Genomic DNA, 115,343 nt, shown 5'->3' with positions numbered 1-115,343 from the left:
CCCACCCGTTTGCCCCGCAGATCGGAGACCTTGCGTATCGCGGAGTCCCGGGGCACGACCAGCTGTATGTAGTCGTCGTACAGCCGTACGCAGCCGCGCAGCCGCTGTGCGCCGGGCTTGCCGTCCCGCAGATAGGTGGCGACGGCATCAGCGGTGGCGATCGTGAAGTCGGCCTTCCCCGTCGCGACCCGTTCGAGGTTCTGCTGCGAGCCCTCGCTGGTCTGCAGCCGTACGGACACCTTGGGCATGTCCTTGGCCAGGGCTCCTTCGAGCCGCTCGCCGTACCGCTGGTAGACACCACTGTGTACGCCGGTGGAGAAGGTCAGCGAGCCGGTGGGCGTCCTCTCCCCCAGGGGGAGTACCCACCACAGCAGCAGCCCGAGAACGACCACGACGACGGCGCCCCCCTGAAGGGTGCGTCGTCGGCCGAATCGGGACGGTGCGTGGAGCATGGCCGCGATCCTGCCAGCTCACACCCGTACTGGCCAGGCCCGGCCGCCGCTGAGCGGACGAGGGACACGGGCTCCGCCGAGGGCGGGAGGAGGGGGGTGGAGGGGACGGACGGCGGGAGGTGCGTGACTACCGCCTACCCTTGTCGCATGAGCAGCGGCAACCGGAGCGAAGCAGTGGACGTCAAGAAAAGCTACGAGGTGCGCACCTACGGGTGCCAGATGAACGTTCACGACTCCGAACGGCTGTCGGGTCTCCTGGAGGACGCCGGTTACGTACGCGCACCCGAGGGCGCCGACGGTGACGCCGATGTCGTCGTCTTCAACACCTGTGCGGTACGGGAGAACGCCGACAACAAGCTCTACGGCAACCTCGGCCGCCTCGCCCCGATGAAGACCAAGCGGCCCGGGATGCAGATCGCCGTGGGCGGCTGCCTCGCGCAGAAGGACCGCGACACGATCGTCAAGCGGGCGCCCTGGGTGGACGTCGTCTTCGGTACGCACAACATCGGCAAGCTGCCCGTGCTGCTGGAGCGCGCCCGCATCCAGGAAGAGGCGCAGATCGAGATCGCCGAATCCCTGGAGGCGTTCCCCTCCACGCTCCCCACCCGCCGCGAGTCCGCCTACGCCGCGTGGGTCTCCATCTCCGTCGGCTGCAACAACACCTGCACCTTCTGCATCGTCCCCGCGCTGCGCGGCAAGGAGAAGGACCGCCGCACCGGCGACATCCTCGCCGAGATCGAGGCGCTCGTCGCCGAGGGCGTGTCCGAGATCACCCTGCTCGGCCAGAACGTGAACGCGTACGGCTCCGACATCGGCGACCGTGAGGCATTCTCCAAGCTGCTGCGCGCCTGCGGAAGGATCGAGGGCCTGGAGCGCGTCCGCTTCACCTCGCCGCACCCGCGCGACTTCACCGACGACGTCATCGCCGCGATGGCCGAGACCCCGAACGTGATGCCGCAGCTCCACATGCCGATGCAGTCGGGCTCGGACACCGTCCTGAAGGCGATGCGACGCTCCTACCGGCAGGAACGCTTCCTCGGGATCATCGAGAAGGTGCGTGCCGCGATGCCGGACGCCGCCATCTCCACCGACATCATCGTGGGCTTCCCCGGCGAGACCGAGGAGGACTTCCAGCAGACGATGCACGCGGTGCGTGAGGCCCGCTTCGCTAACGCCTTCACCTTCCAGTACTCCAAGCGGCCCGGCACTCCGGCCGCCGACATGGAGGGCCAGATCCCCAAGGAGGTCGTGCAGGAGCGGTACATGCGCCTGTCCGCACTCCAGGAGGAGATCTCCTGGGAGGAGAACAAGAAGCAGGTCGGCCGCACCCTGGAGGTCATGGTCGCCGAGGGGGAGGGGCGCAAGGACGGCGCCACGCACCGCCTCTCCGGCCGCGCCCCCGACAACCGCCTCGTCCACTTCACCAAGCCGTCGCAGGACGTCCGCCCCGGCGATGTGGTGACTGTCGAAATCACCTACGCCGCCCCGCACCACCTGCTGGCCGAGGGCGCGACGCTGGGCGTACGGAGCACCCGCGCCGGGGACGCCTGGGAGCGGCGCACCTCGGCCGCGACTGCCAAGCCCGCCGGTGTGATGCTCGGCCTGCCGGGCATCGGTGCCCCGGCCCCGCTGCCGGCCGCGGCGGCTCCCGGCTGCGGCTGAGACCGACACCGGGGAGACCGGGCGGCTTCCGGCCTCGGCCCCTGGCCCTGCGGGCCCGGCCCCTGGCTCCCGGGCCCGGTTCTCGGCTTCGGCTCCCGGTCTCCGGGCCCGGCTCTCGGCTTCGGCTGACGGCGCACCAGGAGCCGGGGCGCCCGGCAGTACGCTGATCGGCATGCTTGTCGCCGCTGCCGTGTGCCCCTGCCCGCCGCTCCTCTTGCCCGAGGTCGCGGCCGGAGCCGCGCCCGAGCTCGATGCCGCGAGGACCGCGTGCCTCGACGCTCTGGGCGTGCTCGCCGCCGCCCGACCCGACCTGCTCGTGGTGGTCGGCCTCGCCGGGCAGGAGTCCCGCGGAGCGCATCCCGCGGGCACCACCGGGTCCTTCAGGGGGTTCGGGGTCGACCTCGAAGTGCGCCTGGGGGCGGAGCCTTCGCCGGGTCGCGCGGCCGGGGCGCCCCCGATCGCGTCGTCACGGCCGCTGCCGCCCTCGCTCGCCGTGGGCGCGTGGCTGCTGGACCGGGCGCGATGGGCCGACGTCCCGGTCGAGGGACTCGGCGTGGGGGAGCCCCTCGACGGCGACCGCTGCGCGCGGGCGGGGCGGGAGCTGGCCGCCAGGGCCGACCGCGTCGCGCTCCTGGTGATGGGCGACGGCAGCGCCTGCCGCACGCTGAAGGCGCCGGGCTACCTGGACGAGCGGGCCGTGGACTTCGACGCGCGGGCGACCCGCGCCCTGGGCTCCGCGGATCTCGCCGCGCTCCGCGGGCTCGACGAGTCCCTCGCGTACGAACTGAAGGTGGCGGGCCGCGCGCCCTGGCAGGTGCTCGCGGGCGCCGCCGAGGGCGCGGGCCTGGGTGGGCAACTGCTGTACGAGGACGCCCCCTACGGCGTGGGCTACGCCGTCGCGACCTGGTCGTGAGACAGCCGGGCCGGTGCGGAGCCGTGCCCCGGCCGGACCGGCGAGGAATGAGCGCGTACAGAGGACGGCCGCGGAGCTCGATCGCTCCACGGCCGTCCCTGTGTGTGATCACGGCGACATCGGGTCCGGATCAGGTAGTGGGCGGCTTACCACCCTCGTCCTTGTTGCCCAGACGGTCCACGGCGTCCTTCGCCTTCTGCGTACCGGACACGATCTTGTCGCTGTACTTGCCCTTGGTCTTCTGATCCACCGTGCGTGCGGCCTTGTCGAGGCCCTGTTCGATCTTGCCCCCGTGCTGATGCGCGAGGTCACCGACCTTGTCCTTGGCCGGCGCCAGCTTGGCTTTCAGGTTGTCCAGGAAACCCATGGGGCACCTTCCGTGCAGAGGGGACTGTGTACGAGCGCTCTCTCCCACCCCATTGTCCGTTACCGCCGATTTTACTCGGCAGGGCGGGCGCTCGCGCTGCTCCGAGGGCCGTTCGGTACGTTCGGGAAGGGGCCGGAGATTTGCGAGACTGTGCCGGTGACAAGTCCCGCTTCAGCCCCCCGCGTCATCACTGTCGTCGGCCCGACCGCAGCCGGAAAGTCTGATCTGGGCGTATTTCTTGCCCAGCAGCTCGACGGCGAAGTGGTCAACGCCGACTCCATGCAGCTCTACCGCGGGATGGATATCGGCACAGCCAAGCTGACGCTCCCCGAGCGCGGCGGTGTGGTGCACCGACTGCTGGACATCTGGGACGTGACCGAGGCAGCCAGCGTCGCCGAGTACCAGCGGCTGGCCAGGCTGGAGATCGACCGGCTGCTCGCCGAAGGCCGTACCCCCGTCCTCGTCGGCGGCTCCGGCCTCTATGTGAAGGGCGCCATCGACGCCCTGGAGTTCCCCGGTACGGACCCAGAGGTGCGGGCCCGGCTGGAGCGGGAACTGGCCGACAGCGGCCCCGGCGCACTGCACGCACGGCTCGCCGCCGCAGACCCGGACGCCGCCCGCGCCATCCTGCCGAGCAACGGACGCCGCATCGTCCGCGCCCTCGAAGTCATCGAGATCACCGGCAAGCCCTTCACCGCCAATCTCCCCGGGGACGAGGCGGTCTACGACGCCGTGCAGATCGGCGTCGACGTCGACCGCCCCGAACTGGACGAGCGCATCACCCTGCGCGTCGACCGGATGTGGGAGGCCGGCCTCGTGGACGAGGTACGCGCCCTGGAGGCCGAAGGGCTGCGCGAGGGGCTCACCGCCTCCCGCGCGCTCGGCTATCAGCAGGTGCTCGCCGCCCTCGCCGGGGAGTGCACCGAGGACGAGGCGCGAGCCGAGACGGTGCGCGCCACCAAACGCTTCGCGCGCCGTCAGGACTCCTGGTTTCGTCGCGACCCGCGTGTGCAATGGCTCAGTGGCACGGAGGACCAGCGCCGGGAACTCCCGCACCGGGCGCTCACGTTGGTCGAACGAGCGGTTACAGCCTGATCACGTGATGGCATCGGGAAGCTCTGGCCGTCATTTCGGCACCCGTGATCGTGCCATCATCGAGCATCGATCGACCAGTCCGAGTTGGGAGGGCGCGTGGCGATGGAGGCCGGCCCTCGCGACACAGAACGAGACGCACCGGATACGGGGCACACGGCGGGCAGCCTGAGCCCCGACGGGCCCGACGAGCACGTCACCCCCGAGGTGGAGGTCGAGCTCCGCCCGGCGCGCCGACTGCGTATCTGGCAGCTCGCACCGATCGTCGTGCTGGCCGCGATCGGCTCCCTGATGTTCGCCTTCCCGCTCGCCTTCGAGTTCGGCGACGGCGGCGCTGTCGTCGCCATGCTGGGGCTTCTGATCAGCTGCTGCGCGGCCGGCTGGGGCATGATGGCGGCCCGCCGCGTCGGCCACACCTGGCCCGGCCTGCCGGCCAGGGGCACCGGAGAGCGTCCCGACTGGCGCGTGATCGCCCTGTACGTCGCCGTGTGCGCCGGACTGGTCGCGCTGGCCGTCTGGCGCGTGGCCCGCCTCCGCTCCTGACACCGGTATCGGCCGACGCAACGGCCGACGCCCGGCCGACCGCCGCCCCGGCGCTCTCCCGCCGGGCGCTTCCCGGCACCGGAACCGGCACCGGATTCCGATCGGCATGCGTACCGGCTGCACCCCCGGATCCGGGTTCGCGGGCTGTCGGCGGGGCCTCGTACAGTTGCCCTGTGAGCACCTCGCAGATCGTCTTCCTCAAGGGTCACGGCACCGAGAACGACTTCGTGATCGTTCCGGACCCGGACAACGCCATCGACCTGCCCGCAGCCGTCGTCGCCCGGCTCTGCGACCGCCGGGCCGGTATCGGCGGCGACGGTCTGCTGCACGTCGTACGGTCCGCCGCGCACCCCGAGGCGCTGCCCATGGCGGCCGAGGCCGAGTGGTTCATGGACTACCGCAACGCGGACGGCTCGATCGCCGAGATGTGCGGCAACGGAGTCCGTGTCTTCGCCGCCTACCTCCGGCGCGCCGGGCTTGTCGAGGAGGGCGACCTCACCGTCGCGACCCGTGGCGGCGTCAAGCGGGTCCACCTCGCCAAGGGCGGCGACATCACGGTCTCGATGGGTCGCGCCCTGCTTCCGGACGAGGGCGTCACGGTCACCCTCGACGGACGCAGCTGGCAGGCCCGCAACGTCAACATGGGCAACCCGCACGCCGTCGCGTTCGTCGACGACCTCGCGCACGCCGGTGAACTGCGCTCCGTACCACCGTTCAGCCCGGCGGGCGTCTACCCCGATGGGGTCAACATCGAGTTCGTCGTGGACCGGGGCCCCGGCCATGTCGCGATGCGTGTCCACGAGCGGGGCTCGGGCGAGACCCGCTCCTGCGGCACCGGTGCCTGCGCCGTCGCGGTCGCCGCCGCCCGCCGGGACGGCGTGGACCCCGCGCGGACCGGTCTCCCCGTCACGTACAGGGTGGACCTGCCCGGCGGCACTCTGGTGATCACCGAGAACCCGGACGGCGGGATCGAGATGACCGGCCCCGCCGTGATCGTCGCCGAAGGCTTCATCGATCCCGCCTGGTTCGAAACGGCGATCGGTTAGGACGCCGTCGCGGTGCCCTCCGGGTGCATGGCGGAACCTTCCCGTGAGCTCCTCGTTCGGGCGTACGACGGGGCCTCACGGACACGCCGGGAACTTCGCTCGAATGGGTGATCCGTTTCACGCTGGGCGAGAGCCGGACTGCGCTACGTGGTGGGGTCGGTAGCATCAAGCACCGGCCCGGAGGCGCATCCGCCTCTCCCCACCGCCGGTCGACGTTGCCGGAGGTGCCCCATGAGTGCAGAGGCCGCCAACCCAGGTGCTCCCCTTCGCAAACGGGGTCGTCCCCGGATCGATCTGCGCAGACTCGGACGCGTGGCACTGCTCGGGCCGGCCTCCCGCGACCGGCTGTCCGACGCCATCGGCCACGTCGCCGAGGCCCACCGCGCCCACCATCCGGACGCCGACCTCTCCATCCTGCACAAGGCCTATGTCCTGGCGGAGTCGTCGCACCGGGGACAGATGCGCAAGAGCGGCGAGCCGTACATCACCCACCCGCTCGCCGTGACACTGATCCTCGCCGAACTGGGCGCGGAGACCACCACGCTGACCGCCTCCCTTCTCCACGACACCGTGGAGGACACCGAGGTGACACTCGATCAGGTGGGCGAGCAGTTCGGCGAAGAGGTCCGCTACCTCGTCGACGGTGTCACCAAACTCGAGAAGGTCGACTACGGGGCGGCCGCCGAACCCGAGACCTTCCGCAAGATGCTCGTCGCCACCGGCAACGACGTCCGGGTCATGTCGATCAAACTCGCCGACCGGCTGCACAACATGCGCACTCTCGGAGTGATGAGACCCGAGAAACAGGCGAGGATCGCCAAGGTCACCCGCGACGTGCTCATCCCGCTCGCCGAACGCCTCGGCGTACAGGCGCTCAAGACCGAACTCGAAGACCTCGTCTTCGCGATCCTGAACCCCGAGGAGTACGCGCGTACGCGCGCCGTGATCGCCGGCGCGGGCGTCAAGGACGACCTGCTCGGCACCATGGCCGACAGCGTCAGGACCACGCTGCGGGAGGCCGACATCACCGCCGAAGTCCTGATCAGACCCCGCCACTTGGTTTCCCTGCACCGTGCCAGGATCAAACGCGGCGAACTGCGGGGCACCGACTTCGGGCGGCTGCTCGTCCTGGTCGGCGAGGACGCCGACTGCTACGCCGTCCTCGGTGAACTGCACACCTGCTTCACCCCGGTGATCTCCGAGTTCAAGGACTTCATCGCGGCCCCCAAATTCAACCTGTACCAGTCGCTCCACACCGCCGTCGTCGGCCCGGACGGAGCGGTCGCCGAAGTCCTCATCCGTACGCACCGGATGCACAAGGTCGCCGAGGCGGGCGTCGTCGCACTCGGCAATCCGTACACCCAGGACAACGCGAACCCGCCGCAACAGGCCGAACCGGCGGACGGCGAGCGCGCCGACCCGACCCGGCCGGGCTGGCTCTCCCGGCTTCTCGACTGGCAGGAGTCCGCCCCGGACCCCGACACCTTCTGGACGACCCTGCGCGCCGACCTGGCCCAGGACGGCGAGATCACGGTGTTCCGCACCGACGGAGGAACGCTCGCTCTCCCCGCCGGAGCCACGTGCGTCGACGCCGCCTACGCGCAGTACGGCGAAGAGGCCCACAGCTGTATCGGGGCCCGCGTCAACGGCCGCCTCGCCACCCTCAGCACCGTCCTCGGCGACGGCGACACCGTGCAGCCGCTGCTCACCGAGGACACCGCGTCCGGCCCCTCGCCCGACTGGCTCGACCACGCCCGCACCCCGGCCGCCCGGATCGCGATCTCCGGCTGGCTCGACGCCCATCCGGACGACGACCGGACCCCGGACGCCGCACCTCCGGACGGGCCGGGACCGCAGTCGGCGGATCCCACGGCCGGCACTCCGGAGGGCGCGCCGACGGGACGCACCAGGACCGACGCCCGTACGGCCGGCGTCGTGCTGGACCGGCCGGGCGCGCCCGTACGCCTGGCGGGCTGCTGCACCCCGGTGCCGCCCGATGCCATCGTCGGCTTCCTGGTACGCGGCGGCGCCGTCACCGTGCACCGCCAGGAGTGTCCCGCCGTGGCCCATATGCGGGAGATCGGCCGCGCACCGGTGACGGCCGGCTGGGACGAGAGCGGCGACTGGAGCGATGCCTCGGAATGCCGGGTCACCCTGATCGCCGAGTCCTTCGGCCGGCCCCGGCTGCTCGCCGACCTCACCGAGGCGATCGCGACGGCCGACGCGGCGATCGTCTCCGCCACCGTCGAACCCCCCAGTGAGCAACGGGTCCGCCACACCTACACCCTCCAGCTCCCGGATGCCGCGGGTCTTCCCGCCCTCATGCGAGCCATGCGCGATGTCGCCGGGGTGTACGACGTGAGCCGCGCCCAGCAGCCGGCCCCCACCGGCTGACCGGAGGCGCCCCGCCGTTGCCGGTCCTCGACCGGCCGACCTCGTTCGGGTGGTGCGGCGCGCGCCGTACCCGCGCAACCGGCGGTCGCTGGTAGCCGTAGTCCATGCCGCTCACCTCCCGCCGACTGCGCGCCGCCCTGCTGGCCACCGCATCGGTCACCCTCGTTGCCGCCACTCTTCCCGCGCCCGTGCCGCTCGGCATCGGCGACCGGCTCTTTCCCGAGCTCGGCAACCCCGGCTATGACGTCCTGTCGTACGACATCGCGTTCACCTACCACGGCAGCAACACCAAGCCCCTGGACGCCGTCACCAGGATCAGGGCGCGGACCACCGAGCCACTGGAGCGGATCAACCTCGACTTCACGCACGGCACCGTCCGCGGTGTCGAGGTCAACGGCCTGACCTCCGACTTCGGTATGAAGGACGAGGACCTGGTCGTCCGGGCGCCGGGCCGTCTCCCGGCCGGAGTGCCCCTGAACATCACGGTCCGGCACACCAGCGATCCCAACGGCGACCAGAACAACGGCGGCTGGGTCCGTACCTCCGACGGCCTCGCCATGGCCAACCAGGCCGACGCCGCACACCGCGTCTTCCCGGGCAACGACCACCCCGCCGACAAGGCGTACTTCACGTTCCGGATCACCGTCCCCGAGAAATTGACCGCGGTCGCGAACGGCCTGCCCATCGGTCGCACCCGGCACGGCGCCACGACGACGTGGACGTACCGCACCGAGCACCCCATGGCCACCGAACTGGCCCAGGTCTCCATCGGCCGGTCCACCGTCCTGCGGCGCACCGGCCCCGACGGCCTTCCGGTACGTGACGTGGTGCCGACGGCGGACCGCGCGAAGCTGGAACCGTGGCTGAGCAAGACCCCGGACCAGCTGGCCTGGATGGAACGGCAGGTCGGCGCGTACCCCTTCGAGATGTACGGAGTGCTGATCGCCGACGCCGAGACCGGGTTCGAGCTGGAGACCCAGACGCTCTCCCTCTTCGAGCGGTCACTGTTCACCGAACCCGCCTACCCGGAGTGGTACGTCGACTCGGTCATGGTCCACGAGCTCGCCCACCAGTGGTTCGGCGACAGCGTCTCGCCGGGGTCCTGGTCCGATCTGTGGCTCAACGAAGGACACGCGAGCTGGTACGAGGCCCGCTACGCGGAGGAGCACGCCGAGCAGCCGCTGGAGCGGCGCATGCGGGAGGCGTACACCCGGTCCGATGCCTGGCGCGCGGCCGGAGGGCCCCCGGCACACCCGGACGCCCCGGCTCCGGGCCAGAAGATCAGCCTGTTCCGGCCGGTGGTGTACGACGGCAGCGCGCTCGTCCTCTACGCGCTGCGCCAGGAGATCGGCACCGCCGCCTTCGACCGGCTGGAGCGGACCTGGGTGCACAAGTACCGGGACGAGTCGGCGACCACGGCGGACTTCACCGAGTTGGCGTCCCGGGTGGCCGGTCGTGACCTGGGCGCGTTCTTCGAGGCATGGCTGTACGGGAAGAAGACGCCGCCGATGCCCGGACACCCGGACTGGCGCAGCCGGACGCCGGCCGCGCGGTGAGACGCGCACAGGGTCCGGCACGGGGGCCGGCACCGGGTTCGGCACAGGTTCCGGCACAGGTTCCGGCACGGGGGAAACCCGAGTGACGGGCCCGGCAGGGGCATGCCACTATCAACGGGTCGGCACCGCGGCCGCGCCGGGAATCCCGTCAGCGGGAATCATCCGAGCACGTCACGCGTTGTGACTGACGTAGCAGACATCTATCGACGTAAGGATCCAATGACCTCCTCTTCTTCCCTTCCCCAGGACGCGCAGGACGCGCAGAGCGCCACGGAGAATGCCACCGAGAGCCTCAACGAAAGCCTTCGGGCCGACGCCCTGATGGAAGAGGACGTCGCCTGGAGCCACGAGATCGACGGAGCGCGGGACGGCGACCAGCTGGACCGCTCCGAGCGTGCCGCACTGCGGCGCGTGGCGGGCCTCTCCACCGAGCTTGAGGACGTCACCGAAGTCGAGTACCGACAGCTGCGCCTGGAGCGCGTGGTGCTGGTCGGTGTCTGGACCTCGGGGACCGTGCACGACGCGGAGATCTCGCTCGCGGAGCTCGCCGCACTCGCCGAGACGGCCGGCGCCCAGGTGCTCGACGCCGTCTACCAGCGGCGCGACAAGCCGGACCCGGCCACGTACATCGGTTCGGGCAAGGCGCTGGAGCTGCGCGACATCGTTCTGGAGACCGGGGCCGACACCGTCGTGTGTGACGGTGAGCTGAGCCCCGGCCAGCTGATCCACCTGGAAGACGTCGTCAAGGTCAAGGTGGTCGACCGGACCGCCCTGATCCTCGACATCTTCGCTCAGCACGCCAAGTCCCGGGAGGGCAAGGCGCAGGTCTCACTGGCACAGATGCAGTACATGCTGCCGCGTCTGCGTGGTTGGGGTCAGTCGCTCTCCCGTCAGATGGGCGGCGGCGGTTCCAGCGGTGGTGGCGGCATGGCCACCCGTGGTCCCGGTGAGACCAAGATCGAGACGGACCGGCGCCGGATCCGCGAGAAGATGGCGAAGATGCGCCGGGAGATCGCGGAGATGAAGACCGGCCGCGAGATCAAGCGGCAGGAGCGCAAGCGCAACAAGGTGCCTTCGGTCGCGATCGCCGGATACACCAACGCGGGCAAGTCCTCGCTGCTCAACCGGCTGACCGGTGCGGGTGTCCTGGTGGAGAACGCCCTGTTCGCCACGCTGGACCCGACTGTGCGCCGGGCCGAGACCCCGAGCGGCCGTATCTACACCCTGGCCGACACCGTCGGTTTCGTACGGCACCTGCCGCACCACCTCGTCGAGGCGTTCCGCTCCACCATGGAGGAGGTCGGCGATTCCGATCTGATCCTGCATATCGTGGACGGCTCCCATCCGGTTCCGGAGGAGCAGCTCGCCGCGGTGCGTGAGGTGATTCGTGACGTGGGTGCGGTCAACGTGCGGGAGATCGTGGTCATCAACAAGGCGGACGCCGCGGACCCCTTGGTCCTTCAGCGTCTGCTGCGTATCGAGAAGCACGCGATCGCCGTGTCGGCGCGGACCGGCGCAGGGATCGACGAGCTGCTCGCGCTCATCGACACCGAGCTGCCGCGGCCGTCCGTCGAGCTCGACGCGCTCGTTCCCTACACCCAGGGCGGCCTTGTCTCCCGGGTGCACGCCGAGGGCGAGGTGATCTCCGAGGAGCACACCGCGGAGGGCACACTGCTCAAGGCACGGGTGCACGAGGAGCTGGCCGCCGAACTGGCGGTGTTCGTTCTCGCCGCGCACTGACGCCGCACGCCGCGGTACAGCCGTACGGACAGAAGGCCCGCTCGCGGGAGACCTCATGGCCTCCTGGGAGCGGGCCTTCCGGCGTGCCTGGCCAGTGACCGCCGAGCGGTCCGGCGAGCGGTCCGGCGATCATCGGCCCGCCCGCCCCGCGGTTTATGGACCCGGTCTCCTGACTACCGACCGGCGAACTTGTCGCTCCTCATCGTGAAGACGCCCTTCGCGCCCTCACCGAGCCGGGGACCGGCCAGCCAGCCCGAAGTGACCGGCCCGATGGACGTGTTGGACACCAGCGTCGACTTGCCGTCGGTCCCCTCGATGAACCAGCCGCCGCCGGAGGAGCCACCGGTCATCGTGCAGCCGATGCGGTACATCGTCGGCGTCCCGGGGCTGATGGAGAGCCGGCCGGGACGGTCGACGCACCGGTGCATGAGCAGACCGTTGTACGGCGGGCCCGCGGGGTAGCCCCAGGCGCCCATGCCGCTGAGCTGCTGGATCTCGGGAGCGTCGAAGGTGACCGGGAGGGCGTTGCCCACGGTCTCCTCCAGCGACTTCGTGCCGTTCTGCGGCTTCACGTGCGGGACGGCGTAGTCGTACGGCGCGCCCTCGCCGCCCGTCGGACCGCCGTCGGCGATCCATTCACCGGAGGACGCGGCCCAGTCCGTCCAGTACGTGCCGTAGGGGGCGACTTCCCGCGGCTGGGCGTTCCGCAGCGTGGGCGCCGACTTGCCCTGGGCGTTGTACGAGGGCACGAAGACGATGTTGCGGTACCAGCCGCCGTCCGCACCGGCGTGAACACAGTGTCCGGCCGTCCGGACGAGGTTGGACCTGCGGGGATTCTTCGGGTCTTTGACGACGGTGCCCGAGCAGACCATGGAGCCCTCGGGGGAGTCGAAGAAGACCTTGCCGACCGGGGCCGCGTACGCGTGGTAGGGCAGCTTCTCGGGCTTGGCCCGGACCGGTGCCGGTTCCGGATCGCTGATGCCCTGGTCGCCGGTGAGGTCACCGGCCGCCATCGTCTTGGCCGGTTCCCTGGCCGACGTCAACCGCTCGGGCTTCCACAGTCCGTCGATGACCGGGTTGACGAAGTCCTTGGCCTCGCGCAGCTATTCGTCCTTGTTCCAGTTCTTCCACTCGCCGTTCTTCCACTTCTCCGGGTCGACACCGTGCTTCTTGAGTGTCGCCGAGAGCGTCGGGAAGGCCGTCGCCGGAGTCCTTCCCGGCTGAACCGGCTGAACCGTCTGAACCGGCTGTGGCTGAACTGCCCGCCGCGCCGTCCTCGTCGGGGCAGCAGGCCATGGACGCGTCACATGGAGGAATGGTCCACCCGCTGACCACCCATGGTGTGCGCCCACCCTATGGTGTCCCGCCCCGGTCCGGGCCGCGGGGGCAGGGCTCCCTCGCATACGGCGACGTCGGCCCCCGGACCGCGAACCGGTCAGGGGGCCGACGTCGTTCGAATCACCGGATCGGCCACCGGCGCCGGCGACCGCGGTACCGGGAGCGGGGCGAACATCCGGTCCCGGCAGGGCCGTTGCCGTCGTCCGACGGCCTGCGGCCCGGGGCCGGCCTACTGTCCGGCGTACTTCTTGCTGACCTCCTCGTAGATGCCCTTGGCCTCCTTGCCGAGGCGCGGGCCCGCCAGCCAGCCCGCGGTGACCGGGCCGATCGAGGTGTTGGAGACCAGTGCGGGCTTGCCGTCCTGGCCCGCCGCGACCCAGCCGCCGCCGGAGGAACCGCCGGTCATCGTGCAGCCGACGCGGTACATCGTCGGTTCGTCCCTGACGACCGAGAGGCGACCCGGCTTGTCCTTGCACTGGAGCAGCTTCTGACCGTCGAACGGCGGCGCGGCCGGGTATCCGGTCGCCGTCATGTTCGCGATCTCCGGCACCGCCGGGGCGTCGAACTCCACCGGCAGCGCCGAACCGACCGTCTCCTCAAGGGACTTGCCCGTAGAACCCTTCTCCGGCGTCACATGCAGCACCGCGAAGTCGTACGGAGCACCCTGTCCGCCGACCGAGGCGCCCTCAGCGATCCACTGCTCGGACGTCTGGGCCCACTGGCCCCACCAGACGCCGTACGGTGCGATCTTCTCCTTGGGGGCGTTCTGGAGCTCGTCCAGCGACAGGCCGCTGTTGTTGTACGCCGGGACGAAGGCGATGTTGCGGTACCAGCCGCCCTTCTTCCCCGCGTGGACGCAGTGCCCCGCGGTCCACACCATGTTGGACTTGCCGGGGTTCGCGGGATCCTTCACCACGGTCGCGGAGCAGACCATCGAGCCCTCGGGCCCGTCGAAGAGGAGCTTCCCGGATTCCGGGGCGTTGTCGTGGTACGGCGTCGATACGGCCGCGGCCTCGACCGGGGAGGGCGTCGGGTCCGTCACGCCCTCGTCGCCGGAGATGTCGTTGTCGACCGGCTTCTCCGGGGACTTGTCGGCATCCCGCATCCGGTCCGGGTCCCAGAGGCCCTCGATGATCGGGTTGACGAAGTCCTTGGCCTCACGCAGCCATTTGTCCTTGTTCCAGTTCTTCCACTCGCCGTTCTTCCACTTCTCCGGGTCGATACCGTGCTCCTTGAGCCGGTTCTTGAGATCGTCCGGAATCGTGACCTTGCCGTCGGACGACTGGCCCGCCGAGCTGCCAGGCGTGACGCCCGCGTTGTCCTCCTCCGGCCCGCAGGCGGTAGCGGTGAGCGCGAGGACGGCGGCGACGGCCACCGCGGCGAGCACGGGGGAGGGCGTGCGGAGTCGGCGCCTCCCGGGGCGTGCGGCATCGGTCGGGCGAATGGGTCGCATCTGGTGATCCCCCTGGGACTTCGACACTCGTGACTCAGTACTGCGCTTCGGGCACTTCGGGCATGCGGGGCGTCGGAACACTCGCTCCCGTGCTGAGCGCGGCCCCCACTATGCCGGTGCCGATGGGGACGGTGCGCGGCAGGGCCGTGGTTCCGCCTCCGCAAGGATCTTCCGATTTACCCGTGATCCCCGGTCATCGGCGTCGTTGGTACGTACGGGGGACACAGGGACAGCGTTCATCCGTGTAGTCCGCCCGTGGGACGACGTACTGACGTGCGACGCAACTGCTACAGCAGGAGGACCTACAGCCGTGGCCGTGACCGAACCAGCTCCGGTGGCACCGCCCTCCGCGCACGAGGGCATTCTCCGACGTCAATCGCTGCGTGAATCGGCTGCCCGCACCTATGCGCGCTCGCTGCCGATCGTGCCGGTGCGGGCGCGCGGGCTGACCATCGAGGGGGCGGACGGACGGCGCTATCTCGACTGTCTCTCCGGGGCGGGCACGCTGGCACTCGGACACAACCATCCGGTGGTGCTGGAAGCGATCAGGAAGGTCATCGACTCGGGAGCACCCCTCCATGTGCTCGACCTCGCCACCCCGGTCAAGGACGCCTTCACGACCGAGCTGTTCGCCACCCTGCCACGGCAGTTCGCCGACAACGCGCGCATCCAGTTCTGCGGCCCCGCAGGCACGGACGCCGTCGAGGCGGCCTTCAAACTGGTCCGCGCCGCGACCGGACGCACCGGCCTGCTGGCCTTCACGGGCGCCTATCACGGCATGACAGCCGGGGCGCTCGCCGCCTCGGGCGGTGCCCAGGACATCAGCGTGACGCGGCTGCCGTTCCCCCAGGACTACCGCTGCCCCTTCGGGATCGGCGGCGATCGGGGCGCCGATGTCGCCGCGCACTGGACCGAGCACCTCCTGGACGACCAGAAGGGCGGCGTTCCCGCCCCCGCCGGAATGATCCTGGAACCGGTCCAGGGCGAAGGCGGGGTGAACCCCGCTCCCGACGGCTGGCTGCGCCGGATGCGAGAGATCACCGCGGCCCGCTCCATCGCGCTGATCGCCGACGAGGTGCAGACCGGTGTCGGCAGGACCGGCGCCTTCTGGGCGGTCGAACACAGCGGCATCGTGCCCGACGTGATGGTGCTCTCCAAGGCGATCGGCGGCTCCCTCCCGCTCGCCGTGATCGTCTACCGGTCCGAACTGGACCTGTGGCAGCCGGGTGCCCACGCCGGTACGTTCCGCGGCAACCAACTCGCCATGGCGGCGGGGGCGGCCACCCTCGCGTACGTACGGAAGAACGGACTCGCGCAGCGCGCCGCGACCCTGGGCGCCCGCATGCTCGCCCGCCTCCGGGCGCTGAGCGCGGATCACCCGAGCATCGGCGACGTCCGGGGACGCGGCCTGATGATCGGCATCGAGCTCGTCGACCCCGAGGCCGCGCCGCTCCCCGCCACGACCGGAGACAGCTCCGCCCCGCCACCACCGGACCCCGTCCTTGCCATCGCCGTCCAGCAGGAATGCCTGCGCCGCGGCCTCATCGTCGAACTCGGCGGACGACACGGCGCCGTGGTCCGCCTGCTTCCCCCCCTCACCCTCACCGACGAACAGGCGACGGCGGTCGTCGACCGCCTCGCCGACGCACTGACCGCCGCAGAGCGCTCGCCGAACCGTCGGGCCGCTGCCGGGTCGATCCACTGACCCCGGACACCCCCCACAAGGAAGACCGCCGTGAACCCCACCCACGCATCCGAGGCCGACGGCCCTCTGTCCCACCCGCACCGAGGGCAGGACGGGCCGGCCTGCCCCGGCACGGTCGAGGCGGTGACGGTGCCCCGCCAGAAGGCCGCACCCCGCAGAGACCTCCGCACCCCCACGGGCGCTCCGGGCAGCTCCGCACCGGCGGATCTCCTGGACCACCCGGACCCGGTCCGGGCCGCCGAGGCGGCGGGCGCCGAGAACCTGCTGCGGTGCTGGAGCCGGGAGAACGACCTGCCCCGCCCCGACCGCGACACCCTGCGCATTCCCCTTCCCGCCACCGGCACCGCCCTGCTCGTGCCCGTCCTCTACTGGTCCGCCACCGGAGCACACCGCTTCGGGGCACCGGTCCTGGAAAGCGCACCCGAGCACGGCCCGGCCGTCGACGCCGTCACCGTCGCGGCACTCCTCGGCCGTGAGGCCGGCAGCCACGGGGGTGCCGACCTGGTGGCCAGGGTCGCCGACTCGGTACGCCACACCTCCGAGTTCATCGCCCAGCGGCGGCGTACCCCGGAAGCTCCCGCCGAGGCCGACCTGTTCCTCACGGCCGAACAGTCCCTCCTGCTGGGCCACCCGCTGCACCCGACTCCCAAGAGCCGCGAGGGTCTCTCCGAGTCGGAAGCGCGCCTCTACTCACCGGAGCTGCACGGCTCGTTCCCGCTCCACTGGATCGCAGTGGACCGGTCCGTGCTGGCCACCGAATCCTCCTGGACCGACAACGGCAGCCCGGTGTCCGCCGAAGCGCTTCTGGCCACCCACACCGACGGACTGCGCCTCCCCGAGAACACCGCGGCGCTCCCGCTGCACCCCTGGCAGGCCGCCGAACTGCACCGCCGCCCGGACGTGTCCGCGCTCCGGGAAGCGGGGCTGCTCCACGACCTCGGCCGACACGGCGAACGCTGGCACCCCACCTCCTCCATCCGCACCGTGCACCGGCCCGGCGCGAACCTGATGCTGAAGCTCTCCCTCGGCGTACGCATCACCAACTCCCGTCGCGAGAACCTCCGCAAGGAGCTGCACCGCGGCGCGGAGGTCCACCGCCTGCTCGGCACCGGGCTGGCCGCACAGTGGCAGCGGGCCCACCCCGGTTTCGACATCGTCCGCGACCCCGCCTGGCTCGCCGTCGACAGCATGGACGGCCTGCCCGTACCCGGTCTCGACGTCATGATCCGCCACAACCCGTTCGGGCCGGACGACGACGCCGTGTGCATCGCCGGACTCACCGCACAGCGCCCCTGGCCGGGCCGCACCCAGGTGAGCTCCCGGCTCGCGGAGATCGTCTCCCGCCTAGCCACGCGCACCGGGCGGACGACCGGAGCCGTCAGCGCCGAGTGGTTCCTGCGCTATCTCGACCGTGTCGTACGCCCCGTGCTCTGGCTCGACGCCACTGCCGGGGTGGCGCTGGAAGCCCACCAGCAGAACACGCTGGTACTGCTCGACCCCGAAGGCTGGCCCATCGGAGGCCGCTACCGGGACAACCAGGGCTACTACTTCCGTGAATCCCACCGTGCCGCGCTGGAACAGCGGCTCCCCGGCATCGGCACCGTCAGCGACACCTTCGTCTCCGATCCGGTCACCGACGAGCGCTTCGCCTACTACCTCGGCATCAACAACGTGTTCGGACTCATCGGCGCCTTCGGAGCGCAGCAGCTCGCCGACGAGCAGGATCTCCTCGCCGCCTTCCGCCGCTTCCTGACCGATGCCGCGGCGATGGGCTCGCCCCTGCCCACGTACCTCCTTCAGACGCGGCAACTGCGCTGCAAGGCCAACCTGCTGACCCGGATGCACGGTCTCGACGAGTTGGTGGGACCCGTCGACACCCAGTCCGTCTACGTCTCCATCGCCAATCCCCTGACCACTTGAGCCATCACGTCCCCGAGCCGTCGCGCCCCTGTGCCACGGGGGAATCCGACTGACCGAACCCAGGAGAGGAGAGCGCCACCGTGCCTCCCGCCGATGCGCACACGGAGCCCGGCCCCGCCGAGGCACCCGTCACCAGCGCCGAGGACACCCTCGACCTGAGGCTCTCCGAAGAACTCCTGGCCCTGTTGGGCGACGACGTGAGAGCGGCCGAGGTACGGTCGGCCGCCTCCGATCTGCTCGGGGATCCCGCCGGCTGGCGCCCCGTCACCACATCCGTGGGGGTGTTCCAGCTGGTCCCGGTGCGACTGGACCGCGACCTCGCCGTGCTCAGCCGCTGGATGAACGACCCGGCGGTCGCCGCGTTCTGGGAACTCGCCGGATCCGATGCCGTCACCGCCGAACATCTCCGGCCACAGCTCGAAGGCGACGGACGCAGCATCCCCTTTCTGGGAGTGCTCGACGGCCTGCCCATGAGCTACTGGGAGATCTACCGGGCGGACCTGGACCCGCTGGCGCGCCACTATCCGGCCCGGCCTCATGACACCGGCGTCCACCTCCTCATCGGAGGCGTGAACAACCGGGGCAGGGGCGTCGGCGCCACCCTGCTCCGCGCCGTCGCCGACCTCGTACTCGATCACCTTCCCCTGTGCGCACGCGTTGTGGCGGAGCCGGACCTGCGCAACACGCCCTCCGTAGCCGCATTCCTGAGCGCCGGCTTCCGCTTCTCCGCCGAGGTCGAAATGCCCGCCAAACGCGCCGCCCTGATGATCCGTGACCGAACGCACCGTGCCCAGCTGTGAACAACTCGCCGTATTGCCCAGACCGCTCGAACCCCATCGGTTCCACCCGGAGGAGTCCCCGTGCCGAAATACCCTGCGAGCCATGAATCAGCCGAATCCCACGGCCTGCTCAGGACCCCGGAGCTGAACCGGACGGTCTGGGAGCGGGCGGCAGCCCGGCTGCTCGCGAAGATGCTCGGCGAATTCGCTTATGAAGAGATCATCGAACCGGTTCAACGGCCCGGGGAAAGCGATACCTACGCGGTGCCGCTCGACGACGGCGGAGTCGTGAGCTTCCGGGCGGACCGTGGTGTCTACGGCAGCTGGCGCGTCATCCCGGATTCGATCCAGGTGTGCGAAGGGCCGTCCAGGACCGGGCCCTCCGGCGCCCCCCGAGGCCGGTCCGCAGGGCCTTCCGGTGAACCGCGAGCCCGGACGCGGCCGTTCCGGGATCCGCTCCAGTTCCTCACCCGTGCCCGCTGTCTCCTCGGACTCGACGGTGCCACGCTCGGCCATCTCATCCGTGAGGTCACCACCACACTGGCGGCCGACTCCCGTCTCGATCACACCGCTCTCACCGCTGACCGCCTGGCCGAGCTCGACTACGCCGAGCTCGAAGGGCACCAGACCGGTCACCCGTGGCTCGTCGCCAACAAAGGGCGCCTCGGTTTCTCCGCGGAGGACACCGCCCGGTTCACCCCGGAGACACGGCGAGCGGTACGTCTGCCCTGGATCGCCGTCAGCACCCGCATCGCGGGATACCGGGGGGTGACGAGACTGGCCACTCCCGAGCGCCTCTACGCCCAGGAACTCGACGCCCCCGTCCGCGCGTCCTTTGTCGCCGAGCTCAGCTCGCGCGGCCTCGACCCGCAGGAGTATCTGTACCTCCCGGTGCACCCCTGGCAGTGGAACGAATGGATCGTTCCACTCTTCGCCCCGGCCATCGCGGACGGGGACATCGTCGCGCTGCACGCCGACGACGACGCCAGGCTGCCGCAGCAGTCCATCCGTACGTTCTCCAACGTGGGTCGACCCGACCGGCACACGGTCAAACTGCCGCTGTCGATCCTCAACACGCTCGTATGGCGCGGTCTGCCGACGGAGCGCACCCTCGCCGCGCCGGCTGTCACCGCCTGGGTTCAGGGCCTGTGCGACGCCGATCCGTTTCTGCGCGACACCTGTCGCATCATCCTTCTCGGTGAGGTCGCTTCCGTGGCCGTCGAGCACCCGTTGTACGACCATCTCCCCGAGGCGCCGTACCAGTTCAAGGAGATCCTCGGCGCGATCTGGCGAGAGCCCCTGCCGCCTCGGCTGGCACCGGGCGAACGGGCCCGCACCCTGGCCTCACTGCTGCACACGGACCCCCACGGCCGCGCGTTCACGGCCGAGCTGGTCGACCGGTCCGGACTGACGCCGACCGTGTGGCTCACCCGGCTGTTCGCCGCTCTGGTGCCGCCGCTGCTGCATTTCCTCTACCGCTACGGAACGGTGTTCTCCCCGCACGGCGAGAACACCATCGTCGTCTTCGATGAACAGGACGTCCCCGTACGACTCGCGATCAAGGACTTCGTCGACGACGTCAATGTGAGTGCCTTGCCGTTGCCGGAGCACGATTCGATGCCCGAGGATGTACGGAGCGTCCTGCTGACCGAGGAACCTTCCTTTCTCACCCAGTTCATCCACTCCGGTCTCTTCATCGGGGTCTTCCGCTATCTGTCCCCCCTGTGCGAGGAACAGCTGGGCGTGCCGGAGGGTGAATTCTGGTCACTTGTCCGGGCGGAGATTCTTCGTCATCACGCCCGGTTTCCCGAGCTCAAGGATCGGTTCGAGACGTTCGACATGCTCACCCCGGAGATCGAGCGCCTCTGTCTCAACCGTAACCGTCTGCTTGTGGACGGTTACCGTGACCGGCCTCAGCGTCCGCACGCGGCCATCCACGGCACCGTTCCCAATCCGCTCCACCCCGCCGTATGAGGCCGGGAGTGATCGCCGTTGTCAGTGGTGCGCCGTAGGGTGGTCGGGCTATGACGAAGCCATCTCTCCCCGAGCTCCTCCATGCCGCCGTCACCGCCGTCGGCGGTTCGGAAAGGCCCGGCCAGGCCACCATGGCCGAGGCCGTCGCCGAGGCTGTGGACGACCAATCCCATCTGCTCGTCCAGGCCGGCACCGGCACGGGCAAGTCCCTCGGCTACCTGGTGCCCGCGCTGGCGCACGGGGAACGCGTCGTGGTGGCCACGGCGACTCTCGCGCTCCAGCGGCAGCTCGTGGAACGAGACCTTCCGCGTACGGTCGACGCGCTGCATCCGCTGCTGCGCCGCCGTCCCCAGTTCGCGATGCTCAAGGGGCGCTCGAACTACCTCTGTCTGCACCGGCTCCACGAAGGGGTCCCGCAGGACGAGGAGGAGGGGCTCTTCGACCAGTTCGAGGCGGCAGCACCGTCGAGCAAGCTGGGACAGGACCTGCTGCGGATGCGGGACTGGTCCGACGAGACGGAGACCGGGGACCGGGACGACCTCACTCCCGGTGTCTCGGACCGGGCCTGGGCCCAGATCTCCGTCTCCTCGCGTGAGTGCCTGGGCGCGACCAAGTGCGCGTACGGCGCGGAATGCTTCGCGGAGATGGCGCGTGAGCGCGCCAAGCTCGCCGACGTGGTCGTCACCAACCACGCGTTGCTGGCCATCGATGCCATCGAGGGCGCTCCCGTGCTCCCGCAGCACGAGGTGCTGATCGTCGACGAGGCCCACGAGCTGGTCTCCCGGGTCACCGGCGTCGCCACCGGCGAGCTCACCCCGGGGCAGGTGAACCGCGCGGTCCGCCGGGCGGCGAAGCTGGTCAACGAGAAGGCCGCCGACGCCCTGCAGACCGCGTCGGAGGGGTTCGAGCGGGTCATGGAGCTGGCGCTTCCCGGCCGTCTGGAGGAGGTGCCCGAGGATTTGGGGTACGCCCTGATGGCGCTGCGCGACGCCGCTCGCACGGTGATCTCCGCGCTGGGTGCCACCCGGGACAAGTCGGTCCAGGACGAGGACGCGGTCCGCAAGCAGGCCATGGCCTTGGTCGAGTCGATCCACAGTGTCGCCGAGCGGATCACGCAGGGCTCGGAGTACGACGTCGTCTGGTACGAACGGCACGACCGCTTCGGGGCGTCCGTGCGCGTCGCGCCGCTCTCCGTCTCCGGCCTGTTGCGCGAGAAGCTGTTCGCCGACCGCTCCGTGGTCCTGACCTCCGCGACGCTGAAGCTGGGCGGGGACTTCAACGGGGTGGGGGCCTCGCTGGGACTCGCCCCGGAAGGCACCGCGGGCGACGACGTCCCCCAGTGGAAGGGCCTGGACGTCGGGTCGCCGTTCGACTATCCGAAGCAGGGCATTCTGTACGTCGCCCGGCATCTGGCCACGCCTGGACGGGAAGGATCCCGTACGGACATGCTGGACGAGCTCGCCGAGCTGGTGGAGGCGGCCGGCGGTCGCACTTTGGGCCTTTTCTCCTCGATGCGAGCGGCTCAGGCGGCTGCCGAGGAACTGCGGGGCCGGCTGGACAAGCCGATTCTGTTGCAGGGCGAGGAGACGCTCGGCGAACTGATCAAGAACTTCGCCGCCGATCCGGAGACATGTCTCTTCGGCACTCTGTCGCTGTGGCAGGGCGTCGATGTGCCCGGGGCGAGCTGCCAGCTCGTGATCATGGACCGGATTCCGTTCCCCCGGCCCGACGATCCACTGATGAGCGCGCGCCAGAAGGCGGTCGAGGAGGCGGGCGGCAACGGGTTCATGGCGGTCGCGGCGACCCATGCCGCGCTGCTGATGGCCCAGGGCGCCGGTCGGCTCGTACGGGCCACGGGCGACAAGGGAGTCGTTGCCGTACTCGACCCCCGGCTGGCCAATGCTCGATACGGAAGCTATCTGCGCGCTTCACTGCCTGATTTCTGGTACACGACCGACCGTAACCAGGCCCGACGCTCACTGGCGTCCATCGACGCGGCGGCCAAGGCCGACGGGAAGTAGGCAAGGAGGAGTGGGCCGCCCGCACGCAGCGGCCGGGACCTGCGGCATCGGCCGTCGGGCGGCACAGCAGGGCCCCGGGATCGGCGCAGTGAATCCCGGGGCCCGGTCGGAATCGGCGGGCTTCACACCCGCCGCAGCACCGCGACGACCTTGCCGAGGATGGTCGCCTCGTCGCCGGGGATCGGCTGATACGCGGCGTTGTGCGGGAGCAGCCACACATGGCCGTCCTCGCGCCGGAAGCGCTTGACGGTCGCCTCGCCGTCCAGCATCGCGGCCACGATGTCCCCATTCTCGGCGACGGGCTGACGCCGTACGGTGACCCAGTCGCCGTCGCAGATCGCCGCTTCGATCATCGAGTCACCGACGACCTTCAGGACGAACAGCTCTCCGTCGCCGACCAGCTGGCGGGGGAGCGGGAAGACGTCCTCGACGGACTCCTCCGCGAGGATCGGCCCACCGGCGGCGATCCGGCCCACCAGCGGCACGTACGAAGCGGCGGGCTTGCCCGTCGTGTCCGTCTGCTGGGTGCTGGGCTGATCGGATCCACGGACCTCGTAGGCGCGCGGACGGTGCGGATCCCGTCGCAGGAAGCCCTTGCGCTCCAGGGCCATCAGCTGATGGGCGACGGAAGAGGTGCTGGACAGCCCCACCGCCTGACCGATTTCCCGCATGGACGGCGGGTATCCGCGGCGCTGCACGGAATCCCGAATTACCTCGATCACCCGCCGTTGCCGATCCGTGAGCCCAGAACTGTCCGCACGGATTCCTGGGGGCCGGCCGGGCAATGAGCGCGCAGGGCGCGCGGGCTCTGGCCCCTCCGTATTCGTGACTGAGTCATTCATTGCATGCACCGGCTCAAGTCGGCTCTGGGAGCGGTGGTCCTGGGCAGTGATGGTGGCACTGTCTGCGGTGGTGGTCACGTCGGCCCCTCTCGAATGTTCTCCCTAGCTGGACAACGGTAGTAGCTTTCGAAAGGTTGCGCCAAACACACGTTCGAGTGAAAAACGAATAAAGGCCTGTCGCGGCATTACCGCCAGGTGTATGAGCGGGACGCGGGGTGACCGGCAATTCGGTTCATTACGGTAGCGTCCCCGCGCGCCTCCGGAGCGTACGGGGTGGCTCGCGGGGGTGTCGTTCCAGGGTGTCGAGCGGTGCCCCGGCGTCTCGGTGGCCGGGTGTTTCCCGTACCCTCATGCCTGGCCTGCCCCGTCTTCGGGTCGTCCCGGGCGCACGACACGCGCTAGGGCAGAAAACGCGGCCAAACCCTAGATCTAGTGGTTGGATTACTCCAGCCGCCCAGAAGTTGTGGTCCGGGTTCATCGGGCTCGCGGCCATCGCCTATGCTTGAGCTTGCTTCGAAGGGTCCGTGACGGACCTGAAGAGGCTATTCAGTCGTGCTGTGAAGGAGGGTTGGGAGCCATGCACTGCCCCTTCTGCAGGCACCCCGACAGCCGGGTCGTCGACAGTCGCACCACCGACGACGGCACGTCGATCCGTCGGCGCCGTCAGTGCCCCGACTGCTCCCGCCGCTTCACGACGGTGGAGACCTGTTCGCTGATGGTGGTCAAGCGCAGCGGTGTGACCGAACCCTTCAGCCGTACCAAGGTCATCTCCGGCGTCCGCAAGGCATGCCAGGGGCGGCCCGTCACGGAGGATGCCCTCGCCAAGCTCGGCCAGCGGGTCGAGGAGGCGGTGCGTGCCACCGGCAGTGCCGAGCTGACCACCCATGACGTGGGCCTGGCCATACTCGGCCCCCTGCAGGAACTCGACCTCGTCGCCTACCTGCGCTTCGCGTCCGTGTACCGGGCGTTCAATTCACTCGAAGACTTCGAGGCCGCCATCGTGGAATTGCGCGAGCGGCGGCCCCTCGTGGAGGACTGCGGGAGCCGGGAGACCGTTGAGGTCCCGGCGCCCGCCACTGCCGCCGACTGAGCGGCACCCGCCCGTCCCGTCCGGCAGTGGGCTGCCGGACGGCGACAGGGCAGTACAAGACCTGTTCGCGGATGCCGTACGCGGCGTCCGGAGCATCAGACACACACTGTGTCCCGGGAAGAACTGGGCACTTCAGGGCGTTTTTGCCCACATATGGGAGGCGGCATGACAGAGACGGCGAGCGGCCCGGCACGAGGTTCCCGCACCAAGGGCACCAAGTCGAGCAAGGGTCTGCGTATCGAGCGCATTCACACCACCCCCGGCGTGCATCCGTACGACGAGGTGGCGTGGGAGCGCCGTGACGTCGTCATGACCAATTGGCGCGACGGCTCGATCAACTTCGAGCAGCGTGGCGTCGAGTTCCCCGACTTCTGGTCGGTGAACGCGGTCAACATCGTCACCAGCAAGTACTTCCGTGGGGCTGTCGGCACGCCGCAGCGCGAGACCGGTCTGCGACAGCTGATCGACCGGATCGTGAAGACGTACCGGAAGGCCGGCGAGGACTACAGCTACTTCGCCTCTCCCGCGGATGCCGAGATCTTCGAGCACGAGCTGGCGTACGCCCTCCTGCACCAGATTTTCAGCTTCAACTCGCCGGTCTGGTTCAACGTCGGAACGCCTCAGCCGCAGCAGGTCTCCGCGTGCTTCATCCTGGCCGTCGACGACTCCATGGAGTCGATCCTCGACTGGTACAAGGAAGAGGGCATGATCTTCAAGGGCGGCTCCGGCGCCGGCCTGAACCTCTCCCGTATCCGTTCCTCCAAGGAACTGCTCTCCTCCGGCGGTAACGCCTCCGGCCCGGTCTCCTTCATGCGGGGTGCCGACGCCTCCGCCGGAACCATCAAGTCCGGTGGCGCAACCCGCCGCGCGGCCAAGATGGTCATCCTCGACGTCGATCACCCCGACATCGAGAACTTCATCGAGACCAAGGTGAAGGAGGAGGAGAAGATCCGCGCCCTGCGCGACGCGGGCTTCGACATGGACCTGGGCGGCGACGACATCACGTCCGTGCAGTACCAGAACGCCAACAACTCGGTCCGGGTGAACGACGAGTTCATGAAGGCCGTCGAGTCCGGCGGCAAGTTCGGGCTGCGCGCCCGGATGACCGGCGACGTCATCGAAGAGGTCGAGGCCAAGTCCCTCTTCCGCAAGATGGCCGAGGCCGCCTGGGCCTGTGCCGACCCCGGCATCCAGTACGACGACACGATCAACCAGTGGCACACCTGCCCGGAGTCCGGCCGGATCAACGGCTCGAACCCGTGCAGCGAGTACATGCACCTGGACAACACCTCGTGCAACCTCGCCTCGCTGAACCTGATGAAGTTCCTCAAGGATGACGGCGAGGGCCACCAGTCCTTCGAGTCCGAGCGCTTCGCCCAGGTCGTCGAGCTGGTCATCACCGCGATGGACATCTCGATCTGCTTCGCGGACTTCCCGACGCAGAAGATCGGCGAGAACACCCGCGCCTACCGCCAGCTGGGCATCGGCTACGCCAACCTCGGCGCACTGCTGATGGCGACCGGCCACGCGTACGACAGCGACGGCGGCCGCGCGCTCGCCGGTGCCATCACGTCACTGATGACCAGCACCTCGTACAAGCGCTCCGCCGAGCTCGCCGCGGTCGTCGGCGCGTACGACGGCTACGCTCGCAACGCCGAGCCGCACCAGCGCGTCATGAAGCAGCACTCCGACGCCAACGCCAAGGCCGTCCACGTGGACGACCTGGACGCGCCGATCTGGGCCGCCGCCACGGAGGCCTGGCAGGACGTGATCCGCCTCGGCGCGAAGAACGGTTTCCGCAACGCCCAGGCATCGGTCATCGCGCCCACCGGCACCATCGGTCTCGCGATGTCCTGCGACACCACCGGGCTGGAGCCGGACCTCGCCCTGGTCAAGTTCAAGAAGCTGGTCGGCGGCGGCTCGATGCAGATCGTCAACGGCACCGTGCCGCAGGCGCTGCGCCGTCTCGGCTACCAGCCGGAGCAGATCGAGGCGATCGTCGCCCACATCGCCGACAACGGCAATGTGATCGACGCCCCCGGTCTGAAGACCGAGCACTACGAGGTCTTCGACTGCGCGATGGGCGAGCGTTCCATCTCCGCGATGGGCCACGTCCGGATGATGGCGGCCATCCAGCCGTGGATCTCCGGCGCACTCTCCAAGACGGTGAACCTGCCGGAGACGGCCACCGTCGAGGACGTCGAAGAGGTCTACTTCGAGGCGTGGAAGATGGGCGTCAAGGCGCTCGCGATCTACCGCGACAACTGCAAGGTCGGCCAGCCCCTCTCCGCCAAGACCAAGGAGAAGGAGAAGGTGGCGGTCACCGCCAAGGCCGAGGACACCATCCGCACCGCGGTGGAGAAGGTCGTCGAGTACCGCCCGGTTCGCAAGCGCCTTCCCAAGGGGCGTCCGGGCATCACCACCTCCTTCACCGTGGGTGGCGCCGAGGGCTACATGACCGCCAACTCCTACCCGGACGACGGTCTCGGCGAGGTCTTCCTCAAGATGTCCAAGCAGGGTTCGACCCTCGCGGGCATGATGGACGCCTTCTCCATCGCCGTCTCGGTCGGTCTGCAGTACGGCGTTCCGCTGGAGACGTACGTCTCGAAGTTCACGAACATGCGCTTCGAGCCGGCCGGTATGACGGATGACCCGGACGTGCGGATGGCGCAGTCGATCGTCGACTACATCTTCCGCCGCCTGGCGCTCGACTTCCTGCCCTTCGAGACCCGTTCGGCGCTCGGCATCCACTCGGCCGAGGAGCGCCAGCGTCACCTGGACACCGGTTCGTACGAGCCGTCCTTCGAGGACGGCGAACTGGACGTCGAGAGCCTGGCCCAGTCCGCTCCGCTTCACGTGGAGCCGCTGAAGGCGGTGGCGGCTCCGGTGGAGACCGCTGAGAAGCCCGCCCCGAAGACGGCGCACACCTCGGCCGAGCTGGTCGAGATGCAGCTCGGCATCAGCGCCGACGCACCGCTCTGCTTCTCCTGCGGTACGAAGATGCAGCGCGCGGGCTCCTGCTACATCTGCGAGGGCTGCGGCTCCACCAGCGGCTGCAGCTGATACCGGGCGGAAGCACGTGGGATGCGACATCCGACGTAGCCCGCGCGGGTAGCTGACCAGCAGCTCACGAAGGGGACCGGCCAGCGGCCGGTCCCCTTCGTCGTGCCTGTGACCCGTGGTCTTCAACGCGATTACGGGGCACTGTCCGCTGTTGGCCAGAGTTCGGCCATGCCTTCGCAGGCGACACAGCCGTGCGTCGTCTACGGGGCTCCCCGCCCCGGATCGCGCGGGACCGCCTGTGAGCGGTGCGACGGCCGGTGCCTGGAGTCATGTGGGCCGCGCCGAGGAAACACCGCGCCGAGGACGCATGGCCGGCGCGGCGCCGGATCATGTTCCCGGGGTTCGGTTTCCCATCTCCATGGTGAACGAGTCGGGGTCCCCGTCGAAGCCACGTACGGCCGCATGGAACACCCAGACCCCCGAGCCGTCCCGGATGAACTCCGCGACGACCGCCGCGGTGGCCGACGAGACGCCGGAGAAGTCGTTCTCGGAGAGGGTGGTGTAGCCCTCGCGGATGTGCACCCCGGTGCGCTGTATGTCGCCGAATGTCTTGTGGCCATTGCGCTGTTGGATGGCGATGCCCACGACCACCCGCCCGTACGTCGTCGCCAGCCGGTCCAGCTCGAGGGTCATGGCTTCGTCGAAACCGAGGCCCTGGCCCGTTCTGCTGTCCCGATTCAGGGTGATGGTGCCGTCCGGTGAGCGGCTGTCGAAGTGCACCAGGTACGAGGGGCTGCCGTAGGGCTCTTCGGCTGCGTACGTGGCGGCGATGATGTCGAGGTCATTGGCCGGTTCGCCGCTGTCGCTGGGGTCCCATTTCAGCCGTACTTCGACCTTCTCGATGTCCTTGTTAGGAGTGCTCACAGGACTTCCCTCCTGGCAGTCGGGCCGACGGGCCGCTCTCATCACCCGATCATGTATGTAACTGCCCATGGAACCAACTGCCTTGGCGGCGGACGACGGATTCGAGCCACCCGCGCCGTCTGCGGCGATGCGCTCTCCGCGGTCTCTCCACCCGGCGGCTGGCCACAACGAGGCTTTCGGGCACGTCGATTCAGGGAAGCGTTCCCCGCTGGTGACCCACGACACGTTCGGCGCCGTACGATGGCGCGGTGCTGGTCAAGTGGATTCGCTGCACCGTGGTCGACCGTCATGGCTTCGAGCGGGGGCAGCGAAAGTGGGCGGGGCTGCTCGGTGAGCCGGGATTCAGGGGACAGAGCGGCGGGTGGAGCCGAGGGCGCCCCGAAGTCGCCCATGTGTTCGCGTTCTGGGAGAGCCGTGTCTTCTACGACTCCTTCATGGCCCGTGGGCACGACCGGCTGGCCGCCGCGCAGTCCGGTATGTACCGGGACATGCAGGTGAAGCTCTTCGAGCACCGGTTCGATGTGAAGACCGGCTTTGAGCCGCACTTCGCGGACGCGGACGTCGTCAGAGTGGCCCACAGCCAGGTGCACGAGGACCGTGTCGAGCACTTCGCCCTCATGCAGGAGAAGGTGTGGAATCCGGCGATGGCCGGATCGCCCGGGATGCTGCGTGGCGTGTTCGGAGAAGCTCCGGGGCACGAGTTCCTGGTGCTGTCGATGTGGAAGTCGAGCGCCGAGCGTGGCAAATACCGGGCGGAGGGCGCCGAACGGCTGTCCGTGCGTGCGCAGACCGAGACGGATGTCGCGGCGCTGACCGGAGACGTGGTGCGGCTCGAACCGTCCTGGACGGTGTGATCAGCCCGTGTCGGCGGGAAGCCCGGTGGCTGCGCCGTTCGCGGTGGGCGCCGGTTGCGCCGGCCCGGTGAACACCCCGGCCAGGGCGGCTGCCAGAGCGGCGTCCGCCGACTGATCCGCGAGGCCCTCGCCGACCGGCTCGCGGGTGATGAACAACCGCAGGAACAATGGCGCGGACGCCGCCCGTACGAGCGCGCCCGCGTCGGTGCCGTGGGGAACCTCGTCGCGCTCGACGGCGCGCTGGACCATTTCCTCGCAACGCGCGAACCGCTCGGAGTAGAAGGCGCGCAGCGCGTTCGCCGCCCGCGGCGACTGGAATGCGGCGGCGATGAACGCGGTCGGTGCGGCGGCCTGGGCGGGGTCGCCGAAGGAGTCGGCGGTCTCGCGCAGGAGTGCGCGCAGATCCCCCCGCAGGCTGCCCGTGTCGGGGGGTGTCCAGCTGTCCTCGCCCGCCAGTTCGAGGGCGTCGACGACCAGCCCTTCGACGTTGCCCCAGCGGCGGTACAGGGTTGTCTTGTGCACGCCCGAATGCTCGGCGACGTATTCGACGGAGAGCCCTGGGAAGCCCTGCTCGGCCAGGCCCGTGAGCACCGCGTCGCGCACGGCGGCCCGGGTGCGGGCGGTGCGGCCGCCGGGGCGCCGGCTGCCGGGCGCGGGGTCTGAATCGACCGCCCTCGGGGCGACCTGCTCGTCACTCAATTGCTACTCCTGTTGCGTTAGTGCGCTTCAGCGTGTCACACTCCTCTTAATGCGACAACGATTGCATTTATTTCACTGGAGGCGCCCTTGCCCACGCAGATCTCTCTCCGCGATGTGACGGTGTCCCGCGGCGACCGGCTTCTGCTCGAAGACGTTTCGCTCACTGTTCGCCCCGGTGAGCGGATCGGCATCGTGGGCGAGAACGGTGCGGGGAAGAGCACGCTGCTGCGCCTGCTCGCGGGGCGCGAACAGGCCGATGCCGGGAAGGTGGTCACCCTGTCCGAGGGCGGTGCGGGGCTCCTCGACCAGACTCCGCGGCTGCCGCCCGATCGCACGGTCGGGGACATGATCGACGCGGCCCTGGCGGAGCTGCGCGGGATGGAGCGGCGTCTGCGTGAGGCCGAGGTGGACCTCGGCTCGGCGGGCGAGAAGGATCTCGCGGCATACGGCGACCTGCTCACCGCCTACGAATTGCGCGGTGGATACGAGGCGGATGCCCGCGTCGACAAAGCGATGCACGGGGTCGGCCTCACCCGCATCGGCCGGGAACGGATCCTCGGCAGTCTCTCGGGAGGCGAACAGGCGCGGCTCGGCATCGCATGTCTGGTCGCGGCGGCCCCGGAGGTACTGCTGCTGGACGAGCCCACGAACCACCTGGACGAGGCCGCCCTGGAGTGGCTGGAATCAGCGTTGCTCGCGCACCCCGGCACCGTGGTCGCGGTCTCGCACGACCGGCTCTTCCTGGAACGGGTCGCCACCGCGGTGCTGGAGGTCGACGCCGACCGCAGATCCGTCGTGCGCTACGGCGGCGGCTACGCGGGCTTCCGGGACGAGCGGGAAGCGGCACGTCGCCGCTGGGAGCAGGCATACGCGCTCTGGTGCGAGGAGACGGCTCGCCTGGAGGAGTACGCGCGGACCACCGCCCATGGCGTCGCGGTCGGGCGTGCCATCAAGGACAACAACAAAATGGCGTACGACCGGGCCGCCGGGCGGGTCCAGTCATCGGTGTCCGGACGGATTCGCCATGCGCAGGAGAGACTGCGCCGGCTCCAGGACGAGCCCGTGGCCAGACCGCCGGAGCCTCTGCGCTTTGCCGCACGCCCGGCGGCCGGTGCGGTGACGGGAGAGCTGCTGTCCCTGAGGGGCGTCCTCGTCGGGGATCGGCTGGCCGTGGACGAGCTCACCCTGTCCGCGGGGGAGAAGCTCCTGATCCACGGCGGGAACGGTGCGGGCAAGTCCACTTTGCTGCGCGTCATGGCGGGTGTCCTGGATCCGGACGCGGGCTCCGCCGTCCGTCCGGGCGGCATCGGGTATCTCCCGCAGGAGATCGCGGTGCGGCGGCCCGCGGAGCGGGTGCTCACGGCGTTCGGCAGGGGCCTTCAGGTAGCTGAGGAGGAACGGGCCGAACTGCTTCTGTCGTACGGCCTGTTCCACCGCCGGGACCTCCATGTGCCGGTCGGCTCCCTCTCGGCGGGGCAGCTTCGACGGCTGGCCCTCGCCCGATTGCTGGCCCGCCCCGCCGACCTGCTGCTCCTCGACGAACCGGCGAACCACTTGGCCCTCGGGCTGGTTCAGGAGCTGGAGAGGGCTCTGACGGACTGGTCCGGCGCGCTGGTGGTGGTTTCTCACGACCGACTGCTGCGCCGTCGTTTCGTTGGTCACATACGCCGGATGGAGTCCGGACAACTGCTCGATTGAGCCGGACTCGATCTAGGCTCGACGCATGGCACGACCGCAGCGCATTGTCCTCGTCCGGCACGGTGAGTCCGAGGGCAATGCCGATGACACGGTGTACGAGCGGGAGCCCGACCATGCGCTGAGGCTCACCGCCGCGGGGCTGCGACAGGCCAGGGAGACGGGGGTCCGGCTGCGTGACCTGTTCGACGGGGAGCGGGTGAGTGTCTACGTATCGCCCTACCGCCGCACGCACGAGACATTCAGGTCGTTCGGCCTGGATCTCGACCGGGTCCGGGTCCGGGAGGAGCCGCGGCTGCGCGAACAGGACTGGGGAAACTGGCAGGACCGGGACGATGTGCGGCTGCAGAAGGCGTACCGGGACGCCTACGGCCACTTCTTCTACCGCTTCGCCCAGGGCGAGTCCGGTGCCGATGTGTACGACCGGGTCGGGGCTTTCCTGGAGAGCCTGTACCGGAGTTTCGAGGACCCCGGTCATCCGGAGAATGTCCTGTTGGTCACCCACGGGCTGACCATGAGGCTCTTCTGCATGCGCTGGTTCCACTGGTCGGTGGCTGAGTTCGAGTCACTGTCCAACCCCGGGAACGCCGAGACGCGGACGCTGCTGCTCGGTGAGGACGGCCGCTACACCCTTGACCGGCCATTTATGCGCTGGCGCACCCCCGAGCCGTACGGCATCACCGGATAGAGTGGCAGGGCGATGACCGCTGATTCTGCTTCCGACCGGCGCTTCGAACGCGCCCTGGCCAGCCTGCGTGGGCTGTCCGTGGGAGACGCCCTGGGCTCCCAGTTCTTCGTCCCGGCCAACTACCCACTGCTGAAACAACGGTCCCTGCCACCCGGCCCGTGGCAGTGGACCGACGACACCGAGATGGCCTGCTCGGTCCTGGCCGTTCTCGCGGCGCACGACCGCATCGATCAGGACTCCCTCGCGCGCTCCTTCGCCGAGCACCACGATTTCGACCGCGGGTACGGGCCCGCGGTGAACCGACTGCTCAGGCTGGTGCGGGAAGGCGGTGACTGGCGTGAGCTGGCGTCCGCGCTGTTCCAGGGCCAGGGGTCCTGGGGCAATGGCTCCGCGATGCGCATCGCGCCGCTCGGAGCCTGGTACGCGGGCGACCCGGAGCAGGCCACTCACCAGGCCGAGATCTCCTCGTACACCACGCACCAGCACCGCGAGGCTGTCGTGGGAGCGATGGCCGTGGCCGCGGCCGCCTCACTGGCCGCCACCCCGGGAGGGCCCCCGACCCCGGGGGACCTCCTCGACGGTGTCGTCGCGCTCGTCCCGCGCAGTGCTGTCGGCGCGGGACTGCGCCGGGCGCGCGACATGCTCGACTACCAGGACGCCGGCACGGTCGCCGCGGTCCTGGGCAACGGACGCCGCACAAGTGCGCACGACACCGTGCCGTTCGCGCTCTGGTCGGCGGCGCGCAATCTCGGGGACTTCGAGCAGGCGTTCTGGGAGACGGCTCAAGCGGGCGGTGACGTCGACACGACGTGCGCCATCGTCGGCGGAGTCGTCTCGGCGGGCAACGGCGTTACGCCACCGGCCGGTTGGCTGGCGCAGACGGAAGACCTCCCGCGCTGGATCGCCCCGACGCACAGCTGATGACACACCCATCAGCGCGGTGCGACCCACCCCACCGCGCTGACTGTCACGGTCCTGCCACAGCATCATCCTGAGCGTCTGGGTACAGGGGTCCGCAGCTACTCTTTCGGCCACGCCGCCCCTCGTTGATCTTGACGGGCGTGCGCCGAATGAGACACCGGGGCAGCCACGCCGCCCATCGGCCGCGCGCGGACCCCGGTGGGGGAGGGGTCCCATGTCCGATCAACCGTCCGAGGCGTCGAATCCACCGGACGCGTCCCACGCGTCCGAAGCATCGGCCGCACCGGAAACGTCCCAGCGGTCCGAGGGGAAGGCGACGGCCGCGCGGGATACGGCCTCCGTGCCGTCCGAGGCCCCCACCGCGGTGAAGCCCGAAGCGCCGGTCGCCGAGGGCGCGGGGCCGCTTCGCGCGCCCGCCAACCCGCAGGCGCGGCAACAGCGACGGCGGGCCGGGCCGCATGAGGGCAACCCGTGGCAGCCCGGTCCGAAACCGCCGCGACCGCTGTCCCAGCTGCGCCCCACCGCACCGGCCGCCATCCGTGCCGCCACCCTCTGGGCGGCCCTGGCCACCGCCCTGCTCAGCTCGCTGCTCCTGGGAGACGGCCTTGGGCCGAATCTCCTGCTCGTGGCGGTCCCGGCGGCGCTGGCAGCCTTCTTCGCCGCTCAGGCGGTGGGCCGTCGCCCGCGTCCCTGGACCCTGACCTGGGCGGTCGGAGGACTCGCACTCCTTTCCGTCCCGGCACTCCGGGACGCGGGCTGGCCGACCTTCTTCGCCGTGGCGTCGGCCATCGCGCTGGGTTCGCTCGCCCTGCACGGCAGCCACAGCTGGCCGGGCGTGCTGGCGAGCCCACTGGGGTTGTTCGACTCGATCGTCCCCGGGCTCCAGTGGGGATGGCGCGGACTGCGCGACCGGGCCGACGGGCACCGCGGCCGCTGGGGCACCGCGCTACGCACCACCGCGGCGGCTGCCGTGCTCCTGATCGTATTCGGCGCCCTTTTCGCCAGTGCCGACGCCGCATTCGCCGACCTCCTCAGCGACCTCACCCCCGACGCGTCCGTCGGCGAGGGCCCATGGCGGTTCTTCCTGTTCCTGCTGGGCCTCGCCGGTGCTCTGGCGGCCGCGTACACCGCGGCCGCCCCCGTACGCTGGGACGGGCTCACCGTCCGCCCGGGAAAGCCCCGCGGCCGGGTCGAATGGGCGGTCCCGCTCATCGTGCTCGATCTGCTGTTCGCCGCTTTCATCGCCCTTCAGCTCACCGTCCTGTTCGGCGGCTACGGCAAGGTGCTGACGGAGACCGGGCCGACCCGCTCCGAGTACGCGCGCCAAGGCTTCTGGCAGCTGCTCTGGGCCACACTGCTCACCCTCCTGGTGATCGCCCTGGCCCTGCGCGGGGCTCCGCGCGGCGGCAACCGGGACCGCACCCTCGTCCGTAGCGTGCTCGGCACCCTCTGCGTACTCACCCTTGTCGTCGTGGCGTCCGCGCTGCGCCGCATGGACCTGTACGTGGACGAGTACGGCCTGACCAGGCTCCGGATCTCCGTCGCCGCCGTGGAACTCTGGCTCGGTGTGGTGCTGGTCCTGGTTCTGGGGGCGGGCGTGTTCGGGGCCAGGCACCTGCCGCGGGCCGTCGCCGCCGGCGCCGCGGTGGGTGTGCTCGCCTTCGGGCTGCTCTCGCCGGACGCGGTGATCGCGGAACAGAACGTCCAGCGCCATCGCCAGGACAAGCCGATCGACATCGCCTACCTCAAGGGCCTCTCGGCCGATGCCGTACCGGCGCTCAACACCCTTCCCGAACCGCTGCGTTCCTGTGCGCTCCAGGAGATTCAGAGCACCTTGGACGGCTCGGACCCGCCTTGGTACGCCACGAGCTGGGGCGAAGCGCGGGCCAGGGACATCCTGGAGAAGCGGCCGGCGGTCGTCGACGGACGGGGCTGTTTCGACCGGGACACCGGCAGCGAGCGCGACGGCAACACCGAGGACGACTCCTACGACCCGTACTGATCCCTCCGACCTCATCGATTTCGTTGCTCCGCTCCCGGTCGCGCACCCGCGGAAGCCATCGGCAAAGGCCGGTTCGCCCTGCTCCCAGCGGTGCCGCGAGCGGATTCGCGGCGAGCAGGGCGCCCCGGGGTGTTGCTGCCGTTGCTGTCGGCGTACGCTGGCTGGCGCCATGCCGTACGAACCACCCACGCACACCGTCGAGCGCTCGCTGCGCGCTACCACCGGTGCCAGGACCGTCGCCGGTGTCGACGAGGTCGGACGCGGAGCGTGGGCCGGCCCCGTCACCGTTTGTGCGGCGGTCACCGGCCTCCGGAAACCGCCCGAAGGGCTCACCGACTCCAAGTTGCTCACTCCCAGGCGTCGCGCCGAACTGGCCCCGCTGCTCAAGAGCTGGGTCACGGCCTACGGACTCGGTCATGCGTCACCGCAGGAGATCGACGAACTCGGAATGACCGCCGCGCTGCGGCTCGCCGCAGTGCGGGCCCTCGCAGGGCTCCCGGTACGTCCCGACGCCGTCATCCTCGACGGCAAGCACGACTACCTGGGGCAGCCCTGGAAGGTCCGCACCGTGATCAAGGGCGATCAGTCCTGCATCGCGGTCGCGGCGGCATCGGTGATCGCCAAGGTCCACCGCGACAGGATGATGGCCGAACTGGGCGCGGAATCCGAGGAGTACACAGACTTCGCCTTCGACGCCAACGCGGGATATCCCTCTCCCGTACACCGGGCCGCACTGGAGGAGCGGGGGCCCACGCCCCAGCACCGTCTTTCCTGGGCGTACCTGGACGCGTTGCCCAGGTGGCAGCACCTGAAGAAGGTCCGTTTTTCCGCCGAGGCGGCTGCACTGGAAAGCGGGGGCCAGCTCGGCTTCGATTTCTGATCGCGCACACGCGCACACCCCTCGACTCCGACCGCGTCGGTGTCCGACAGACCACTATTCATGCCTCTCATCCCCGAGGAGCCTCAGATTCACGAGAGCGCCCAGGGTCCCCGCGTTACTCCGGCCGCCGGCCGCACCGCGCCGACCCCCCGTCCCGTACCAGGTCCGCGTTCCGCGGCCACACCGCGTCCCGGACGTCCGGGCCCCGGCCCCGCGCGGCCCGCGCCTCCCGCGCAGCGCCCGCAGCCCGTACCCGCTCCCACCGTCGCCCAGGCCGGGCCGGCACAGCAGGAGAATCGTTCCGCGCCGCAGCTCCAGCTGATCCCGGCCCAGGTCGGCGGCGCACTCGACGCGGCCGAAGAGGCCGTTGATCTGCTGCTCGAATCCGGACGGGCACCGGGTGACATCCTGGTGCTCACCACCGGCGAGCAGCACCCGTGGGCAGCACACGAACTCTCCTTCGGAGAGGCCGCCTACTGGGCCCAGCACGACGCCGGCGACGACGTCTTCTTCGCGGCCGTCTCGGCGGCCGACCGTGCCACGTCCCGTCCGGTGGTCGTCGTCGCGGTCAACGGAGACGTCGATGACGACGTGGCCCGCGCGCTTCCCGTGGCGCGGGGCCGTGCGGACGCGCTGCTGATCGTCTGCGGAGACCCTCAGACGATCAACGCCGCGCTCGGCGCGGGCGTCTGAGCCGTCCACCTGCGGTTCGTCCGGCTGTCCGAAAGGGGCAGCCGGACGGACCGGGACTCCGGTTCAGCGGGCAGCCGTGCGCCGTTGCGCCTCCGCCGCTCCGCCTCCGGTACGCAGCGGGGCCGGATGGTGATCGACAGCGGCGTCGGCAAGAGCGGTCGGCCGCGACAGGGAATTGGGCCGACGCCCGCCCCGGCCCTCACCGAGAACCTGCCACCCGCCACTGGTCAGCGTGATGTACGCGCCGCAGCGCAGGCCGTGCAGTGTGCAGGCGTCCCGAAGGCCCCACATCCACGCACCGTCCTCCTCGGTCCAGCGCTCGTCGCCCTCGCGGCAGTAGAGCAGCACAGCCGTGCGTACGGGGGTACGGCGGCGCAGATCGTGCGGGATGACACGGCGGAGATGGGCCAGCAGCGCGTTACGGAAGTCCCAGCCGTCCGGGGCCGCGGCCGTTCGGCGGACGAATGAGGCGCTGGCCGTGAGCCGCTCCTCGTGGTCGAGCACCGCGACCACAGCGGTGGTCGGCGTCGGACCGTGCCGGGCGTGCAGGCCGCTCACGACCTCGCGGGGGCTGCGCAGCAGGGGTATGCCCGCCGAGGCCCATTCGGCCGGTTCGAGTATCCGGGCAAGGCGGTTGTCGGAGTCCCCGGAAACCGAAGACGCCGACGTCGAAGTGGCTGCGGACGAAGCGAATCCGAAGGTCACGGTCCTCCCTTCGCTACGCGCCCACGGTGCGGGCAGGGTCGGGTGAGGGCGCGCCGCGGCACAGCCCTTCCGGGCCGCGAAAGGACCGTGCGGGGAGCGACTCCAATTCTTCCTGGCGTATCCGCAGGCGGCAACGAGCAATTGCCACGGCTGACGGGAATCAGCCGGAATGACACTGATATCCCTGCCCAGGTCAGGCCCGGTTGACGCCACCAGTCACGCCTGAACAGCGAGGACCAGCGAAAACACCCCTTCCGCCCTGCCCGTCGGAGCCGGAGTGCCGCGACGGCGAGCGTCCGGCCCGTGTCGGGCAGATCGTCCGGCGGGGATGCGGCACTTGAGGCCGACGTCCACGGAGGACAGGCCGGTCGGCCACGTCTTTCGGGGTTCGACCTCGACGTCCAGCGCCTTGAGCATCGTTTCCAGCCGGGTGCGGAGGCGGCGACCAGGGCCTTTCGGTAGTCCGGCCGGAAGCCGTGTCCCCAGTCCGAGACGCAGTGGGCCGCGTCGACCACCAGGAGCCCGTCGCGGCGGCGAGTCCGGGAGGACCGGATTCCGGCCGCCCTGCTCGAACAGGGCGCGGAGACGCCCTTGCGGGCCTGCCGCCCCGATGCCCAGCAGCCGGGCGGCACGTCACGGGCATCACCCCGATGGGGAGTTTCGTGGTGCCCAGTGTGCCGATCCGGGGATTGCAGGGTTCGTCCGCACCTCTCGGCGGTAGCTTGACTTGCGGTCAAAATGGGCTCGTTACTCGCTGGGGGAGAGTTGAGAAACCGGACCACGTTGCGCATACGTTCCCGTACGCGTCGGGCGACGCCACCGGACACTCCGGAGCCGTGGTGGAAGAAGCATGCGCGAGTGCTCTGGCTCGGCATGGGCATTCCCGTGCTCGGTGCGGTGCTGACTGCTTTCGCTCTCAACGTGCTCGGTCTGGGCGGTGAGTCCGAGTCCGTCTCTCCCCCTGCCGGTGGCCCCTCGGTGAGCTCCTCATCGGGGCCGTTCACCGTGTCTGCGAGGCAGGAAAACGATGAGGGCTGTACGGCTACGCCGCGCAAGGTGTCCTCGCTGGAGGACCGCGCGGAACTCGTGTCCGGGGGGGATGTGGGCGCAGTCGTCCGGCGTAACCAGGGCGCGCGGGTCGGTGAACTGGACGTCAGCCTGACCATCGAGGGGGGAACGGTCCCACTCACGATCACCTCGATCGACATCAAGCCGAAATCCCCCCGCCCCGCCCCTCCGCTCTCTGGAACACTGTTGTGTGAACCGACTGCCGGGGGCGAGCCGAAAATCCAGCTGTTCGCGGATATGGACAGGCCGGAACCCGTCTTCCTTACCGGGAAAAGTTCCACGCAGCGGTACTTCCGCGACAAGGTCATCACCGTCAAGCCCGGGGAGCAAGTAAATCTGTCGGCGAGTTTCCTTGCCGGGAACGGCTCTCGTGAGTTCGGCCTGATCGTCCGTTACGTACAGAACGGGAAGGAAGCGACAGTGCCTGTTCCCGCCCCACGGGGCGGGCGATACGCGGTGACCGGCTATTCCAAGAAGTACGAGGCTCTCTATACGGGGTCTCGTGGCGGCGTCTTTCAGCTCATTGCGGATCCCGAACTTTGCCGATGGTCGCCCGCACCGCAGTGCTGACCGATCTCATGGGATGGGGAGCAGGATGGTTCGTAAGCGTGCTCGTGTCGTCTGGTATTCCGTGTGTGGAATTGCGCTCAGTATCAGTCTTCTCCTCGCGTTCGTGCTCGTGATCAGTGAGGAGAGGAAGTCGGATGAGCCGCTCGCGCGCCCGGACGCGCTGGAGGTGGCATGGTCCTTTCGAACCCCTGGTAGAGCATTGGACGCCCGGGACTTGGCGCCGGAGGTGACCGACAGGATGCTCGCGATCCCGCAGGGCAAGACGCTGAGCATCGTGGATACGAGCAACGGCCGCCTCCTCTCCACCGTGAGGAGCTCTGCTGACGAATTCGATGAAGTGGGCTTCTCGGGCGGTGTGGTCATCGCTGTGGATTCGAAGCGTTCCTTCAAGGATTCCATGCACGCGTATGATCCCGCGACAGGACAGGAATTATGGCACAAGACGGCGATCCCGGGCGGGCATCAAGCACGGAAGGGAGATTATCTTGGAGATAAACCCTTCTTGCCGGATCCTGGACCTGTCATCCAGGCAGCCGGTGACGAGTTCTTGGGAATCGCACCCCGGACAGGTGCGGTCCGGTGGAGGATGACGCCCACGGCGGGGTGCAAGAAGGGCGCGCCCGGTGGTTCTTCCTACAGCGTGGGCACGACGTCGAAACACCTCGTTCTGCTCAGTCAGTGTCTGGGCATGGCCGCAGAAGTCAAGGCATTTGATGCCGAGGACGGGACCATCGCCTGGAAGCGGAGGCTGGGGAATTGGCAGGAAATCCTCAGGCTCGGCGCGGCCCGGAACGCGATTGGCGTGACCCTCGACAAACAGGGTTATCTCTTCACGGAGTCGGGTGAGGAAGTCCTGCGGCGAGCGGGGATCACTGGACCGTTGGGAGAAGCTCGCGGGCTGATGTACTTCAATGGCGTCGGCGGTGGCCTGCAAGCCGTACGAGCAGACACCGGGAAGCCTGTTTGGGCGCATTCCCCCCGCTCCTACGCCGGCACTACGCTGGGCAGCGAGATCATCGCCCAGGATGTGGATACCGGCGGGGCGTACAGCGGAGATACCCGCTGGTCGGTTGGAGACGCTCGCAGTCAGGGGCCGGGTGCGAGCGACCTCACGGACCTGGCGGGCAGACGGACTTCCCGTGTGCCCTGGCCGGTGGCCGGGACGTTCGTGGGGTTGAGCGGAGACTTGCTCATCGTCCGCAGTGAGGAGAAGAACAACACGCGCTACACCGCCCTGCGGCCCGGCCACGCCGTCACGAACGTGGAGAAACCGGTTGCTCTGGCGGGAGCGAAGCCAAAGGACTGGCCCGACGCCTGCGGCCTGCTCAGTGCCGAACTCCTCTCGGAGCTCGGCCGGGACTACGTCAAGCTGCCTGTGGCATCGAGCCGTACCGCGCTGGGCACCGAACTGCCGCACCCGAGTGTGTGCCGCTTCGTTCCGGTAGCCGGACCTGACAGTGCCGTCTTCTCCGTCACCGTGCGGTGGGTGGCGCCCAGCGCGAAGGCTGCCCAGACCTACGCGACGAGCGGTCTGCCCTGGGGCTGCCATCCCGCCACGGAGGCTTTCTGCCGATCAGCCAACATTACGGAACCACAGCGCGGCGTCTTTTTCTACACCAACGTGACGGGCCTGGAACTCATCCCGGTCGCGAACGCGACCGTGGTGTCCGGCCGTTATGTCTTCGGGATCAGTGCCGCGAAGGACGAGGCGTCGAACAGGCGGCTGGTACGGCGCGTCGCGAAACACCTGTTCGACCACACTCTCCCTTACCCGTCGTGACGCACAGCGGGTACCCCGGCTGACTGCTGGCGGCCGCCGCGATGCCGTAGGCAGCTGACACTTCGTGGGCTTCGTGTGCGGAAGCGGTCCGCAAGCCGACGCGGGCTGCCGCGATGTCTGCGGTGTGGGCGAGGCCGACCGATCGGTGGGGCTGGGGGCCGACCATCGGCTCGAAAGCCGATGCTGCCTTCAGTCAGCGACCGGCCGCATTGTCGGCGCTGCCTGCCATGCTGGTGGACGCCCGGCGGCGCCCGTCACCGAAGCCGATGCCGCCGCTGGGCACACCCTCTACGCAGCGCAACGTGGGCACTGCTCTGTCCCCAGGTCAAGGGCAGCGTTGGTTGGCCACGCGCCTCCATCCTCGACCGGTCCGTGCCCGGCGGGCCGTTTGTGAGTGGTTGGTCACGCGGGGTGAAGTCGCCGATTGTCAGTGCCATCGGGTTGCATGGAGGCATGGACACCCTGGAGCTGCGCACTGAAGCCGATGCCATTCTCGCTGAGCTCGTCGGTGCCCCGGGGGGTTCGGCGCGGCTGCGGGAAGACCAGTGGCAGGCGGTGGCGGCTCTGGTGGAGGAGCGCCGACGCGCACTGGTGGTGCAGCGGACCGGGTGGGGCAAGTCGGCTGTGTATTTCGTGGCGACCGCTTTGCTGCGGCGGCGTGGCGCGGGTCCCACGGTGATCATTTCGCCGCTGCTGGCGTTGATGCGTAACCAGGTCGAGTCGGCGGCGCGGGCGGGTATTCAGGCGCGCACCATCAACTCGGCCAACCCGGAGGAGTGGGAAACGATCTATGGGGAGGTGGAGCGCGGCGAGACCGACGTTCTCCTCGTCAGTCCGGAACGTCTCAATTCCGTGGATTTCCGTGATCAGGTGCTGCCGAAGCTCGCAGCGACGACCGGTCTGCTGGTGGTCGACGAAGCGCACTGTATTTCCGACTGGGGGCACGACTTCCGGCCGGACTACCGTCGGTTGCGCACGATGCTGGCGGAATTGCCGGCGGGGGTGCCGGTGCTGGCCACCACGGCGACCGCGAACGCGCGGGTGACCGCGGATGTGGCTGAGCAACTGGGCACGGGGAGTGGGGACGCTCTGGTCCTGCGGGGGCCGCTGGACCGGGAAAGTCTTCGGCTGGGGGTGATGGAGCTGCCGAACGCGGCGCATCGGCTGGCGTGGCTGGGGGAGCGGCTGGGGGATCTGCAGGGTTCGGGGATCATCTACACGCTGACGGTGGCGGCGGCGGAGGAGGTCGCGGCGTTCCTGCGGCAGCGCGGGTACCCGGTGGCTTCCTACACGGGGAAGACGGAGAACGCCGAGCGGCTGCAGGCTGAGGAGGACCTGCTGGCGAACCGGGTGAAGGCCCTGGTCGCCACGTCCGCACTCGGCATGGGCTTCGACAAACCGGACCTTGGTTTCGTGGTGCACCTGGGGTCGCCGTCGTCTCCGATCGCCTATTACCAGCAGGTGGGTCGTGCGGGGCGCGGTGTGGACCATGCGGATGTGCTGCTGCTGCCGGGGCGGGAGGACGAGGCGATCTGGGCCTATTTCGCTTCGGTGGGCTTCCCGCCCGAGGAGCAGGTGCGGCGCACTCTGGCGGTGCTGGGGGAGGCAGGGCGTCCGCTGTCGCTGCCGGCGCTGGAGCCGCTGGTGGATCTTCGGCGATCGCGTCTGGAGACGATGCTGAAGGTGCTGGATGTGGACGGTGCGGTCAGGCGCGTGAAGGGCGGCTGGACCGCGACGGGGCAGCCGTGGGCGTATGACGCGGAGCGGTACGCCTGGGTCGCGAAGCAGCGGTCGGCGGAGCAGCAGGCCATGCGGGACTACGTGGCGACCACGGGGTGCCGGATGGAGTTCCTGCAGCGGCAGCTGGACGATGAGAAGGCGGTTCCGTGCGGTCGCTGCGACAACTGCGCCGGCGCCTGGCTCGATCCCGCCGTGTCTTCCGGTGCCCTTGCGGCGGCGACGGGTGAGCTGGACCGGCCGGGGGCGGAGGTCGAGCCCCGCAAGATGTGGCCGACCGGCCTCGCCGCGGTCGGTATGGACCTCAAGGGCCGCATTCCCGCGGGTCAGCAGGCGGTCACCGGGCGCGCGCTGGGCAGGCTGTCGGACATCGGCTGGGGCAACCGCCTGCGCCCACTCCTGTCGGCGCAGGCGGCGGACGGCCAGGTCCCGGACGACGTGCTGAACGCCGTCGTGACCGTATTGGCGGACTGGGCCCGCTCGCCGGGCGGCTGGGCCGGCGCCGCGCCCGACGCGCTGGCGCGGCCGGTCGGAGTCGTGGCCATGCCGTCCCGCACCCGCCCCCAGCTGGTCGGCTCACTGGCCGAAGGGGTGGCCCGGGTCGGCAGGCTACCGCTGCTGGGCAGCCTGGCCTACACCCCACAGGCGGATGAGCATGCCGCACACCGCAGTAACTCCGCCCAGCGGCTGCGCGCCCTGGCCGACTCGTTCACCGTGCCCGACGAACTCGCCGCCGCCCTGGCCGCCACCCCCGGCCCGGTCCTGCTCGTCGACGACTACACCGACTCCGGCTGGACGCTGGCCGTAGGCGCACGCCTCCTGCGCCAGTCCGGTGCCGATCAGGTGCTCCCGCTCGTCCTCGCGCTGGCCGGGTAGGCGAACTCGGCTGGCCTTGGCACAGGCCAACCAAGGTTCTATTGCTCGGAGTCCGGACCGAAGAGTGATTGTTGCCTGTACATCTCATGCGCGTACCTCCGCTCGCCCGGAGGTGAGCCGAGCAACGCTCGCACAACTCCAACAGGCAGAGCCATCACCGCGGTCGGGTGACAACCGAGGACATGCACCAGACCGAGGACGTGCGGCGCTACGTGCCGATCCCGCGATCGCGGATGTTCAGCACGGTGATCGCCTTTCTCGCCGACCACGGTCTGGCAGTGGGCTACAGACGTCCCCAGGCTGTTGGCTGCGCGCAGACCGGACTTGCCGAGTCGGCAGCCGCCCTCGACGCCCACGCTGACGAAGTGCACAGCATCGACGGTTGAACTGGGGATGTCGTGTTGCTGATCAGGCAGGTCGGATGGTCAGGCCGGTCTCGGCGAGCCACCCGTCCACGAGGTGACTGCGGTACCGGACGTGCCGTAGGCCGCGGCGGATGCACCGGTCGAGGCGTTCGGGGGTGCTGACGGCGGCGTTGGAGTGCCAGCCGCGTTTGCGGGAGGGACCCGATGCCTTCGACGGGGTTGAGGCCGGGTGCGTAGGGCGGCAGGTAACAGAGGGACAGCCAGTCCCGGGCTTCGGCGAACTCCCGCAGTCCGGCAGCCTTGTTGACGTTTACGTTGACGTTGTCCCAGACCGGCACGGTCAGGCCGCCGAGTTGCTGCTGGGCGGCGATCAGAAGGTCCCGATAGTCGCGCCGGGAGATGCTCTTACGTCCGTCACGGCGGCCGTCGTCCCGGCGCGGCCGGTAGTCACCGATATCGCCTCGCCCCGGGCGAACCGCTCGGCTGACTGGAGCCGCAGCTCCTCGCGGAAATAGTGCCGTTCGTCTATCTGCTCAAGAGCATCGCGTACGACTCGGACGACGAGTGGGTGATCACGATCCTCGGTCACGTACGGGCGGTGATCCCGCCCGAGGGGCGGCTGTCGGTCGTCGAGCCGGTGCTGCCGGAGACCGTCGGCGGGTCGCTGCCGCCGATGATGTACCTCAGCGGCCTCAACATGCCGGTCAACGTGGGAGGCCGGGAGCGGACCGAGGCGGAGTTCCGTTCGCTGCGCGGGCGCGCCGGATTCTCCGTGGCCGGGGTGACGCGATTGCCCGCGCCCGCCGCGATCTCGGTGAGCGAGGAGTTCCCAGCTGATGTCTGTCCTCCGGGCTTGATCGCGGGGACCTGACAGCCGGGGCTCCAGGATGTTTCATGGCTTTGCCCACGTTGCAGTGGGTGGCGGGTCGTCGGTTCTTCGCGCCGATTGGCTGTCCCCGCCCAGGTCGTGAGGGTTTGGGCGCTAGGGCCGGGCGGCAAGGCCAAGACGTCGGCCGGTCGACCGGAAGCCCCGGACACCACCCACTCCCGCTCACCCCACCGGCTCGGCTGCCACGAGCGTCGGCGAGCACAGGGCACAGGGCGCCGGCCCTGGCTCGCCGCAGGCTCGGGCCCCCGCTCGCCGCGTGGACGCGGACCGCAGGTCCGGGCCAGGACCCCTCGATCAGGACCGGCCCCATGGGTCCGTCCGCCTCCCGTCTGACAATTGTCCGATTCCTGTCAGATTCCTGTCAGATTCCCGAGGCAGGACAACCGGTGACGACACGTCACCCTCTCCCCGGTGCGGGGGGTGCCCCTGGGGAGACCCGGGGCGCTGAAGCACACCAACGACGAGGAGACACCATCGTGAGACAGCTCTCACGCGCGCTGACGGCCGCCCTGGCGGTCGTGGCGCTGGCCGCAGGTGCGCCGGCGCACGCGCAGCCGACCCCCGATTCCATACCCGGCGCGCCTCCGGGCGCCTCCGGGGAGCGGCTGCCGGAGGGGTGGCGTTTCCAGGGCGGGGAACTGATCTGGAGCTCGCCCGAGCCGGTGGGCATGGGCGGCGCCCTGGTCGAGTTCCGCTCGGGGGAGCGGTCCCTCGGTGTCCCGGAGCCCTCCCCCGACCACCGCGTCTTCCGGCTCCGCCTCGACGGGGCGAGGGTCGGGCCGGTGGGCGAACTCCAGGTGGTCGCCGGTTCGCGGCGGCTGGACGCCGCGGGGGCCGGCCAGGCACCCGGTCAGCGGCGCTCGTCGGCCGCGACGGAGCCCCAGGAGCCGTTCCCCGCCAACCCGGTCGACCCCGGTGTCGCCGGGAAGTACCGCACCACCAGCGGTGAGTACGTCCTGAAGTCGGTGAAGCTGCCGGGCTACGCCGAGCCCGTGGAGATGCGTGCCACGGTCGTCGGCCCGACGAACGCGCCGGGGAAGCGACCGCTGGCGCTCTTCCTCCACGGCCGCAACGCCACCTGCTACGAGCCCGACAAGAAGATGCCCGCCCTGCAGTGGCCGTGCAAGCCCGGCTACAAGGAAGTCCCGAGCTACCGCGGCCATCTGCACGACCAGAAGCGCCTCGCTTCCCAGGGCTATGTGACGGTCTCCATCTCCGCGAACGGTGTCAACGCGCAGGACGGCCGCACGGCCGACCACGGGGCGCAGGCCCGTTCGTCCCTGGTGCGCCAGCACCTCGCCCGCTGGGCGAAGTGGAGCGCGAACCCCGCGAAGGCCCCCAAGGCCGTGCGCGCGATGGAGCCCGCCGACCTCTCGAAGGTGCTCCTGGTCGGCCACTCCCGGGGTGGCGAGGGCGTCAACCGGGCGGCCCTCGACAGCGTCTCCCCGCCGCCGCCCACCGAGGACGGCTACCGGGGACCGGTGAGCTGGCGAATCCGCGGCACCGTCATGATCGGCCCCACCCTCTTCGGCCAGAACCCCACGCCCGACGTGCCCTCCATGACCATCCTGCCGGGCTGTGACGGCGATGTGAACAACCTTCAGGGCCAGATCTACCTCGACGGCACCCGGGGCATCGGCCGGGGCACGGCGTTGCACAGCGCGGTGTACATGGTCGGTGCCAACCACAACTTCTTCAACACCGAGTGGACGCCCGGCCAGGCCGAGGCCCCGGCCGCCGACGACGTGTGGGACGACGAGGACCCGGTCTGCTCGTCACGGGCCGAGACCCGGCTGAGCGCCGCGCAGCAGCAGACGGCGGGCACCACCTACATCGCCGCCGCCGCGCGGCTCTTCCTCGCGGGCGACGACCGGGTCCGCCCGCTACTCGACGGCTCCGACCGGCGCGCGCCCTCGGCCGGCCCCGCCCGGGTGTTGACCCACGCCGTCGGCGGCAACCGCATCCCGGCGATCCTGCCCGACGCCCCGCTCTCGGTGTCCAACGGGCGCGTGTGCCAGCAGGTCACGACGAGCGACACCCAGGCCTGCAAGCCGGGCACCGAGGCCGGTCAGTCGCCGCACTTCGCGTCCTGGATGGCCACCGACAACGAGTCGGGACGCAATGCGGTCACGGCCAGTTGGACCAAGCCGGGCACCCCCGTCCGGCTCACGCCGGGGCGCGCCTTCTCACTGGCGGGCTCCGACGCGCTCGCCCTGCGGGTGATCGTGCCGCCGAACACCCGGGGCACCCGGCTCGACGTCGCCCTCACCGACACCACCGGCAAGCGGGTGAGACTGGGTCAGGTCACCGTCGACGGCCTTCCCGGCTCCGCGTTCACGGCCGCGCACTGGGCGCGTGAGGTCCGCGTACCGCTGAAGGCCGCCGTCAGCGCCGGTGTCGACCTGAAGCGGGCGCAGTCGCTGGAGCTCACCCCGATCAGCGACTCCGGCCGGTTCTGGCTGATGGACGCCTGGGGCTGGCGCCCCGGCACTCCGGCGGTACGCCCCGTCTCGCTCCCGCGTGTCGACATCGGCAGGCTGACGGTCAAGGAGGGCGATTCCGGCACCCGCACCTACCGCGTACCCGTCCAGGTCACCGGTAAGGGCACCGGCGTGATCAAGCTGTCCGTCCTCGACCCGGAGACCAACAAGACCACGGTCCGCACTGTGACAGTGAAGGCCGGTGGCTCCGTGGACGTGCCGATCACGGTCGAGGGCAACTCCCGCTACGACTTCGACCTCAAACATGAGGTCGCGGCCAAGGCCGTGCGCGGCACGGCGGTCGGCGGCGCGCTCGGGGGCGTCCTCGTCGAGAACGACGACCCCATGCCCACGGTCACCGTGACCCCGGTCGCCGACTCGGTGACCGAGGGCCAGAAGCTCACCTGGAAGGTGAGCCTCTCCGAGCCCGCCGACATCAACATCGAGACGCCGTTCACCTTCCTGCCGGTGCCGGGGGGAACGGAGCTGTCCACGAAGGACGTCGACGAGGAGTGGCTCGCCGGCCTCGGCGGGTCCGCCGACCCGGAGCAGCCGCTGTCCACGATCGGCTCCTACCTCTGGGCCGGCGTCCCCGAGGGCGAGACGAGCACCGAAGTGTCCGTGCCCACGATCGCCGACGCGCTGACCGAGTCGGAGGAGTTCCTGCGGATGCAGGTGCATATCTACCAGGCGGACGGCGAGTTGACGGAGGGGCCGATCGTCACAGGAAAGGTCAGGGACGCGACCCGGCGCTGATGCCCGAGGCACACGTCCCGCGCTGACGGTGCCCGAGCGCACCACCCACCTGGCCGATGGCACCGGACCCCGCTGCGACGGGGGTCGGTGCCATCGGCATGAGCAGGCATGAGCGCTCACGAGGTTTCAGCTCGTTCATTGGCCTCCGGCTTCGAAAGGGGCCTCGAACTCGCCCACTCGCCCAGGCGTTCGCCGGACGCCGGACCAATGGGTGGTCGACAGAGGGCTGGTCGTAGGTGCGCCGGGACCGGGCCATGCTCTCGCGCTTGGCAGTCAGGACGGCTGGACCTCATCGAAGACGGCGAGGGCTTCGGAGGGGTCCGGGCTCACAAGGCGTTCCAGACCAGCCATCGTGATGTTCGCCCACCTGCCTGCCCGTGCCCACATCTGTTCCTCGAATGCGCGGACGGCCTCGTCCAGATCTTCAGGGCCGGGGGCGGCGGCGATGACCTCGGCGAGTTCGGCGCCTTCCAGCATCGCGAGGTTCGCGCCCGCCCCCAACGGGGGCATCAGGTGGGCGGCGTCGCCCAGTAGCGTCACCCCGGAGACGTGGGCCCAGGTGTGGGACACGGGAAGGGTGTAGAGGGGGCGGTGGACGAAAGCTGTGCCGTGGCGGAGGAGGTCGAGGACGGGAGCGGCCCAGCCGTCGAACAGGGCCAGCAGGCTTGACCGCACGGCCTCGACGTCGACCGGGTCCAGTCCCGCGCGCTGGCTCAGGCCCCTATGCCGGTCCGGGTTCGTGTGCCGGTCCAGCGGCCCGCGGAACTGGGCGTATACCTTGACGTGGCCGCCGCTGGTGCGCTGGGCGACGAGCGCGCGGTTCACGCCGTACACAGCCACGGAACCGTCGCCGACCAGCTGGGCGAGGTCGGGGTGGCGGGTGTCGACGTCGTCCAGGGAGGTCTCGACCAAGGTGACGCCGGTGTACTGCGGCGTCGCGGACGAGACCGCCGGGCGAACCCGCGACCAGGCACCGTCCGCGCCGATCACGAGGTCGAACGTCTCCTGTCGCCCGTCCGCGAAATGGACCAGCACGCCTTCCCGGCTCCCCGGCACTACCTCCGTCACGACCTGCCCCCACTGAACGTCCAGAGGCCCGAGCAACAGGTCACGGAGTTGCCCGCGGTCGATCTCGGGATTGGCCCGGTCACCCGGACGAGGTTGCCAGTCGCGGAGGACTGTCCCGTCCGCGTCCAGGATGCGCATGGCCTGCCCCTCGGGACGGGACAGCGCCTGGAACTCCGCCAGCACCCCCGCCTTCTCCAGTGCCAGCTGGCCCAGCCCCTCGTGCAGGTCCAGCGTGCCGCCCGCGGGCGGGCGTCGCGGGCGGGATCGCGTTCGAGGACGGTGACAGGGTGACCATGACGGTGCAGGACGCGGGCGGAGGCAAGGCCGGCGGGACCGCTGCCGATCACGGCGATACGGGGTCTCATGTCGATGCAACGTACGGCCCCTCACCAAGCCGGTCCCGCCCTGTCACCGAACCGAAACCACGGCGTGAGCCGGGCAGCCGCGCCACCAGCGGCGACGACGCGGCCATGGCCCGGAATCGGTTCCTGTCCGAGCAGTCGAGTACCTTACGTCCCAGACCAGGCTGGAGGCCCTCGACCTGGTGGGTTGACGCCGAGTGCAGGCCACTTGAGCTGTGCAGACCTGGCGGACTCCGGCATCCTGCCCGATCAGATCACCGTCTCCGTCCTGGCCACCGCCGACCGGCCTCGGTGACCGCGAGCGGGCGCACGCACCTGCTGACTGACGAGCAGTGGGCGCGCGCCTGGCGCCCTGCGACACCGGGAAGGCAGGCAGACCTGCCTCTCGTGCTGGGCGATATCCGGGTCCCACGACTCGGCCGCGGCAGATCACGAACCACGCCGGACGCTGTGCGCGGAGACAAGGCGTACTCGTCGAAGCGGATCCGCGCAGGGCTTCCTCCGGACGGAGCCCGCGTCGGCGGCGGACGCGTCGGCGTTCTTCCCGCTCGGGCCTGTTTGTGCCGTCCTGACTGTTCTATTCCCCTTGTCGCCCCCTTCCGCCGGGCCTGTTCCTGTCCATCGGCGGTCTGCTCCAACGCCTCCATGACGTCCTCGCCGAAAAATCGCCTACGTCAAACGCCCTCCGAGACGCTCCAGAACCGGGTCGGGCGAGAGCCGAGTTACACCAAGTCCGGCTGGAGACGGGGAAGTAGGCCGAAGCTCGCTCGTCGTCGGGATCAGACCCTGATCGTCGGGTGGTGGATGTCGAACCATGCCCCCAGGTCGAGTGTGCGCTCCAGCAGCATCCGCTGTCGCTGGCTCAGGTCGGCGGCGGGCCGGGTGGTGGCCTCGGTCAGGCGCTCGTGGTTGACCAGTTCCACCGCCGGGTGCCCGGCCCGCAGCAGTTCGGCACCCTGGGACTGAATCGCCATGACGTAGGCGGGGTCGAACGTGCCCGGGTAGCCGCTCTTCTTCCGGTTTGCGACCGACGGGGGCAGGACGTCCCGGGTGGCGGCGCGCAGCAGGCTCTTCTCGCGGCCGTCGAAGGTCTTCAGGGACCAGGGGGTGTTGAAGACGTACTGCACGAGTCGGTGGTCGCAGAACGGGACGCGGACCTCCAGTCCGACAGCCATGCTCATGCGGTCCTTGCGGTCCAGCAGGATCTGCACCATGCGGGTCAGGTGGAGGTGGCTGACGACCCGCATACGCTGGTTCAGGCCGGTCTCACCGTCCAGCACGGGGGTCTGCGCGACGGCCGTGCGGTAGCTCTCGGCGATGTAGTCGCTGAGGCCGAGCGCGGGCTTGAGGGCCTCGCTGATCTGGCTGCCGGACTCGACCAGCGAGTGCTCTCCCGCCAGCCAGGGGAAGGTTTCGGCGTACTGCCGCTCGTCGTGGAACCACGGGTAGCCGCCGAACACCTCATCCGCGGACTCGCCGGACAGCGCCACGGTGGAGTGGCGGCGGACTGCGGCGAAGAGCAGGTAGAGGGAGTTGTCGCGGTCGCCGATGCCGATCGGCAGGTCGCGGGCTCCGACGGCCGCGCGGCGGACCTCCGGGGCGGACAGCGCCGCCCCGTCCAGAATGATGTCCTGGTGGTCGCAGCCCACGTATTCGGCGACGGCGTGGACGTAGGGGGTGTCCTGGGTGGGCGAGACGTCGATGGCTTGGAAGTGCTTGTCCTGGTCGGGGAAGTCGACGGCGAAGCTGCGCACCGTCTCACCCTGGGGCGCGAGGTGGATCTGCGACAGAGAGGTGAGCGCGGAGGAATCCAGGCCGCCGGACAGCAGCGTGCAGCGGGGCACGTCGGCGACGAGCTGGCGCTGGACGATGTCGTCAAGTAACTCGCGGACGTGCGCGACCGTCTCGTCCTTGCTGTCGGTGTGCGGCTCGGAACGCAGTTGCCAGTAGATGCGGCGGCGCATCCCGCCGCGGTCGAGGATGATGATCTCGCCCGGCCGCACCTCGCGCATGCCTTCCCACACCGCGGCGCCGGGGGTCTTGGCCCCGGCAAAGAGCTCGCGCAGTCCGTCGAGGCCGACGACGGGGGCGACGGCGGGGTTGGCGAGGATCGCCTTGGGCTCCGAGCCGAAGATGACGCCGTCTTCGGTCTCGTAGTAGTAGAACGGCTTGATGCCCATCCGGTCGCGGATCATCACCAGGCGCTCGGTGCGGGCGTCCCAGATGGCGAAGGCATACATGCCGTTGAGGTGTTCCACGAGCTTTTCGCCCCACGCGATGTAGCCGCGCAGCACCACCTCGGTGTCGGAGTCGGTGTCGAACCGCTGTCCGGCGCGGCGCAGTTCCGCGCGCAGCTCGTTGAAGTTGTACGCCTCACCGGAGTAGACCATGCTGACCGCCCCGTCGGGGGTCTGCGCGGTCATCGGCTGAGCGCCGCCCGGCAGGTCGATCACAGCGAGCCGCCGATGCCCCAGGGCGGCATGGGGCGCCACCCATACGCCCGCGGCGTCGGGGCCACGGCACGACATGGTCTCTGTCATGGCGTCAAGGTCGTGTCGATGTTCCGTCAGATCACGCCGGTAGGAGACCCAGCCAGTGATTCCACACATGCGAACCTCGATCTGGTCGAAGAAGGTTACCTCAGGTGACTATTGCCCTGTACACGCAGTGGATCCACGTCGAATCATCGACCGCCTGTGTGGCATTTCTGACAGGTAAATTTATGTTAACAACAGGTTTTATTTGGACCCAAAACGCTTTGAGCCCGTAACGCGACCTTGTTGGGATGCGGCGGTCGGGCGTCACCGGTCAGGTGATTCGGCCGTTCGGGGGTGCGAGTGCTCGGCCGTGGATCGTGGATGACGACTCGCGGGCACTGATCGAGCCGCTGCTGCCGCCGTGGGTCGGAGCGGGCGCCGGGGCCGTGGCCGGTGGCGCACCGGTTGTGTCCGCAGGGCATCCTGTACGTCCTCTGCAGCGATATGGCCTGTCAACTGCTGCCATTGGGGATGGGGTTCGGCGCCGGGCAGACCTGCCGACGGCGTCTGGATCGGTAGCAGAAGGCCGGGGGTCTTCGACCAGCTGCACCGCATCCTGTTCGCCGAGCTGAATGTGGTCGGCGCACTGGAACACTTCCGCACGCACACACCCGAGTTCATCGCGGCCAACCGCAACCCCGGGCCCCTCATCCCTCACAGAGCAGGAAGCCACGCTCATCGACCGGTGCGACCAGTCCTTCGGCGCAGGACCGTCCGGGGAAGAGACCGGCAACCAATCCGGAAGGACGGCGCTGGGGCTGGAGGACGGCCCCGAGCTGATCGAACTCACCAGGGCTGTCGTCTCCGGCACCGAGCCGGCCCCGCCGCCAGCACGCCCAGCCAGGCGAACCGTCGGCCCGCCCCCGCTCCCGGTGAACCCAAACGCTTCTGGTCTCCGCCGTTAAAACACGCCGGTCAGCCAGCCGCCCGGGCAACGGCGAGAACGCAGCGAGGTCGCGACGAAGTACACCGCGGACTTGTCTCAACCGGTGCGTTGCGCAACCAGCGCTCTGCGTTTTCGGGCGACGAGCGCCTTGCCGGCCGGCCACTGGTCCTCGCGCAGCCCGGCCGTACCGGTGGGTTTCCCGACTAGGCGGGCAAGTACGGAATCGCCGAAAAGCCCTGAGCTCCGCACGGTCTGCTTTGGTCATGCCGCCATGCAACCCGATGGCTACGACAATCCGCGAACGACGACACAGCCCTGTGGATAACGTTATCCACAGGGGTCGCGGAAATCGGCTGATCGCGGGACGGTCATGCCATGAACAAGCACCACGAATCCACCGGCCCGGCCGACGAGCAGCAGATCACCCTGCGCGGTCCCGCCGAACTCGCCGACGCACTTCCCTACCTCATGGGCTTCCACCCGAGCGACAGCGTGGTCATGGTGGCTCTGCACGGCGGTCGGGGCCGTTTCGGCGGCCGACTCAGGCTCGGTATTCCGCAGTCGCCGAAGGAATGGGGACCCGTCGCGGATCAGCTCGCGGAATGTCTGATCTCGGGCAGCGAGCGACGAGGTTCCCGACCCGACGCCATCGTCATCTTCCTCTGCCAGGATCCAGTGGGGGGTGAGAGCGCCGGTCAGACCATGGAGCGTCTGAAACCCCTGGCCCAGCGTCTGCGCACGGCTTGCGGCGCACTCGACGTACCCGTTCTGGAAGCGCTCTGCATCTCCGACGGCCGCTACTGGTCCTACTGCTGTCCCGATGGCCGCTGCTGTCCGACGCAGGGAAACCCCCTCGCGCTGCCCGGCACCACGGTGATGGCCGCCGCGGCCACGTATGCCGGAATCCAGGTGAGGGGGTCCCTGCGGGACATGGAGGAGCGGCTCGCACCGTGGCAGACCGCAGCCTCATCCGCGCAGTGCCACGCGCTGGACACGGCCGGGGCCTCGCTGGTTTCCAGGATTCTGGATACCGAGGGGCGGGGCGAAGTGGCAAAGGAGACGCTTGAGCTCGCCCGGGTACTCATGGATCGTCTCCGGCAGGCACCCTCGGCCGTGCCATCGGTCACTGACCGGAGTGATGACCACCTGATCAGCCATGACGAGGCCGCAGCCGTGATCCTCGGGCTTCAGGACCGGGAGACCCGGGACAAGGCCGCAGAATGGATGGAAGGCGCCGAAGCGGATTCCGCTTTGAGGCTGTGGCGGGCGCTCGCCCGCCGGTGCGTCGGCCCCTATGTGGAACACTCCGCCGCCCCGCTCACCCTGGCGGGCTGGGTCTCCTGGTCGACCGGTGACGAGCCGGGCGCGCGAGTCGCTCTGGGGCTGGCCCTGCGCGCCGACCCCGACTACACCTTCGCTCAACTGCTGCACCAGGCGTGCAACGAAGGGCTGGACCCGGAGACGCTGCGCCGTTGTCTGCGCGGCGAAGACGGCGCGGACGGCGGTGTCCTGAACGGTGGCACCAAGGGCAGTGGGACCCCGAGCAACGGACTCAGGAACAGTGGCGTGCGCGGAGGTGCCACCCACAGCGCCCGCCGTGAGGGCCGCGCGCGCCTTCGTGCGGAGCACAGGCCCCGGCCTCGCCCGGCGCGTCGGACGCCGTCGGACGCGAAGGCGAGGAGGGCGACGCCCGGTTCTGCCCGTCCGGGTACATCCGTAGCCCGGCGCAGGACGCGGGATGCCGGGCGGTACGGGCAGCGGGGAACCAGGAGCGGCCGATGACGGCGGTGTCCCGGCGGCGCCGGGGCCGTTCACAGTTTGTACCGGAGGCCGTACGATCTGTCGCGCTGCGGATACGGCGGCTGCGAGCGCACAGTCGGCGCGGATGAACCCGATGCCTCACTGTTCTGCTCCAGCGCCCCTGGACCCGGTCGACGAGCAGGCCAACGCGCAGATCAACGAGCAGGTCAAGGAGGCCGTCCGGATACCGTCGCGTGTTCCCTCGATGCGGGCACGCGCCCCGGACCCCGGTTGATCCGGGCCTCGTCCGGCCTTGTGGGGGAGCGGACTCCGTCCGTGCGCCCATGCAGCAGCGGGGCATCCGTGCCGCTCTGCCGCGTACGGCGGTCTCGGCCGAGCGACGTCAAGCTGACCGGCCGGCGGTTGGCGGCCCGCCGGTCTCCGGCCACCGACTCCTCCCGCTGCCGTCCCGGCATCCGCGGCGAACCACCTGCGGGATTCGGCATCGCGAGGATGACGAATGGAGTGTTTATCGTCAGGCAGACGACTATGATCGCGGCATGCCGCCCTACGACCCGTCGACGTTCCCGCCCTTCGCTGTCACCGTGGACCTGGTCGTGCTCACGGTGCGCCGTCACGAACTCTGCGCGCTGGTCGTACGGCGAGGGGAGCCGCCGTTCCAGGGCCGGTGGGCACTGCCCGGCGGGTTCGTCAGGGCGGACGAGGACCTCGGAGCCGCGGCCGCGCGTGAGCTCGTCGAGGAAACCGGACTCTGCGCACATGACCCGGCAACCCCGGCGGTGGGCAACGGTGCGCACCTCGAACAGCTGGCCACCTACGGGGATCCGGCACGCGACCCCCGGATGCGGGTCGTGAGCGTCGCTCACCTCGCGCTCGCCCCGGATCTTCCCGCGCCTCGTGCGGGCGGTGATGCGAACAGCGCGCGCTGGGCGTCCGTCGTGGACGTGCTCCGTCCCGATGACGGGCTGGGCCGGGACGGCGAACAGTTGGCACTACTGGCCTTCGACCACGCGCGGATCCTCGCGGACGGGGTGGAGCGAGCCCGTTCCAAGATCGAGTATTCGTCGCTGGCCACGGCGTTCTGCCCGCCGGAGTTCACGGTCGGCGAGCTGCGCAGGGTCTACGAGGCGGTGTGGGGCGTGGTTCTCGACCCCCGGAACTTCCACCGCAAGGTCACCGGCACGCCCGGCTTCCTGGTGCCCTCCGGAGGGACGACCACAAGGCAGGGAGGTCGCCCCGCACAGCTGTTCCGGGCCGGTGCGGCCACCGTGCTCAACCCGCCGATGCTGAGGCCCGAGGTCTGACACACCGCAGGTTCACGAGCCGGGGCGTGAAGCCGCGACGCCCATCGAGGTGTCCGGCCTGTACCTGCGGAACGCCCGTCGGCCCGCTGCTGCGCAAAAAGTCCTAAATATCGCGTTATGTTGCTGCGGTACCCACCTGCCGCCGAGCGGTCTCACCTTCCGCGAGAAACGCGAGAGAAGCGATGCTCCAGGCCATCGGACTCACCAGCAACCCCCGCCGCGACGCCCTGCCCGCCGTGGACGATCTGACCTTCGAAGCCCCACCCGGCCGTGTCACCGTACTGCTCGGTGCTCCCGGCTCCGGCAAGACCACGGCACTCCGCTTGATGCTCGAACTCGACTCCGGGCGGGGCGTCACCTACTTCCGGGGCCGGCCGCTGCACCGCATCGCCCACCCGGCGCGGGAAGTGGGCGTACTCCTCGGTGACGTGCCGGGCCACCCGTCCCGTACGGGCCGCGGCCAGCTCCGTATGCTCTGCGCCGCTGCCGGTGTACCCGCGGTCCGGGCCGACGAGGTGCTCGAAGTCGTCGGCCTTGCCGGACTCGGGGACCAGCGCATCGGCAGCCTCTCGGTCGGAATGGACCGTCGACTCGGTCTCGCGTCCGCACTTCTGGGCGATCCGCACACGCTCCTCCTCGACGAGCCCGCGGAGGGGCTCTCGCCGCGGGAGAACAGTTGGCTGTACGGGCTGCTGCGCGCCCACGCGGCTCAGGGAGGCACCGTGCTGTGCGCCGTCAGTGATCCCAAGGAGGCTGCCCGTACGGCTGATCGGGTCGTCACCATCGACAGTGGGCGCCTCGTCGCGGACCAGGACGTCGCCGACTTCTCCCGCACCCGGCTGCGCCCGCGCGTCGCCGTCCGGACTCCGCACGCCGCCCGGCTTGCCGCAGTGGTCAGCCGTGAGGCGCGCGCCGCTCAGCGTTCCGTCGAGGTGGTGGCCGAGGCGAGTGGTCGTCTGTCGGTGTACGGCAGCAGCTGCGCCGAGATCGGGGACACGGCGTTCAGGCACGGTGTCCCGGTTCATCAACTTGCCGACGAGGTCGGCGACGCCGGGCCCACGGCCGCCCCGGAAGCGGCAGCCGTACCGCGGCAGGCATCGTCCGTCGCCCTCTCGGAACTGCCGCCGCCGATTCCGGTACGACCCGCCCGCGGGCCGCTCCGCCCCCTGCGCTACGAACTGCGCCGCCTCCTCGGCGTCAGAACAACGACCATGATCGTGGTGGCTGTTCTGGTGGCGTCGGCAGGGCTCGCGGTCCTTCTCGCCCGTACGGACGGGACACCTCTGTCGCACCTCCTGGCCGCTTGGCCCGCTCTGTTGCCGCTGCCTCCCGCGGCGCTCGGTGCCGGACTGCTGGGCGCCCTCTCCTTCGGGGACGAGTACAGGTATCCAGCGCTGGCCGCAGGCCGTGGGACGGTCCCGCGGCGTCTCGGGCTGCTCCTCGCCAAGCTGGCGGTCACGGCGGGTACCGCCCTCCTGCTCGCGGTGCTCGTCGTGCTCTGCGACGCACAGGCCCTTCGCCTCGCCTACGGCCAGGAGTTGATCCAGGTCCCGTCAAACGCTGTCCCGCTCGCCGCGAGTTGGGCGGGCCTCACTGTCGGCTGCGCCTGGGCCGGTCTACTGGCGGCGGGGGTCTTCCGGGTGGCCGGAGCCGGAGTCGCCGCGGTCCTGGCTGTTCCGGTACTCATCGTTCCGCTTGTCCAGAAGGTTCTGGCGGGTCCATCGGCGCGATCGATCGCGGGGCTGCCGGCCCGGCTGCGGGAGCTGGCCTGGTGGCAGCTTCCGCATGAGGCGGACCGATGGGTCCTGGCAGTCGCGCGGGTCGTGGCGCAGCCCGTGGGCGCGGCGCTCACCTTGTCGCTGTCGGCCCTGATCTGCGCCTATGTGTTCACCAGCCTTCGCGGCAGGGCGCGTTGGTGACCACAACGTTCCCAGTGAGCCGTACGGCAGCCGCAACTCCCTTGAAAATGCCTGTTTTGTGACATTATGTCGTCAATTGCGGGGCGATCGCCGATCACCCTTTCGTGTGCTTTTCACCAAAGACCTCAAGGGGCGGGCGCGCCAGGCCGACAAAGGATGCGTGAGTACCCTTGCGCACACCATGATGACCGCCGCCCGCTCCGCCGACTCCGGCCTCGCTGGGTCGGGCGAACTCGACCGCTATCCCTATGCGGAGGCACCGGCCGGCGAGCGCGCCGCGATCCGCTCCTGGGGCGGTCCCGATTCCGAGTTGGGGCGAGCCGGCCGGCGCGGATCGGCCAGCCGTGGACGCGGCCTCCACGGTCAACTCGTTCAGCAGTTGGGTCAGATGATCGTCTCCGGTGATCTGGGCGCCGACCGACCGCTCGTTCCTGAAGAGATCGGCCAGCGCTTCGAGGTCTCCCGCACTGTCGTACGTGAGTCCCTGCGCGTTCTGGAGGCCAAGGGCCTGGTCAGCGCGCGCCCCAATGTGGGTACCCGGGTGCGGCCGGTCAGCGACTGGAATCTGCTGGACCCCGACATCATCGAATGGCGGGCCTTCGGTCCCCAGCGCGACGACCAGCGTCGCGAGCTGGCCGAGCTCCGCTGGACGATCGAGCCGCTCGCGGTCAGGCTGGCGGCCGGGCACGGCCGTGAGGACATCCAGCAGCGGCTCGGCGACATGGTCGAGATCATGGGGCACGCCCTGGGGCAGGGGGACGGGATCACGTTCTCCCGGGCGGATGCCGAGTTCCACTCCCTGCTCATCCAGGCCGCGGGCAACCGGATGCTGGAGCACCTTTCCGGGATCGTCTCGGCGGCTCTGCATGTCTCGGGCGGCCCCGTCACTGGCTGTGACCGTCCGACCGAGGCATCGGTTGCCCACCACGCCCGGATCGCGGATGCCCTCGCCTCCGGCGATTCCGCGGGCGCCGAGGCGGCCATGCGTCAACTGCTCGTCGTCCACCCGGAGGTGGAGCGGGTGGTTCCCGCGCCGCGCGAGCACTGACCACAGCACGGCCGGGGTGCATGGACCCTGTGCCGCCGGACCCTCGGTCCGGCGGCACAATTGTGGGGGGATGTCACCCATGGCACTGTTCGTCGCAAATGAGGTGTGACTCGGGCCACGCGGATTGGGCGTAACACTCCTCGAAACAGTGCGATGACTTAAGAGGTGACCGTCGCGGAAGGAATACAGCAGCCATTCAGGGCGCTGTGCAGTTCTGAGGCCAAACCCGCGCCGTCGGCGACATCCCCAGTCGACGGTCGTCGGCTCCAGCCCTCTCCAGGGCCGGGCCGGAAGCCGTTTCCATCGTTCCGAGAGGTTGTTCGTGTCGGCCAGCACATCCCGTACGCTCCCGCCGGAGATCGCCGAGTCCGAGTCTGTGATGGCGCTCATCGAGCGGGGAAAGGCTGATGGGCAGATCGCCGGCGATGACGTGCGTCGGGCCTTCGAGGCTGACCAGATTCCGCCAACCCAGTGGAAGAACGTTCTGCGCAGCCTCAACCAGATCCTCGAGGAAGAGGGTGTGACGCTGATGGTCAGTGCCGCGGAGTCGCCGAAGCGCGCCCGCAAGAGCGTCGCAGCGAAGAGCCCGGTCAAGCGCACCGCCACCAAGACTGTCGCGGCGAAGACGACCGTGACCAGGACCGTCGCGGCCACTGCCGCCCCGACGGCCCAGAGTGCGGACGCGGTGGCCGACGACGCCACTGCGGCCGCTCCCGCGAAGAAGACGGCGGCCAAGAAGACGGCTGCCAAGAAGACCGCGGTGAAGAAGACCGCGGCCAAGAAGACAGCCACGAAGAAGTCCGGCAAGCAGGACGACGAGCTCCTCGACGGTGACGAGGCGGCCGAGGAAGTCAAGGCCGGCAAGGGTGAGGAAGAGGAGGGCGAGGGCGAGAACAAGGGCTTCGTCCTCTCCGATGACGACGAGGACGACGCGCCTGCCCAGCAGGTCGCCGTCGCCGGTGCCACGGCCGACCCCGTCAAGGACTACCTGAAGCAGATCGGCAAGGTCCCTCTCCTCAACGCCGAGCAGGAGGTCGAGCTCGCCAAGCGCATCGAGGCGGGCCTCTTCGCCGAGGACAAGCTGGCGAACTCGGACAAGCTCGCGCCGAAGCTCAAGCGCGAGCTGGAGATCATCGCCGAGGACGGGCGCCGCGCCAAGAACCACCTGCTGGAGGCCAACCTCCGGCTCGTCGTCTCACTGGCCAAGCGCTACACCGGCCGCGGCATGCTCTTCCTCGACCTGATCCAGGAGGGCAACCTCGGCCTGATCCGTGCGGTCGAGAAGTTCGACTACACCAAGGGCTACAAGTTCTCCACGTACGCCACCTGGTGGATCCGCCAGGCGATCACCCGCGCCATGGCAGACCAAGCCCGCACCATCCGTATCCCGGTGCACATGGTCGAGGTCATCAACAAGCTCGCGCGCGTGCAGCGCCAGATGCTCCAGGACCTGGGCCGTGAGCCTACCCCGGAGGAGCTGGCCAAGGAGCTCGACATGACCCCTGAGAAGGTCATCGAGGTCCAGAAGTACGGTCGTGAGCCGATCTCCCTCCACACCCCTCTGGGTGAGGACGGCGACAGCGAGTTCGGCGATCTGATCGAGGACTCCGAGGCAGTCGTTCCGGCGGACGCGGTCAGCTTCACGCTCCTCCAGGAGCAGCTGCACTCGGTGCTCGACACGCTCTCGGAGCGTGAGGCCGGCGTGGTCTCGATGCGTTTCGGTCTCACCGACGGTCAGCCGAAGACGCTGGACGAGATCGGCAAGGTCTACGGCGTGACGCGTGAGCGCATCCGTCAGATCGAGTCGAAGACCATGTCGAAGCTTCGTCACCCGTCGCGTTCCCAGGTGCTGCGCGACTACCTCGACTAGGCCGCAGCCGAACAGAGCGAGACACACAGGCCGAGGGCCCGGTACCCCAGGGGGAGCCGGGCCCTCGGCCTGTGCCGCTCTGCGTGCCGTGTGCGGGTGCGGGCACCCCCGCACTGGACAACTCTGAGTGGACCTTGTCCACCGTAGAGTCAGGAGCCTCTATGTCCCGCACCGTCGTCCCCGCCCTGACAGGGGCGCTCGCCCTGGCCGCCGCGGCGGCACTGATGCCGCTCGGATCCCCGGCCGCCGCGGCCGCGGACACCATCATCATCGGCGGGCAGCCCGCCGCTGTGGCGGAAAGCCCTTGGGTTGTGGCCCTGTCGAGCCGTGACCGGTTCGGAGGAACGCGCGCGGGTCAGTTCTGCGGCGCGGTGGCCGTGGCCCCGACGAAGGTGCTGACGGCCGCCCACTGCCTCAGCGGCGCGGTGCTCGGTGGTGACGTGGGCCAGGTGCGCGATCTGCGGGTCATCGCGGGACGGGACCAGCTGCGCGGTTCCGGCGGGCAGGAGATTCCGGTACGGGATGCCTGGGTCAATCCGGAGTACGACCGGGGCACGAACGCCGGTGACTTCGCGGTGCTCACTCTGGCCACGGCCTTGCCGGAGAGCAGTGTGATCGCGATGGCCAGGGAGGGCGACGTCGCCTATGCGGCGGGGACCGATGCGGTGGTCTACGGGTGGGGCGACACGACCGGCAGCGGGACATACGCGTCAGCTCTGCGCTCCACCCGTGTCCGGCTTCTGCCGGACAGTGAGTGCGCCCGCGCGTACCCGGGCGGCCAGGAGGGCACCTACGACGCCTCAGCGATGCTCTGTGCGGGCGACCCGGGGGGCGGGCACGATGCCTGCCAGGGGGACAGCGGCGGGCCTCTGGTGGCCCGTGGACGGCTTGTGGGCCTGGTCTCCTGGGGCAGCGGGTGCGGGCGTGCCGACAGCCCCGGGGTGTACACCCGGATCTCCGCGGCCATTGGGTGGGCGGCGGGCCGAATCTGAACCGAGGGGCCGCGAAACGACGAGAACGGGCGGCTCCCCCTCATCGGGGAGTCGCCCGTCGGCCGGTCCTGGACCGGCCCCTGGCTCGTCGTGGATGCGAGGTATCAGTGTTGTTCCTCTTCGGCGGCACTGGCCTGTACGGCGGTGAGCCGATCCGTCTCATCCTGTATTTCCGCGGCGATCTTCTTGAGTTCCGGCTCGAACTTGCGTCCGTGGTGGGCGCAGAAGAGCAGTTCACCGCCACTGATCAGGACGACGCGCAGATATGCCTGGGCGCCGCAACGGTCACAGCGGTCTGCTGCGGTCAGCGGGCTCGCGGGGGTCAGAACAGTAGTCACGTCGCCTCTTCTCTAGCTCGACGAGCTGTCGTACCAGGGTCAACATCCAACCAGGCCGAAAACGTTCCCGCTCGTGGCTTTTCTTCGAAACTTCTTCTCAGGATGGCTGTCTGTTGACGGTTGGCGGCGAATGTGCCGTATTGCGTAGCGCTACGGTTTCGCATTGCTTGTCTTGGGTCAGTCCGCCGGCCGGCTTGCCGGTTGTTCATGAGGACGTGCCCGGAGCCTAAATGGTTCATGCCTCGAAGGGAACGTGATGTGCACGTCACTCCAACGAATGATCGAACATTCATGCGAGCCTGGAAGTGGCTCGACTAGCATGAGGATTCCCCGAGGGTGGCGTTACAACCGCTCTACCAGGCCTCGGTAGGCTCTCAGCGGCTACCGAAGCCGAGCCCGTTACCCACTTGGGCCCCAAATGAAATTCAGCGAGGAGCGAACCGCGTGACCGCCGATACGTCCGTGCCGTCCACTGCGCTGCTGACCGGAGCAGGCGGCGCCGTGGACAGGGACAGCTCCAACTACACCGCGCGGCACCTTCTCGTGCTCGAAGGGCTCGAGGCGGTTCGCAAGCGCCCCGGGATGTACATCGGGTCCACCGACAGCCGCGGCCTCATGCACTGCCTCTGGGAGATCATCGACAACTCGGTCGATGAGGCACTCGGCGGGTACTGCGACAACATCGAGGTCATCCTTCACGACGACTCGTCCGTCGAGGTCCGCGACAACGGTCGTGGCATCCCGGTCGACGTGGAGCCCAAGACCGGTCTGTCCGGCATCGAAGTCGTCATGACCAAGCTGCACGCCGGCGGCAAGTTCGGCGGCGGTTCCTACGCGGCGTCGGGCGGCCTGCACGGCGTGGGCGCCTCCGTCGTCAACGCGCTCTCCGCCCGCCTGGACGTCGAGGTCGACCGCAACAGCGCGGTCCACTCCATCAGCTTCCGGCGCGGGGTCCCCGGCATGTTCACGGAGCAGGGGCCGGACAGCCCGTTCGATCCGGCCAATGGGCTGCGCAAGGGGAAGCGGGTTCCGAAGACCCGTACCGGTACCCGGGTGAGGTACTGGGCGGACCGGCAGATCTTCCTCAAGGACGCCAAGCTCAACCTGGAGAACCTGTACCAGCGGGCCCGCCAGACAGCGTTCCTCGTCCCCGGTCTCACGATCGTCGTGCGCGACGAGCGAGGGATCGATGGCGAGGGCAAGACGGAAGAGGTCTTCCGCTTCGACGGCGGGATCAGCGAATTCTGTGAGTACCTGGCTCAGGACAAGGCGGTCTGCGACGTCCAGCGCCTGACCGGAACGGGCACGTTCAAGGAGACGGTCCCGGTCCTCGACGATCGCGGGCACATGACCCCGACCGAGGTCACCCGTGAGCTCGGTGTCGACATCGCGCTGCGCTGGGGTACCGGGTACGACACCAACGTCAAGTCCTTCGTCAACATCATCGCCACCCCCAAGGGCGGCACGCACGTGTCCGGATTCGAGCGTTCGCTCACCAAGACGGTCAACGAGGCGCTGCGCTCCGCCAAGATGCTGCGGGTGGCCGAGGACGACGTCGTCAAGGACGACGCCCTGGAAGGCCTCACGGCGGTCGTCACCGTACGGCTCGCGGAACCGCAGTTCGAAGGGCAGACCAAGGAGGTGCTCGGTACCTCGGCCGCCAACCGGATCGTCGCCAATGTGGTGGCCAAGGAGCTCAAGGCGTTCCTGACCTCGACCAAGCGGGACGCCAAGGCCCAGGCCAGGGCGGTGCTCGAAAAGGCGGTGGCAGCCGCCCGTACGCGCATCGCGGCACGTCAGCACAAGGATGCCCAGCGCCGCAAGACCGCGCTGGAGTCCTCCTCGCTGCCGGCCAAGCTCGCCGACTGCCGCAGCGACGACGTGGACCGCAGCGAGCTCTTCATCGTTGAGGGCGACTCGGCGCTCGGTACGGCCAAGCTGGCCCGGAACAGTGAATTCCAGGCCCTGCTGCCGATCCGGGGCAAGATCCTCAATGTCCAGAAGTCATCCGTTTCGGACATGCTCAAGAACGCCGAGTGCGGCGCCATCATCCAGGTCATAGGAGCTGGGTCCGGACGGACCTTCGACATCGACTCCGCCCGCTACGGAAAGATCGTTCTGCTGGTCGACGCCGATGTCGACGGCGCCCACATCCGATGCCTGCTGCTGACCCTTTTCCAGCGGTACATGCGTCCGATGGTGGAGGCGGGACGCGTGTTCGCCGCGGTTCCGCCCCTGCACCGGATCGAACTGGTCCAGCCCAAGAAGGGCCAGGACAAGTACATCTACACGTACTCCGACGGCGAACTGCGCCAGACGATGCTGGAGCTCCAGCGCAAGAACGTCCGGTACAAGGATTCGATCCAGCGCTACAAGGGTCTCGGTGAGATGGACGCCGACCAGCTGGCGGAGACCACCATGGATCCGCGCCACCGCACGCTGCGCCGGATCAACATCGGGGACCTGGAATCCTCCGAGCAGGTCTTCGATCTGCTGATGGGCAACGAGGTCGCGCCCCGCAAGGAGTTCATCACCAGCTCGGCGGCCACGTTGGACCGCTCGCGCATCGACGTCTGACAGGTCTCCACCCGTGGGTGGAGACCACGTCTCCACCCACGATCAACCCCCGGGCCGATCTGCTGGGCCCGGCGGCTCCGTAGCGTCGAAGGCGATGAACCTTCCCGCACTTCGGAGGCTGCCATGTCCGGGCTTTTCAACGTCCTGGTGATCGTCGCTGTCATCGCTCTCGTCGTGGTCCGCCAGTTCTCCGCGCGGCGGATCGCCGAGGACAAGCGCTGGTGGCTTCTGCCAGGCGTTCTGCTTGTTCTCTCCGTGCGTGAGAAGGGACTGACCGATCCGCGCCACGAGGCGCTGTCCCTGCTGATTCTCGGGGTCGGACTCCTGGTGGGACTGGTCACCGGCGCCGGCTGGGGCTGGACGGCCCGGCTGTGGCGTGAGCAGGACGGCACGCTGTGGAGCCGAGGCACCGGAGCCACCGTCTTCGTGTGGACCGGTGGAGTGGCTCTGCGGGCGGCTCTGGCCGGGGCCGCGCTGCTGCTGGGCGTACACCAGGGCACTGCCGCATTGCTGGCCGCGCTCGCGATGACGCTGTTCGCACGTGGCGGGGTGCTGACCTGGCGGGCCCGGCAGATGCGTCCGTCGTACGGTGTCGCTGGCGAGGGCATATCGGCGCGACCGGCCCGAAAGGACCGCGTGTGACTCGCAGCGCCTGGACGAGCTGGCCGTCCCGGGAAGCCCTCGCCAGGATGAACCGGACCCATCACCGGGCCATGATCGGGTGGGCCGTGCGGGTGGCCGTGCTGGCAGGTCTGCTCTGGAGCACCTACAACGACACGGGATTCGGGCCGTGGGGGATCCTGACCGGCCTCCTGGGAGTGGCGGGCTGCGCCGTGGTCGCACGGGCCTTCCTCCGCACCACTCTGCGTCATCGCCTATGGCCGTCGCTGGCACTGCTGGTGCTCCTCCTGCTCGCGGCGTTCGGGGCACAGGAAGCGGGGGCCGGGATGCTCGCCACGGTGCTGTGGTGCGGATGTGCGGTCACGGCTCTGGAGCGGCTCCCGCTCAGCGCGGCCGTGCCGTCCACGCTGGTCGCCCTCGGCGCCTATGCGGTCGTCGAGGGCGACGGATGGCTGACCACAGCGGTCACCACCGGGGGGCTCTGCCTTGCGGGGTATGTCCTGCGGCTCGACGCGGAGGCCCGAGGCAACAGCCAGCGGCTTCTGGAGCAGGAGCGGGCCGCGAGGGTGGCGGAGGCCGGGACGGCCGCGCTGGACGAGCGTTCCAGGATCGCCCGCGAGATCCACGACGTGCTTGCCCACAGTCTCTCCGCACAGCTCGTGCACCTGGAGGCGGCCCGGCTGCTGATCGAGCGGGAACCGCCCGGCGAGTTCCGGGATCAGGTTCTGGCGCGGGTGGTCGCCGCCCGGTCCATGGCGCGGGACGGGCTCACGGAGACCAGGCAGGCGCTCTCCGCGCTGCGCGGGGAGATGACCCCTGTGGAGGACTTCCTGCGCCATCTGGTGCTCGCCGACCCGGCCCGGGTGACGGTGCGGGGAGAGCGCAGGCACCTGCCGGTGGAAGCCTCCCAGGCGGTCAGGAGGGTGGCGCAGGAGGCGTTGACCAACGTACGCAAGCACGCGCCGGGGGCCACCGTGCTCGTGACGCTGGAGTACCTGCCTGACACCGTCGCCCTGGAAGTACGCGATTCGGGTGGTTGCCGGTCCGCGGACGAGCTGGCTGTCAGCGGCTCCGGTTACGGTCTGCTGGGGATGAGGGAGCGTGCGGAACTGCTCGGCGGAACGCTGGACGCCGGGCCGGGTGAGGAGGGGTTCGTGGTGAATCTGCGGGTGCCCGCGTGAGCGCGCGGGTGGTGGTCGCCGACGATCAGTCGGTGGTCCGCGAAGGCATCGTCATGCTGCTGGGCCTGCTGCCCGGAATCGAGGTGATCGGATCCGCGAAGGACGGGGACGAGGCGGTCCGGCTCGTGGCCGAGCTCGCCCCGGATGTCGTCCTGATGGACCTGCGGATGCCCCGCTGCGACGGGGTGGAAGCGACACGACGTATCCGCCAGGAGTACCCCGGCACCCAGGTCGTGGTGCTCACGACCTTCGCGGACGACGACTCGCTCCTCACCGCGCTGCGGGCCGGAGCGCGTGGCTATCTCACCAAGGACGCCCGGGGCGAAGAGATCGTGCGGGCCATCGAGGCGGTGATGTCGGGCGAGGCCGGACTGTCACCCACCGTGCAGCGGCGTCTGGTGGAGCGGGTCACCGCGGCCCCGGTCCCGGACGTCCGGGACGCCGCAGGGGAGCTGCCGGACGGGCTGACGCCCCGTGAGGCCGAAGTGCTCGTGCTGGCTGCCGAGGGGCTGTCCAATCCGGAGATCGCCCGCAGCCTGCACATCTCGAAGGCGACGGTGAAGACCCATATCAACAACCTCTTCGCCAAGACGGGGGTGCGCGACAGAGCGCAGGCGGTGCGCTATGCGTACGTTCGGGGACTCGCACATCCGTCCGGACCTTTCGTCACCTGAAGAGGTGAAGCCCGGCGAATGATGTGCCCGGGAACTTCCCGATCTGCCCAGGGTTGGCTGCGCGGCCAAGAAGGCCCGTGGACAAGAGAGTTGTTCGGCGAAGAAGGGAGCAGGGCCCGATGCCGCAGGGGTGCGGCTGGTTGACCCGTGGTACGACGAAACGCCGGTCCCCGGTCGGGGCGAGCCGGACGGCGTCGGCTGCGGCGCACCCGGTGGCCACCCGGCAGTGCTCTGGGGCCGGCGGGTCCGCGGCAGGGTCTCAGCGCGGCCGACATCTATGTGCGGGTGCAGCGCAGCGAGGCGTTTCGCGAGGTGCGCCGCCGGTATCGGCGTTTCGTTGGTTCCCGCCGTTACCGCCTTCCTTCTCTGGTACCTCGCCCACGTCGTCGCGGCGACCACGGCGAGCGGGCTGATGGCCCGTCCGGTGGCGGGTGCCGTCAATGTCGCCATGGTCGCGGGGCTCGGGCAGTCCCTCACCACGTTCCTGCTCACCTGGGCGCATTCCCGCCACGCGCGACCGCGCAGGGACCGGGCGGCGCTCGATCTCCGGTGGGACACCCAGGAGATGACGAGTGGTGTCACGCGTTGAGAGGGGACCACCAGACGCTGGCGCTGCTGCTGTTCAGCGCGTTCATCGCCGTGACGCTCGGCATCACCACCTGGGTGAGCCGTAACCGGCAGGGCTCCGCAGAGGAGCCTTACATGTCGGCGGCCTCATTCCTCGGGATCTCCGGGCTGATCGCGCTCTTCGGCTACGGCGGCATGCTCTACTCGGTCGGCTTCCTGGTCGCCTGGCTGGTCGTCCTGCTGCTCGTCGCCGAACTCGTCCGCAAATGCGGCCGGTTCACGCTCGCGGATGTGGTCGCCGCGCGCATGGCCGAGCGCCCGGTGCGCACCGCCGTCGGCACCTCGTCCGTCACTGTCTCCGTGCTGTACCTCGTGGCACAGATGGTGGGGGCGGGCAGCCTCGTCGTCCTGCTGCTCGGCGGTACGAGCGATGCCGCCCGGTCCTGGACCGTGGTCGGTGTCGGAGCGCTCACGGTGATCTATGTGTCGCTGGGCGGGATGCGGGCCACCACCTGGATCCAGATCGTCAAGGCCGTTCTGCTGATGGCCGGGGCCATCGCGCTCACGGTGCTCGTCCTGGCGCACTTCCACAGCAACGTCAACGCCCTGCTGAACACCGCCGCCGAACGCAGCGGCCACGGCAAGGAGTTCCTTTCTCCCGGGCTCAGGTGCGGCGGGGACTGGACGGCACGCTTCGACTTCATCAGCCTGGCACTGGCACTGGCACTGGTCCTCGGTACGGCCGGACCGCCGCACATCCTGTCGCGCTTCTGCACCGTGCCCACCGCGCGTGCCGCCCGCCGTTCGGTCGTCTGGTCCATCGGCCTCATCGGCGGTTTCTACCTGATGACGATCGTGCTCGGGTTCGGGGCGGCTGCGCTCGTCGGCCCGGCGGACGTACGGGCCTCGAACGCGGCCGGGATCACGCTCGCTTCCTTCGCCTCCGTCGCCCACGACCTCTACGCTTCGCTCCGGCGTCCCGCGGCCAAGCGGCACGGCGAGGTCGCCGTCGCCCGGATCGCCGCCGCCTGTATCGGGGTGGTCGCCATCGCGCTGAGCCTCATCGCCCAGAATCTGAACGTGGCCTTCCTGGTGGGTCTGGCCTTCGCCGTGGCGGCCTCGGCGAACCTTCCGGCGCTGCTCTACTCGCTGTTCTGGCGGAACTTCACCACCCGGGGCGCGGTCTGGGCGGTCTACGGCGGGCTGATCCCCTCCGTCGTCCTCGTACTGCTCTCCCCGGTCGTCTCCGGGAGCCCCGCCTCCCTGTTCCCGGGGGCGACTTCCAGCTCTTCCCCCTGGAGAACCCGGGGCTCGTTTCCGTCCCGCTGGGCTTCCTGGCCGGATGGATCGGCACGGTCACCTCACCCGGGCCACCCGACGAGGCCAAGCACGCGGAGACGGAGGCCCGTGCCCTGACAGGGGCGGGTGCGGTGTAGTGGGGGAGCTCAGCCCCGGGCGGTTCTAGGTGCCTGTCGTCCAGGTGTAGCGGTGTTCCGGGCGGCCCGTCTCGCCGTAGCGCAGGGTCAGGCGGACCCGGCCGGTGCGTTCCAGGAGCTTCAGATAACGCTGGGCCGTCTGGCGGCTCATTCCGGCGCTGTCCGCGATCTCCTGGGCGGAGAGCGGGTTGTCGGCGGTCCGCAGCGCCTGTCGGACCAGTTCCGCCGTGGTCGGCGAGTGCCCCTTGGGGAGGTCGGGGTCGCCCGCTGCCCACAGTGCGCCGAAGAGCCGGTCCACCTCGGTCTGCTCGGCCTCGCCGTCTCCGTCGAGGGCGTGGCGCAGTGCCGCGTACGCCTCCAGTTTGGTCCGCAGACCCGCGTACGTGAACGGCTTGACCAGGTACTGGAGTGCCCCGTGCCGCATCGCCGCCCGGACCGTGGCGACGTCGCGTGCCGCCGTCACCATGATCACGTCGACGTGATGGCCGATACCGCGCAGTTCACGTACCACCGCGAGGCCGTTCCTGTCGGGAAGGTAGTGGTCGAGCAGGATCAGGTCCACGGGGACCTCCTCGACCCTGGCGAGGGCCTCGGCCGCGGAGTGGGCCTGCGCGGCCACCCGGAAACCGGGCACCTTGGCGGCGTAGGCCGCGTTGATCTGCGCGACCCGGATGTCGTCGTCCACGACCAGGACCTGGATCAACGGTTCTCTCCTGACGTCGCCGGATGCGCGGGGCCCGGCGTGCCGCCCGGCTCCGGTTCGCTCAGGGCTTCCGGCAGCACGACCGTGAACACCGCTCCGCCGTCCCCGGACTCCGCGACGGCCACACTGCCGCCCTGGCGCTCGGCCAGCCGTCGCACCAGTGGAAGTCCCAGACCGCGCTTGCCGTGCGCCGGGAGCTCCTTGGTCGACCAGCCTTCCGTGAAGATCGACTCGTACTGGCCGGGCGGTACGCCGGGACCACTGTCATGGACCCGCAGAACCACCGTACGGCCTTCCGTCCGCAGGCCCACCTCGATGCGCGCCTCGGCGGAGCCGGCCGCCGCGTCCAGGGCGTTGTCGACAAGGTTGCCGACGACCGTGACCAGGCCCCGGGGGTCCACCAGCCGGTCCGGCAGCAGCGAGCCGGGGGCCATGCGCAGCGAGACACCGCGCTCCGCGGCGACCGTGGCCTTGCCGACCAGCAGAGCGGCCAGCAGCGGATCGCGTACCTTCTCGGTGACCTGTTCGGCCGTCGCCCGGTGGACCCCGACGACCTCGGTGACGAACTCCATCGCGTCCTCGTGCATCTCCAGCTCCAGGAGGCCGAGGAGGGTGTGCAGACGGTTCGCGTGCTCGTGGTCCTGGGCGCGCAGCGCATCGATCAGGCCACGGGTGGAGTCGAGTTCACGGCCGAGGTGTTCGAGCTCCGTGCGGTCGCGCAGGGTCACCACGGCACCACCGTCGTCCGTGGGCATCCGGTTGGCGAGCAGGACCCGGCTGCCCCGTACGGTCAGGAGATCGTCACCGACGACACGGCCGGCCAGCACATCCGCGGTCCGCCCGCTGCCCAGCGCCTCGTCGAGGGGACGGCCGGCGGCGTCCGGGCCGAGGCCCAGCAGACGCTGTGCCTCGTCGTTCAGCAGCCGGACGCGTCCCGTCCGGTCGAGAGCGACCACTCCTTCGCGGATGCTGTGCAGCATGGCCTCGCGTTCTGTCAGGAGCGCGGAGATATCGGAGAACGCCAGGTCATGGGTCTGCCGCTGGAGGCGGCGGGAGATCAGATAGGCGGCCAGCGCGCCGACGGCCAGCGCGCCGCCCGCGTACGCGAGCAGCCCCGGGATCGCCGCGAGCAGCCGGGCGCGGACGCTGTCGTACGCGATTCCGACCGAGACCGCTCCGACGACCTGGCCGGAGGCGTCGAGAAGCGGCACCTTGCCGCGGGCCGAGCGGCCGAGAGTCCCGCTGTCGATCTCCATGACGTCCCGGCCCGCGAGCGCCTCGCTGGGGTCGGTGGACACGACCCTGCCGATCCGGTGGGTCTCGGTGTGCGACCAGCGCACTCCTCTGCCGTCCATGATCACGACGTACTCGGCACCGGTGGCCCGTCTGATCCGCTCGGCCACGGACTGCACGGGGCCTCGCGGCGAGGGCTCCGTGGTGAGGAGGTCCCTCGCGATCTGCGGCTGGGCCGCCGTGCTCTGGGCGATGGCGAGGGCGCGGCGCATCGCCTGGTCGTCGAGCTGGGCACTGAGCGGGGCCAGGAAGAGGCCGGTGACCAGCACCGTGACACCGGTGATGATGGTCAGCTGCATCAGCAGTACCTGGGAGAAGACCCGCTTCGGCCAGCCGAACCGGCGCGGTCCCCGGACGGTGGTCGGTGGGGTGCTCATCGTACGAACGGTAGAGCCAGCTCCCGCCCTTCCGGAAATCTCGCCGGATGACGCTTCGACGGACGGGCTCCGCACGGGCTCCGCACGGGCTCCGGACGGCCCCGGATGGCTTTGCTCCGGAAGGCTCCGGACGACTCCGGACGACTCCGGAAGGCTCCGGATGCCTTCGCCGTACGGCTATCGGGGCGGATGCTCCCCGTGATCTTCCCCGTGGGCCGGTGTGGGCAGCGGCTGCGGCGGGCGGGGGCCGCCGTACTGTCCACTGGGCCGCATCCGCAGCGGGCGTTCCGCGTACTCCTCCAGCGCGTGGGCGATCCAGCCCGCCGTACGGGACACCGCGAACACCGTCTCGCCCGCCTCCGCCGGCATGCCGCAGGAGACCGAGAGGACAGCGAGGGCCAGGTCGACATTGGCGTGCAGGGGGGTGTGCCGGGCTGTCGTGCTCACCACATCACGGGCCGCCGCCAGCGCGTCGGCCGCCTGTGGCACCTCCTCCAGCAGGGCGAACAGGGTCCGGCCGCGGGGGTCCTCACCCGTGTACAGCGGGTGTCCCAGCCCCGGCATCCGGCGGCCGGTCCGGAGATGATCGGCGACGACCGGGGCCGCGCCGCCCCGGTCCACGACCTCGGTCAGCATCCGGTGGGCCAGGCCGCTCGCGGCGCCGTGCAACGGCCCCTCCAGAACGCCGAGACCCGCGGAGACCACGGCGTACGGATGGGCGTGGGCGGACGCGGCAACCCGTGCGGCCAGTGTCGAGGCCGCCAGGTCGTGGTCGATCAGCAGAACCAGGGCCGTGTCCAGCACGGCGAGTGACGCCGGGTCGGCGGGCCGCGCGGTGAGCCTGGGCCACAGCCGCCGGGCGAGCGTGCCGGTGCCGTCCTCGTCCCGCTCGGCGTCCTCGTTCCGCTCGGCGTCCTCGCCGGGTTTCGCGCCCCCGATCACCGGAAGTGCGCCCACCAGGGTGGGAATCAGGCTGCGGGCGCTGCTGAGCACCGCGCGGGGCGACAGGTCGAACCGCAGCGGGTCCGCGGCCGCCGCGGCGATCACCGCCACCCGCAGCCGGTCCGTCGAGCCGCTGTGCGCGGGCAGCGCGCCGACCGCCCGGCGCGCCGCGACGAGCGCCTCGGCGGGTGCGTCGAAGCGCACCCCCGGCCGGAGCTCACCCGTCCACAGCCACTCGGCGACCTCCTCGTAGCCGTACTCCCGGGCCAGCTCGGTCGCGTCGACCCCGCGGAAGTAGTACCGGTCCTGCTCGATGAGGGTGATGCCGGTACGGAAGACGAGATCATTCCCGGCCGGTGTGTGCTCGCGCCGCCCCGTACGACGGACCAGGGCCTCGACCTCGGCGGCGTCGAACGTGCTGCCGCGCCCGCCGGGGGCGCGCACGCTGCTCAGCTGGCCCCTGCTGACGTACGCGTACACCGTTTCGGGCTTCACGCCCAGCAGTTCGGCGGTCTCCCGCGTGGTGAGCCGTCGCCCCCCGGCCGCGCCCTCCGGCTCGGAGCGGGAGCCGGAGGCGTGCGCTGCTTGATCCGTCATGGTGCCCACCGTATCCATGCATTTCTCGGCTTTCATCCATGCACATGCATTGATTCAATCAATATTGACAGAGTTTCAGTCAAGCATGGACAGTCGAATCAATATTCGGAGTCACGGAAAAGAGATCCTGAGATGCCGGCCACGAACCGCAGCACCGTCCCTCTCGACGTACCCCGCGGCCTCGCGGGCGTCGTCGTCACCGACACCGCCCTCGGCGACGTACGAGGGCGCGAAGGCTTCTACCACTACCGTCAGTACTCGGCGATCGAGCTGGCGCGGACCCGCAGCTTCGAGGACGTCTGGTACCTGATGTTCCACGGCGAGCTGCCCGACCGGGACACCCGCGCCGACTTCGCCGCCCGCACCGCGGCCCTTCGCCGACTGCCCGCCGAGGTGCGCGGGGCCCTGCCCGCCATCGCCCGCGCGGGCGCGGTCTCGGGCCCGCTCGCCGGACTGCGCACCGCGCTCTCCCTGCTCGGCGCCTCGGCCGGATTCCGCCCGGTGTACGACATCGGCGCCCCGAGCCGCCGCGACGACGCCCTCGCCGCCTGCGCCGCCGTACCCACCGTGCTCACCGCCCTGTACCGGCTCGGCCAGGGCCTCGAACCGGTGGAGCCGCGCGAGGACCTGCCCTACGCCGCGAACTACCTGTACATGCTCACCGGCGCGGAACCGGCCACCGCGCACGTCAGGGCGATCGAGCAGTACCTCATCTCCACCGTCGACCACGGCTTCAACGCCTCGACGTTCACCGGCCGGGTCGTCGCCTCCACCGGCGCCGACATGGCCGCCTGCCTGGTCGCCGCCGTCGGCGCGCTCTCCGGGCCGCTGCACGGCGGAGCGCCCAGCCGGGCCCTGGACACGCTGGACGCGATCGGCACCCCGGACCGAATCGACGGCTGGATCCGCGAACAGGTCCTCTCGGGGGCGCGCATCATGGGCTTCGGGCACCCCGTCTACCGCACCGAGGACCCCCGCTCCCGCATGCTGAGGGGCATCGCCCAGGGCTTCGGCGGACCGCTCGTCGACTTCGCCGTCGAGGTGGAACGGCAGGTGGAGGCCATCCTCGCCGAGCTCAAGCCGGGACGTGAACTGCACACCAATGTGGAGTTCTACGCCGGGGTCGTCATGGAGCTCTGCGGGCTGCCGCGCGAGATGTTCACCCCCACCTTCTGCGCGGCGCGTGTGGTCGGATGGAGCGCCAATATCCTGGAGCAGGCGGAGGACTCCAAGATCATCCGCCCGGCGGCCCGCTACGTCGGTACGCCCCCGCCGCAGCCGGTCCCGGCACCCTGACGACATTCCGAGGAAGGCCCCAGTTGACCCCGCCCCGCACCCCGCAGATCCCGGTCGTCGTCCTCGCGGGCTTCCTGGGATCCGGAAAGACCACGCTGCTCAACCACCTGCTCCGCAATCGGGCCGGCAATCGGATCGGTGTGATCGTCAATGACTTCGGGGCCATCGAGATCGACGCCATGACCGTCGCGGGGCAGGTCGGCTCGACGGTCTCGCTGGGCAACGGCTGTCTCTGCTGCGCCGTCGACGCGAGCGAACTCGACACCTTCCTGGAGACGCTGACCCGGCCCTCCGCCCGCCTCGATGTGATCGTCATCGAGGCGAGCGGCCTCGCCGAACCCCAGGAGCTCGTACGGATGCTGCTGGCCAGCGACAACCCGCACATCCTGTACGGGGGACTGGTCGAGGTCGTCGACGCCGCCGAGTTCGACCGGACCAGGGAACGTCACCCCGAGATCGACCGCCATCTCGCCGTCGCCGATCTCGTCGTGCTGAACAAGACCGACCGGGTGGACGGGGCGGAGCACGAGCGGCTGCGCGCGGAAGTCGCGGCCCTCGGCAGCCGGGCGGCCGTCATCTCCGCTGTTCACGGCCGGATCGACCCCGAGCTGCTCTTCGATCCCGCGGTGCGGCCGGACGCCGAGGAGAAGGCCCGTCAGCTCACCTTCGAGGATCTGCTCCTCGACGCGTGCGAGCCGGGGGAGGAGGGCCACGCGAGCCATCTGCACGCCGCGTACGAGAGCGTCGCCTTCACCTCCGACGAGCCGATGGACCCCCGCCGGTTCCTCGCGTTCCTCGACTCCAGGCCGGAGGGCCTCTACCGGATCAAGGGGTTCGCCGACTTCGGCGAGGGCGACCGGGCGAACACGTACGCCCTGCACGCGGTGGGCAGGTTCCTGCGCTTCGTTCCGCGGCCCTGGGCACGGGGCGAGCGGCGGCTCACCCAGCTGGTCCTGATCGGCTCGGGCATCGACGCCGAGTCCCTGCGCAAGGAACTCGCCGACTGCCGCGTACCCGGCGATCCGGGGAACGTCCCTCACGACGCCCGGGACGCCTCACCGGGCGCCGAGCCGCACGACGCGCATCACGGTGTCCCTCACGACGCCCGGCAGGACGCGTCGCACGACGACGCCTCGCGCATCGCGTCCCAGGATCACGCTGACCGTGAGCGCCAGGAGCGTCAGGAGTACCACGAGCGCGGCATGTGGGGCGTCCTGAGGTACGTACAACAGCCGGCCGACGCGGACTGAGGACTGTCCCGCAATCCCTGGCGGGCCAAGGGATTGCGGGACAGCCCTCAGCACGTAGCCCGGCCGCCGGGCCGTTACACCGGCCCGGCGATCACCGCCACCGGCTGGAGCAGCGGTGTGCCCGAACCGTCGCGTCGCGGATCCGGCGCGGGCAGCCGCGCCGGGGTGCCGTTCTTCTGGGCGGCCCGCGCCGGGACCGCACCCGCCCAGGCGAACACCAGGACGTCCTCACCCTTCAGGAAGCGCTGGCAGCGCACCCCTCCCGTCGCCCGGCCCTTGCGCGGGTACTGGTCGAACGGGGTGAGCTTCGACGTCAGTTCCGAATCGTCCAGCGTGCCGTGCGACCCGGCGACCGTGAACACCACCGCGTCCGCCGCGGGGTCCACCGCGGCGAACGAGAGCACCTGAGCCCCCGCGGTGAGCTTGACGCCCGCCATGCCTCCGGCCGCCCGGCCCTGCGGGCGCACCTGCGCCGCCGGGTAGCGCAGCAACTGCGCGTCGGAGGTGATGAAGACCAGGTCCTCCTCGCCCGTACGCAGCTCCGTCGCGCCCACGACGCGGTCACCGTCCTTGAGGGAGATGACCTCCAACTCGTCCTTGTTGGCCGGGTAGTCGGGCACCACCCGCTTCACCACGCCCTGGAGTGTGCCGATCGCCAGGCCCGGCGCGGACTCGTCCAGCGTGGTGAGGCAGATCAGCTCCTCGCCCGTCTCCAGGGTGAGGAACTCCGAGATCTGTGCCCCGCCCGAGAGGTTGGGGGCCGCGTGGGTGTCCGGCAGCCGGGGCAGATCGATCACCGCGATCCGCAGCAGCCGCCCGGTCGACGTCACCGCGCCCACCTCGCCGCGGGCCGTGGCCGGGACGGCCGACACGATCACGTCGTGCTTGGCACGCTTGGCGTCCTCCGCCACCACGATCGGATCGCCGTTGGCCGTACGGGCCAGCAGGCCGGTCGAGGAGAGCAGCACCCGGCACGGGTCGTCCGCGACCTCCAGCGGTACGGCGGCGACCTGTGAGCCCGCGGACTCCAGCAGCACCGTGCGCCGGTCCGTGCCGAACTTCTTCGCCACCGCGGCCAGCTCGGAGGAGACGAGCCTGCGCAGCTCCGTGTCGGACTCCAGGATCGCGGTCAGCGCGTCGATCTCGCTGGTGAGCCGGTCGCGCTCGCTCTCCAGCTCGATCCGGTCGAACCGGGTGAGCCGGCGCAGCGGGGTGTCCAGGATGTACTGCGTCTGGATCTCGCTGAGCGAGAAGCGCTCCATGAGGCGCTCCTTCGCCTGCGCCGAGTTGTCGCTGTCCCGGATGAGCCGGATGACCTCGTCGATGTCGAGCAGCGCGACGAGCAGGCCCTCGACCAGATGCAGCCGGTCGCGGCGCTTGGCACGGCGGAACTCGCTGCGTCGGCGGACCACCTCGAAGCGGTGGTCGAGGTAGACCTCCAGCAGCTCCTTGAGCCCCAGGGTCAGCGGCTGGCCGTCGACCAGTGCCACGTTGTTGATGCCGAAGGACTCCTCCATCGGCGTCAGCTTGTAGAGCTGCTCCAGCACGGCTTCCGGCACGAAGCCGTTCTTCACCTCGATGACCAGGCGCAGGCCGTGGGCACGGTCGGTGAGGTCCTTGACGTCCGCGATGCCCTGGAGCTTCTTCGCCGAGACCAGGTCCTTGATCTTGGCGATCACCTTCTCCGGGCCGACGGTGAAGGGCAGTTCGGTGACGACCAGGCCCTTGCGGCGCGCCGTCACATCCTCCACGGCGACGGTCGCGCGGATCTTGAACGTGCCGCGTCCCGCGGCGTACGCGTCCTTGATGCCTCCGAGGCCCACGATCCGGCCGCCGGTCGGCAGGTCGGGACCGGGGACGAACCGCATCAGCGTTTCCAGGTCGGCGGCCGGGTGCTTGATGAGGTGGCGGGCGGCGGCGATTACCTCGCCCAGGTTGTGCGGGGGCATGTTGGTGGCCATGCCGACCGCGATCCCGGACGCGCCATTGACCAGGAGATTGGGGTAGGCGGCCGGGAGGACGACCGGCTCCCGCTCCTGGCCGTCGTAGTTCGACTGAAAATCGACGGTGTCCTCGTCGATCGACTCCGTCATCAATGACGTGGCGTCGGCCATCCGGCACTCGGTGTAACGCATGGCGGCCGGCGGGTCGTCGTTGCCGAGCGAGCCGAAGTTGCCGTGTCCGTCGACGAGGGGGAGCCGCATCGAGAACGGCTGGGCCATGCGCACCAGGGCGTCGTAGATCGACGCGTCGCCGTGCGGGTGCAACTTACCCATGACTTCGCCGACCACGCGGGCGCACTTCACATAGCCGCGGTCGGGGCGCAGTCCCATCTCGTTCATCTGGGACACGATGCGGCGGTGCACGGGCTTCATGCCGTCACGGGCGTCGGGCAGGGCCCTGGAGTAGATCACCGAGTACGCGTACTCGAGGAAGGAGCCCTGCATTTCGTCGACGACGTCGATGTCGAGGATTTTCTCCTCGAAGTCGTCCGGCGGCGGCGGGGTCTTCGTGCTACGGCGGGCCATCGCGGCTGCGACTCCTTCACAGATTCTGTTCGGGCAACCTGAGGTTCTGACGCGGACCATTGTGGACCGCCGCACTGACAACGCCGACCTCGACCCGTCCGAAGCGGTCCGAAGAGGTCCGCCGGGGCCCGCCGAGGGGCCGCTTGCGGCAGCATCTACGACAACATCGACGGAACGGGAACTTCGCCAGGTGTCGGTGCGCTTGCTTACAGTGGCAGGTCTCGCAGGAAATCCAGTATCGCGATCGAAGGGACGTACATGCCCATGGGTCACACGGCCACAGCACAGGCCGGCTCCGGCGGCTTGACAGCGACCGAGCACCGCCTGGCCAACGGTCTGCGTGTGGTGCTCTCGGAGGACCATCTGACCCCGGTCGCCGCGGTCTGCCTCTGGTACGACGTCGGTTCGCGCCACGAGGTCAAGGGACGCACCGGCCTGGCTCACCTTTTCGAGCACTTGATGTTCCAGGGCTCGGGCCAGGTCAAGGGGAACGGGCACTTCGAGCTCGTGCAGGGGGCCGGTGGCTCGCTCAACGGGACGACCAGCTTCGAGCGGACCAACTACTTCGAGACCATGCCCACCCACCAGGTGGAGCTGGCTCTCTGGCTGGAAGCCGACCGGATGGGCTCGCTCCTCGCCGCGCTCGACGAGGAGTCCATGGAGAACCAGCGCGACGTCGTGAAGAACGAACGGCGTCAGCGTTACGACAACGTGCCCTACGGCACCGCGTTCGAGAAGCTGACCGCCCTCGCGTACCCGGAGGGCCACCCGTACCACCACACGCCGATCGGCTCGATGGCCGACCTGGACGCCGCGACCCTCGAAGACGCGCGTACGTTCTTCCGTACGTACTACGCCCCGAACAACGCGGTGCTCTCCGTGGTCGGCGACATCGACCCCGAGCAGACGCTCGCCTGGATCGAGAAGTACTTCGGCTCCATCCCGTCCCACGACGGCAAGCAGCCGCCGCGCGACGGCACGCTGCCCGACGTGATCGGTGAGCAGCTGCGCGAAGTGGTGCAGGAGGAGGTCCCGGCGCGTGCGCTGATGGCCGCCTACCGGCTGCCGCACGACGGCACGCGCGCGTGCGACGCCGCGGATCTGGCGCTGACCGTGCTGGGCGGGGGCGAGTCCTCCCGGCTGCACAACCGGCTGGTCCGCCGTGACCGTACGGCGGTGGCGGCCGGGTTCGGGCTGCTGAGGCTCTCCGGCGCGCCCTCGCTGGGCTGGCTGGACGTCAAGACGTCCGGTGGCGTCGAGGTGCCGCAGATCGAGGCCGCGGTGGACGAGGAGCTGGCCCGGTTCGCCGCCGAGGGCCCCACGCCCGAGGAAATGGAACGGGCCCAGGCCCAGTTGGAGCGCGAGTGGCTGGACCGGCTCGGTACGGTCGCGGGCCGCGCCGATGAACTGTGCCGGTACGCCGTGCTGTTCGGCGACCCGCAGCTCGCCCTGACCGCCGTGCAGCGCGTGCTGGACGTCACCGCGGAGGAGGTCCGGGTCGCCGCCGAAGCGGCCCTGCGCCCCGACAACCGGGCGGTCCTGGTCTATGAGCCGGTCGAGCCGGCGGACGAGGCCGCGGCCGACGCCCCGGAGGCCGCCGAGGCCGCCGAGGGCACCGACGCGCCCGAGGGAGCGGACAAGTGAGCGACGCCGCCGTGACTGGAGTAGCCATGGAGTACCACCCGCAGCCCACCCCCGGCGTGGCGCGGCCCTGGGCGTTTCCCGCCCCCGAGCGCGGCGCCCTGCCCAACGGGCTGACCGTGCTGCGATGCCACCGGCCCGGCCAGCAGGTCGTCGCCGTGGAGATCTTCCTGGACGCCCCGCTGGACGCCGAGCCCGAGGGCCTGGACGGGGTGGCCACGATCATGTCGCGGGCGCTCTCCGAGGGCACGGACAAGCACAGTGCCGAGGAGTTCGCCGCCGAGCTGGAGCGCTGTGGCGCCACCCTCGACGCGCACGCCGACCACCCCGGCGTCCGGGTCTCCCTGGAGGTTCCGGCCTCCCGGCTGGCCAAGGCGCTCGGCCTGGTCGCCGAAGCGCTGCGGGCCCCGGCCTTCGCCGAGAGCGAGATCGAGCGTCTCGTCGGCAACCGGCTGGACGAGATCCCGCACGAGCAGGCCAACCCCGCCCGGCGCGCCGCCAAGCAGCTCTCGAAGGAGCTCTTCCCGGCGACGGCGCGGATGTCGCGCCCGCGTCTGGGCACCGAGGAGACGGTGCGGCGGATCGACGCCGCGGCCGTGCGCGCCTTCTACGACGCGCACATCCGCCCGTCCACCGCGACGGCCGTGATCGTCGGCGACCTCACCGGGATCGATGTGGACGCCCTGCTCGCCGACACCCTCGGCGACTGGTCCGGGAACACCGCCCAGCCCCGGCCGGTGCCGCCGATCACCGCCGACGACACCGGCCGTGTGGTCATCGTGGACCGCCCCGGTGCGGTGCAGACGCAGCTGCTCATCGGCCGGATCGGCGCCGACCGGCACGACAGCGTCTGGCCCGCCCAGGTGCTGGGCACCTACTGCCTGGGCGGCACCCTCACCTCCCGGCTGGACCGGGTGCTGCGCGAGGAGAAGGGCTACACCTACGGGGTCCGGGCCTTCGGACAGGTCCTGCGCTCGACGGCTCCCGACTCGTCCTCCGGGGCCGAGGGCGCCGCGATGCTGGCGATCAGCGGCTCGGTGGACACCGAGTCCACCGGCCCGGCGCTGGGTGACCTCTGGACGGTCCTGAAGACCCTGGCCGCCGACGGACTGACGGATGCCGAGCGCGAGACGGCCGTGCAGAACCTGGTGGGGGTGGCCCCGCTGAAGTTCGAGACCGCCGCCTCGGTCGCCGGCACGCTGGCCGACCAGGTCGAGCAGCACCTCCCGGACGACTACCAGGCCCACCTGTACGCCCGCCTCGCCGAGACGGGCACGGTGGAGGCGACGGCCGCCGTGGTCAACGCGTTCCCGGTGGACCGGCTGGTGACGGTCCTCGTGGGGGACGCGGCACAGATCGAGGAGCCCGTGCGGGCACTCGGCATCGGTGAGGTGTCGGTCGTCAGCGGCTGATCGGTCTGTTTCCGCTGCCGCGAAACGGCACAAGAGGGACCCCGGCGTGATCCATATCGCCGGGGTCTTCCCTTTTTTCTCATTCGTCCGCATTTTGGGGGAGGTTGCCTGTCTGTCCTGTGGGATGTGCGACAAAACCGGCTGCCCGTTTGGTGAGGGAAAGTGGCCCGGCTTAGCGTCGGCTCCGCTGTCCGTCACCCGTATGCCGCGTCCGCGGCGCCGGGCAGCCATCGCCGAGTCCCCGTCGGGCGCGAGCCTGGGGAGCCGGGGACCCAAGAAGTCCCTGGGGTGAATCGGATGCCGGGTCCCGTACGGGACCCCGGTGTCCGTAGGAGACCTTCCTGCTCCGAACCCGTCAGCTAACCCGGTAGGCGAGAAGGAAGGAAAGGATCAGCCCTCCATGGCGTTCACCCGTGTCACCGGGAAGCACCGTGCCCCGAACCGCCTGACGCGCAAGCGTGCCCAGGTCGTCGGCGTCGCGGCTCTGGCCACCACCGGCGTCATCGGCGGTATGGCCACCCCGGCCCTCGCCGCGGACTCCGAGGCCCCCACCGTCAGCGACACCGGCCTCACCCAGATCATCGCCATCGACGCGACCCTCGCCGACCGGATCGACGCCCAGGCGAAGGTCCAGGAGCACCAGGCCGAAGTGGCCGCGCGGGCGAAGGCCGAGGCGGAGGCGGAAGCCAAGGTGAAGGCCGCCGCCAAGGCCAAGGCGAAGGCGGAGGCCGAGCGCAAGGCCGAGGCCCGCGCCAAGGAGGCACGCGAGGACAAGGCGCGCGCCGCCCGCGCCGCCGAGCGCACCCGGCTGACGTCCTTCCACCTTCCGGTCGCCGGTTCGTACGTCTCCACCGGCTACAAGTCCAGCGGTTCGCTCTGGTCGTCCGGCAGCCACTCCGGCGTGGACTTCCACGCGGCCTCCGGCACCTCCGTCGTCGCGGTCGGCGCCGGCACGGTCGTCGAGGCCGGCTGGGGTGGCGCGTACGGCAACAACATCGTGCTCCGGATGACGGACGGCACGTACACCCAGTACGGCCACCTCTCCTCGATCGGCGTCTCCGTCGGCCAGAGCGTCACCTCCGGCCAGCGGATCGGCCTCTCCGGCTCCACCGGCAACTCCACCGGACCGCACCTGCACTTCGAGGCGCGGACCACCGCCGAGTACGGCTCCGACATGGACCCGGTCGCCTACCTGCGCGCACACGGCCTCAACGTCTGACCCACGCTTCTCAGGGGGTGTCCCATGGGTACCCCTGACCCGAAGGCCCCGGCTTCCCGCCGGGGCCTTCGGCGATCCGCCCGCCGAGCCGTCGTCGGTCCCTCGACCGAACCCTGATCGAAGCCACGGCCGAACCCGCCGCCGAACCACTCCATGGCCAAAAGATATCCCTGAATTCCGGCCTGCCATCGGAAATTCCGGCCGACTGCCTTAGAGTCGCAGAACAGGCGTCGATCGGCCGCGTTTCGCGGGGATTAAGGCGGAGGTTCGGATATGCGCATTCCCGCGCATTCGGTATGCACGGCAATCCGTGAGGACATCGTCTCCGGTGTCTTCGAGCGTGGCAGCCGCCTCACCGAGGAGGTGCTCGCGCGTCGCTACGGGGTCTCCCGGGTCCCGGTCCGCGAGGCGCTGCGCACCCTGGAGTCCGAGGGGTTCGTCGTCACCCGCCGGCACGCCGGCGCCTGTGTTGCCGAGCCCACCGAGCAGGAGGCCGCAGACCTTCTGGAGGTCCGGATGCTCCTGGAGCCGCTCGGTGCCGCACGTGCCGCCCAGCGACGCAGCGACGCCCACCTCAAGGTGCTGCGCGGCCTGGTCAGGCTGGGTCAGGAGCGGGCCCGCCGGGGCGAGGGCGAGGATCTGCGCTCACTGGGCGGCTGGTTCCACGAGACCCTCGCGCAGGCATCCGGCAGCCCCGGCCTCATCGCGCTCCTCACCCAGCTCCGGCGCAAGACCGCCTGGATGTACGCCGTCGAGCAGCCCGCCCGGCCCGTCGACTCCTGGGCCGAGCACGGAGCCATCGTGGACGCCGTGGCACGCGGCGACGCGGAACGGGCCAGGGCGCTCGCCGTCCAGCACGCGGAGCGGGCCGTCGCCGCGCACCGGCTGCGCCGCACGGACCGCGCGGGCGGCCGCATGGCGGGCCGCGGCCGGGTGAGCACTTCGCAACACGGCGTAAACATCGCAAGTGCCCGGCATTAACAATTGCGCCGTATACAAAGGGGAGTAATTCCGAAGGGCTTTATCTCCGCTGCCCGAAATTTCCGCTGCCCGAAATTCTTGCTGCCGGATTCGACGGTGCGGGTGGCGGTGAAGACGAAAGAGCCGCGGCGCCCTGTCGGGGGCCGCGGCTCTTTCGAGGAATGAAGCCATTCTGTTCCGAGGAGGAATCAGACGGTCTCGGGGAGCTCCTCAAGACCTTCGGCGACCAGCTTCGCCAGACGGTCCAGGGCGGCCTCGGCGTTGTCGGCGTCGGACGCGAGCACGATCTCCTCGCCGCCCTGTGCGCCCAGACCGAGCACGGCGAGCATGGAGGCGGCGTTCACCGGGTTGCCGTCGGCCTTGGCGATCGTCACGGGGACGCCGGAAGCCGTGGCGGCACGGACGAAGATGGAAGCGGGGCGGGCGTGCAGGCCCTCGGCCCAACCGACGTTTACGCGGCGCTCAGCCATGGTTCTGCCCTTCACGAATCAATGGTTGTCTAGACCAGTCTCTCATGCAGTATGCGGTGCTGTGCCTGACCTCCGGCACCGCCGTGCCGCCGGTCGGCCTCCCCAGACTGCCCCGGCCCCGATCCCTCCGCGACCGGTGTGTCAGCCGTACGCTTTGCCCATGCACCCCACGCCGGAGCAGAGTCCGCATCACGCGTACCCCGACCACTGGGAAGCGGACGTGGTGCTCCGCGACGGTGGCACCGCGCGTATCAGGCCCATCACCACGGACGATGCCGAGCGGCTGGTCAGCTTCTACGAGCAGGTCTCCGACGAGTCGAAGTACTACCGCTTCTTCGCCCCGTACCCGCGCCTCTCCGACAAGGACGTGCACCGCTTCACCCATCACGACTACGTCGACCGGGTGGGACTCGCCGTCACGATCGGCGGTGAGTTCATCGCGACCGTCCGCTACGACCGGATCAACGAACAGGGCAGGCCCGCCTCCGCGCCCGCCGACGAGGCCGAGGTCGCCTTCCTGGTCCAGGACGCCCACCAGGGCCGCGGGGTGGCCTCGGCGCTCCTCGAACACATCGCGGCGGTCGCCCGCGAGCGCGGCATCCGCCGCTTCGCCGCCGAGGTGCTGCCCGCCAACAACAAGATGATCAAGGTGTTCCGGGACGCCGGGTACACCCAGCAGCGCAGCTTCGAGGACGGCTCCGTCCATCTCACCCTCGACCTCGAACCCACCGCCGAGTCCCTCGCCGTCCAGCGCGGCCGCGAACAGCGGGCCGAGGCGCGGTCGGTGCAGCGGCTGCTCGCCCCCGGCTCCGTCGCCGTCATCGGCACCGGCCGCACCCCCGGCGGAGTGGGCCGCACCGTCCTGCGCAACCTCCTCGGCTCCGGCTACACGGGGCGCGCGTACGCGGTCAACCGGGCATTCGCCGACGACATGACGACGCTCGACGGCGTCCCCGCGCACCGCTCCGTCGGCGAGATCGAGGAGCGGGTCGACGTCGCGGTCATCGCCGTCCCCGCCCACCGCGTGCCCGAGGTCGTCGCGGACTGCGGCGAACACGGAGTCCGCGGACTCGTGGTGCTCTCCGCCGGATACGCCGAGCGGGGCGCCGAGGGCCGCGAGCTCCAGCGCGAACTGGTCCGGCAGGCCCGCTCGTACGGGATGCGGATCATCGGCCCGAACGCGTTCGGCATCATCAACACCTCCGAGGCCGTCCGGCTGAACGCCTCCCTCGCCCCCGAGTCGCCCGCCCCCGGCCGGATCGGCCTGTTCACCCAGTCCGGCGCGATCGGGATCGCCCTGCTCGCCGGCCTCCACCGGCGCGGCGCGGGGCTCTCCACATTCATCTCCGCGGGGAACCGGGCCGATGTCTCCGGGAACGACTTCCTCCAGTACTGGTACGAGGACCAGGACACCGACGTCGCCCTGCTGTACCTCGAATCGATCGGCAACCCCCGCAAGTTCACCCGGCTCGCCCGGCGGACCGCGGCCGTGAAGCCCGTCGTCGTCGTGAAGGGCGCCCGGCACAGCGGCTCCACACCGCCCGGCCACGCCGTGCCGGTCAGCCGCATCCCCGACGCCACGGTCTCCGCGCTGATGCGCCAGGCGGGCGTCATCCGGGTCGACACGGTGACCGAGATGGTCGACGCGGGGCTGCTCCTCGCCGACCAGCCGCTCCCGGCGGGCCCCCGGGTCGCGATCCTCGGCAACTCGGAATCCCTCGGACTCCTCACGTACGACGCCTGCCTCGCCGAGGGGCTGCGCCCCCGTCCGCCCCTCGACCTCACCACGGCGGCGGGCCCGCAGGACTTCCAGGACGCGCTGGCCGAGGCGCTCGCCGACCAGACGTGCGACGCCGTGATCGTGACCGCGATCCCCTGGGTCGGGGAGAACGGCGAGGCCGAGACGGGCGACGGCGAGGTGCTGGCCGAGGCCCTGCACCGGGCCGCGGCCGGTGGCCCCGCCAAGCCGGTGGCCGTGGTCCACGTGGAGATCGGCGGGCTGGCCGAGGCCCTGGCCGCCGCCAGCAGCACGGTGGCCCGGACCCGCCCCAGGGCGACGGCGTCCGGCGGCGGGTCCGGGACAGGGCCCGCGAACGGACCGGCCTCCGCCGGTACGACCTCCGCCGCCGCCCTTCCCGCACCGCACACCGCCCGCCCCACCGCGGCAACGAGCACATCCGCACCCTCATCCCCGGACACACCCGCACCCTCATCCCCTTCCGCATCCTCAGCCGCCCCCGCCCCCGCCCCCGCCCCCGCCCCCGCCCCCGCCCCGGACCTGGACCCCGACTCCGCCCCCGCCCGCCCCCGCGCCGGCCGGATCCCCGCCTACCCCGCCGCCGAACGAGCCGTGCGCGCCCTCGCCGAAGCCGTGAAGTACGCGCAGTGGCGGCGCCAGGCGGCCGTACCCGGCAAGGTGCCCGAGTTCCTCGACGACACCATCGACGAGCCCGGTGCCGCGGGCCTGATCGACGCACTGCTCGGCCCCGCCCCCGACCCGCGCGGCCGGCCGCTCACCCACGACGAGGCCCGTGAACTGCTCGGCCGCTACGGCATCACCGTCCCGCCGACGCTCCCCGCCCGTGACCCGGAGTCCGCCGTCGCCGCGGCGGCCCGGCTCGGCTACCCGGTGGCGCTGAAGACCACCGCTCCCCATCTGCGCCACCGCGCCGACCTCGGCGGTGTCCGCCTCGACCTCGCGAGCGAGAGCGCGCTGCGCCGCGCGTACGGCGAACTGACCGATCTGCTCGGCAAGCCCGCCGAACTCCAGCCCGTCGTCCAGGCCATGGCGCCACGCGGCGTGGACACCGTCGTCCGCGCCGCGATCGACGCGGCCGCCGGGGCCGTCCTCTCCTTCGGCCTGGCCGGCGCGCCCTCCGAACTGCTCGGCGACACCGCCCACCGCCTCCTGCCGGTCACCGACCGCGACGCCGCCGAGCTGATCCGGTCCATCAAGGCGGCCCCGGTGCTCTTCGGCTGGCGCGGTGCGGCGCCCGTCGACACCGCGGCGCTCGAAGAGCTGCTGCTCCGGGTGTCCCGCCTGGTCGATGACCACCCGGAGGTGGTCTCCGTCGCGCTCGAACCGGTCGTGGTCGCCACCCAGGGGCTGAGCGTGCTGGGCGCGAGCGTCCGCCTCGCCCCGCCCCCCGCCCGTACCGACCGCGGCCCGCGCCGCCTCCCCAGCTACTGACCGGGGCCGCCCGGCCCGCCTCCCCGGCCCTCACCGACCCGCCCCACGGCGTCCCCGGCAGCCATCAGCCCCCCGTAGGATGGTCCGTATGGCAAAGACCGGTACGACGACCCAGGGGCTGCGCGCGGCGATCGAGCGCAGCGGCTACTACCCGGCCCTCGTGGCCGAGGCGGTGGAGGCCGCCGTCGGCGGAGAGCCGGTCGCTTCGTACCTGGTCCACCAGGAGACCACCTTCGACTCCAACGAAGTGCGCCGCCATGTCACGGTCCTGGTCCTGACGGAGAACCGGTTCATCGTCAGCCACACCGACGAGCAGGCCGCCGACACCAGCTCCCCGACGCCGTACGCCACCACGTCCACCGAGTCGGTCAAGCTCGACCGGATCTCGTCGGTCGTGGTCAGCCGGGTGGTGGCCAACCCCGAGAAGTACGTACCGGGCACGCTGCCCCGCGAGGTCGTCCTCACCATCGGCTGGGGAGCCGTCTCCCGGATCGATCTGGAGCCCGCCGCCTGCGGTGACCCCAACTGCGAGGCGGACCACGGCTACACCGGCAGTTCCACCGCCGACGACCTGAGCCTGCGCGTCAGCGAGGCCGGTGACGGTCCGGACGCCGTCCGGCAGACCCTCGCCTTCGCCCAGTCGCTCTCCGAGGCCACGGCCGCCACCGCGGCGACCGGCCACTGATGGCCCAGCCGGCCTGGCAGGACCCTGTCCCGCTCGCTCTCGACACCGCGCCCGTACCCGAGTACGGCAGTGGCTCGCTCGCCGATCTGCTGCCGACCCTCGCCGCGGGCCAGGGCGTACCCGGCCTCGCCGCGACGATTCCCGAGCTGACGCCGGCCGATCGCAACTGCGTCTTCCTGATCGACGGCCTCGGCTGGGAACAGATCAAGGCACACCCGGACGAGGCCCCCTTCCTGCACTCCCTGCTGCCGACCTCGCGCGGCGGCACCGGCCGCCCGATCACCGCGGGATTCCCGGCGACCACCGCCACCTCGCTCGCCTCGGTGGGTACGGGGCTGCCGCCCGGTGAGCACGGCCTTCCCGGATACACCGCGCGCAATCCCGAGACCGGCGAGCTGATGAACCAGCTCCGCTGGAAGCCGTGGACCGCGCCGAAGGTCTGGCAGCCGTACCCCACCGTCTTCCGGCTCGCCGACGCCGCGGGTGTGCGCACCGCCCAGGTCTCCGCGCCCACGTTCGAGCAGACCCCGCTCACCAAGGTCGCGCTCAGCGGCGGCTCGTTCCTCGGCCGGCTCAGCGGCGAGGACCGGATGGACGTGGCCGCCGAACGGCTCGCCGCCGGGGACCGCTCGCTCGTCTACACGTACTACAGCGAGGTCGACGGCAAGGGGCACCGGTTCGGTGTCGACTCCGATGCCTGGCGCGGCCAGCTGATGTACGTCGACGGGCTCGCCCAGCGCCTGGCCGAGCAGCTCCCGCCCCGCTCGGCCCTGTACATCACCGCCGACCACGGCATGATCGACATACCGTTCGACGAACAGTCCCGGATCGATTTCGACGAGGACTGGGAACTGCGCGCGGGCGTCGCCCTGCTCGGCGGCGAGGGCCGGGCGCGTCATGTGTACGCGGTCCCCGGGGCCGAGGCGGATGTGCTGACGGTCTGGCGCGAAGTGCTCGGCGAGCAGTTCTGGGTGGCGGGCCGGGACGAGGCGATCGCGGCCGGCTGGTTCGGACCGCGGATCGACGAGCGGGTGTACGGCCGCATCGGCGACGTGGTCGCCGCCGCCCATGACGATGTGGTGATCACCGCGTCGGTCAACGAGCCGCACGAGTCCGCGATGGTCGGCATGCACGGCTCGATGACCCCCGTCGAACAGCTGGTCCCGCTCCTCGAAGTACGCTCGTAACCGCGTTTTCCGTTCTCCCGGCCGCCCGGCCACCCTCCGAAAGGTGCTCGACCCCTCATGCCCGAGCTTGTGTTCTTCTCCGGAACTATGGACTGCGGAAAGAGCACGCTGGCCCTCCAGATCGGTCACAACCGGTCGGCTCGCGGGCTCCAGGGCGTCATCTTCACTCGCGACGACCGGGCGGGGGAGGGCAAGCTCTCGTCCCGGCTGGGCCTGGTGACGGAGGCGGTCGAGGCGACCGAGGGCATGGACCTGTACGCGTATCTGGTCGCGCAGTTGTCCCAGGGCGGCAAGGCGGACTACGTGATCGTGGACGAGGCGCAGTTCCTCGCACCGGAGCAGATCGACCAGCTGGCCCGGGTCGTCGACGATCTCGGCCTGGACGTCTTCGCCTTCGGCATCAGGACCGACTTCCGCACGAAGCTGTTCCCGGGGTCCCAGCGGCTGATCGAGCTGGCGGACCGGATCGAGCAGCTTCAGGTGGAGGCCCTGTGCTGGTGCGGCGACCGCGCTACGCACAACGCCCGTACGGTGGACGGGGAGATGGTCGTCGAGGGCGCCCAGGTCGTGGTCGGCGACGTCAACCGCCCGGCCGAGGAGATCGGTTACGAGGTGCTCTGCCGCCGCCATCACTACCGGCGCATGACCAGCGCCGCGGCCCATGCGGGCGCGCTCTCCCCGGACGTCCTCCCGGTCAACCACGCCTGAGGCGGTCCCGGGCCGTGCCCGGGAAGGCACCGGTCGTCGCGGATCGCGCGGCACCGCGGTGGAACCCGGAGGCCTTCGCCGCTTCCCGGTGGCAGGGAGGGGCACGATTCGCCTGATGAGCCCACCATCGTTGGATAGTTGGGCTATCTTTCTCCCGTGAATCAGCTGATCGCCGAAGATCCGGTCCGCATAGGCCCCTACCGCCTGATCGCCCGGCTGGGCGAGGGAGGCATGGGCCTGGTCTATCTGGGCCGTTCCGAGGGCGGGCGCACCGTGGCCGTGAAAGTGGTGCAGGCCGAGTACGCCGGGGACCCCGAGTTCCGCAGGCGCTTCGCCCGTGAAGTGGCCGCCGCGCGGCGGGTGGGCGGGAGTTGGACGGCGGCCGTGCTCGACGCCGACCCCGAGGCCGCCGTTCCCTGGGTGGCGACCCAGTACATCCCGGGGCCCGACCTCCACACCGTGGTCGCCAAGGACTTCGGGCCATTGCCCGAGTATTCGGTCCACACCCTCGCCAACCGCCTCGCCCTCGCCCTGCGGGCCGTGCACGAGGCGGGTCTGATCCATCGTGACCTCAAGCCGTCGAACGTCCTCGTCACCGTCGACGGCCCCCGCGTCATCGACTTCGGCATCGCGCGGGCGATGGACCGGCTGGCCGGGGACAGCCTGCACACCCGCACCGGCATGCTGATCGGCTCCCCGGGCTTCATGTCGCCGGAACAGGTGCGCGGACTTGAACTCACCCCCGCCAGCGACGTGTTCTGCCTGGGTGCCGTCCTCGTCCACGCCGCCACCGGGCGCCTCCTCTTCGGCGCCACGGACACCGGCCTGAACGCCCACCTCTTCCGGATCGCGGAGGAGGAGGCGGACCTGACCGGCGTACCGGAGTCGCTGGTCGATCTCGTACGCGCATGTCTGGAGAAGGACCCGGCCAAGAGGCCCACCCCTCAGCAGGTGGCCGCCCGCACGGCCGAGGATCAGGCCGCGGAATGGCTGCCGGGCGCCGTGCTGGCACAACTCGGCCGCCATGCAGCCCAGTTGCTGGACTTCGCCCCGGAAGCCGTCGCCGCAGGCCCTGCCGGGACACCTGTCGTACAACCGGCCGCCCCTGTCCCGCCCGCGCGGCCCCAACCGCTGCCCGCGCCGCCCGCGTACGCCCCGACGGCCCCGGCGCACGTCGTCCCCGCACAGGCGTTCGGGCCGCCCCCGGGCCCGCCTCCCGGCGCCTGGTCCGCATACCCGCCCCCGGCCCCTCTTCAGGACTCGGCGTCCCCGCACCCCAGGCGCTGGTGGGGACTGGTGGTGGCCGCCCTGGCCCAGCTGATGGTGCTGATCGACGCGACGGCCTTCAACATGGCGGTGCCGTCCGTCCAGGCCGATCTCGGCATTCCCCTCAGCGGGCTGAGCGTGATGTCCACCGTGTATGTGCTCGCCTTCGGCGGCCTGATGCTGCTCGGCGGGCACATCACGGACCTCGCGGGACGCCGACTCACCTTGATCATCGGCCTGGCCGGATTCGCGGTCGCCTCCGCGCTCGGCGGCTCGGCCGCCGATTCCAGCATGCTGATCTGGGCCCGCGCCCTCCAGGGCGCCTTCGGCGCGGTGCTCACACCGGCCGCGCTGGCCCTGGTGACCACCGGCTTCACCGACCCGAAGGAACGCGGCAGAGCCTTCGGGGTCTACGCCGTGATCAGCGGCGGCGGCTCGGCGCTCGGCCTGCTCATGGGCGGCTGGCTCGTGGAGAACCTGACCTGGCGGCTGTCCCTGTACGCCGCCGTCCCCCTCGCCGTGGCCGCCCTGATCGGTGCGCTCACGCTGCCGCACGACCGACCGGGCCGCACGGGAGCACGTTTCGACGCACTCGGGGTGCTGCTCGGCACCGGCGGACTCGCCGCCCTCACCTACGGCCTCATCGAGGCCGAGCCCCGCGACCGGACCGACCCCCTGATCCTGGTCCTGCTCGCGGCGGGCGTCGTCCTGCTCGTGGCCTACCTGTGGCGGCGGACCACGACATCACGCCCCTCCCTCTCGCCGTCCACCGTCGAAGACCGCGACCGGATCGGCTGCTTCCTCGTCATGCTCCTGGCCGGCCTCGGCGTCACCGCCTCGTTCGCCACCCTGGACTTCTATCTGCGGAACGTCCTCGGCTACTCCCCGGCCGCGGCGGGGGTGGCCTTCCTGCCCATGGTCGCCGCCCTCGTCATCGGCGCCACCCAGGTCGCCGCCCGGCTGCTGCCCCGCGTCGCGCCCCGCATCCTGATCGTGGCGGGCCTGGCGACCGCGGCTCTCGGACTGCTGCTCCTGACCGGCCTGGAGACCGACGGCGCGTACGCGACCCAGGCGCTGCCCGGCATGGTCCTCACCGGCTTCGGTACCGGCCTGGCCTTCATGCCGGTCTTCGCCACCGCGACCGCCGCTGTCGCCCCGGAGCACTCCGGCGCGGCCTCGGCGACCATCACCGCGGCTCAGCACGTGGGCGGCGCGATCGGCGTGGCACTGCTCACCGGCGCCCTCGCCGTACGCCTGCGCCCTGGCGCGTCATGGTCGCCCGAGCAGCTCGCCGGAGAGCTGCTCGGCCGCCACACCGGCACCCTCTGGTGGGCCGTCGGCGGCATGCTGCTCGCGGGCCTGCTCGCCGGTCTGCTGGTCACCGCGAAGTCGCCCGGCGGCGACGGACCGCCGGTACACACGGCAGGCTGACGGGGCGGCCCCCGGCCCCCGGCCCCCGGCCCCCGGCCCCCGGCCGCCGGCCGGGGGCCGCCGGTCAGCGCTTGTGCGACCGTACGATCGTGAACACGGCACCCTCCGGGTCCGACACCGTCGCGAGCCTGCCGTGGGAACCCTCCTGGGGCGGCTGGAGGATGCGCCCGCCGAGCCGCACGACCTGTGCGGCGGCCTCGTCGGTGTCGGCGACCTCGAAGTACGTCATCCAGTGCGGACCCCGGTCGCGCGGCAGGGCGTGGCCCACACCGTGCAGCGAAGCCACCGGGCGGCCGTCCAGATGCAGGGTCTGGTAGTCGAAGTCGGCCGAGACGACCGCCTCCGTCTCATAGCCGAAAACCGCCTGGTAGAACTTGCCGACCATGGAGGTCTCGCGGGTCACCAGCTCGTTCCAGACGGGTGTCCCGGGCGTGCCCGCCGCTCGGGTGCCCAGGTGCTCGGCGGCCTGCCAGATCCCGAATACGGCCCCCGACGGGTCGGAGGCGATGGCGAGACGGCCCGCGACGCCCGCGTCGAGCGGCCCGACCGCCACCGTGCCGCCGCAGGAGCGGATCGTCTCCGCGGTGAGATCCGCGTCGTCGGTGGCGAGATAGGTGGTCCAGGCGACCGGCAGATGCCGGTCGGGCGGCAGCTGGCCGATGCCCGCGACCTCTTTCCCGTCGAGCAGGCCGCGCACGTAGGGGCCCAGCTGGTCGGGTCCTGGCTGAAACTCCCAGCCGAACAGGGCTCCGTAGAACTCCTGGGTCGCGGTCAGGCCGTGCACGATCAGACTCACCCAGCAAGGTGTTCCGGGCGTGCGCCGAGCGGCAGCCTCGGTCATCGTCGTCTCTCTCCTCGGACCGTTGTGGTGGCCGTACGGGGGAACGGCGTAGGTCTCCGTCCGATGCTTCGGATCGGGTGCGTTCGTCCCGTGCAGATGCTTGCACCACCCGGCTCGCGAGGCGCCCCGGCCGCGCCGCGAGTTCCGGGTTCTCGACGGAAGGAGACCGCTTTGTTGTGGTCTGTCCGTTCCGGCGTTGTTACGGCTGGGTCGGCCCCTGAGCGAGGATGGCACCCATGAAGCCCATCATTACCGCATCCGAATGTGCGAGCGAGTCGGCGGGGCCGCGTCCGCCGGTGCTCCTGGACGTCCGTTGGCAGCTGGGCGGCCCGCACGGCCGCGCCGACTACGAGGCCGGGCACATCCCCGGCGCCGTCTTCGTCGATCTCGACGCGGAACTCGCGGGCCCGGCGGGGAGCCACGGCCGCCATCCCCTGCCGGACCCGGAAGCCTTCGGTGCCGCGATGCGCCGCGCCGGGGTCTCCCGGGGCACGCCCGTCGTGGTGTACGACGGCGGCCAGGGCTGGGCCGCGGCCCGCGCCTGGTGGCTGCTGCGCTGGACGGGGCACAGGGACGTCCGGGTCCTGGATGGCGGTCTCGCGGCGTGGACCGGCGAGCTGTCCACCGGGATCCCGGCGCCCGCCGAGGGCGATTTCCGGCCGGAGCCGGGTGCGCTGGAGACGCTGGACGCGGACGGTGCGGCGGCCTTCGCCCGTTCCGGTCTGCTGCTCGACGCGCGGGCCGCGGAGCGCTACCGGGGTGATGTGGAGCCGATCGACCGGGTGGGCGGCCATGTCCCGGGCGCGGTTTCGGCGCCGACCTCGGAGAACGTCGGAGAGGACGGGCGCTACCTCCCCGCCGGTGAGCTGGCCGCCCGCTTCTCCGGGCTGGGGGCCACGAGCACCGAGGGGGTCGGCGTCTACTGCGGCTCGGGGGTTTCGGGGGCGCACGAGGTGCTGGCCCTGGAGATCGCCGGATTCCGGGGTGTCCTCTATCCGGGCTCCTGGTCCGAGTGGTCCTTCGACGGGTCCCGGCCGGTCGCCAAGGGGCCCGATCCTCGGTAAGGCAGGCTCCCCGAACGGGCGAGGGCCCGTACGCGACTGCGTACGGGCCCTCGTTCCGCTGCGAGTCACTTCTCGATCAGTCCTGCTTCTTACGGCGGGTGCCGAAGACGATCTCGTCCCAGCTGGGCACCGCGGCCCGCCGGCCCGGACGGACCCCGTCCGCCTCGGCCTGGCGGTCGGTCGTCCCGGTCAGCCGGTCGCGATGACCGGCCACCGCTCGCGGCATCAGGACATCCGCATAAGCGGAACCGGCTCCGGCGGAGGCCGCCGCGGCCGGGGGCTCATCGGCCTCGGGCTCCTGCCCGGCGGGTTCGATCGCCGGCGGTTCGGGCGGCGAGGGCCGTTCCGGTACGACCATGTCGCCGCGGAAGCTCGGTACCGCTTCCAGCAGGCTGGTCAGCGAGTCGCGCTCCCCGGCCGACGGACCGGTGAGGAAGTCGTCCGGCTCGGGCGCGGGCGGGGCGGGGCGCTCCATCTGGATCTGGCGGTCCAGAGCACGGTCCAGCGGCCGGTCGCGCGGCAGCCGGGCGATCCGGGGCACGAACGGGAAGCTGGGCTCCGGCGCGGCGACGTCGTCGCTCTCACCGATCAGCGAGCGCGCCTCGTCGTCCACGGCCTGGACCAGCCGTCTGGGCGGGTCGTACGTCCAGCTCGCCGAGTGCGGTTCACCCGCGACCCGGTAGACGAGGAGGACCTCCCAGGTGCCGTCGTCACGGCGCCAGGAGTCCCACTGGACGGTTTCCTTGTCGGCGCCGCGCAGCAGGAGCCGTTCCTGCACCGCCTCGCCGAGCTGGGGGCCGGTGTTCTCGCCGGGACGGCGCACGGGAGTCTTCCGGGCCCGCTCGGCCATGAAGGCGCGCTCCGCGAGCACAGGGCCCTCGAAGCGGCGAACACGGTCGACGGGGATTCCGGCGAATTGAGCGACCTCCTCCGCGGAGGCACCGGCACGTATCCGGGCCTGGATGTCGCGGGGGCGGAGGTGGCTCTCCACCTCGATCTCGATCTGGCCGAGCCGTGCGCGGTCGTTGCGCACGGCGGCACGCAGCCGCTCATCGATCGGAAGCGTGTACTCCGTGCTGTCCGCAGCCTTGAGCACCAGTCGTGTGCCGTCGTTTGAGACGGCCACGACACGCAGTTCGGGCATGGGAACCTCCCGGGTGGTGCCTGCCGACGTCACGTGCGTCGCTGCTTCCGCTAGTCGAGTGTGGCCTGCCCGGGTGCAGCCTGCCACAACCTTGCCAAGTTGCCCGGCGTGTCGGGCATTGGCCCTGGAACGCCTGCATGACACGGTTGCCTATTGCGACCCAAAGTGACCGAAAAAGGTCACTCCGTGTAGCAAGCGCCCGTGTGCCGCCTCAGCGCCGCCGGTTCGAGTGCCGCCGTCGGCCCCCTCCGTAGCTGCGGATACCCATGCGGGAGTCCGCCCCAGGGCTCGTCACAGTACTCCATTTGGGCCACCTGAGTGGACCGGCGCGCCGCCGAAGTTCTCGTGCGGCACGGGAGTTGGGTTACCCACTTACCTGCTAAATGCCCCTGATGCGTGTCCTGCTTCACAGAATCACCAGAAACGGAACTATTCACTTCGCTCATTTGTCCCTTCCTGATGCATGGTGGGAGAGATGTCAAGCAGGGGCTGGTAATGGTTCAGAAGCCGGAAAGTGACATAGAACCCAAGGAAAGGCGCATAGATCTGAGTCTGCCGCAGGTCGCCGGCAGTGCCGTGGCAGCCGTCGCGGCCGCGGTACTGGCCTCGCAGCTGGGCGTGTACGGAACGATCGTGGGCGCAGGGGTGATGAGTATCGTCGCCACCTGCGGAGGATCGGTCTTCCAGCACTTCTTCCGTCGTACGGGTGAGCAGATCCGCGAAGTCACGGTCCAGGTGACGCACCCGGCGGGCCGTCAGGTGACAGTACGCACCAGGGAGACGATGCCGGCCCGGCAGACCCGGGCGACGAGCCGACCGGCCGACGATGCCACGACGGTGCTGCCCGCGGTGGAGCACGACCCGGACCGTACGCGAGCGCTGCGGCCCGGCACCGACGGCGCGGAATCCCTCGGCGCCGAGGGTGCCCACGGCGCCGACGCGGATCACACGCGGGTGCTGGGGCTCGACCCCGAACGCACCCGGATGCTGAGGCGGGTCCCCGGGGCCGGGGGGCCGGAATCCGCCGACCCGGCCCGGACGCAACTCCTCCCGCAGGCCGGCGGAGCCCGGGTACCGGATCCGGGCGGGCCGGACGACGAGTTCTCCGGCGCGACCACGCACGGCACCCGCCTTCGCGGCTGGAAGCGCCCGGTCCTCGCGGCAGCCGTGGTCTTCGCCGTGTCGATGGTCGGGATCACCGCGTTCGAGCTGATCTCGGGCAACGACCTGAGCGGTGGCCGGGGGACGACCGTCGGCTCCGTCGTACGCGGCGGGGACCAGGACTCCGGTCCGGCCGACCCGGCACCGTCCGGCAGCACCGGGCAGGAGCCGGACGGAGACGGGCAGAGCCCCGGCACCGGCAGCGGCACCGGATCCACGCCGGGCACGGATCGGGGCGACGGGCAGAGCCCGGACCCGGATACGGGCCGGAGCAAGGACCCGGGATCGACGGCCGAACCGACACCGACGCCCTCCGGCTCGGGCGGTGGCGAAACCACGCAGTCGCCCGCTCCGCCGCCCCCCACGGAACCCGGCGACGGAGGCGGCAGCGCCGCCCCCGAGCCGACCGGCGAGGGCGGTGTCCCGGGCCAGGAGCAGCAGGCCCCGCCCGCCACGGGCACCGGCGGGCGCTGACACCGGTGGCCACGCGGGGACGCGTCGGGCGCGTTCGCCACCGCCGCGGCGGTCACGAACGCGCCCGACGCGCACTCAGTCACCGAGGACGCGGCGCAGGTAGTCGTTGCCGAACAGGCGGTCCGGGTCGAGCCGGTCGCGTACCGCGGTGAACTCGCCGAACCGCGGGTAGACGCCGGCCAGGTAGTCGGCGTCGCGGGTGTGGATCTTGCCCCAGTGCGGGCGGCCGGCGTGTGCGGTCATGATCCGTTCGACGGCGGTGAAGTACGCCTGGTGGGGCGTGCCCCGGTACAGGTGCACGGCGATGTACGCGCTCTCGCGGCCCGAGGCCGTGGAGAGCGCGATGTCGTCGGCGGGCGCCGTACGGACCTCGACCGGGAAGCTGATCCGCAGCGGCGAACGGTCCACCATCGCCTTCACCTCGCGCAGCGCCTCGACGGCGGCCTCGCGCGGCAGGGCGTACTCCATCTCCATGAAGCGCACCCGGCGCGGGCTGGTGAACACCTTGTACGGGATGTCGGTGTAGGTGCGGGCCGACAGGGCCCGGCTGGAGAGCTTGGCTATCGACGGGATGGTCGCCGGGACCGCCCGGCCGAGTGAGCAGGCGACCTGGAAGATCCCGTTGGAGAGCAGTTCGTCGTCTATCCAGCCGCTGACCTTGCCGGGCGGGGCGGCGGGGCCCGCGCTGCGGTTGTTGCGCTTGGTGTTGCAGTTTCCGGTGTGCGGGAACCAGTAGAACTCGAAGTGCTCATTCTCGGTCAGCAGCCGGTCGAAGTCGGCGGTGACCCGGTCGAAGGTCATCGGCTCCTCACGGGCGGTCAGCAGGAACACCGGCTCCACGGCGAAGGTGATCGCCGTGATCACACCGAGGGCGCCGAGCCCGAGCCGGGCCACGGCGAATACGTCCGGATTCTCATCGGCCGAGCAGCGCAGCACCGTGCCGTCGGCGGTGACCATCTCCACGGCGCGGATCTGCGCGGATATCGACGCCGAGTCGCGGCCGGTGCCGTGGGTACCGGTGGAGGTGGCCCCGGCGACCGTCTGGTCCATGATGTCGCCCATGTTCGTGAGCGACAGGCCCTCGCGGGCGAGAGCGGTGTTGAGGCGCTTGAGCGGGGTGCCGGCCTCGACCGTCACCGTCATCGCCGTACGGTCGATCTCCCGGATGCCGGTGAGCAGGTCGGGGCGTATCAGCACCCCGTCGGTGGCCGCCGCCGCGGTGAACGAGTGTCCGGTGCCGGCCGGCTTGACCTTCAGACCGTCCTCGCGTGCCCTGCGGAGCGTCTCGGCGAGTTCGTCCACCGAGGCGGGGGACACGGTCCGTACCGGTCGGGTGGTGACATTGCCCGCCCAGTTACGCCACGTGCTCGCCGTCGTCCGTGCGTAGGTGTCCGTCATCTTCCCCGCGCCCTCCCGTAGGTACCGGCTTGGCAAGCCGGCGATACCCCAGGAACGCCACCGCGGCCGCGAGCGCTCCCGCCACGGCGGGCACCGCGTACCCCGCCTCGGCCCCGGACGCGTCGACCACCCAGCCCGCGGCCGAGGAGCCGAGCGCCACCCCGACCGCGAGCCCGGTGCTGGTCCAGGTCATGCCCTCGGTCAGTTTGGTGCGCGGTACGTGCTGTTCGACGAGGGCCATGGTGGTGACCATCGTCGGTGCGATGGCGAGGCCCGCGACAAAGAGCGCCACGGCCAGAAACGGAAGGTTCCCGGCCAGTTGGAGGGGGATCATACTCACGGCCATCGCGCAGACCCCCACCAGCCACCTGGTGCCGGGCCTGCCCTTCAGGTGCAGCAGCCCGAACACGGCTCCCGCCAGGCAGGAACCCAGTGCGTAGACCGCCAGCACGAGGCTGGCCGCCGCCTTGTGGCCGCGCTCCTCGGCGAAGGCCACCGTCACCACGTCGACCGCCCCGAAGATCGCACCCGTCGCCACGAACGTGATCACCAGGACCTGGAGGCCGGGGGAGCGCAGCGCCGAGCCGCCGGTGTGCTGCGACTTGGGGTGCGGCACCGGCTCGGTGGCGCGCTGCGCGGTCAGCCAGAAGACGCCGATCACCAGGAACACGGCGGCCAGCAGCGGTCCCGCCTCCGGGAACCAGGCGGTGGAGAGCCCGATCGAGATGATCGGCCCGAAGATGAAGCACGCTTCGTCGACGATCGACTCCCACGCGTACGCGGTGTGCAGCTCGCGGCCCGAGCCGCGGTAGATCTCCGCCCAACGGGCGCGCACCATCGACCCCACGCTCGGTACACAGCCCGCGCCCGCGGCGAAGACGAACAGCGTCCAGTCGGGCAGCCGTTGCTGTGCGCAGATCAGCAGTCCGGTGACCGCCGCCACCGAGACCAGGGTGACCGGGCGCAGCACGCGCCGCTGCCCGTAGCGGTCGACCAGCCGGGAGATCTGCGGACCGAAGACCGCCGCCGCCATGGCGAGCGTGGCGGAGAGCGCGCCGGCCAGCCCGTACCGGCCGGTGATCTGCGAAACCATGGTCACCACGCCGATGCCCATCATGGACAGCGGCATGCGGCCGAAGAATCCGGCGGCGGAGAACCCCTTGGAGCCGGGGGCGGCGAAAATGGCGCGGTAGGGGCTGGGCAAGGGGCACTCCGGTCGAGCCTGTCACGCGTGAAGATGGCCGATACAGCTTACGGCCTTTCCGGCGGCGGGGAGAGGGTGCCGCAAAGGCCGCGGACGGGCCCCGGTACCGGGGCGGATGTCGGTTGCCGCACCGTCCCCGGCGGGTGGCAGGATCGAGGTCATGTCCGATCTGCGCGATCCCGCTCCCTACGACGCCCTGCTGCTGCTCTCCTTCGGAGGCCCCGAAGGCCCGGACGACGTGGTCCCGTTCCTGGCGAACGTGACCCGCGGCCGGGGCATCCCCGAGGAACGGCTGAAGGAGGTCGGCAAGCACTACTTCCTGTTCGGCGGCGTCAGCCCGATCAACGCGCAGAACAGGGCGCTGCTCGACGCCCTGCGCAAGGACTTCGCGGACCACGGCCTGGATCTGCCGGTGTACTGGGGCAACCGCAACTGGGCGCCGTACCTCACCGACACGCTGCGCGAGATGGCCGGCGACGGTCATCGCCGTATCGCCGTCCTCGCCACCAGCGCGTACGCCTCGTACTCCGGCTGCCGTCAGTACCGAGAGAACCTCGCCGAGTCGCTCGCGGTACTGGAGACCGAGGGGGTGGAGGTGCCGCGGGTGGACAAGCTGCGCCACTACTTCAACCACCCCGGTTTCGTGCGGCCCATGGCCGACGGTGTGCTGGCCTCGCTGGCGGACCTCCCCGAGGACGTCAGGGCCGGTGCGCATCTGGCCTTCACCACGCACTCGATCCCGGTCTCCGCCGCCGACACCTCCGGGCCCCCGGAGGCGCACGGCGACGGCGGCGCCTATGTCGCCGAGCACCTCGACGTCGCCCGCGTGATCGTCGACGCCGTGCGCGAGGAGACCGGCATCGAGTACCCCTGGCGGCTCGTCTACCAGTCGCGCAGCGGGGCCCCGCACATCCCGTGGCTGGAGCCCGACATCTGCGACCACATCGAGGCGCTGCACGGCGAGGGTGGCCCGGCGGTCGTGATGGCCCCCATCGGCTTCGTCTCGGACCACATGGAGGTCCTGTACGACCTCGACACCGAGGCCACCGCGAAGGCCGCGGAGCTGGGTCTGCCGGTCCGCCGGTCCGCGACGGTCGGCGCCGACCCGCGGTTCGCCGCCGCCGTACGCGAACTGATCCTGGAGCGCGCCGAGGCCGAGCGGGGCGGCCCGGTGGCGCGCTGTGCGCTGGGCGTGCTCGGCCCCTCGCACGACCTGTGCCCGGCCGGCTGCTGCCCGGCCAGGGCCCTCAAGCCGGCCGCCGCGGGCGCCGACAGCCCGTACGCGTGAGGGAGGCGGCGGGCCCGGTGGACACCGGGCAGCGGCTGCTGAGACGCCCGTACCGAGAGACGCCGCTACTGAGACGCCCGTACGCACGGAGAAGCCCGTACGCACCGAGCCCCTGGGAGTGCTGTGACCGACCCCGACCTGTCCGAACTGCTCGACCTCGCCCTGGAGGCCGCCCGCCGCGCAGGCGCCCTGCTGCGCGACGGCCGCCCGGCTGACCTGGGAGTGGCCGCGACGAAGTCCAGCCCCATCGACATCGTCACCGAGATGGACATCGCCGCCGAGAAGCTGATCACCGGCTTCCTCGCCGAGCGCCGCCCGCAGGACGGCTTCCTCGGTGAGGAGGGCGCCAGCTCCGCGGGCAGCAGCGGCATCCGCTGGGTCATCGACCCGCTCGACGGCACGGTGAACTACCTGTACGGCCTGCCGACCTGGGCCGTGTCGATCGCCGCCGAACGCGACGGCGAGCGGGTCGTGGGCGTCGTCGAGGCACCGATGCGCCGCGAGACGTACCGGGCGGTGCTCGGCGGCGGTGCGTACGCGAACGGCAACGCCCTGCGCGCCCGGCCCGCTCCGCCGCTCGACCAGGCCCTCGTGTCGACCGGCTTCAACTACGTCAGCGACGTCCGTACGCACCAGGCGGACGTCGCCCGGGTGCTCATCCCGCGACTGCGCGACATCCGGCGCGGCGGCTCGGCCGCCGTCGACCTCTGCGATGTCGCGGCCGGCCGGCTCGACGGCTACTACGAGCGCGGGCTCCACCCGTGGGACCTGGCGGCGGGTGACCTGATCGCCCGGGAGGCGGGCGCGCTCACCGGCGGACGCCCCGGACTGCCCGCCGACGGCGACCTGACCGTGGCCGCCACCCCCGGTGTCTTCGAGCCGCTCCAGGCGCTCCTCGAAGAGCTGGGCGCCTGGCACGACTGACGGAACGCCCGCCGGAGCCCCTGGTGGGGGCTCCGGCGGGCGTTCGGGTACAGCGAAGGGCCCCGGCGCCGATCACGGCACCGGGGCCCTCTCACAGCGACTCAGACGCTTGTGGGGCCGATTTCGACGCCATGCTCGGCGGCCAGGCGGTGCAGGTCGTCCAGCTCGCCCTGCTCGACGTCCGCGAGGAAGTCGTCGCCCGTCTCGCGAGCACGCGTGAGGTCGGACTCGGTGTTCTTGATGCGTTGCAGCAGACCTGCGGTGAAAGCGTCCATAAAGCGCCCCCTCATCGTGGGTCGGTGGCACGGGGGTGTGCCCGGGATTCCTCCGGCCGGGGCCGCAGGAGCGGGTGATCACGCCATTTCGCCGGTGTGCGGAGCGGGCACGTGGCATGCCACGTGCACGGCGTGATCGCGGGTGTGAAGCCCTCCTCCCCACGCCAAGCCTCAGAGAAACCTCAACTGGGCCGGGAACCCGGTGTATTCCCCGGAGCCGCAGGCGGCCGCGCGTCGTCTTACCGCCGGTTTATGCGCGTTGCGGGCAGGATGGACGCGCACAGTCAGTGCCGCTGACCGTGAATCGAGCGGCCCCGACGCGGGCCGTTCGCTGTGTGGACGTATCGAAGGACCTAAGGAAGGAATGCGCCGTGCGCGTACTCGTCGTCGAGGACGAGCAGCTGCTCGCCGATGCGGTGGCCACCGGACTGCGCCGGGAGGCCATGGCCGTCGACGTGGTCTACGACGGAGCGGCTGCCCTGGAGCGCATCGGGGTCAATGACTACGACGTCGTGGTGCTGGACCGGGACCTCCCGCTGGTGCACGGCGACGACGTCTGCCGCAAGATCGTCGAGCTGGGCATGCCCACGCGGGTACTCATGCTCACCGCCTCCGGTGATGTCAGCGACCGTGTCGAGGGCCTGGAGCTGGGCGCGGACGACTATCTGCCCAAGCCCTTCGCCTTCAGCGAGCTGACCGCCCGGGTGCGGGCGCTCGGGCGCCGTACGACCGTGGCGCTGCCGCCGGTCCTGGAGCGGGCCGGCATCAAGCTCGACCCGAACCGCCGCGAGGTCTTCCGGGACGAGCAGGAGATCCAGCTCGCCCCGAAGGAGTTCGCGGTGCTGGAGGTCCTGATGCGGAGCGAGGGCGCGGTCGTCTCTGCCGAGCAGCTGCTGGAGAAGGCCTGGGACGAGAACACCGACCCGTTCACGAACGTGGTGCGGGTCACCGTCATGACGCTGCGCCGCAAGCTCGGCGAGCCGCCCGTCATCGTCACCGTGCCCGGCTCCGGATACCGGATCTGAGGGCCGTGGCCGCCCCCGCGCCGCTCACCGCGCCTCCGAAGCCCACCTGGGAGCCCAAGCAGCAGGAGCCCTCCTACCCCTGGCTGCGCCCGACCATCCGGATACGGCTCACCCTGCTGTACGGCGGCATGTTCCTGATCGCGGGCATCCTGCTGCTGTCGATCATCTACATGCTGGCCGCCCAGGCCCTGCACGTGGGCACCGAGCTGCCGTTCACGCTGCTGCCCGGCAGCAAGATCCAGCTGACCAACAACGCCTGCCCGGCACTCACCCCGGGCCTCTCCGCCGACCAGGCCAACGCCGCGCTCAAGGCGTGCAACGGGGAGCAGCGCCAGCACGCGCTGGACACGCTGCTCAACCGCTCGCTGCTGACCCTGGTCGGCCTGAGCGTCATCGCGTTCGCCTTCGGGTACGCCATGGCGGGCCGCGTCCTGTCCCCGCTGGGCCGGATCACCCGCACCGCCCGCAGGGTGGCGGGTACCGACCTGTCCCGCCGGATCGAGCTGGACGGCCCGGACGACGAGCTCAAGGAGCTGTCCGACACCTTCGACGACATGCTGGACCGGCTGGAGCGGGCCTTCACCGCCCAGCAGCGGTTCGTCGGCAACGCCTCGCACGAGCTGCGCACCCCGCTCGCGATCAACCGCACGCTCCTGGAGGTCCATCTCTCCGACCCGGAGGCCCCGCCGGAGCTCCAGCAGCTCGGCAAGACCCTCCTGGCCACCAACGAGCGCAGCGAGCAGCTGGTGGAGGGCCTGCTGCTGCTCGCCCGCAGCGACAACCAGATCGTCGAGCGCAAGCCCGTCGACCTCGCCGAGGTCGCCGAGCGCGCCATCGACCAGGCCCGCGCGGAGGCCACGTCGAAGGGCGTGACGATCCGCGGTGAGCGCGCGGTGGCCGTGGTCCAGGGCAACGGAGTCCTGCTGGAGCGGATCGCCCTGAACCTCGTACAGAACGCCGTGCGCTACAACGTGGCCGAGGAGGGCTGGGTGGAGGTCACCACCGAGCTCCAGCCCGGACAGGCCCTGCTGGTCGTCTCGAACACAGGTCCTGTGGTGCCGGCGTACGAGATCGACAACCTCTTCGAGCCCTTCAGGCGGCTGCGTACGGAGCGCACCGGCAGCGACAAGGGGGTCGGTCTCGGCCTGTCGATCGCCCGATCCGTCGCGCGGGCCCACGGAGGCCGTATCATCGCGGAGCCCCGCGAGGGCGGTGGTCTCGTGATGCGTGTCACCCTGCCGGTCTGAGAGGCTGCACGGTGTGACGCCCGCACCGAATCTCCATGTTCGCTTTGGGCGGAATTTTCAGGACCCGTTCCCCCTCGATCCATGTGTGATCGATCACAGAAGCGATTTTCAGGCCATCTACTCTCCGTGATCAAGCCTCCATCGGAAAGCCGGTAATCGTCCGGGTTTTCGGGGGCCGATATCACGGGAAGTACACGGGGTGGCGCCCGTGAACTGCACCATCAGGACCGTGTACGGTCCCCAACGCCACCCAAGCCGAACGCCGTCGAGGTGTCCGGTTGGGTGTCGATTGAGTAACAGACCTTGATGTGAGGCAAGATCTCCGCCTCAGGTCGGGCACAAGTCCGGCCTCTCACGCGTTACGTGCGCTGAGACACCCGCAGACACCCATGAGGGGGAGAGCGACATGGCAACGGATTACGACACCCCACGCAAGACCGACGACGACGTGGACCAGGACAGCCTCGAAGAGCTCAAGGCTCGTCGGAGCGACAAGACGGCATCCGCCGTCGACGTCGACGAGTTCGACGCGGCCGAAGGGCTGGAGCTGCCCGGCGCGGACCTTTCCAATGAGGAACTGGCCGTCCGGGTCCTGCCCAAGCAGGCCGACGAGTTCACGTGCATGAGCTGCTTCCTCGTGCACCACCGGAGTCAGCTGGCCCGCGAGAAGAACGGCCAGCCGATCTGCCGCGACTGCGACTGAGGTCGAGTCGGCCGTGGCGGGCGACACACCGTTCCGGAAGCGGCGCTTGCGGCGCAAGCACGGTCCGGAGACGAATCAGGGCGGCACAGGCCCGGCAGAGGGCATCAGCCCGTCTGCCGAGCGGTCCGCCGCCCTGCCCGATCCTTCCGGTACCTCCGACGACGAGCGGGGCCGTTCGGCCTCGCTCGAAGTGGCCGGGGCGGCAGGCGTGCCGGACGGGGCCGAACAGACCACAACGACGGAGCCCGGGACCGGGGCGGGCCGTCTGGACACACTGAAACGGGGCGTACGCAAGGGCGGGGAGAGCGTCAGGGCCGCGGTCGGTCACCTGGCCGACCGGATCATCGACACGGCTCCCCGCGTCCCGGTGCGGGATCTGGCCACCCTGCGCGAGCAGTTTCCGGGACTCGGCCCCGAGGAGCTCGCCGACAAACTCATCGCGGGCGCGAGCAGAGCGACCGCGACCGTCGGCGCGGGCATCGGGGCAGCGGCCATGCTGCCCGTACCGCCCGCCATGCTCGCCGAGCTGGCGGCGGAGATCACCGGCGTCGCCGCGATCGAGATGAAGCTCGTCGCCGAGCTCCACGAGGTCTACGGACGGCGCCCGCAGGGCAATCTCGCCCAGCGCTCCACCGCGTATCTGACGTCCTGGACCGAGGAGCGCGGTATCGACGTCTCCCGGCCCACCACGCTCAACGCGGCACTGGGCGGCCAGATGAAGCGCGAGCTGCGCCAGCAGATCATGAAGCGCATGGTGCGCGATCTGCCGAACCTGATTCCGTTCATGGTCGGTGCCGCGGTCGGCGCCGTGATGAACCGCCGCGACACCAAGAAGCTCGCCGAGAAAGTCAGGAACGACCTGCGCAAGCAGCGGGTCGACTGGGACCGGCTCACCGAGCTGCCTCCCCTGGAGCAGCCCGCACATCCGGCCGAGCTGCCCGGGGCGATCGAGAACACCATCGGGAACAACGAGCACTGAGGGCTGACCTCGGGTACGGGGCAGCAGGCCCCGCGAAGGGCGCTCAGGCCGCCCGTACCGCCGTGAGCGCCGCCGCCAGGCCCTGCGGGTCCCGGGTGGACAGATAGACGTACGGAGTCGGGTCGGACGGATCCGTGACCTCCACCCGCACCGCCGTCGGCACGTAGCTGCGCAGCAGCATGAACGCCCGCGCGTCCGCCTTGTGCGAGCGCCAGGCGCGCGCCTCCTCCGCGTCCAGCAGCTCGGGCTCCCCGAGCGCCGACAGCGGAATCCGCGCGTCGCCCGCGATCAGCGCGCCCGCCACCACCCGGATCCGTACGGAGCCGTACGAGCTCACCACGACCGCCGTCGCGGCGGTGCCGCCGACCAGGCCGCCGAGCAGGGGCAGGGTGCCGAGCGGCAGGAGCATGAGCGCACAGGCGATACCGACCCCGAAGGCGATGAACCACCAGGAACGGGGGGCGGTGAGACGTTCGTCGAAGGGCGGTGCGGAAGGCTGCATGAATCCAAGCTTGGCACGGCGCGACCCGGGGTAGTCCGCGCGGGTAAGGTCTGCGCCTGTGAGTGGAACATCTGCAGCTCTGACACCCCCGGCCGACGCGGTGGCGCCGGTCCGGCATCCCGACGCGCCCGCCCCCGGCGAGCTCATCGGCGCGCACTACGAACATTGTTTCGGCTGCGGTGGGGGACAGCCGCACGGTCTGCACCTCCAGGCGCGGGCCGGCGACGGCGTGAGCGTGACCGCCGAGTTCACCGTGCAGGCAGCCCACCAGGGCGCACCGGGCCTCGCGCACGGTGGCGTACTGGCCACGGCGCTGGACGAGACTCTCGGCTCGCTGAACTGGCTCCTGCGGGTCATCGCGGTGACCGGGCGGCTGGAGACCGACTTCGTGCGGCCGGTTCCGGTGGACACCGTGCTGCACCTCGACGCGCGGATCACCGCCGTACACGGCCGGAAGATCTACTCCAGTGCCACCGGCCGGATCGGCGGCCCGGACGGGCCCGTCGCGGTCCGTGCCGACGCCCTCTTCATCGAGGTCAAGGTCGACCACTTCATCGAGAACGGCCGCCCGGCCGAGATCCGCGCAGCGATGGCCGACCCCGACCAGGTCAAGCGCGCCCGTGCCTTCGAGGTGAACCCCTGATGCGACAGCCCGTCGACGTACTGATCCGCCTTGTCGACCCGGACGTGCCGATTCCGTCGTACGGACATCCGGGCGACGCCGGGGCCGACCTGGTGACCACCGAGGCCGCGGAACTCGCCCCGGGCGAGCGGACCGTGCTGCCCACCGGGGTGTCGATCGCGCTGCCCGACGGGTACGCCGCGTTCGTGCACCCGCGTTCGGGCCTCGCGGCCCGCTGCGGAGTCGCCCTGGTGAATGCCCCAGGGACGGTTGATGCCGGGTACCGTGGGGAGATCAAGGTGATCGTGGTCAATCTCGACCCGCGCGAGACCGTGCGGTTCGAGCGTTTCGACCGGATTGCCCAACTGGTTGTCCAGCAGGTCGAGAAGGTGCGCTTCCACGAGGTGGCGGAGCTTCCCGGCTCGGCGCGGGCCGAGGGGGGCTTCGGGTCCACCGGCGGTCATGCCGCCGTGGACGGTGTCAGGGGCGGGATCACCGACGGTGGGAACAGCTACGCATCGGTCGTATCCGACCGGGAAGGACATTGACGTGTTCGGACGTCGCAAGAAGAGTGGTTCCGCCGAGGACACGGTGGACGAAGCGCGCGAGGCCGGGCAGGTCGCCGACGAGCTCGACGGTACCGACGGAGCCGAGTCCGGCGCTCGCCGGTCGAACCTTCCGCCTGCCCCCAGGCCGGACGGGCCGTGGGACATCGAGGAGGTCTCCCAGCCCGGCGAGGGCCGGGTCGACCTGGGCGGCATCTTCGTGCCGGGTGTCGAGGGCATGGAGCTGCGGGTCGAGGTGGCCGGGGACGCGATCGTCGCCGCCACCGTGGTCCTGCGCGACAGCGCGGTCCAGCTGCAGGCATTCGCCGCCCCCAAGAAGGAGGGCATCTGGGGCGAGGTCCGCGAGGAGATCGCCTCGGGCATCACCCAGCAGGGCGGGATCATCGACGAGGTCGAGGGCCCGCTGGGCTGGGAGCTGCGCGCCCAGGTCCCCGTACAGCTTCCGGACGGGACGAACGGCGTGCAGCTGGTGCGCTTCGTCGGCGTCGACGGACCGCGCTGGTTCCTGCGCGGGGTGATCTCCGGCCAGGGTGCCGTGCAGCCGGAGGCCGCCGGACTGCTGGAGACGATCTTCCAGGACACCGTGGTCGTCCGTGGGGAGGGCCCGATGGCCCCGCGCGACCCCATCGTCCTCAAGCTCCCCAACGACGCCCAGATGGTGCCGGAGGGTATCCAGCAGGAGGACCAGGAGAACTCGAAGTTCTCCGGTGGCATGGGGCAGCTCCAGCGCGGGCCCGAGATCACCGAGGTCCGCTAGACAAGCTCTCGGCACACAAGCCGGCCGGTGGGCCGCACCCCTTTCACGGGGTGCGGCCCACCGGCTTTTTCCATGCGTCCGCGCAGCGCGCGAGCGGCGTGCGTATCGGGCGCGTATCGGGCACGTATGGGCGGCGTCAAGGGCTTGCCCCTCACCGTAAGGAAGGCATCAACGCAGGCGGAGAAGGCCCCGGGCGGCTGTTTGCTCATGAGGTCCGAGAATCCGAACCTCATCTAGGAGCACACGATGGCCGATGTGGCCTTCGTCGTCACCACGATCGCGGTGTTCGCGCTGGTGGCTCTCATCGCGCGGGGGGTGGCGAAGCTGTGACTGCCGAGAACATCGTCGGTCTGATCGTGGCCGTCGCCCTGCTGGGCTACCTCGTCCTCGCCCTTCTGTACCCGGAGAGGTTCTGAGCCCGAAATGAGCCCCGTCCTCGCTGGTGTGCTCCAGTTGCTCGCGCTCGTCGTGGCGCTGGGTCTGGCGTACCGTCCGCTCGGCGACCACATGGCCCGCGTCTACTCCTCGAACCGGCATCTGCGGGTGGAGAAGTGGATATACAAGGCCATCGGCGCCAATCCCACCACCGAAATGCGCTGGCCCGCCTATCTGCGCGGAGTCCTGGCCTTCTCGGCGGTGAGCGTCCTCTTCCTGTACCTGATGCAACGGGTGCAGGGGTCCCTGCCCGGCTCGCTCGGCTTCTCGTCGATCGACCCGGACCAGGCGTTCAACACGGCGGCGTCCTTCGTCGCCAACACCAACTGGCAGTCGTACTACGGCGAACAGGCCATGGGCCACGTCGTGCAGACCGGCGGCCTCGCGGTGCAGAACTTCGTCTCGGCGGCTGTCGGCATGGCCGTCGCGGTGGCGCTGGTACGCGGCTTCGCCCGCGCCCGCACCGGTGAACTCGGCAACTTCTGGTCCGACCTGGTGCGCGGCACCGTACGGATCCTGATCCCGATCGCGGTGATCGGTGCCCTCGTGCTGGTCGCCTGCGGCGCCATCCAGAACTTCTCCGGCATCCACGAGGTCGGCCAGTTCAACGGCGGCACGCAGCAGTGGAACGGCGGGGCGGTCGCCTCGCAGGAGGTCATCAAGGAGCTGGGCACGAACGGCGGCGGTTACTTCAACGCCAACTCGGCCCACCCCTTCGAGAACCCCAACCCGCTCTCGAACCTCTTCGAGATCTTCCTGATCCTGGTCATCCCCTTCGCCCTAACCCGGACCTTCGGCAAGATGGTCGGCAACGTCAAGCAGGGCTACGCGATCCTCGCCACGATGGGCGTCATCTGGCTCGGCTTCAGTGCGCTGATGATGTGGACCGAGTTCGCGCACAACGGCCCCGCGTTCGACATCGCGGGCGGGGCGATGGAGGGCAAGGAGAACCGGTTCGGGATCGGCGGCTCATCGATCTTCGCGGTCGCCACCACCCTCACCTCGACCGGTGCGGTGAACTCCTTCCACTCCTCGTACACCGGCTTCGGCGGCGGCATCACCATGCTGGGCATGCAGCTCGGCGAGATCGCGCCCGGTGGTGTCGGTTCGGGGCTCTACGGGATGCTGATCATGGCGATCATCGCGGTGTTCATCGCGGGTCTGATGGTCGGCCGCACGCCGGAATACCTCGGCAAGAAGATCGGCACCCGCCAGATCAAGTTCGCGGCCTGCTACATCCTGATCACCCCGGCGCTGGTGCTCTGCTTCACCGCCGTGGCCATGGCGCTGCCCACTCCGGGCAACTCGATGACCAACTCGGGGGCGCACGGCTTCTCGGAGATCCTCTACGCCTACACCTCCGGTGCCAACAACAACGGATCGGCCTTCGCCGGGCTGAACGCGGACACCCAGTGGTTCAACACGACCATCGGTATCGCGATGCTGCTCGGCCGGTTCCTGCCCATGGTGTTCGTCCTGGCCCTGGCCGGCTCACTGGCCGAACAGAAACCCGTACCGGCGACCGTCGGCACGCTCGGCACCCAGAAGCCGCTCTTCAGCGGTCTGCTGGTCGGCACGATCCTCATCATCACCGGACTCACCTACTTCCCGGCCCTCGCGCTGGGCCCGCTCGCCGAAGGGCTGGCGTCATGACCACCAACGTAAAGAAGCCTGAGGAGCCCAGCTCCATGTCCACCGCCGATCCGGGCCTCGCGCCCCACAGCGACCTGCCGACGGGGCGCGGGCCCGAAGGGCGCGTCGGCGGGGGCCTGTTCGACCCCAAGCAGCTGGTCACCTCGTTCCCCGACGCGGTCCGCAAGCTGGATCCCCGGGTGATGGTCAAGTCCCCGGTGATGTTCGTCGTGCTGATCGGTTCGGTGCTCACCACCGTGCTCGCGGTGCTGGATCCGACGGACTGGTTCGGCTGGGCCATCGCGGGCTGGCTGTGGCTGACGACGATCTTCGCCAACCTGGCGGAGGCGGTGGCGGAGGGGCGCGGCAAGGCGCAGGCCGACACGCTGCGCAGGGCGAAGACCGACACGGTCGCGCGGCGGCTCATAGGGAAGAACGAGGAGCGGGTCGCCGGCACCGGCCTGCGCATCGGTGACCTGGTGGTCTGCGAGGCGGGCGACATCATCCCCGGCGACGGGGACGTCGTCGAGGGTGTCGCGAGCGTGGACGAGTCCGCGATCACGGGTGAGTCCGCGCCGGTCATCCGGGAGTCCGGCGGTGACCGCTCGGCGGTGACCGGGGGTACGAAGGTGCTCTCCGACCGGATCGTCATCAAGATCACCACCAAGCCCGGCGAGACGTTCATCGACCGGATGATCGCCCTGGTCGAGGGTGCGGCCCGGCAGAAGACGCCCAACGAGATCGCGCTGAACATCCTGCTCGCCTCGCTGACCATCGTCTTCCTGCTGGCCGTGGTGACTCTGCAGCCGTTCGCGATCTACGCGGGCGAGAAGCAGTCGATGATCGTGCTGGCCGCGCTGCTGGTCTGCCTGATCCCGACCACCATCGGTGCGCTGCTCTCCGCGATCGGCATCGCGGGCATGGACCGGCTGGTCCAGCGCAATGTGCTGGCCATGTCGGGGCGGGCGGTCGAGGCGGCGGGCGATGTGTCGACGCTGCTGCTCGACAAGACCGGCACGATCACGCTGGGCAACCGGCAGGCCGCCGAGTTCGTCCCGGTCAAGGGCGTGACGGAGGCCGAACTCGCGGACGCCGCCCAGCTGTCGTCGCTGGCCGACGAGACTCCCGAGGGCCGCTCGATCGTGGTCCTGGCCAAGGAGAAGTACGGGCTGCGCGAGCGGCACCAGGGCCAGCTGACACAGGCCGAGTGGGTCGTGTTCACCGCCCAGACCCGGATGTCCGGGGTGGATGTCGACGGGCGCAAGGTACGCAAGGGCGCGACCGGTTCGGTCGTCGCCTGGGTCAAGGAGCGTGGCGGCAGTGTCTCGCAGGACGCGCAGGCGCTCACCGACCGGATTTCCCAGGCTGGTGGCACGCCGCTGCTGGTGGCTCTGGAGGACACGGACGGCGCACGGGTCCTGGGTGTCATCCACCTCAAGGACGTCGTCAAGGAAGGCATGAGGGAGCGGTTCGACGAGCTGCGCCGCATGGGCATCCGTACGGTCATGATCACGGGTGACAACCCGCTGACCGCGAAGGCCATCGCCGAGGAGGCGGGAGTCGACGACTTCCTCGCCGAGGCGACGCCCGAGGACAAGATGGCTCTGATCAAGCGGGAGCAGGCGGGGGGCAAGCTGGTCGCGATGACGGGTGACGGGACGAACGACGCTCCGGCTCTGGCTCAGGCGGATGTCGGTGTGGCGATGAACACCGGTACCTCGGCCGCGAAGGAGGCCGGGAACATGGTGGACCTGGACTCCAATCCGACCAAGCTGATCGAGATCGTCGAGATCGGCAAGCAGCTCCTGATCACCCGTGGCGCACTCACCACGTTCTCCATCGCCAACGACGTCGCGAAGTACTTCGCGATCATCCCGGCCATGTTCGCCGTGGTCTACCCGGGCCTTGACAAGCTCAACATCATGGACCTCTCCTCCCCGAGGTCCGCGATCCTGTCCGCCGTGATCTTCAACGCGCTGATCATCATCGCGCTGGTCCCGCTCGCCCTGAAGGGCGTCAGCTACCGGCCCTCCAGCGCCGACAGCATGCTGCGCCGCAACCTCGGCATCTACGGACTGGGCGGCCTCGTCGCCCCGTTCATCGGCATCAAGATCATCGACCTGATCCTCTCCCTCATCCCCGGAATCGGCTGACCTGCCATGAACAACTCCCTAGGAAGCACGGCCCGGCTGCTCGGCGCCGGACTGCGCGCCCTGCTCGTCCTCACCCTGATCTGCGGCGTCGTCTACCCGCTCGCCGTCACCGGTGTCGCCCAGGCACTCTTCCCCGGCAAGGCCAACGGCTCCGAAGTCACCGCGAACGGGAAGGTCGTCGGCTCGTCCCTCATCGGGCAGCGCTACGACCTGCCGCTGAAGGACGGCCAGGAGACCGCCGAGCCGGACCTCAAGTGGTTCCAGCCCCGCCCCGCCAACGGTCTGGGCAGCAACAGCGTCAACACCCAGTACAAGCTGATCCTCTCCGGCGCGACCAACCGCTCCGGCGACAACGAGGAACTCATCGACTGGGTCACCGCCGCCAAGGCCGCCGTCGTCAAGGACAACTCCGTCCCCGGCCACCGGGTCAATCCGGCCGACGTTCCGGCCGACGCCGTCACCTCCTCCGGCTCCGGCCTCGACCCCGACATCTCCCCGGCCTACGCCGAACTCCAGATCCGCCGCGTCGCGGAGAAGAACCACCTCGACGTGAACCAGGTGGAGAAACTGGTCAAGGACCACACCGACGGCCGCATCCTCGGCTTCATGGGCGAACCCCGCGTCAACGTCCTCCAGCTCAACATCGCGCTGAAGGACCTGGCGAAGGGCGCCTGAACGGCCACGGCCCGCATCGCCGCCGTGCCCGCCCGCTGTACGGACTTCCCGTGGCTCACGGGGCAGTTCTACGCAGGGGCGGGCACGGCGGCGCCGTGGTGCCGTGGCGCCGAAGGACCTCGCACGTGAGGACGGGCGCACCGCAAGGGAAGACGGGCACACCGCACGCGAGGACGCGGGTCCGCGTCACCGCACTTGAGGACGTGGGCCGGGGCCGATCGCCCGTCGGCGATCCCCTTCGGCCGCTCGCCCGGCACCCCGAACTCGGGCGGCCCGAGAACTGACCATTGCCCGGCCGTGTGCCTCATGCACATACTGGCGATCGCGAGAGACGCGTACGTACGGGGAGTGACATGACCGAGAGCACCAGCGGACAGAGCAGCACGGCCGTAGCCGAGGACCCGGCACGCGGGCCCATGGTGCGCGTCGAGGACCTGCACCGCTCGTACGGCACGGGCGCCGCCGCCGTGCACGCGCTGCGCGGCGTCTCCTTCGAGATCCCGCGCGGCGAACTGGTCGCGCTCAAGGGACGCTCCGGATCCGGCAAGACGACCCTGCTCAACCTGGTCGGCGGCCTGGACGCGCCGGACGGCGGCCGGATCACCGTCGACGGCACCGACATCTCCGCACTGGGCGAGAACGGGCTGCTCGAACTGCGCCGCGACCGGATCGGCTTCATCTTCCAGTCGTTCGGCCTGATCCCCATCCTGACCGCCGCCGAGAACGTCGGCGTACCGATGAGGCTGCGCAAGGCCGACCCTGCCGAGCGCGAGGAGCGGGTGGCGCTGCTGCTCTCCCTGGTCGGCCTCGGCGACCACACCCAGCAGCGCCCCGGCGAACTCTCCGGTGGCCAGCAGCAGCGCGTCGCCATCGCCAGGGCGCTCGCCAACCGCCCCGCCCTCCTGATCGCCGACGAGCCCACCGGGCAGCTCGACGCGGAGACCGGGCTCGCGGTCATGGAGCTGCTGCGCGCGGTCGTCCGCAGCGAGAACGTCACCGCCCTGGTCGCCACGCACGACCCCCAGCTGCTGGGCTTCGCCGACCGGGTCCTGGAGCTGAGCGACGGGCACATCGTCGAGCACGTGTGACGACCGTCGGGCACGCGTGACGACCGTCGGGCACGTGTGACGACCGCAGAGCACGCGTGACGACCGGATCGTCGGCCACGCGTAGTGACCGGACCTTCGAGCACGCGTGACGGGCCTGCCCGGCAGAACAGCCCTGGGGACGACACCCCCTGGGCCGGATTGTCGGGCACCCGTAACGGGCCTGCCGGCTGGTCGGGCAGGCGCCTGCGGCTTTCCCGCAGGTCGCGGCGTAGTCGGGCGGCTACCGGGAAGGCATCAGAGTTCCGTCAATACGGCTGCCGCCCCCACCCTCAGCCCGCGATGTCCGAAATCTTCGGAGTAGCGTCGACATCGGCCGCCGCTCCGGGCGCCACCGGCTGATGTGGGACAACGCCGGATTCGAGAAGACAATGGGGCC

At 70.3% G+C, this 115,343-nt stretch carries 86 protein-coding genes, 6 pseudogenes and 1 riboswitch (1 of these 93 running past the window's edge); of the genes and pseudogenes, 69 read left to right on the top strand and 23 right to left on the bottom strand.

Features of this window, described 5'->3' with window-relative positions:
• Nucleotides 1–452, bottom strand: the start of a protein-coding gene (locus tag OG413_RS00470; RefSeq protein WP_266802241.1) for a TAXI family TRAP transporter solute-binding subunit. The gene continues 547 nt to the left of window position 1, outside the view; 452 of the gene's 999 nt are visible here — the first part of the coding sequence; the start codon lies at nucleotides 450–452; its stop codon lies beyond the left edge, outside the window.
• Between the two features lie 147 nt (nucleotides 453–599).
• Here OG413_RS00470 and miaB point away from each other — a divergent pair, with 147 nt between their 5' ends.
• The gene (gene miaB / locus OG413_RS00465) at nucleotides 600–2,114 is read left to right on the top strand and encodes a tRNA (N6-isopentenyl adenosine(37)-C2)-methylthiotransferase MiaB (RefSeq protein ID WP_266802239.1); all 1,515 of its coding nucleotides are present in this window, start codon (nucleotides 600–602) and stop codon (nucleotides 2,112–2,114) included.
• Nucleotides 2,115–2,286: 172 nt separating this feature from the next.
• Complete coding sequence (locus OG413_RS00460; RefSeq protein ID WP_266802237.1) at nucleotides 2,287–3,027, top strand: class III extradiol dioxygenase subunit B-like domain-containing protein; 741 nt, start codon at nucleotides 2,287–2,289, stop codon at nucleotides 3,025–3,027.
• A 130-nt stretch (nucleotides 3,028–3,157) separates the two neighbouring features.
• Here the strand turns inward: OG413_RS00460 and OG413_RS00455 are convergent, their stop codons facing one another.
• Entirely contained in the window at nucleotides 3,158–3,394 is a 237-nt protein-coding gene (locus OG413_RS00455; protein WP_266802235.1) for an antitoxin, read from the bottom strand.
• 156 nt (nucleotides 3,395–3,550) lie between these two features.
• Here OG413_RS00455 and miaA point away from each other — a divergent pair, with 156 nt between their 5' ends.
• From miaA to hflX, 6 genes are all read left to right on the top strand, one after another.
• The gene (miaA, locus tag OG413_RS00450; protein ID WP_266802233.1) at nucleotides 3,551–4,489 is read left to right on the top strand and encodes a tRNA (adenosine(37)-N6)-dimethylallyltransferase MiaA; all 939 of its coding nucleotides are present in this window, start codon (nucleotides 3,551–3,553) and stop codon (nucleotides 4,487–4,489) included.
• A 102-nt stretch (nucleotides 4,490–4,591) separates the two neighbouring features.
• Nucleotides 4,592–5,029, top strand: coding sequence for a hypothetical protein (locus OG413_RS00445; protein WP_266802231.1), 438 nt, complete (start codon nucleotides 4,592–4,594; stop codon nucleotides 5,027–5,029).
• Between the two features lie 173 nt (nucleotides 5,030–5,202).
• Complete coding sequence (gene dapF, locus OG413_RS00440) at nucleotides 5,203–6,075, top strand: diaminopimelate epimerase (protein WP_266802229.1); 873 nt, start codon at nucleotides 5,203–5,205, stop codon at nucleotides 6,073–6,075.
• A 231-nt stretch (nucleotides 6,076–6,306) separates the two neighbouring features.
• On the top strand, nucleotides 6,307–8,469 hold the full coding sequence (locus tag OG413_RS00435; protein WP_266802227.1) for a bifunctional (p)ppGpp synthetase/guanosine-3',5'-bis(diphosphate) 3'-pyrophosphohydrolase: 2,163 nt from the start codon (nucleotides 6,307–6,309) through the stop codon (nucleotides 8,467–8,469).
• A 104-nt stretch (nucleotides 8,470–8,573) separates the two neighbouring features.
• Complete coding sequence (locus OG413_RS00430) at nucleotides 8,574–10,025, top strand: M1 family metallopeptidase (RefSeq protein ID WP_266802225.1); 1,452 nt, start codon at nucleotides 8,574–8,576, stop codon at nucleotides 10,023–10,025.
• Nucleotides 10,026–10,244: 219 nt separating this feature from the next.
• The gene (gene hflX / locus OG413_RS00425) at nucleotides 10,245–11,765 is read left to right on the top strand and encodes a GTPase HflX (RefSeq protein WP_266802223.1); all 1,521 of its coding nucleotides are present in this window, start codon (nucleotides 10,245–10,247) and stop codon (nucleotides 11,763–11,765) included.
• A gap of 173 nt (nucleotides 11,766–11,938) precedes the next feature.
• Here hflX and OG413_RS00420 read toward each other — a convergent pair.
• Both OG413_RS00420 and OG413_RS00415 read right to left on the bottom strand, forming a co-directional pair.
• A pseudogene (locus OG413_RS00420) lies at nucleotides 11,939–13,061 on the bottom strand (serine protease).
• A gap of 271 nt (nucleotides 13,062–13,332) precedes the next feature.
• Entirely contained in the window at nucleotides 13,333–14,556 is a 1,224-nt protein-coding gene (locus OG413_RS00415) for a serine protease (RefSeq protein WP_266802221.1), read from the bottom strand.
• A gap of 310 nt (nucleotides 14,557–14,866) precedes the next feature.
• Between OG413_RS00415 and OG413_RS00410 the strand changes: the two genes are divergently transcribed.
• From OG413_RS00410 to OG413_RS00390, 5 genes are all read left to right on the top strand, one after another.
• Nucleotides 14,867–16,261 carry a diaminobutyrate--2-oxoglutarate transaminase family protein gene (locus tag OG413_RS00410; protein WP_266802219.1) on the top strand — a complete coding sequence of 465 codons (1,395 nt, stop codon included), beginning with the start codon at nucleotides 14,867–14,869 and terminating at the stop codon, nucleotides 16,259–16,261.
• 30 nt (nucleotides 16,262–16,291) lie between these two features.
• Entirely contained in the window at nucleotides 16,292–18,181 is a 1,890-nt protein-coding gene (locus OG413_RS00405; protein ID WP_266802217.1) for an IucA/IucC family siderophore biosynthesis protein, read from the top strand.
• An 80-nt stretch (nucleotides 18,182–18,261) separates the two neighbouring features.
• The gene (locus OG413_RS00400; RefSeq protein ID WP_266802215.1) at nucleotides 18,262–18,981 is read left to right on the top strand and encodes a GNAT family N-acetyltransferase; all 720 of its coding nucleotides are present in this window, start codon (nucleotides 18,262–18,264) and stop codon (nucleotides 18,979–18,981) included.
• Nucleotides 18,982–19,041: 60 nt separating this feature from the next.
• The gene (locus OG413_RS00395) at nucleotides 19,042–20,934 is read left to right on the top strand and encodes an IucA/IucC family siderophore biosynthesis protein (RefSeq protein ID WP_266802213.1); all 1,893 of its coding nucleotides are present in this window, start codon (nucleotides 19,042–19,044) and stop codon (nucleotides 20,932–20,934) included.
• 50 nt (nucleotides 20,935–20,984) lie between these two features.
• Nucleotides 20,985–22,955 carry an ATP-dependent DNA helicase gene (locus tag OG413_RS00390; RefSeq protein ID WP_266802211.1) on the top strand — a complete coding sequence of 657 codons (1,971 nt, stop codon included), beginning with the start codon at nucleotides 20,985–20,987 and terminating at the stop codon, nucleotides 22,953–22,955.
• 122 nt (nucleotides 22,956–23,077) lie between these two features.
• On the opposite strand, the gene lexA is transcribed toward OG413_RS00390, so the two are convergent.
• Entirely contained in the window at nucleotides 23,078–23,875 is a 798-nt protein-coding gene (gene lexA, locus OG413_RS00385) for a transcriptional repressor LexA (protein WP_073721923.1), read from the bottom strand.
• Nucleotides 23,876–24,374: 499 nt separating this feature from the next.
• Here lexA and nrdR point away from each other — a divergent pair, with 499 nt between their 5' ends.
• Both nrdR and OG413_RS00375 read left to right on the top strand, forming a co-directional pair.
• Nucleotides 24,375–24,887: a transcriptional regulator NrdR gene (gene nrdR / locus OG413_RS00380; RefSeq protein ID WP_266802208.1), complete on the top strand. Its 513-nt coding sequence runs from the start codon at nucleotides 24,375–24,377 to the stop codon at nucleotides 24,885–24,887.
• Nucleotides 24,888–25,052: 165 nt separating this feature from the next.
• On the top strand, nucleotides 25,053–27,950 hold the full coding sequence (locus OG413_RS00375) for a vitamin B12-dependent ribonucleotide reductase (protein WP_266802206.1): 2,898 nt from the start codon (nucleotides 25,053–25,055) through the stop codon (nucleotides 27,948–27,950).
• Between the two features lie 327 nt (nucleotides 27,951–28,277).
• Here the strand turns inward: OG413_RS00375 and OG413_RS00370 are convergent, their stop codons facing one another.
• Nucleotides 28,278–28,814, bottom strand: a complete 537-nt coding sequence (locus OG413_RS00370) for a TerD family protein (protein ID WP_266802204.1) — start codon at nucleotides 28,812–28,814, stop codon at nucleotides 28,278–28,280.
• Nucleotides 28,815–29,062: 248 nt separating this feature from the next.
• Between OG413_RS00370 and OG413_RS00365 the strand changes: the two genes are divergently transcribed.
• Nucleotides 29,063–29,668 carry a YdbC family protein gene (locus OG413_RS00365; RefSeq protein ID WP_266802202.1) on the top strand — a complete coding sequence of 202 codons (606 nt, stop codon included), beginning with the start codon at nucleotides 29,063–29,065 and terminating at the stop codon, nucleotides 29,666–29,668.
• On the opposite strand, the gene OG413_RS00360 is transcribed toward OG413_RS00365, so the two are convergent.
• Complete coding sequence (locus OG413_RS00360; protein ID WP_266802200.1) at nucleotides 29,669–30,367, bottom strand: TetR/AcrR family transcriptional regulator; 699 nt, start codon at nucleotides 30,365–30,367, stop codon at nucleotides 29,669–29,671. It lies immediately after the preceding gene.
• Between the two features lie 87 nt (nucleotides 30,368–30,454).
• Here OG413_RS00360 and OG413_RS00355 point away from each other — a divergent pair, with 87 nt between their 5' ends.
• From OG413_RS00355 to OG413_RS00330, 6 genes are all read left to right on the top strand, one after another.
• Nucleotides 30,455–32,065: an ABC-F family ATP-binding cassette domain-containing protein gene (locus OG413_RS00355; RefSeq protein WP_266802198.1), complete on the top strand. Its 1,611-nt coding sequence runs from the start codon at nucleotides 30,455–30,457 to the stop codon at nucleotides 32,063–32,065.
• A gap of 25 nt (nucleotides 32,066–32,090) precedes the next feature.
• The gene (locus OG413_RS00350) at nucleotides 32,091–32,750 is read left to right on the top strand and encodes a histidine phosphatase family protein (RefSeq protein WP_266802196.1); all 660 of its coding nucleotides are present in this window, start codon (nucleotides 32,091–32,093) and stop codon (nucleotides 32,748–32,750) included.
• Nucleotides 32,751–32,762: 12 nt separating this feature from the next.
• A complete protein-coding gene (locus OG413_RS00345) occupies nucleotides 32,763–33,671 on the top strand; it encodes an ADP-ribosylglycohydrolase family protein (RefSeq protein ID WP_266802194.1) in 909 nt (302 codons plus the stop codon).
• Between the two features lie 214 nt (nucleotides 33,672–33,885).
• Complete coding sequence (locus OG413_RS00340; protein WP_266802192.1) at nucleotides 33,886–35,673, top strand: DUF4153 domain-containing protein; 1,788 nt, start codon at nucleotides 33,886–33,888, stop codon at nucleotides 35,671–35,673.
• A gap of 169 nt (nucleotides 35,674–35,842) precedes the next feature.
• The gene (locus tag OG413_RS00335) at nucleotides 35,843–36,553 is read left to right on the top strand and encodes a ribonuclease HII (RefSeq protein WP_266802190.1); all 711 of its coding nucleotides are present in this window, start codon (nucleotides 35,843–35,845) and stop codon (nucleotides 36,551–36,553) included.
• 60 nt (nucleotides 36,554–36,613) lie between these two features.
• The gene (locus OG413_RS00330; RefSeq protein WP_266802188.1) at nucleotides 36,614–37,246 is read left to right on the top strand and encodes a hypothetical protein; all 633 of its coding nucleotides are present in this window, start codon (nucleotides 36,614–36,616) and stop codon (nucleotides 37,244–37,246) included.
• Nucleotides 37,247–37,309: 63 nt separating this feature from the next.
• On the opposite strand, the gene OG413_RS00325 is transcribed toward OG413_RS00330, so the two are convergent.
• Complete coding sequence (locus tag OG413_RS00325) at nucleotides 37,310–37,951, bottom strand: hypothetical protein (protein WP_266802186.1); 642 nt, start codon at nucleotides 37,949–37,951, stop codon at nucleotides 37,310–37,312.
• Nucleotides 37,952–38,809: 858 nt separating this feature from the next.
• On the opposite strand from OG413_RS00325, the gene OG413_RS00320 reads away from it, so the two are divergent.
• From OG413_RS00320 to OG413_RS00305, 4 genes are all read left to right on the top strand, one after another.
• The gene (locus OG413_RS00320) at nucleotides 38,810–39,589 is read left to right on the top strand and encodes a hypothetical protein (RefSeq protein WP_266802184.1); all 780 of its coding nucleotides are present in this window, start codon (nucleotides 38,810–38,812) and stop codon (nucleotides 39,587–39,589) included.
• Between the two features lie 25 nt (nucleotides 39,590–39,614).
• Complete coding sequence (locus OG413_RS00315) at nucleotides 39,615–41,369, top strand: PQQ-binding-like beta-propeller repeat protein (protein WP_266802182.1); 1,755 nt, start codon at nucleotides 39,615–39,617, stop codon at nucleotides 41,367–41,369.
• A 453-nt stretch (nucleotides 41,370–41,822) separates the two neighbouring features.
• Nucleotides 41,823–43,982 (top strand): RecQ family ATP-dependent DNA helicase, encoded by a 2,160-nt coding sequence (locus OG413_RS00310; RefSeq protein WP_266802180.1) that lies wholly within the window; start codon nucleotides 41,823–41,825, stop codon nucleotides 43,980–43,982.
• Between the two features lie 182 nt (nucleotides 43,983–44,164).
• A complete protein-coding gene (locus OG413_RS00305) occupies nucleotides 44,165–44,368 on the top strand; it encodes a hypothetical protein (protein ID WP_266802178.1) in 204 nt (67 codons plus the stop codon).
• 22 nt (nucleotides 44,369–44,390) lie between these two features.
• Here the strand turns inward: OG413_RS00305 and OG413_RS00300 are convergent.
• Nucleotides 44,391–44,793 (bottom strand): annotated as a pseudogene (locus OG413_RS00300) (transposase); the annotation flags it as partial.
• Between the two features lie 68 nt (nucleotides 44,794–44,861).
• On the opposite strand from OG413_RS00300, the gene OG413_RS00295 reads away from it, so the two are divergent.
• Nucleotides 44,862–45,218 carry a methyltransferase gene (locus tag OG413_RS00295; protein WP_266802176.1) on the top strand — a complete coding sequence of 119 codons (357 nt, stop codon included), beginning with the start codon at nucleotides 44,862–44,864 and terminating at the stop codon, nucleotides 45,216–45,218.
• A gap of 494 nt (nucleotides 45,219–45,712) precedes the next feature.
• The gene (locus OG413_RS00290) at nucleotides 45,713–48,472 is read left to right on the top strand and encodes a hypothetical protein (RefSeq protein WP_266802174.1); all 2,760 of its coding nucleotides are present in this window, start codon (nucleotides 45,713–45,715) and stop codon (nucleotides 48,470–48,472) included.
• Nucleotides 48,473–48,745: 273 nt separating this feature from the next.
• Here OG413_RS00290 and OG413_RS00285 read toward each other — a convergent pair.
• A pseudogene (locus OG413_RS00285) lies at nucleotides 48,746–49,905 on the bottom strand (FAD-dependent oxidoreductase).
• A gap of 384 nt (nucleotides 49,906–50,289) precedes the next feature.
• Here OG413_RS00285 and OG413_RS00275 point away from each other — a divergent pair.
• Nucleotides 50,290–50,400: pseudogene (locus OG413_RS00275) on the top strand (IS5/IS1182 family transposase); the annotation flags it as partial.
• Between the two features lie 281 nt (nucleotides 50,401–50,681).
• Here OG413_RS00275 and asnB read toward each other — a convergent pair.
• Entirely contained in the window at nucleotides 50,682–52,511 is a 1,830-nt protein-coding gene (gene asnB, locus OG413_RS00270; RefSeq protein WP_266802172.1) for an asparagine synthase (glutamine-hydrolyzing), read from the bottom strand.
• 1,189 nt (nucleotides 52,512–53,700) lie between these two features.
• Between asnB and OG413_RS00265 the strand changes: the two genes are divergently transcribed.
• The 7 genes from OG413_RS00265 to OG413_RS00235 all read left to right on the top strand — a co-directional run bounded on the left by OG413_RS00265 (nucleotide 53,701) and on the right by OG413_RS00235 (nucleotide 62,219).
• Nucleotides 53,701–55,107 (top strand): DUF4192 domain-containing protein, encoded by a 1,407-nt coding sequence (locus OG413_RS00265; protein WP_266802170.1) that lies wholly within the window; start codon nucleotides 53,701–53,703, stop codon nucleotides 55,105–55,107.
• Between the two features lie 103 nt (nucleotides 55,108–55,210).
• Nucleotides 55,211–55,360, top strand: a complete 150-nt coding sequence (locus OG413_RS00260) for a hypothetical protein (RefSeq protein ID WP_266802168.1) — start codon at nucleotides 55,211–55,213, stop codon at nucleotides 55,358–55,360.
• Nucleotides 55,361–55,625: 265 nt separating this feature from the next.
• Nucleotides 55,626–56,390: an NUDIX domain-containing protein gene (locus tag OG413_RS00255; protein ID WP_266802166.1), complete on the top strand. Its 765-nt coding sequence runs from the start codon at nucleotides 55,626–55,628 to the stop codon at nucleotides 56,388–56,390.
• Between the two features lie 182 nt (nucleotides 56,391–56,572).
• Nucleotides 56,573–58,309 carry an ATP-binding cassette domain-containing protein gene (locus tag OG413_RS00250; protein ID WP_266802164.1) on the top strand — a complete coding sequence of 579 codons (1,737 nt, stop codon included), beginning with the start codon at nucleotides 56,573–56,575 and terminating at the stop codon, nucleotides 58,307–58,309.
• Nucleotides 58,310–58,469: 160 nt separating this feature from the next.
• Nucleotides 58,470–59,357 (top strand): FadR/GntR family transcriptional regulator, encoded by an 888-nt coding sequence (locus OG413_RS00245; RefSeq protein ID WP_266802162.1) that lies wholly within the window; start codon nucleotides 58,470–58,472, stop codon nucleotides 59,355–59,357.
• A gap of 322 nt (nucleotides 59,358–59,679) precedes the next feature.
• Complete coding sequence (locus OG413_RS00240) at nucleotides 59,680–61,227, top strand: RNA polymerase sigma factor (protein ID WP_266802160.1); 1,548 nt, start codon at nucleotides 59,680–59,682, stop codon at nucleotides 61,225–61,227.
• Nucleotides 61,228–61,388: 161 nt separating this feature from the next.
• Nucleotides 61,389–62,219 (top strand): trypsin-like serine protease, encoded by an 831-nt coding sequence (locus OG413_RS00235; RefSeq protein ID WP_266802158.1) that lies wholly within the window; start codon nucleotides 61,389–61,391, stop codon nucleotides 62,217–62,219.
• Nucleotides 62,220–62,323: 104 nt separating this feature from the next.
• Here OG413_RS00235 and OG413_RS00230 read toward each other — a convergent pair whose 3' ends face one another.
• Nucleotides 62,324–62,557 (bottom strand): hypothetical protein, encoded by a 234-nt coding sequence (locus OG413_RS00230; RefSeq protein ID WP_073721947.1) that lies wholly within the window; start codon nucleotides 62,555–62,557, stop codon nucleotides 62,324–62,326.
• A gap of 444 nt (nucleotides 62,558–63,001) precedes the next feature.
• Here OG413_RS00230 and OG413_RS00225 point away from each other — a divergent pair, with 444 nt between their 5' ends.
• From OG413_RS00225 to OG413_RS00200, 6 genes and pseudogenes are all read left to right on the top strand, one after another.
• Entirely contained in the window at nucleotides 63,002–65,134 is a 2,133-nt protein-coding gene (locus tag OG413_RS00225) for a type IIA DNA topoisomerase subunit B (RefSeq protein WP_266802156.1), read from the top strand.
• A 123-nt stretch (nucleotides 65,135–65,257) separates the two neighbouring features.
• Nucleotides 65,258–65,776 (top strand): DUF1453 domain-containing protein, encoded by a 519-nt coding sequence (locus OG413_RS00220; protein WP_266802155.1) that lies wholly within the window; start codon nucleotides 65,258–65,260, stop codon nucleotides 65,774–65,776.
• Entirely contained in the window at nucleotides 65,773–66,936 is a 1,164-nt protein-coding gene (locus OG413_RS00215) for a sensor histidine kinase (protein WP_266802154.1), read from the top strand. Before OG413_RS00220 ends, OG413_RS00215 begins: the two co-directional genes overlap by 4 nt.
• Complete coding sequence (locus OG413_RS00210; protein ID WP_266802152.1) at nucleotides 66,933–67,610, top strand: response regulator transcription factor; 678 nt, start codon at nucleotides 66,933–66,935, stop codon at nucleotides 67,608–67,610. Before OG413_RS00215 ends, OG413_RS00210 begins: the two co-directional genes overlap by 4 nt.
• A 43-nt stretch (nucleotides 67,611–67,653) precedes the next feature.
• Nucleotides 67,654–68,199, top strand: a pseudogene (locus tag OG413_RS00205) (DUF485 domain-containing protein).
• A pseudogene (locus OG413_RS00200) lies at nucleotides 68,196–69,613 on the top strand (cation acetate symporter). Before OG413_RS00205 ends, OG413_RS00200 begins: the two co-directional pseudogenes overlap by 4 nt.
• Before the next feature lie 25 nt (nucleotides 69,614–69,638).
• Here OG413_RS00200 and OG413_RS00195 read toward each other — a convergent pair.
• The 3 genes from OG413_RS00195 to OG413_RS00185 all read right to left on the bottom strand — a co-directional run bounded on the left by OG413_RS00195 (nucleotide 69,639) and on the right by OG413_RS00185 (nucleotide 73,525).
• Nucleotides 69,639–70,316 (bottom strand): response regulator, encoded by a 678-nt coding sequence (locus OG413_RS00195; RefSeq protein WP_266802150.1) that lies wholly within the window; start codon nucleotides 70,314–70,316, stop codon nucleotides 69,639–69,641.
• The gene (locus OG413_RS00190) at nucleotides 70,313–71,986 is read right to left on the bottom strand and encodes a sensor histidine kinase (RefSeq protein WP_266802148.1); all 1,674 of its coding nucleotides are present in this window, start codon (nucleotides 71,984–71,986) and stop codon (nucleotides 70,313–70,315) included. Before OG413_RS00190 ends, OG413_RS00195 begins: the two co-directional genes overlap by 4 nt.
• A gap of 177 nt (nucleotides 71,987–72,163) precedes the next feature.
• A complete protein-coding gene (locus OG413_RS00185; RefSeq protein WP_266802146.1) occupies nucleotides 72,164–73,525 on the bottom strand; it encodes a citrate synthase in 1,362 nt (453 codons plus the stop codon).
• Between the two features lie 132 nt (nucleotides 73,526–73,657).
• Between OG413_RS00185 and OG413_RS00180 the strand changes: the two genes are divergently transcribed.
• Both OG413_RS00180 and OG413_RS00175 read left to right on the top strand, forming a co-directional pair.
• On the top strand, nucleotides 73,658–74,821 hold the full coding sequence (locus OG413_RS00180) for a citrate synthase/methylcitrate synthase (protein WP_266802144.1): 1,164 nt from the start codon (nucleotides 73,658–73,660) through the stop codon (nucleotides 74,819–74,821).
• Between the two features lie 23 nt (nucleotides 74,822–74,844).
• Nucleotides 74,845–76,071: a GTP-binding protein gene (locus tag OG413_RS00175; protein ID WP_266802142.1), complete on the top strand. Its 1,227-nt coding sequence runs from the start codon at nucleotides 74,845–74,847 to the stop codon at nucleotides 76,069–76,071.
• 74 nt (nucleotides 76,072–76,145) lie between these two features.
• Here OG413_RS00175 and OG413_RS00170 read toward each other — a convergent pair whose 3' ends face one another.
• Nucleotides 76,146–78,599 (bottom strand): DNA topoisomerase (ATP-hydrolyzing) subunit A, encoded by a 2,454-nt coding sequence (locus tag OG413_RS00170; protein WP_266802140.1) that lies wholly within the window; start codon nucleotides 78,597–78,599, stop codon nucleotides 76,146–76,148.
• Between the two features lie 258 nt (nucleotides 78,600–78,857).
• Here OG413_RS00170 and OG413_RS00165 point away from each other — a divergent pair, with 258 nt between their 5' ends.
• The 4 genes from OG413_RS00165 (at nucleotide 78,858) to OG413_RS00150 (ending at nucleotide 83,852) form a co-directional block, all read left to right on the top strand.
• On the top strand, nucleotides 78,858–80,243 hold the full coding sequence (locus OG413_RS00165) for a pitrilysin family protein (protein ID WP_266802138.1): 1,386 nt from the start codon (nucleotides 78,858–78,860) through the stop codon (nucleotides 80,241–80,243).
• A 26-nt stretch (nucleotides 80,244–80,269) separates the two neighbouring features.
• A complete protein-coding gene (locus OG413_RS00160) occupies nucleotides 80,270–81,652 on the top strand; it encodes a pitrilysin family protein (protein WP_266809788.1) in 1,383 nt (460 codons plus the stop codon).
• Between the two features lie 221 nt (nucleotides 81,653–81,873).
• Nucleotides 81,874–82,040: riboswitch (cyclic di-AMP (ydaO/yuaA leader) on the top strand.
• Between the two features lie 12 nt (nucleotides 82,041–82,052).
• Nucleotides 82,053–82,871, top strand: coding sequence for a M23 family metallopeptidase (locus OG413_RS00155; RefSeq protein ID WP_266802136.1), 819 nt, complete (start codon nucleotides 82,053–82,055; stop codon nucleotides 82,869–82,871).
• Nucleotides 82,872–83,144: 273 nt separating this feature from the next.
• Nucleotides 83,145–83,852, top strand: coding sequence for a GntR family transcriptional regulator (locus OG413_RS00150; RefSeq protein ID WP_266802134.1), 708 nt, complete (start codon nucleotides 83,145–83,147; stop codon nucleotides 83,850–83,852).
• A gap of 188 nt (nucleotides 83,853–84,040) precedes the next feature.
• On the opposite strand, the gene OG413_RS00145 is transcribed toward OG413_RS00150, so the two are convergent.
• Nucleotides 84,041–84,322 (bottom strand): HPr family phosphocarrier protein, encoded by a 282-nt coding sequence (locus OG413_RS00145; protein ID WP_018105371.1) that lies wholly within the window; start codon nucleotides 84,320–84,322, stop codon nucleotides 84,041–84,043.
• A 160-nt stretch (nucleotides 84,323–84,482) separates the two neighbouring features.
• Between OG413_RS00145 and OG413_RS00140 the strand changes: the two genes are divergently transcribed.
• The 5 genes from OG413_RS00140 (at nucleotide 84,483) to OG413_RS46845 (ending at nucleotide 92,789) form a co-directional block, all read left to right on the top strand.
• Nucleotides 84,483–87,512: a GNAT family N-acetyltransferase gene (locus OG413_RS00140; RefSeq protein ID WP_266802131.1), complete on the top strand. Its 3,030-nt coding sequence runs from the start codon at nucleotides 84,483–84,485 to the stop codon at nucleotides 87,510–87,512.
• A gap of 88 nt (nucleotides 87,513–87,600) precedes the next feature.
• Nucleotides 87,601–88,197, top strand: coding sequence for a DUF5998 family protein (locus tag OG413_RS00135; RefSeq protein ID WP_266802129.1), 597 nt, complete (start codon nucleotides 87,601–87,603; stop codon nucleotides 88,195–88,197).
• Entirely contained in the window at nucleotides 88,197–89,384 is a 1,188-nt protein-coding gene (locus OG413_RS00130) for an alkaline phosphatase family protein (protein WP_266802128.1), read from the top strand. The genes OG413_RS00135 and OG413_RS00130 overlap by 1 nt, the downstream gene beginning before the upstream one ends.
• Before the next feature lie 57 nt (nucleotides 89,385–89,441).
• Entirely contained in the window at nucleotides 89,442–90,092 is a 651-nt protein-coding gene (locus OG413_RS00125; protein WP_266802126.1) for a thymidine kinase, read from the top strand.
• A gap of 156 nt (nucleotides 90,093–90,248) precedes the next feature.
• Complete coding sequence (locus tag OG413_RS46845) at nucleotides 90,249–92,789, top strand: MDR family MFS transporter (protein WP_323137792.1); 2,541 nt, start codon at nucleotides 90,249–90,251, stop codon at nucleotides 92,787–92,789.
• Nucleotides 92,790–92,853: 64 nt separating this feature from the next.
• Here the strand turns inward: OG413_RS46845 and OG413_RS00110 are convergent, their stop codons facing one another.
• Nucleotides 92,854–93,630 (bottom strand): VOC family protein, encoded by a 777-nt coding sequence (locus tag OG413_RS00110; RefSeq protein ID WP_266802124.1) that lies wholly within the window; start codon nucleotides 93,628–93,630, stop codon nucleotides 92,854–92,856.
• A 236-nt stretch (nucleotides 93,631–93,866) separates the two neighbouring features.
• On the opposite strand from OG413_RS00110, the gene OG413_RS00105 reads away from it, so the two are divergent.
• Complete coding sequence (locus OG413_RS00105; RefSeq protein WP_266802122.1) at nucleotides 93,867–94,694, top strand: sulfurtransferase; 828 nt, start codon at nucleotides 93,867–93,869, stop codon at nucleotides 94,692–94,694.
• A 76-nt stretch (nucleotides 94,695–94,770) separates the two neighbouring features.
• On the opposite strand, the gene sepH is transcribed toward OG413_RS00105, so the two are convergent.
• Nucleotides 94,771–95,838: a septation protein SepH gene (gene sepH, locus OG413_RS00100; protein WP_266802120.1), complete on the bottom strand. Its 1,068-nt coding sequence runs from the start codon at nucleotides 95,836–95,838 to the stop codon at nucleotides 94,771–94,773.
• A 495-nt stretch (nucleotides 95,839–96,333) separates the two neighbouring features.
• Here sepH and OG413_RS00095 point away from each other — a divergent pair, with 495 nt between their 5' ends.
• Nucleotides 96,334–97,473, top strand: coding sequence for a hypothetical protein (locus OG413_RS00095; protein WP_266802118.1), 1,140 nt, complete (start codon nucleotides 96,334–96,336; stop codon nucleotides 97,471–97,473).
• A 75-nt stretch (nucleotides 97,474–97,548) separates the two neighbouring features.
• On the opposite strand, the gene OG413_RS00090 is transcribed toward OG413_RS00095, so the two are convergent.
• Nucleotides 97,549–98,871: a D-arabinono-1,4-lactone oxidase gene (locus OG413_RS00090; protein WP_266802116.1), complete on the bottom strand. Its 1,323-nt coding sequence runs from the start codon at nucleotides 98,869–98,871 to the stop codon at nucleotides 97,549–97,551.
• A complete protein-coding gene (locus OG413_RS00085; RefSeq protein WP_266802114.1) occupies nucleotides 98,828–100,075 on the bottom strand; it encodes an MFS transporter in 1,248 nt (415 codons plus the stop codon). Before OG413_RS00085 ends, OG413_RS00090 begins: the two co-directional genes overlap by 44 nt.
• A 160-nt stretch (nucleotides 100,076–100,235) precedes the next feature.
• Between OG413_RS00085 and OG413_RS00080 the strand changes: the two genes are divergently transcribed.
• Complete coding sequence (locus tag OG413_RS00080; RefSeq protein ID WP_266802112.1) at nucleotides 100,236–101,363, top strand: ferrochelatase; 1,128 nt, start codon at nucleotides 100,236–100,238, stop codon at nucleotides 101,361–101,363.
• A 123-nt stretch (nucleotides 101,364–101,486) separates the two neighbouring features.
• Nucleotides 101,487–102,287: an inositol monophosphatase family protein gene (locus OG413_RS00075; protein ID WP_266802110.1), complete on the top strand. Its 801-nt coding sequence runs from the start codon at nucleotides 101,487–101,489 to the stop codon at nucleotides 102,285–102,287.
• Nucleotides 102,288–102,388: 101 nt separating this feature from the next.
• Here OG413_RS00075 and OG413_RS00070 read toward each other — a convergent pair whose 3' ends face one another.
• Complete coding sequence (locus OG413_RS00070; protein WP_266802108.1) at nucleotides 102,389–102,562, bottom strand: hypothetical protein; 174 nt, start codon at nucleotides 102,560–102,562, stop codon at nucleotides 102,389–102,391.
• Nucleotides 102,563–102,933: 371 nt separating this feature from the next.
• Between OG413_RS00070 and OG413_RS00065 the strand changes: the two genes are divergently transcribed.
• The 4 genes from OG413_RS00065 to OG413_RS00050 all read left to right on the top strand — a co-directional run bounded on the left by OG413_RS00065 (nucleotide 102,934) and on the right by OG413_RS00050 (nucleotide 106,516).
• Entirely contained in the window at nucleotides 102,934–103,587 is a 654-nt protein-coding gene (locus OG413_RS00065) for a response regulator transcription factor (RefSeq protein WP_266802106.1), read from the top strand.
• Complete coding sequence (locus tag OG413_RS00060; protein ID WP_266809784.1) at nucleotides 103,584–104,834, top strand: cell wall metabolism sensor histidine kinase WalK; 1,251 nt, start codon at nucleotides 103,584–103,586, stop codon at nucleotides 104,832–104,834. The genes OG413_RS00065 and OG413_RS00060 overlap by 4 nt, the downstream gene beginning before the upstream one ends.
• Before the next feature lie 406 nt (nucleotides 104,835–105,240).
• Nucleotides 105,241–105,537: a DUF4193 domain-containing protein gene (locus OG413_RS00055; RefSeq protein ID WP_003965732.1), complete on the top strand. Its 297-nt coding sequence runs from the start codon at nucleotides 105,241–105,243 to the stop codon at nucleotides 105,535–105,537.
• A 13-nt stretch (nucleotides 105,538–105,550) separates the two neighbouring features.
• Entirely contained in the window at nucleotides 105,551–106,516 is a 966-nt protein-coding gene (locus tag OG413_RS00050; RefSeq protein ID WP_266802104.1) for a hypothetical protein, read from the top strand.
• Nucleotides 106,517–106,559: 43 nt separating this feature from the next.
• On the opposite strand, the gene OG413_RS00045 is transcribed toward OG413_RS00050, so the two are convergent.
• Nucleotides 106,560–107,018, bottom strand: coding sequence for a DUF3093 domain-containing protein (locus OG413_RS00045; protein ID WP_266802102.1), 459 nt, complete (start codon nucleotides 107,016–107,018; stop codon nucleotides 106,560–106,562).
• Between the two features lie 58 nt (nucleotides 107,019–107,076).
• Here OG413_RS00045 and OG413_RS00040 point away from each other — a divergent pair, with 58 nt between their 5' ends.
• The 8 genes from OG413_RS00040 to OG413_RS00005 all read left to right on the top strand — a co-directional run bounded on the left by OG413_RS00040 (nucleotide 107,077) and on the right by OG413_RS00005 (nucleotide 114,946).
• On the top strand, nucleotides 107,077–107,661 hold the full coding sequence (locus OG413_RS00040; protein ID WP_266802100.1) for a PaaI family thioesterase: 585 nt from the start codon (nucleotides 107,077–107,079) through the stop codon (nucleotides 107,659–107,661).
• Nucleotides 107,661–108,188, top strand: a complete 528-nt coding sequence (gene dut / locus OG413_RS00035) for a dUTP diphosphatase (protein ID WP_266802098.1) — start codon at nucleotides 107,661–107,663, stop codon at nucleotides 108,186–108,188. The genes OG413_RS00040 and dut overlap by 1 nt, the downstream gene beginning before the upstream one ends.
• A gap of 1 nt (nucleotide 108,189) precedes the next feature.
• Nucleotides 108,190–108,963: a DUF3710 domain-containing protein gene (locus OG413_RS00030; protein ID WP_266802096.1), complete on the top strand. Its 774-nt coding sequence runs from the start codon at nucleotides 108,190–108,192 to the stop codon at nucleotides 108,961–108,963.
• Nucleotides 108,964–109,289: 326 nt separating this feature from the next.
• Nucleotides 109,290–109,379 carry a K(+)-transporting ATPase subunit F gene (kdpF, locus tag OG413_RS00025; protein WP_037701211.1) on the top strand — a complete coding sequence of 30 codons (90 nt, stop codon included), beginning with the start codon at nucleotides 109,290–109,292 and terminating at the stop codon, nucleotides 109,377–109,379.
• Between the two features lie 7 nt (nucleotides 109,380–109,386).
• Entirely contained in the window at nucleotides 109,387–111,051 is a 1,665-nt protein-coding gene (gene kdpA / locus OG413_RS00020) for a potassium-transporting ATPase subunit KdpA (RefSeq protein WP_266802094.1), read from the top strand.
• A gap of 35 nt (nucleotides 111,052–111,086) precedes the next feature.
• Nucleotides 111,087–113,183 (top strand): potassium-transporting ATPase subunit KdpB, encoded by a 2,097-nt coding sequence (gene kdpB, locus OG413_RS00015; protein ID WP_266809782.1) that lies wholly within the window; start codon nucleotides 111,087–111,089, stop codon nucleotides 113,181–113,183.
• Between the two features lie 6 nt (nucleotides 113,184–113,189).
• A complete protein-coding gene (locus OG413_RS00010; RefSeq protein ID WP_266802092.1) occupies nucleotides 113,190–113,858 on the top strand; it encodes a potassium-transporting ATPase subunit C in 669 nt (222 codons plus the stop codon).
• Between the two features lie 353 nt (nucleotides 113,859–114,211).
• On the top strand, nucleotides 114,212–114,946 hold the full coding sequence (locus tag OG413_RS00005; RefSeq protein ID WP_266802089.1) for an ABC transporter ATP-binding protein: 735 nt from the start codon (nucleotides 114,212–114,214) through the stop codon (nucleotides 114,944–114,946).
• Nucleotides 114,947–115,343 lie beyond the last annotated feature (397 nt).

This window comes from Streptomyces sp. NBC_01433, assembly GCF_026340105.1.
GTDB lineage: Bacteria > Actinomycetota > Actinomycetes > Streptomycetales > Streptomycetaceae > Streptomyces.
The sequence above is the reverse complement of the archived record's forward strand: the minus strand, read 5'-3'. Positions and strand labels throughout refer to the sequence as shown.

Excerpts from the sequence above, each read along its gene's own strand:
- miaB (WP_266802239.1), top strand. The coding sequence starts at position 600 with ATGAGCAGCGGCAACCGGAGCGAAGCAGTGGACGTCAAGAAAAGCTAC.
- OG413_RS00460 (WP_266802237.1), top strand. The coding sequence starts at position 2,287 with ATGCTTGTCGCCGCTGCCGTGTGCCCCTGCCCGCCGCTCCTCTTGCCC.
- OG413_RS00455 (WP_266802235.1), bottom strand. The coding sequence starts at position 3,394 with ATGGGTTTCCTGGACAACCTGAAAGCCAAGCTGGCGCCGGCCAAGGAC.
- OG413_RS00445 (WP_266802231.1), top strand. The coding sequence starts at position 4,592 with ATGGAGGCCGGCCCTCGCGACACAGAACGAGACGCACCGGATACGGGG.
- OG413_RS00435 (WP_266802227.1), top strand. The coding sequence starts at position 6,307 with ATGAGTGCAGAGGCCGCCAACCCAGGTGCTCCCCTTCGCAAACGGGGT.
- OG413_RS00430 (WP_266802225.1), top strand. The coding sequence starts at position 8,574 with ATGCCGCTCACCTCCCGCCGACTGCGCGCCGCCCTGCTGGCCACCGCA.
- hflX (WP_266802223.1), top strand. The coding sequence starts at position 10,245 with ATGACCTCCTCTTCTTCCCTTCCCCAGGACGCGCAGGACGCGCAGAGC.
- OG413_RS00415 (WP_266802221.1), bottom strand. The coding sequence starts at position 14,556 with ATGCGACCCATTCGCCCGACCGATGCCGCACGCCCCGGGAGGCGCCGA.
- OG413_RS00390 (WP_266802211.1), top strand. The coding sequence starts at position 20,985 with ATGACGAAGCCATCTCTCCCCGAGCTCCTCCATGCCGCCGTCACCGCC.
- nrdR (WP_266802208.1), top strand. The coding sequence starts at position 24,375 with ATGCACTGCCCCTTCTGCAGGCACCCCGACAGCCGGGTCGTCGACAGT.
- OG413_RS00375 (WP_266802206.1), top strand. The coding sequence starts at position 25,053 with ATGACAGAGACGGCGAGCGGCCCGGCACGAGGTTCCCGCACCAAGGGC.
- OG413_RS00350 (WP_266802196.1), top strand. The coding sequence starts at position 32,091 with ATGGCACGACCGCAGCGCATTGTCCTCGTCCGGCACGGTGAGTCCGAG.
- OG413_RS00345 (WP_266802194.1), top strand. The coding sequence starts at position 32,763 with ATGACCGCTGATTCTGCTTCCGACCGGCGCTTCGAACGCGCCCTGGCC.
- OG413_RS00340 (WP_266802192.1), top strand. The coding sequence starts at position 33,886 with ATGTCCGATCAACCGTCCGAGGCGTCGAATCCACCGGACGCGTCCCAC.
- OG413_RS00335 (WP_266802190.1), top strand. The coding sequence starts at position 35,843 with ATGCCGTACGAACCACCCACGCACACCGTCGAGCGCTCGCTGCGCGCT.
- OG413_RS00330 (WP_266802188.1), top strand. The coding sequence starts at position 36,614 with ATGCCTCTCATCCCCGAGGAGCCTCAGATTCACGAGAGCGCCCAGGGT.
- OG413_RS00315 (WP_266802182.1), top strand. The coding sequence starts at position 39,615 with ATGGTTCGTAAGCGTGCTCGTGTCGTCTGGTATTCCGTGTGTGGAATT.
- OG413_RS00310 (WP_266802180.1), top strand. The coding sequence starts at position 41,823 with ATGGACACCCTGGAGCTGCGCACTGAAGCCGATGCCATTCTCGCTGAG.
- OG413_RS00305 (WP_266802178.1), top strand. The coding sequence starts at position 44,165 with ATGCACCAGACCGAGGACGTGCGGCGCTACGTGCCGATCCCGCGATCG.
- asnB (WP_266802172.1), bottom strand. The coding sequence starts at position 52,511 with ATGTGTGGAATCACTGGCTGGGTCTCCTACCGGCGTGATCTGACGGAA.
- OG413_RS00265 (WP_266802170.1), top strand. The coding sequence starts at position 53,701 with ATGAACAAGCACCACGAATCCACCGGCCCGGCCGACGAGCAGCAGATC.
- OG413_RS00260 (WP_266802168.1), top strand. The coding sequence starts at position 55,211 with ATGAACCCGATGCCTCACTGTTCTGCTCCAGCGCCCCTGGACCCGGTC.
- OG413_RS00255 (WP_266802166.1), top strand. The coding sequence starts at position 55,626 with ATGCCGCCCTACGACCCGTCGACGTTCCCGCCCTTCGCTGTCACCGTG.
- OG413_RS00250 (WP_266802164.1), top strand. The coding sequence starts at position 56,573 with ATGCTCCAGGCCATCGGACTCACCAGCAACCCCCGCCGCGACGCCCTG.
- OG413_RS00235 (WP_266802158.1), top strand. The coding sequence starts at position 61,389 with ATGTCCCGCACCGTCGTCCCCGCCCTGACAGGGGCGCTCGCCCTGGCC.
- OG413_RS00220 (WP_266802155.1), top strand. The coding sequence starts at position 65,258 with ATGTCCGGGCTTTTCAACGTCCTGGTGATCGTCGCTGTCATCGCTCTC.
- OG413_RS00190 (WP_266802148.1), bottom strand. The coding sequence starts at position 71,986 with ATGAGCACCCCACCGACCACCGTCCGGGGACCGCGCCGGTTCGGCTGG.
- OG413_RS00185 (WP_266802146.1), bottom strand. The coding sequence starts at position 73,525 with ATGACGGATCAAGCAGCGCACGCCTCCGGCTCCCGCTCCGAGCCGGAG.
- OG413_RS00180 (WP_266802144.1), top strand. The coding sequence starts at position 73,658 with ATGCCGGCCACGAACCGCAGCACCGTCCCTCTCGACGTACCCCGCGGC.
- OG413_RS00170 (WP_266802140.1), bottom strand. The coding sequence starts at position 78,599 with ATGGCCCGCCGTAGCACGAAGACCCCGCCGCCGCCGGACGACTTCGAG.
- OG413_RS00165 (WP_266802138.1), top strand. The coding sequence starts at position 78,858 with ATGCCCATGGGTCACACGGCCACAGCACAGGCCGGCTCCGGCGGCTTG.
- OG413_RS00160 (WP_266809788.1), top strand. The coding sequence starts at position 80,270 with ATGGAGTACCACCCGCAGCCCACCCCCGGCGTGGCGCGGCCCTGGGCG.
- OG413_RS00155 (WP_266802136.1), top strand. The coding sequence starts at position 82,053 with ATGGCGTTCACCCGTGTCACCGGGAAGCACCGTGCCCCGAACCGCCTG.
- OG413_RS00150 (WP_266802134.1), top strand. The coding sequence starts at position 83,145 with ATGCGCATTCCCGCGCATTCGGTATGCACGGCAATCCGTGAGGACATC.
- OG413_RS00145 (WP_018105371.1), bottom strand. The coding sequence starts at position 84,322 with ATGGCTGAGCGCCGCGTAAACGTCGGTTGGGCCGAGGGCCTGCACGCC.
- OG413_RS00140 (WP_266802131.1), top strand. The coding sequence starts at position 84,483 with ATGCACCCCACGCCGGAGCAGAGTCCGCATCACGCGTACCCCGACCAC.
- OG413_RS00135 (WP_266802129.1), top strand. The coding sequence starts at position 87,601 with ATGGCAAAGACCGGTACGACGACCCAGGGGCTGCGCGCGGCGATCGAG.
- OG413_RS00130 (WP_266802128.1), top strand. The coding sequence starts at position 88,197 with ATGGCCCAGCCGGCCTGGCAGGACCCTGTCCCGCTCGCTCTCGACACC.
- OG413_RS00125 (WP_266802126.1), top strand. The coding sequence starts at position 89,442 with ATGCCCGAGCTTGTGTTCTTCTCCGGAACTATGGACTGCGGAAAGAGC.
- OG413_RS00110 (WP_266802124.1), bottom strand. The coding sequence starts at position 93,630 with ATGACCGAGGCTGCCGCTCGGCGCACGCCCGGAACACCTTGCTGGGTG.
- OG413_RS00105 (WP_266802122.1), top strand. The coding sequence starts at position 93,867 with ATGAAGCCCATCATTACCGCATCCGAATGTGCGAGCGAGTCGGCGGGG.
- sepH (WP_266802120.1), bottom strand. The coding sequence starts at position 95,838 with ATGCCCGAACTGCGTGTCGTGGCCGTCTCAAACGACGGCACACGACTG.
- OG413_RS00095 (WP_266802118.1), top strand. The coding sequence starts at position 96,334 with ATGGTTCAGAAGCCGGAAAGTGACATAGAACCCAAGGAAAGGCGCATA.
- OG413_RS00090 (WP_266802116.1), bottom strand. The coding sequence starts at position 98,871 with ATGACGGACACCTACGCACGGACGACGGCGAGCACGTGGCGTAACTGG.
- OG413_RS00080 (WP_266802112.1), top strand. The coding sequence starts at position 100,236 with ATGTCCGATCTGCGCGATCCCGCTCCCTACGACGCCCTGCTGCTGCTC.
- OG413_RS00070 (WP_266802108.1), bottom strand. The coding sequence starts at position 102,562 with ATGGACGCTTTCACCGCAGGTCTGCTGCAACGCATCAAGAACACCGAG.
- OG413_RS00055 (WP_003965732.1), top strand. The coding sequence starts at position 105,241 with ATGGCAACGGATTACGACACCCCACGCAAGACCGACGACGACGTGGAC.
- OG413_RS00045 (WP_266802102.1), bottom strand. The coding sequence starts at position 107,018 with ATGCAGCCTTCCGCACCGCCCTTCGACGAACGTCTCACCGCCCCCCGT.
- dut (WP_266802098.1), top strand. The coding sequence starts at position 107,661 with ATGCGACAGCCCGTCGACGTACTGATCCGCCTTGTCGACCCGGACGTG.
- kdpA (WP_266802094.1), top strand. The coding sequence starts at position 109,387 with ATGAGCCCCGTCCTCGCTGGTGTGCTCCAGTTGCTCGCGCTCGTCGTG.
- kdpB (WP_266809782.1), top strand. The coding sequence starts at position 111,087 with ATGTCCACCGCCGATCCGGGCCTCGCGCCCCACAGCGACCTGCCGACG.
- OG413_RS00010 (WP_266802092.1), top strand. The coding sequence starts at position 113,190 with ATGAACAACTCCCTAGGAAGCACGGCCCGGCTGCTCGGCGCCGGACTG.
- OG413_RS00005 (WP_266802089.1), top strand. The coding sequence starts at position 114,212 with ATGACCGAGAGCACCAGCGGACAGAGCAGCACGGCCGTAGCCGAGGAC.